This is a genomic window from Gimesia benthica, assembly GCF_009720525.1.
In the GTDB taxonomy this organism is placed as follows: Bacteria; Planctomycetota; Planctomycetia; order Planctomycetales; family Planctomycetaceae; genus Gimesia; species Gimesia benthica.
The window spans coordinates 2995515-3110857 of the sequence record NZ_CP043930.1; the positions used below are offsets into that span (position 1 = coordinate 2995515).

Annotated in this window: 91 protein-coding genes (1 of these 91 only partly in view); 42 read left to right on the top strand and 49 right to left on the bottom strand. The window is 54.2% G+C overall.

What is annotated here, in order from left to right; all coding sequences use genetic code 11:
- On the bottom strand, positions 1-1233 hold the 5' portion of the coding sequence (locus tag F1728_RS11325; protein WP_228030669.1) for a hypothetical protein. Its footprint begins 114 nt before the window's first position; the window shows 1233 of its 1347 coding nt (coding positions 1-1233); it begins with the start codon at positions 1231-1233; its stop codon lies beyond the left edge, outside the window.
- A 235-nt stretch (positions 1234-1468) separates the two neighbouring features.
- On the opposite strand from F1728_RS11325, the gene F1728_RS11330 reads away from it, so the two are divergent.
- A complete protein-coding gene (locus F1728_RS11330) occupies positions 1469-2209 on the top strand; it encodes a rhamnogalacturonan acetylesterase (protein WP_155364196.1) in 741 nt (246 codons plus the stop codon).
- A 32-nt stretch (positions 2210-2241) separates the two neighbouring features.
- On the opposite strand, the gene F1728_RS11335 is transcribed toward F1728_RS11330, so the two are convergent.
- The gene (locus F1728_RS11335; protein WP_228030671.1) at positions 2242-3339 is read right to left on the bottom strand and encodes a cellulase family glycosylhydrolase; all 1098 of its coding nucleotides are present in this window, start codon (positions 3337-3339) and stop codon (positions 2242-2244) included.
- A 176-nt stretch (positions 3340-3515) separates the two neighbouring features.
- Between F1728_RS11335 and F1728_RS11340 the strand changes: the two genes are divergently transcribed.
- Positions 3516-4727 carry a sialidase family protein gene (locus F1728_RS11340; protein ID WP_155364197.1) on the top strand — a complete coding sequence of 404 codons (1212 nt, stop codon included), beginning with the start codon at positions 3516-3518 and terminating at the stop codon, positions 4725-4727.
- Between the two features lie 24 nt (positions 4728-4751).
- On the opposite strand, the gene F1728_RS11345 is transcribed toward F1728_RS11340, so the two are convergent.
- Positions 4752-6158: a hypothetical protein gene (locus F1728_RS11345; RefSeq protein WP_155364198.1), complete on the bottom strand. Its 1407-nt coding sequence runs from the start codon at positions 6156-6158 to the stop codon at positions 4752-4754.
- Between the two features lie 145 nt (positions 6159-6303).
- Between F1728_RS11345 and F1728_RS11350 the strand changes: the two genes are divergently transcribed.
- From F1728_RS11350 to F1728_RS11370, 5 genes are all read left to right on the top strand, one after another.
- Positions 6304-7515 (top strand): hypothetical protein, encoded by a 1212-nt coding sequence (locus F1728_RS11350; RefSeq protein WP_155364199.1) that lies wholly within the window; start codon positions 6304-6306, stop codon positions 7513-7515.
- Positions 7516-7552: 37 nt separating this feature from the next.
- Positions 7553-8977 (top strand): polysaccharide biosynthesis protein, encoded by a 1425-nt coding sequence (locus tag F1728_RS11355; RefSeq protein ID WP_155364200.1) that lies wholly within the window; start codon positions 7553-7555, stop codon positions 8975-8977.
- 302 nt (positions 8978-9279) lie between these two features.
- Positions 9280-10107, top strand: coding sequence for a hypothetical protein (locus F1728_RS11360; protein WP_155364201.1), 828 nt, complete (start codon positions 9280-9282; stop codon positions 10105-10107).
- A 44-nt stretch (positions 10108-10151) separates the two neighbouring features.
- Positions 10152-11039, top strand: coding sequence for a hypothetical protein (locus F1728_RS11365; RefSeq protein WP_155364202.1), 888 nt, complete (start codon positions 10152-10154; stop codon positions 11037-11039).
- 78 nt (positions 11040-11117) lie between these two features.
- Positions 11118-12014: an STN domain-containing protein gene (locus tag F1728_RS11370; RefSeq protein ID WP_155364203.1), complete on the top strand. Its 897-nt coding sequence runs from the start codon at positions 11118-11120 to the stop codon at positions 12012-12014.
- A gap of 63 nt (positions 12015-12077) precedes the next feature.
- On the opposite strand, the gene F1728_RS11375 is transcribed toward F1728_RS11370, so the two are convergent.
- The gene (locus tag F1728_RS11375) at positions 12078-15944 is read right to left on the bottom strand and encodes a PVC-type heme-binding CxxCH protein (RefSeq protein WP_155364204.1); all 3867 of its coding nucleotides are present in this window, start codon (positions 15942-15944) and stop codon (positions 12078-12080) included.
- A 175-nt stretch (positions 15945-16119) separates the two neighbouring features.
- Positions 16120-17781: a hypothetical protein gene (locus tag F1728_RS11380; protein WP_155364205.1), complete on the bottom strand. Its 1662-nt coding sequence runs from the start codon at positions 17779-17781 to the stop codon at positions 16120-16122.
- 122 nt (positions 17782-17903) lie between these two features.
- Between F1728_RS11380 and F1728_RS11385 the strand changes: the two genes are divergently transcribed.
- From F1728_RS11385 to F1728_RS11435, 11 genes are all read left to right on the top strand, one after another.
- Complete coding sequence (locus F1728_RS11385) at positions 17904-18473, top strand: M50 family metallopeptidase (RefSeq protein WP_155364206.1); 570 nt, start codon at positions 17904-17906, stop codon at positions 18471-18473.
- 80 nt (positions 18474-18553) lie between these two features.
- Positions 18554-19534, top strand: a complete 981-nt coding sequence (locus F1728_RS11390) for an alpha/beta hydrolase (protein WP_194242778.1) — start codon at positions 18554-18556, stop codon at positions 19532-19534.
- Positions 19535-19600: 66 nt separating this feature from the next.
- Positions 19601-20272, top strand: a complete 672-nt coding sequence (locus tag F1728_RS11395; protein WP_228030673.1) for a hypothetical protein — start codon at positions 19601-19603, stop codon at positions 20270-20272.
- Between the two features lie 164 nt (positions 20273-20436).
- Positions 20437-21462, top strand: a complete 1026-nt coding sequence (locus tag F1728_RS11400; protein ID WP_194242779.1) for a DUF2332 domain-containing protein — start codon at positions 20437-20439, stop codon at positions 21460-21462.
- A gap of 53 nt (positions 21463-21515) precedes the next feature.
- Positions 21516-22448 carry a TIGR01777 family oxidoreductase gene (locus F1728_RS11405; RefSeq protein ID WP_155364209.1) on the top strand — a complete coding sequence of 311 codons (933 nt, stop codon included), beginning with the start codon at positions 21516-21518 and terminating at the stop codon, positions 22446-22448.
- A gap of 437 nt (positions 22449-22885) precedes the next feature.
- Positions 22886-23869 carry a DUF1559 domain-containing protein gene (locus tag F1728_RS11410; RefSeq protein ID WP_155364210.1) on the top strand — a complete coding sequence of 328 codons (984 nt, stop codon included), beginning with the start codon at positions 22886-22888 and terminating at the stop codon, positions 23867-23869.
- Between the two features lie 114 nt (positions 23870-23983).
- A complete protein-coding gene (locus tag F1728_RS11415; RefSeq protein WP_155364211.1) occupies positions 23984-24400 on the top strand; it encodes a carboxypeptidase-like regulatory domain-containing protein in 417 nt (138 codons plus the stop codon).
- Positions 24401-24596: 196 nt separating this feature from the next.
- Complete coding sequence (locus tag F1728_RS11420; protein ID WP_155364212.1) at positions 24597-24953, top strand: hypothetical protein; 357 nt, start codon at positions 24597-24599, stop codon at positions 24951-24953.
- Positions 24954-25035: 82 nt separating this feature from the next.
- The gene (locus F1728_RS11425; RefSeq protein ID WP_155364213.1) at positions 25036-25737 is read left to right on the top strand and encodes an ion transporter; all 702 of its coding nucleotides are present in this window, start codon (positions 25036-25038) and stop codon (positions 25735-25737) included.
- Positions 25738-25982: 245 nt separating this feature from the next.
- Entirely contained in the window at positions 25983-26429 is a 447-nt protein-coding gene (locus tag F1728_RS11430) for a hypothetical protein (protein ID WP_145036400.1), read from the top strand.
- Positions 26430-26518: 89 nt separating this feature from the next.
- Entirely contained in the window at positions 26519-27439 is a 921-nt protein-coding gene (locus tag F1728_RS11435; protein WP_315853526.1) for a DUF1559 domain-containing protein, read from the top strand.
- Positions 27440-27533: 94 nt separating this feature from the next.
- Here F1728_RS11435 and F1728_RS11440 read toward each other — a convergent pair whose 3' ends face one another.
- Together F1728_RS11440 and F1728_RS11445 are read right to left on the bottom strand one after the other, a co-directional pair.
- The gene (locus tag F1728_RS11440; RefSeq protein WP_155364215.1) at positions 27534-29435 is read right to left on the bottom strand and encodes a CocE/NonD family hydrolase; all 1902 of its coding nucleotides are present in this window, start codon (positions 29433-29435) and stop codon (positions 27534-27536) included.
- 1605 nt (positions 29436-31040) lie between these two features.
- Positions 31041-32147 carry a mandelate racemase/muconate lactonizing enzyme family protein gene (locus tag F1728_RS11445; RefSeq protein ID WP_155364216.1) on the bottom strand — a complete coding sequence of 369 codons (1107 nt, stop codon included), beginning with the start codon at positions 32145-32147 and terminating at the stop codon, positions 31041-31043.
- A 614-nt stretch (positions 32148-32761) separates the two neighbouring features.
- Here F1728_RS11445 and F1728_RS11450 point away from each other — a divergent pair.
- Entirely contained in the window at positions 32762-33106 is a 345-nt protein-coding gene (locus F1728_RS11450) for a cupin domain-containing protein (RefSeq protein WP_155364217.1), read from the top strand.
- A gap of 62 nt (positions 33107-33168) precedes the next feature.
- On the top strand, positions 33169-33966 hold the full coding sequence (locus F1728_RS11455; RefSeq protein WP_145180637.1) for an HpcH/HpaI aldolase family protein: 798 nt from the start codon (positions 33169-33171) through the stop codon (positions 33964-33966).
- A gap of 83 nt (positions 33967-34049) precedes the next feature.
- Here F1728_RS11455 and F1728_RS11460 read toward each other — a convergent pair whose 3' ends face one another.
- The 3 genes from F1728_RS11460 to pyrF are packed head-to-tail and all read right to left on the bottom strand — an operon-like array spanning position 34050 to position 36667.
- Positions 34050-35051: a YhdH/YhfP family quinone oxidoreductase gene (locus tag F1728_RS11460; protein WP_155364218.1), complete on the bottom strand. Its 1002-nt coding sequence runs from the start codon at positions 35049-35051 to the stop codon at positions 34050-34052.
- 42 nt (positions 35052-35093) lie between these two features.
- The gene (locus F1728_RS11465) at positions 35094-35729 is read right to left on the bottom strand and encodes a DNA-3-methyladenine glycosylase family protein (RefSeq protein WP_155364219.1); all 636 of its coding nucleotides are present in this window, start codon (positions 35727-35729) and stop codon (positions 35094-35096) included.
- On the bottom strand, positions 35726-36667 hold the full coding sequence (gene pyrF, locus F1728_RS11470) for an orotidine-5'-phosphate decarboxylase (RefSeq protein WP_155364220.1): 942 nt from the start codon (positions 36665-36667) through the stop codon (positions 35726-35728). The genes F1728_RS11465 and pyrF overlap by 4 nt, the downstream gene beginning before the upstream one ends.
- A 275-nt stretch (positions 36668-36942) precedes the next feature.
- On the opposite strand from pyrF, the gene F1728_RS11475 reads away from it, so the two are divergent.
- Positions 36943-37857: a radical SAM/SPASM domain-containing protein gene (locus F1728_RS11475; RefSeq protein WP_155364221.1), complete on the top strand. Its 915-nt coding sequence runs from the start codon at positions 36943-36945 to the stop codon at positions 37855-37857.
- A 259-nt stretch (positions 37858-38116) separates the two neighbouring features.
- Here F1728_RS11475 and F1728_RS11480 read toward each other — a convergent pair whose 3' ends face one another.
- Together F1728_RS11480 and F1728_RS11485 are read right to left on the bottom strand one after the other, a co-directional pair.
- Complete coding sequence (locus tag F1728_RS11480) at positions 38117-40177, bottom strand: isochorismatase family protein (protein ID WP_228030676.1); 2061 nt, start codon at positions 40175-40177, stop codon at positions 38117-38119.
- Between the two features lie 190 nt (positions 40178-40367).
- Complete coding sequence (locus tag F1728_RS11485) at positions 40368-42149, bottom strand: thioredoxin domain-containing protein (protein WP_155364223.1); 1782 nt, start codon at positions 42147-42149, stop codon at positions 40368-40370.
- 1022 nt (positions 42150-43171) lie between these two features.
- Here F1728_RS11485 and F1728_RS11490 point away from each other — a divergent pair.
- The 3 genes from F1728_RS11490 to F1728_RS11500 all read left to right on the top strand — a co-directional run bounded on the left by F1728_RS11490 (position 43172) and on the right by F1728_RS11500 (position 51144).
- Positions 43172-44299, top strand: coding sequence for a hypothetical protein (locus tag F1728_RS11490; protein ID WP_155364224.1), 1128 nt, complete (start codon positions 43172-43174; stop codon positions 44297-44299).
- A gap of 64 nt (positions 44300-44363) precedes the next feature.
- A complete protein-coding gene (gene ccsA, locus F1728_RS32435) occupies positions 44364-47978 on the top strand; it encodes a cytochrome c biogenesis protein (protein ID WP_155364225.1) in 3615 nt (1204 codons plus the stop codon).
- A gap of 352 nt (positions 47979-48330) precedes the next feature.
- The gene (locus tag F1728_RS11500; protein ID WP_194242780.1) at positions 48331-51144 is read left to right on the top strand and encodes a beta strand repeat-containing protein; all 2814 of its coding nucleotides are present in this window, start codon (positions 48331-48333) and stop codon (positions 51142-51144) included.
- Between the two features lie 46 nt (positions 51145-51190).
- Here the strand turns inward: F1728_RS11500 and F1728_RS11505 are convergent, their stop codons facing one another.
- From F1728_RS11505 to F1728_RS11520, 4 genes are all read right to left on the bottom strand, one after another.
- The gene (locus tag F1728_RS11505; protein ID WP_155364227.1) at positions 51191-52546 is read right to left on the bottom strand and encodes a carbon-nitrogen hydrolase family protein; all 1356 of its coding nucleotides are present in this window, start codon (positions 52544-52546) and stop codon (positions 51191-51193) included.
- A 183-nt stretch (positions 52547-52729) separates the two neighbouring features.
- On the bottom strand, positions 52730-54142 hold the full coding sequence (gene glnA, locus F1728_RS11510) for a type I glutamate--ammonia ligase (protein WP_145036358.1): 1413 nt from the start codon (positions 54140-54142) through the stop codon (positions 52730-52732).
- A 187-nt stretch (positions 54143-54329) separates the two neighbouring features.
- Entirely contained in the window at positions 54330-57560 is a 3231-nt protein-coding gene (locus tag F1728_RS11515) for an efflux RND transporter permease subunit (protein ID WP_155364228.1), read from the bottom strand.
- Positions 57557-59092, bottom strand: a complete 1536-nt coding sequence (locus F1728_RS11520) for an efflux RND transporter periplasmic adaptor subunit (RefSeq protein ID WP_194242781.1) — start codon at positions 59090-59092, stop codon at positions 57557-57559. Before F1728_RS11520 ends, F1728_RS11515 begins: the two co-directional genes overlap by 4 nt.
- Positions 59093-59293: 201 nt before the next feature.
- Between F1728_RS11520 and F1728_RS11525 the strand changes: the two genes are divergently transcribed.
- A complete protein-coding gene (locus tag F1728_RS11525; protein ID WP_155364230.1) occupies positions 59294-59920 on the top strand; it encodes a TetR/AcrR family transcriptional regulator in 627 nt (208 codons plus the stop codon).
- On the opposite strand, the gene F1728_RS11530 is transcribed toward F1728_RS11525, so the two are convergent.
- Both F1728_RS11530 and F1728_RS11535 read right to left on the bottom strand, forming a co-directional pair.
- A complete protein-coding gene (locus F1728_RS11530) occupies positions 59866-61059 on the bottom strand; it encodes an STM4014 family protein (RefSeq protein WP_155364231.1) in 1194 nt (397 codons plus the stop codon). The two genes, F1728_RS11525 and F1728_RS11530, sit on opposite strands and share 55 nt — an antisense overlap.
- A 19-nt stretch (positions 61060-61078) precedes the next feature.
- On the bottom strand, positions 61079-61930 hold the full coding sequence (locus F1728_RS11535; protein ID WP_155364232.1) for an STM4015 family protein: 852 nt from the start codon (positions 61928-61930) through the stop codon (positions 61079-61081).
- A gap of 267 nt (positions 61931-62197) precedes the next feature.
- Between F1728_RS11535 and F1728_RS11540 the strand changes: the two genes are divergently transcribed.
- The 6 genes from F1728_RS11540 to F1728_RS31610 all read left to right on the top strand — a co-directional run bounded on the left by F1728_RS11540 (position 62198) and on the right by F1728_RS31610 (position 67719).
- A complete protein-coding gene (locus tag F1728_RS11540; protein ID WP_194242782.1) occupies positions 62198-62869 on the top strand; it encodes an HAD family hydrolase in 672 nt (223 codons plus the stop codon).
- A complete protein-coding gene (locus tag F1728_RS11545; protein ID WP_155364234.1) occupies positions 62866-63681 on the top strand; it encodes an STM4013/SEN3800 family hydrolase in 816 nt (271 codons plus the stop codon). Before F1728_RS11540 ends, F1728_RS11545 begins: the two co-directional genes overlap by 4 nt.
- The gene (locus F1728_RS11550; protein WP_155364235.1) at positions 63678-64997 is read left to right on the top strand and encodes an STM4012 family radical SAM protein; all 1320 of its coding nucleotides are present in this window, start codon (positions 63678-63680) and stop codon (positions 64995-64997) included. The genes F1728_RS11545 and F1728_RS11550 overlap by 4 nt, the downstream gene beginning before the upstream one ends.
- Positions 64988-65863, top strand: coding sequence for an STM4011 family radical SAM protein (locus F1728_RS11555; RefSeq protein WP_228030678.1), 876 nt, complete (start codon positions 64988-64990; stop codon positions 65861-65863). The genes F1728_RS11550 and F1728_RS11555 overlap by 10 nt, the downstream gene beginning before the upstream one ends.
- A 180-nt stretch (positions 65864-66043) precedes the next feature.
- Positions 66044-66751 carry a hypothetical protein gene (locus F1728_RS31605; RefSeq protein ID WP_228030680.1) on the top strand — a complete coding sequence of 236 codons (708 nt, stop codon included), beginning with the start codon at positions 66044-66046 and terminating at the stop codon, positions 66749-66751.
- 65 nt (positions 66752-66816) lie between these two features.
- A complete protein-coding gene (locus F1728_RS31610; RefSeq protein WP_261344523.1) occupies positions 66817-67719 on the top strand; it encodes an alkaline phosphatase in 903 nt (300 codons plus the stop codon).
- 12 nt (positions 67720-67731) lie between these two features.
- On the opposite strand, the gene F1728_RS11565 is transcribed toward F1728_RS31610, so the two are convergent.
- The 4 genes from F1728_RS11565 to F1728_RS11580 are packed head-to-tail and all read right to left on the bottom strand — an operon-like array spanning position 67732 to position 72612.
- Positions 67732-69984 (bottom strand): peptidoglycan D,D-transpeptidase FtsI family protein, encoded by a 2253-nt coding sequence (locus F1728_RS11565; protein WP_155364236.1) that lies wholly within the window; start codon positions 69982-69984, stop codon positions 67732-67734.
- Positions 69985-70024: 40 nt separating this feature from the next.
- Entirely contained in the window at positions 70025-70564 is a 540-nt protein-coding gene (locus tag F1728_RS11570; protein WP_155364237.1) for a hypothetical protein, read from the bottom strand.
- Between the two features lie 14 nt (positions 70565-70578).
- Complete coding sequence (locus tag F1728_RS11575; protein WP_155364238.1) at positions 70579-71544, bottom strand: rod shape-determining protein MreC; 966 nt, start codon at positions 71542-71544, stop codon at positions 70579-70581.
- An 18-nt stretch (positions 71545-71562) separates the two neighbouring features.
- Positions 71563-72612, bottom strand: a complete 1050-nt coding sequence (locus F1728_RS11580) for a rod shape-determining protein (RefSeq protein ID WP_145180594.1) — start codon at positions 72610-72612, stop codon at positions 71563-71565.
- 285 nt (positions 72613-72897) lie between these two features.
- Here F1728_RS11580 and F1728_RS11585 point away from each other — a divergent pair, with 285 nt between their 5' ends.
- A complete protein-coding gene (locus F1728_RS11585; protein WP_155364239.1) occupies positions 72898-73530 on the top strand; it encodes a CPBP family intramembrane glutamic endopeptidase in 633 nt (210 codons plus the stop codon).
- A 76-nt stretch (positions 73531-73606) separates the two neighbouring features.
- Here the strand turns inward: F1728_RS11585 and F1728_RS11590 are convergent, their stop codons facing one another.
- The 3 genes from F1728_RS11590 to tyrS form a co-directional block, all read right to left on the bottom strand.
- On the bottom strand, positions 73607-74683 hold the full coding sequence (locus tag F1728_RS11590; RefSeq protein ID WP_145438657.1) for a Gfo/Idh/MocA family protein: 1077 nt from the start codon (positions 74681-74683) through the stop codon (positions 73607-73609).
- A gap of 182 nt (positions 74684-74865) precedes the next feature.
- Positions 74866-75126 carry a hypothetical protein gene (locus F1728_RS31615; RefSeq protein ID WP_228030682.1) on the bottom strand — a complete coding sequence of 87 codons (261 nt, stop codon included), beginning with the start codon at positions 75124-75126 and terminating at the stop codon, positions 74866-74868.
- Entirely contained in the window at positions 75105-76088 is a 984-nt protein-coding gene (gene tyrS, locus F1728_RS11595) for a tyrosine--tRNA ligase (protein ID WP_228030684.1), read from the bottom strand. The genes F1728_RS31615 and tyrS overlap by 22 nt, the downstream gene beginning before the upstream one ends.
- Positions 76089-76404: 316 nt before the next feature.
- Here tyrS and F1728_RS11600 point away from each other — a divergent pair, with 316 nt between their 5' ends.
- Positions 76405-77250 (top strand): SirB1 family protein, encoded by an 846-nt coding sequence (locus F1728_RS11600; RefSeq protein ID WP_155364240.1) that lies wholly within the window; start codon positions 76405-76407, stop codon positions 77248-77250.
- A gap of 3 nt (positions 77251-77253) precedes the next feature.
- On the opposite strand, the gene F1728_RS11605 is transcribed toward F1728_RS11600, so the two are convergent.
- Together F1728_RS11605 and F1728_RS11610 are read right to left on the bottom strand one after the other, a co-directional pair.
- On the bottom strand, positions 77254-77772 hold the full coding sequence (locus F1728_RS11605; protein ID WP_155364241.1) for a hypothetical protein: 519 nt from the start codon (positions 77770-77772) through the stop codon (positions 77254-77256).
- Between the two features lie 352 nt (positions 77773-78124).
- On the bottom strand, positions 78125-79912 hold the full coding sequence (locus tag F1728_RS11610) for a tetratricopeptide repeat protein (protein WP_155364242.1): 1788 nt from the start codon (positions 79910-79912) through the stop codon (positions 78125-78127).
- A 148-nt stretch (positions 79913-80060) separates the two neighbouring features.
- On the opposite strand from F1728_RS11610, the gene F1728_RS11615 reads away from it, so the two are divergent.
- Together F1728_RS11615 and F1728_RS11620 are read left to right on the top strand one after the other, a co-directional pair.
- Entirely contained in the window at positions 80061-80897 is an 837-nt protein-coding gene (locus tag F1728_RS11615; protein ID WP_155364243.1) for a sugar phosphate isomerase/epimerase family protein, read from the top strand.
- 11 nt (positions 80898-80908) lie between these two features.
- On the top strand, positions 80909-81409 hold the full coding sequence (locus F1728_RS11620; protein ID WP_155364244.1) for a DinB family protein: 501 nt from the start codon (positions 80909-80911) through the stop codon (positions 81407-81409).
- Here the strand turns inward: F1728_RS11620 and F1728_RS11625 are convergent.
- Together F1728_RS11625 and F1728_RS11630 are read right to left on the bottom strand one after the other, a co-directional pair.
- A complete protein-coding gene (locus F1728_RS11625; RefSeq protein ID WP_155364245.1) occupies positions 81296-86659 on the bottom strand; it encodes a PVC-type heme-binding CxxCH protein in 5364 nt (1787 codons plus the stop codon). The genes F1728_RS11620 and F1728_RS11625 overlap by 114 nt on opposite strands.
- Before the next feature lie 67 nt (positions 86660-86726).
- Positions 86727-87842: a Gfo/Idh/MocA family protein gene (locus F1728_RS11630; protein ID WP_155364246.1), complete on the bottom strand. Its 1116-nt coding sequence runs from the start codon at positions 87840-87842 to the stop codon at positions 86727-86729.
- Positions 87843-88109: 267 nt separating this feature from the next.
- Between F1728_RS11630 and F1728_RS11635 the strand changes: the two genes are divergently transcribed.
- The 3 genes from F1728_RS11635 (at position 88110) to F1728_RS11645 (ending at position 91097) form a co-directional block, all read left to right on the top strand.
- On the top strand, positions 88110-89270 hold the full coding sequence (locus F1728_RS11635; RefSeq protein WP_155364247.1) for a XylR family transcriptional regulator: 1161 nt from the start codon (positions 88110-88112) through the stop codon (positions 89268-89270).
- A 129-nt stretch (positions 89271-89399) separates the two neighbouring features.
- Positions 89400-89750, top strand: coding sequence for a hypothetical protein (locus tag F1728_RS11640; RefSeq protein WP_155364248.1), 351 nt, complete (start codon positions 89400-89402; stop codon positions 89748-89750).
- Positions 89751-89867: 117 nt separating this feature from the next.
- Entirely contained in the window at positions 89868-91097 is a 1230-nt protein-coding gene (locus F1728_RS11645; RefSeq protein WP_155364249.1) for an acyltransferase family protein, read from the top strand.
- Between the two features lie 7 nt (positions 91098-91104).
- Here F1728_RS11645 and F1728_RS11650 read toward each other — a convergent pair whose 3' ends face one another.
- The 3 genes from F1728_RS11650 to purM form a co-directional block, all read right to left on the bottom strand.
- Positions 91105-92349 (bottom strand): methyl-accepting chemotaxis protein, encoded by a 1245-nt coding sequence (locus tag F1728_RS11650; RefSeq protein ID WP_155364250.1) that lies wholly within the window; start codon positions 92347-92349, stop codon positions 91105-91107.
- Between the two features lie 38 nt (positions 92350-92387).
- Positions 92388-92906: a PAS domain-containing protein gene (locus F1728_RS11655; protein ID WP_155364251.1), complete on the bottom strand. Its 519-nt coding sequence runs from the start codon at positions 92904-92906 to the stop codon at positions 92388-92390.
- A 428-nt stretch (positions 92907-93334) separates the two neighbouring features.
- Entirely contained in the window at positions 93335-94411 is a 1077-nt protein-coding gene (gene purM / locus F1728_RS11660; RefSeq protein ID WP_145180564.1) for a phosphoribosylformylglycinamidine cyclo-ligase, read from the bottom strand.
- A gap of 298 nt (positions 94412-94709) precedes the next feature.
- Between purM and F1728_RS11665 the strand changes: the two genes are divergently transcribed.
- The gene (locus tag F1728_RS11665; protein WP_155364252.1) at positions 94710-95582 is read left to right on the top strand and encodes a fumarylacetoacetate hydrolase family protein; all 873 of its coding nucleotides are present in this window, start codon (positions 94710-94712) and stop codon (positions 95580-95582) included.
- 8 nt (positions 95583-95590) lie between these two features.
- On the opposite strand, the gene F1728_RS11670 is transcribed toward F1728_RS11665, so the two are convergent.
- On the bottom strand, positions 95591-95788 hold the full coding sequence (locus F1728_RS11670; protein ID WP_145036301.1) for a cold-shock protein: 198 nt from the start codon (positions 95786-95788) through the stop codon (positions 95591-95593).
- 637 nt (positions 95789-96425) lie between these two features.
- On the opposite strand from F1728_RS11670, the gene F1728_RS31225 reads away from it, so the two are divergent.
- The 3 genes from F1728_RS31225 (at position 96426) to bfr (ending at position 98397) form a co-directional block, all read left to right on the top strand.
- A complete protein-coding gene (locus F1728_RS31225; RefSeq protein ID WP_194242783.1) occupies positions 96426-96647 on the top strand; it encodes a hypothetical protein in 222 nt (73 codons plus the stop codon).
- 256 nt (positions 96648-96903) lie between these two features.
- Complete coding sequence (locus F1728_RS11680) at positions 96904-97719, top strand: 3-keto-disaccharide hydrolase (RefSeq protein ID WP_155364253.1); 816 nt, start codon at positions 96904-96906, stop codon at positions 97717-97719.
- A 207-nt stretch (positions 97720-97926) separates the two neighbouring features.
- Positions 97927-98397, top strand: coding sequence for a bacterioferritin (gene bfr / locus F1728_RS11685; RefSeq protein ID WP_155364254.1), 471 nt, complete (start codon positions 97927-97929; stop codon positions 98395-98397).
- Between the two features lie 5 nt (positions 98398-98402).
- On the opposite strand, the gene F1728_RS11690 is transcribed toward bfr, so the two are convergent.
- The 16 genes from F1728_RS11690 to frr all read right to left on the bottom strand — a co-directional run bounded on the left by F1728_RS11690 (position 98403) and on the right by frr (position 115153).
- Positions 98403-98690 (bottom strand): (2Fe-2S)-binding protein, encoded by a 288-nt coding sequence (locus F1728_RS11690; RefSeq protein ID WP_187781996.1) that lies wholly within the window; start codon positions 98688-98690, stop codon positions 98403-98405.
- A gap of 396 nt (positions 98691-99086) precedes the next feature.
- Complete coding sequence (locus tag F1728_RS11695; RefSeq protein ID WP_145036290.1) at positions 99087-99800, bottom strand: response regulator; 714 nt, start codon at positions 99798-99800, stop codon at positions 99087-99089.
- A 33-nt stretch (positions 99801-99833) separates the two neighbouring features.
- Positions 99834-100505 carry a phosphate signaling complex protein PhoU gene (phoU, locus tag F1728_RS11700; protein WP_145036288.1) on the bottom strand — a complete coding sequence of 224 codons (672 nt, stop codon included), beginning with the start codon at positions 100503-100505 and terminating at the stop codon, positions 99834-99836.
- A gap of 4 nt (positions 100506-100509) precedes the next feature.
- Complete coding sequence (gene pstB / locus F1728_RS11705) at positions 100510-101400, bottom strand: phosphate ABC transporter ATP-binding protein PstB (protein ID WP_315853527.1); 891 nt, start codon at positions 101398-101400, stop codon at positions 100510-100512.
- A 94-nt stretch (positions 101401-101494) separates the two neighbouring features.
- A complete protein-coding gene (gene pstA / locus F1728_RS11710; RefSeq protein WP_155364255.1) occupies positions 101495-102373 on the bottom strand; it encodes a phosphate ABC transporter permease PstA in 879 nt (292 codons plus the stop codon).
- Complete coding sequence (gene pstC / locus F1728_RS11715) at positions 102370-103260, bottom strand: phosphate ABC transporter permease subunit PstC (protein ID WP_390644236.1); 891 nt, start codon at positions 103258-103260, stop codon at positions 102370-102372. The genes pstA and pstC overlap by 4 nt, the downstream gene beginning before the upstream one ends.
- A gap of 101 nt (positions 103261-103361) precedes the next feature.
- Positions 103362-104366 (bottom strand): PstS family phosphate ABC transporter substrate-binding protein, encoded by a 1005-nt coding sequence (locus F1728_RS11720; protein WP_155364256.1) that lies wholly within the window; start codon positions 104364-104366, stop codon positions 103362-103364.
- A 249-nt stretch (positions 104367-104615) separates the two neighbouring features.
- Positions 104616-106394 (bottom strand): two-component system histidine kinase PnpS, encoded by a 1779-nt coding sequence (gene pnpS / locus F1728_RS11725; RefSeq protein ID WP_155364257.1) that lies wholly within the window; start codon positions 106392-106394, stop codon positions 104616-104618.
- A 257-nt stretch (positions 106395-106651) separates the two neighbouring features.
- Positions 106652-107833, bottom strand: coding sequence for an elongation factor Tu (gene tuf / locus F1728_RS11730; RefSeq protein WP_149340871.1), 1182 nt, complete (start codon positions 107831-107833; stop codon positions 106652-106654).
- Positions 107834-108303: 470 nt separating this feature from the next.
- Positions 108304-109131, bottom strand: a complete 828-nt coding sequence (locus tag F1728_RS11735; RefSeq protein ID WP_155364258.1) for an ExeA family protein — start codon at positions 109129-109131, stop codon at positions 108304-108306.
- A gap of 56 nt (positions 109132-109187) precedes the next feature.
- Complete coding sequence (locus tag F1728_RS11740) at positions 109188-109790, bottom strand: hypothetical protein (protein ID WP_155364259.1); 603 nt, start codon at positions 109788-109790, stop codon at positions 109188-109190.
- A 302-nt stretch (positions 109791-110092) separates the two neighbouring features.
- The gene (gene dapB, locus F1728_RS11745) at positions 110093-110896 is read right to left on the bottom strand and encodes a 4-hydroxy-tetrahydrodipicolinate reductase (protein ID WP_145036274.1); all 804 of its coding nucleotides are present in this window, start codon (positions 110894-110896) and stop codon (positions 110093-110095) included.
- Positions 110897-111042: 146 nt separating this feature from the next.
- Positions 111043-112203 carry a tRNA epoxyqueuosine(34) reductase QueG gene (queG, locus tag F1728_RS11750; RefSeq protein WP_155364260.1) on the bottom strand — a complete coding sequence of 387 codons (1161 nt, stop codon included), beginning with the start codon at positions 112201-112203 and terminating at the stop codon, positions 111043-111045.
- A 27-nt stretch (positions 112204-112230) separates the two neighbouring features.
- Positions 112231-113028, bottom strand: coding sequence for a phytanoyl-CoA dioxygenase family protein (locus tag F1728_RS11755; RefSeq protein WP_155364261.1), 798 nt, complete (start codon positions 113026-113028; stop codon positions 112231-112233).
- 234 nt (positions 113029-113262) lie between these two features.
- Entirely contained in the window at positions 113263-114450 is a 1188-nt protein-coding gene (locus tag F1728_RS11760) for a phosphoglycerate kinase (RefSeq protein ID WP_155364262.1), read from the bottom strand.
- Positions 114451-114592: 142 nt separating this feature from the next.
- On the bottom strand, positions 114593-115153 hold the full coding sequence (gene frr / locus F1728_RS11765; protein ID WP_145036265.1) for a ribosome recycling factor: 561 nt from the start codon (positions 115151-115153) through the stop codon (positions 114593-114595).
- Positions 115154-115343: the final 190 nt, after the last annotated feature.

Consider the following 115343-nt stretch of genomic DNA (forward strand, 5'->3'; position numbering starts at 1 on the left):
CAGCACTTCCCACAACTGACGATATACCACTTCCAGAACCGGCTCAGGCAGGCTTTCGAACGACTCGCTGTAGATCAGGTAGCTGCAGGGATACTTGAACAATCGCCGCTTCAGATCAAAGTCGCGTAACGAACGACCCTGGCTGTCTCGCGGGCCTGCTTTGGAAAACTCAGCCTGGAAACCAGAGATCCCCTGAATCTGATCTTCCAGTTGCAGTTCGTCTGTAAACAACATGTAGTCCACGAGCCGTTTTGCGGAGCTCTCGTAGCGTCGCTTTGTGCTGTCACTCTGAAACGCTGCTTCCCGTTCCAGCATGCGGTTCATCACCAGGGAGTCCCGATCAGTAATTCGCCCTTCAAACTGCGCCCGGGTGATCAGGTTATGCATCTTGGCCTGATGTTCCAGAACCATCAACGACACAATATCACTGTAAGGCGTCAGATAGGGGTCAGTGTTGAACCAGCGTTCCAGGTCGTCGGCGTTTGCTCCACGATCTCGATTCAGATTCCGTGCACTGTCCCCCTGTCGGAAGATCAGGTTTCCCATGTGACGCATTTTTCCATGCGTTCCTGAGACGTACCAGCCCCCCCAGCGTTCTTCGAAGGGACTGCTGTGGTCGCTACGATAAGTTCCCTCACGGAACACAGGCATTCCATCCGGTCCCGGATAGACCGACCGCATGATATGTCCCGGCACTCCCTGTGTCATGGAACCGGCATGGCACTGCGTGCACTCAAACGTCTTCCGAACAAATTGGGGACGCGATGCTTCAAACTGTGAGAGCGTGTAAAAAACGGTTCCCAGTTCTGGATCGCTGGCCGAAACTTCCAGCACGGATCCCCCCTGCACGAAGCCGAGGTACAGATCGTCATTGTAATACAACGCACGTGGCGATAACGGATCGATGCGTTTGACCTGCAGACTGGTCTTGGAAAAGACCAGCACCTGCGAAGAAACCGGAATCTTCAACGCATCCAGTACCGCAGGCAGATAGCCACGGCCCTCTTTCCGATCAAATGTCAGTTTGGCTTCGCCTGCATCCAGTTTTTTCTGAAAGCGAGAGATCGCATTAGCGGGAGAGGCCTGATTATAGTTGATCGGTGCCTCTTCGAAATTGACCTGGGCCGACGCAGATCCGGTCCCCACCACACCAAAGGCAGCCAGGCAGACAATCACCCAGCACAAACTGAGTTTGAAAGGCGACAGAATTTTCGACTTCGGGAACACGTTCATCGGTGGAGCACTTCTTTCAACGGGCGGGACGTTACCAGAGTCAGATGATCCGAGCTCTGATTTGAGGTTTGAGGCAGGTATCCAGACTCAATATCGGACATTAATATCCATTTTATTTACTAATTATCCCCTGTCAACATACTTTTCAGACTGGTCTTCTCATTTTAAACTGATTCAACAGTAAAAACAGCACCTTCTTACCTGAAAACAGCGACACGATTAGAAAACCAAAATCATGAAAATCACCAGATTCCCTGTCGTACTGCTCCTGAGTTTTCTCATCCACATTCCGGTCTTCACGAGAAGCAGCCTTGAAGCCGCTGAGCCAGCCCTCCGCATCATGCTGATCGGCGACTCAACAGTCTCGGATTATCATAAACGTCCCAAAGACAAACCAGACCTCACCGGCTGGGGACAGGTCTTCGGCGAATATTTCAACGATGATGTGACCATTCTGAACCGGGCCCTCTCCGGCCGCAGCTCCAGCAGTTTCATCCGCGAAGGACGCTGGAAAGATGCACTCGAAGAAAAAGCGGATTACCTCTTCATCCAGTTCGGCCACAACGACTGTCCCGGCAAAGGTGATCGGGAAACTGATCCCGCATCGACCTATCAGGACTATCTCAAAAAATATATCGATGAAGCCCGCGCCGCTGGGATGCAGCCGGTTCTGGTTACTCCCATGACACGTCGTGTATTTGAAAACGGAAAGATCAGAACCATTCTCCGTCCTTACGCCGAAGCCATGCTCAAAGTCGGCCATGAAAAAAATGTACCCGTCATCGACCTGCACCAGAAAAGCGTCACCCTGTTTAATCAGTTGGGAGATGCAGGCAGTGCATACTTCAGCCCCAGCAAAGATGACCGCACTCATTTCTCAGGGAAAGGCGCCCGCGAGATCGCCCGGCTCGTTGTGGAAGAGATTCCAGCCAAAGTCCCCAGTCTGAAACCATACCTCAAGCAGCCAGCTCCCTGAAGCTGTGAGAGATTACCGGCACTCTTGCGATATCACGGCGTCTCTTTGAATCGGGAACCATTCTGTTTGAAGAACTCCAGCCAGCGGGCCATGATGGCATCACTTATCGTGGTCCCTTGCTGGTATTCCTGCAGGCTCTGCCCCCAATAAAAGCCGATCCAGCCCTCCGCATATTTCCGCGACTCGAGCATAAACTGTTCAAATTCTTCGGGGGAACTCTTCAGCGGAAACGTTTCTTCAATCACCAGTGGCTTGCCGATATCAAAGCCTTTGAGCGTCTCTATCGCCTCGTCCACTTTACCTTTCTCGGGATAGAGATGCACACAGATGAAATCCAGATGTGCGCTCACCTTCTCAGGTACAAAACCAGACTGCAGCCCTTTTCGTTCCAGACTCCAGGGAACCATGCCGACCGTGATCAGGTGCTTTGAATCCTGTTCGCGAATCGCTTGAGAGAGCGTTTTGATCCAGGCTGCCGCAATCTCAGGACGCGTCCGCTCATCCGGGCTGAGCGTAATCCGCTGCACGAAATGCTTGCCTGCAAACCCGGGCCCCAGCCAGTCGGTCCCTTTTTTCTTTCCGCCGTGCACCACCGGTTCATTCATCAGATCGTAGCAGAAAATGGCCGGACTCCCCGCACACCGCTTCGCGACAGCTGACCAGAAATGCGTCTGAGCTTCCCAGCGGCCTTGATCGCTCAGAGCATCGTACCAGGCGGGCACGTCCTGTTTGTGATAACAGCCCAGGCCGGTCAAATCGAGATAGAGCCCGGTCTGCTCCGCAAGTTCCAGAAGATCACCCAGTTTCTTGAGGGCCTCTTTGCGTGGCTGATCGGGGACCGACATGAACTTGCCGAACTGAATGTGAATCCGCACTACATTCGCCCCGAGCGCTTTCATCTCGGCAAAGTCGGCTTCGATCTCCTGCCACTCTTTATCCCAGTAATCTTCCAGCAGGCGGCTTTTCCGATCGTGATCGTAATTGAAACCCCAGGGAACAAAGCGTTGCTGAGACTCTGCGGTCACGAACGATTTTCCATCCGCGCTGACCTGAATCCATTCCAGTTCAGCAGCCTGCAGATATGAAGTAGACCAGAGACAGACAATGACAGCCAGCGAGCGCATACACATAGTTCAACTCCAGAAACAGGAGCAAGGAAAAAGGACTACTATGAATCATTGTAAAGTCTGCTGCTGGAAGAATTCAACAACTCCTCTCCCAGGTTGACCGCTCTGCTATTGAGGAAGCCTTGCATTCTGCGTATCGTTAAAGGACTTACCAGATCTCATCCAATCAGAGGTTCTCCATGAAAACACGCAGCCTGCTCTGTCTCGTATTAGGCCTGTTGACCATCGGCCCGGCTTCACTTACCGCAGACGACTCAGCACCACTCACCTATGAAGTCGACCTGAGAACCGTGCGGGAAGGCTTTGACGGCAAGACCTGCTGGGTGCAGGCCCGCGCGGGTGCGATTCCCCAGTCGGGCGATTTTCCGGCAACCGTGGTCCTCACAATGCAGAAGCTGCTTTTGACCGGTTCGGATGTGTTCTATGCTCTGAATGAAATGCGGACCACCGATGGCAAAAACTGGATTGGCCCCATCAAACACGAGACCCTGGCCCGTCGCCGGCTGTCTGACACGCGTGAGATCGCCATTTGTGATTTCACTCCAGGCTGGCACGCGAAGACCAAAAAACTGTTAGGGACCGGACACTCGGTCCGCTACGAAAACAACAAAGTCATGCACGTTCGCAAGCGGAGCGTTGCCTACTCGGTGTACAATCAGCAGGACCACACCTGGTCTGACTGGACGACGATGAGCATGCCTGACGAATCCCGCTTCGAAGACTGCGGTGCCGGCTCTGCGCAGCGCTGGGATCTACAGGATGGCACGATCCTGCTTCCCGTTTACTTCAAGCCAAAAAAAGAAAAGCAGTACAGCACCACTGTAGTCCTCTGTGACTTTGACGGTGAGAAACTGACTTACAAAAAGCATGGCAGCACACATACGGTGCCGGTGAAGCGGGGCTTGTATGAACCGTCTATCACAAAATTCCAGCAGAAGTATTACCTGACAATGCGCAATGATGATAAGGGCTACGTCTCCGTCAGTGATGACGGCCTGAACTATACCGAGCCGGTCGTCTGGAAATTTGATGATGGCGAGGAACTGGGCAACTACAACACGCAGCAGCACTGGGTCACGCACAGCGACGGGCTCTTTCTGGTCTACACCCGTCGCGGTGCGAACAACGATCATGTCTTCCGGCACCGGGCGCCCCTGTTCATGGCAGAAGTCGATCCCGCAACACTCCGTGTCAATCGGAGTACCGAACGGATCATCGTCCCAGAAAAAGGGGCCCGCATGGGTAACTTCGCCGTCGTCAACATCAGCCCCTCTGAAACCTGGGTCGTTGTTGCCGAGTGGATGCAGCCGATCGGCATCGAAAAATATGGCAGCAACAATCGGGTCTACACATCCCGAATCAAATGGTCTCGTCCATCTAAAACGGAATAAACGATTCCTGAAGCACTGCTACTTTTACTTGCCCATAACCAGTTCCCGTAACGTCTGCATCAGCACATCCTCGACTTCCGGTGCCGTACGTGAAACGCGGCCGGTTTCGTAGCCTCCCTGGGCATACGCGATCGTCGTGCCGATATAACCGGGGCCCTGATCTCCATAAGCGGCCATGCAGACGAAATCCTCGGGGGCCATTTTCTGCGCTGCGAGCTGATATTCCACGAACAGTTCGCCCGGCATTTGGACCACCTGGGCTGGTCCGATTTTCAGGCGGGTGATGTCGATCGTCTCTCCAGCCTGTGTCCGTTTCAGATAATCCAGATCGCGGGCAGCCCGGATACGATCGGTGATCCGTCCCTGGGGATTTTTTAAAATCGTAGTGAGCTTGTCCTCATCAAGGGTATCCCGCAGCGGAAGCAGTACCGGTTTCACACTCCAGCTGACATCTTGTGCTGTTACCGGTGTTTTTTCGGTCGACTTCCAGGCGGCTTGCATCCCGTCTGCCAGTCGTTGTGCGAGCAGAGGGCGATTCTCCGGATCACCGTTGTTGTATTTTCCAGCACCGATGTTGCCTCCTGCTCCATCAAAATGAATCTGCAGTGCGCCGGGCAACTGTTTTTCATGCAGTCCCCGCGCCAGGCCCACCGTGTCACAACTGATGCCGCCACGTCCGTAATAACTTTGTGGATGGGTCGCGTAGTAACTGAGTACGACCACAGGCTGATCCCCGTCCCACAGGCTGAGCAGACGGACATAAGGATCGATCACACCTTCCGGTGCCTTGATGGCAGCCAGGTTTCGGGATGAACTGAAACGTACGATTTTCACTTTGCCATCCGGCCCCAGGATGCGACGGTTGGAAGCGAACTGCTTCACCTTCCCTTTTCCGGTTCCGACATGGGTCACGGGGCGGGCCTGTTTCAGACTCTGCTGTGCCGCTTCGATCGTACGCTGCATCACATCTTTCAAATACTCATCCTGGTACATCACCCCATCCAGGCCGTTCTCTTTGAGCCGTTGATTCGCCGTGATATCGACACCGGGTGCGTCATGCTGATGCAGGCAGTGAACCGCACAATGGTCGGGCGATGTCCCCACCGCTGCCGCCAGTGCTTTCTTCCATTCATCCTGGGCACCGTTGTTCGCTCCCACCCAGTCCAGGGCCAGCAGGACGACCGGTTGATCTCCGCCCAGCAGAATCATGCCGCGGGCACTTAACGGATCCACTACTTTTTTAGCCGGTGCAATGTGCCCGTAACAGAGCGGATGCCCGATGGGGGGTGTGATGTCGATCGCAAACGTCGCGACTTTGAGTGTCCCTTCCTTTGACTGTTTTGTGGAATCTTCTGCGAAGACAGGGACCACCATCAATATCAGAGAACAGAGACTGAGGACGATCATACGGGGCAGGGACTTTACGGACATCGGTTGACTTTCCTGAGAATTTGGGTGTGAGGATAGTTTCGGATGGAAGCAGATAGTATAACAGATTTTTGATTCGTCTGCCCAATCCCGATGATCAACTTCTGTTGAGAATATTCCGTTCCGCTCCCGTCATATTGACTACCACATGCCTCGTTTTTTTTACGGTAACTTTGATTTCGAACATCAGCTCGCCGGGGAGACGTATGGCACTTCGACCGGCGCAGCAGCCTCGCTCACATCGAGCCTGGCCTGTTGCTGGCTGGGCCTGGCCGAGGCGAGAGATCAGATTTATTTACCGGCGACTCTTCCCCGGGAATTTACAGAACAACTGGCGACATCCGGATTCCCCCCTGTTGAGTTCACGTCTGAGTGGCCCCCCGTCGAAGCAGCCCGCTCCCTGACGTTCATTCCCTGGGGGTGGTCTAATGAAGTGGCAAAGCTCGCAGAAGCGAAAGGCTTCTCCATTGAGACGGGCGTCCTGTCTGCTGCGAGTACGGTCAACGCGCGTTCTTTCTCATTCCAGCTGGAAACGGACTGGGGACTAGCTCTGCCCGGCAGCTGTCGCGTCGAAAGCCTGGAATCTCTGGAACAGGCGCTGCGAGCCTTCCCTGATTCAGACGACTCCAGCTGGGTATTGAAAGCGAACTTCAGCATGTCGGCCCGGGAACGCATGTGCGGACGCGGCTCGAAGCTCAGCGAACCAATCCGAGGCTGGGCCGCAAAACGACTGACACAGGGACAACCCCTGTTTCTGGAACCGTGGGTCGAGCGGATGAGTGAAGCTGGAATTCAAATGGAAATCCCCTCTAGGGGTGAACCGAAGCTCGTCGGGCTGACGGTGCTGCTGAATGATACGCGCGGTCAGTATCGTGGCAGCCGTATCAACGTCGATGATTCGACACTTCAACAATGGCAACCCGCGATTGACGTCGCACAACGGGTCGCCTGCGCCGTTCAGCAGACTGGCTATACAGGACCAGTGGGCATCGATGCGATGCAGTACCGCGATGCTGAGGGAAACACGCGATTACGACCGCTGCAGGATCTCAATGCACGGTATACCATGGGGCGACTCGCGCTCGGTTTTCAGCGATTCCTGACTGCAGACCAGGTTGCCAGCTGGCTGCACTTCCCCTGGAAAGAGTCGTATGGTATCGACTTTTCAAACTGGTTAAGATGTGTGACACAACAGTTGCCGAGCGATGTCAGTGTGCGACCAACTTCTCCCGATCGAATTGAGGGGCAGCCTCCACGTCTGGCCAGTCTCTTGTTGATCGCGGAAAATGCGACAGACCTGCTCACATCTGAAGCAGCGTTGTATGACGCGCATAATAACCTGAATCAAACGACCGGTTGAGACGTCACGATTGAACAAACAGAATTGACCAGACTTCATGAGCGAACAGCGGGAACCTCAACCACATCAGCGTAGCTGGCCTCGGCGACTCCTGAACCGCATGGAAGTCAACCGGGCCGTCTTTTATGCGCTGGTCAGTCGGGGCTGGCAGTTCGTATCAGGCCCGGTGACGATGTTGCTGATCGTCGCTTTTTTCTCCAGTGAATTGCAGGGCTATTATTATACCTTTGGTGCACTGGTCGCATTGCAGACGTTTGTCGAAATGGGAATGCAGGTCGTAACCCTTTATCTGACGAGCCATGAATGGTCGAAGCTGGAAATTGATGAGCGGGGATATCTGATCGGAGAAGAGGCAGCTCTCTCCCGGATGCGCAGTCTGGCGGCCCTGGTTCTTAAATGGTACAGCATCGCCGGACTGTTCTTTGTCGGAGGTATCGGCATCGCAGGTTACTGGTTCTTTCAGTCGCAACCTGCAGATGGCGTTTACTGGCAGGGCCCCTGGTACTGCATTGTCGGACTCACCGCGCTGACACTCGTCGCCACTCCCTGCCTGACACTGCTGGATGGCTGTGATCAGGTTTCGGTAACCAATCGCTATCGCGCCTTTCAGAGTGTCACGGCCACCCTGGTTGTCTGGATCGCGATCTCCAGTGGCGCGGGACTCTGGACCAGTGTTGCCATCTGTGCCGTCCGCCTGTTCTGGGAACTCTGGTTGATTGGCGTGCGCTATCGTCGTTTTTTTGCTTCCCTGCTGCCGGCACGCTCCGGCCCCGGCGTCAGCTGGTCGGAAGAGGTCTGGCCTCTACACTGGAAGCTGGCAATCCAGGCGATGGCAACCTACTTCACCAGTTCATTTGTGATTCCCCTGATGTTTGAATACCAGGGCCCGGAGGTCGCCGGCCAGCTGGGTCTGACCTGGACTGCCCTGCTGACACTGCAAATGGCCGCCTATTCCTGGATGCTGAGTCGGGCACCCCTGTTTGGTTCGCTGGTAGCCCAAAACAATCTCCAGGAATTCAAGCGGGTGTTCTGGCGTCTGTTCCAGGTCTCCACGCAGGTCCTGATTGTAGGAGGGACGCTGTTCTGTCTGATTGTCTGGATCCTGCAACTGCTCCAGGGAACGGAACTTCCGGAGTCCTGGAGTATTCTGCAGCCCCTCTGGGATCTGGTTCATAAATTACAGCGTCGGATTCTCCCCCTGTATCCGACGGTCCTGCTGGCACTCGCCCTGATTCCGATTCATATCGCCCAGTGTGTGATGGCGTATATCCGCCCCTTTAAGCAGGAACCCTTCCTGTTCCTCAATACCGGTTCGCAACTCATCACCGGAGGGCTGGTCTGGTACCTGGGAAAAACCTACGGGCCGGTGGGCGCGGGCTGGGGTTTTCTACTGACTGGCCTGCTGCTGACCATTCCCGGATTTTTATTCATCCTGAAACGGTTTACTCAAAAACAGTTGTGATCCGGTGCGTTGTCCATTCGCTGCTTTACTCCAGAAATTTGTTGACAGATAGAATTCAGCCGTTTACCATCAGGCAATATACATGGATTCATTTATATCATCTCTTATGGTCTCAAGTTTATACCTTTTCATTTCTGTATTTGATTGAGCCCATTAATTGCAAACCGGTTTCTGTCGGGCCAGTACATCAGGCTTTGAGACGGAGACGTTCTCGACGGTATTTCACCACTTGAACTGACAAAGTACTTTCTCACTCACAGTCAGTGTCAACTGTTTTCACCTGCGCATTGAAGGAGTCTGCTATGCGAGCGTTATTCATTGCCACTTCTATTTGTCTGATGTGCATTGGCACGACGCTACCGATCACTGCCCAGGCAGAAGACAAGCCAGCAAAGCCAACCTTAAAAACGGTTAACTGGCCTGTTAAATTCACAGTTAAGCAAAAGCAGGCAGCGGTTCCACAACAGGTCGTTAAGGTCAAACAGCCGTTCTATCCGGAACTAAATCCCCGCGTACAGCAAATTCAGGATGCTCTCAATACCAACACGAGAGCCAACTTTCCCAATGTCCCCCTCACTCAGGCACTTAATGAAATCCAGAAGCAGCATGGCATTAATATGTATGTCTCGGGATCAGCATTGAAAGAACTCGGAATCACTGCCGATGAGCCTGTTAATGTTTCCCTGCATGGGGTATCTCTCAAATCGGCGTTAAAAATCATTCTGGAGCCGCTGGGACTGGCCTATGAAATTGACCAGGAAGTCCTCAAGATCACCACACAGGCAGAAGTCGACCGCCATCTGATAACGCGGATTTACCCGGTCGGCATTCTGTGCCATTCTGCTGAAGAATACGAGGCCATCGAAAAAGCGATCGGCACTGCCTGTCGGCCGAACATCTGGGCCCGACGTCAACGACTCTCGGCCCAATCCCAGGTCATGAGCACTCCTGCACCATCGCCTTTCGCTGCACCAACTGGAATGCTCAGTTCTTCCATCACGGCCGTCCCCCAGTGCCAGGCTCTGGTAGTTAATGAGACAGAGGAAATCCATGAGAAAATCGTGGAGCTGCTCACGCAATTACGGCAGGTTCGTCAGATTCAGATGAGAGCAGTCCCGGAAACGAATTGAAGTTCAGTCAGACATTCACCCCTGAAAATCAATTGGAGTAAAGCGTGTTACAAACTGGAAAACGCAGAATAACCTGGACGCTGCTGGGACTCCTTGCAGGCGGATTATTAGTTACAGCCCAGGCTGAAGACAAACAGCAGACTAAAGCCAGGCAGGCTAAAAAACCAGCTCCGCCAGCGGTTGCCTCCGATTTAGCGACAGCAACAGCACAAACGGCCCCGACAAAACAGATCTTTTTCCCCCCTCTCACAAAGTTTGAAAAAGAGTTTCAGGAAAAGCTCAATGAAACGGTCGCCGCAGAATTCGTCGATGCCGCTCTGAGCGACGTCATCACGTTTTACCAGGACTCTACGGGTATCAACTTTGTGATTTTTGCTAATGTTCTGGAAGAGGAAGGGCTGACAACCGATGAGCCGGTCAACATCTCTGTCGAGAATATCTCGCTCAAAACAGCCTTGGATCTGATCTTAAATCCGCTCGATCTCTCGTACGTCGCCGACCGAGATGTGGTCATAATCACTAGCCGATCTCACGCTGAGGATATGCTGAAAACACGCGTCTACCCGGTAGGTGATTTATGTCAGACCCCCATCGATTACCTGATGCTGGAATCGGTCATCAAAAACACCAGTGTGGGCAGATGGCGGACGCTTAAAAGTGAAGTCACCCCCAGTCAGCAGGCGGGAGGTGGATTCGGAGGCGGTGGTGGTATAGGTGGCGGCGCTGGGGATGCTGGAGGCGGTTTCTTCCAGGTTTCCGATCAAAATGGCATGAACGCAGTACTGGGAGCCAGTCTGTACCACGATGACGATGGTGGAACCGTCTCGATCGTGCCGCAAAGCAAAGCCCTGGTCATCTGCCAGACTTACCACGCTCATAATGCAATCGTTGAATTGTTGACCCAACTCCGGGAAGCCCGCGATGTGAATTGATCCATTAGATTAACGTATGGATTTCATTTGACCCTGCTTGGCAACCAAACCACATTCATTCAAAAACAGGAGACTAAGATGACAGTATATAAGCGACGCAAGATCAGATGCGCCGCACTGGCAATGCTCGTCGGCAGCGTGGTCGTTTCCGGCTGGTCCATTAGCCTGGCTCTGGGAGATAAAAAACCATCCAAGCTGATAACCAGTTCAGCAGATAAGAACATCGCTAAAAAAACGACTCTGAAACAATCGTTTTACCCCGCGTTGACGGCACGCGAAGAAAATCTGGAGGCGGCACTGCAGGCAGAGACAGAAGCGAATTTCCCGGAGATTCCCTTGGATGAAGTCATGACCTATTTCAGTGAACTCCACAATGTTCCTGTTGTCATTCAGGCCCAGGACCTGGGAGCAATTGGTTTGACGCCTGAAGAGCCCATCGACACTCGACTCAAAAACATCACCTTTGAAAATGCATTGGAACAGATTCTGGATCCCCTCAATCTGACCTACGTAGTCGATCGGGATTTGATCCTGATTACTTCGCAAGCCAAAGCTGACGCAACCTTCAAAACACGCGTATATCCTGTGGGAGATCTCTGTCAGACGGATGATGATTACCAGGCCCTGATTGCAGCCATTCAGAAAGCAAACCTTGGCATCTGGGAACGCACTGGGAAATCATCTCAGGCAATCAATTCGGCTCAGAACAAAAAGGGAACTCCCAACTCTGAGAAAGATAACGGATTTTTCAACATCCAGGGGAGCGTCATCGTAGAAGTCGCCAGCCCGCTGCAGGGTGATACTTCAGGGAAAAAGCACAATCCCGGCAGTACGCATCCGAACTACACGGGTACGATTTCGGCGGTGCCTCATTCGAAATCTCTGGTCATCAGCCAGACGTACCATACCCACAAGGCAATCGTAGAACTTTTAACCCAACTCCGGAAATCCCGGGCTGATCAAAGAGGTAACTAGTTAGAGAGCAGCGTAAGAAAACAGGAAGCGGACCGAGGGGAGCAGCCCGCTTCCCGGGGAGACCTATTTTCCTCCGTTGGGAGTGCGGCTCATAATATAGGAAAACAGGTCTTTGACTTCCTGATCGCTCAGGTTTTTGGTCAGACCATCCGGCATCAGGGAGAGATCGAGGGCCTTCAGGATCTCGATCTCGTCCTTGTTGATCAGCACTGTCTGCCCTTTGACGTCACGCAGGGTAATCGTCTTCGTCGTCTGCTCGTCGATCAGACCGGTCACGGTGCGTCCGTCATCGGTCACAATCAGGAAGTTTGTAAACTCCTCACGGATCGCGGCACTCGGATCGACCACCGCCAGCAGCATGAAGTCCAGGTTATCCCGTTCGTAGCCGGTCAGCTTGGGACCGGCTTTGCCCCCTTCACCATACAGGGTATGGCAGACAGCACACGTCTTGTTGAACAGAACTTTGCCTGAAGAGAACTGCCCGCCACCGGCTTTCACCAGACGTGCCACGCGCTGCATTTCTTCCTGTTTTTCTGCTGGAGTGCTGCCGCGAACCTTACCCCAGTGTTTCTTAATGCTGGCTTTGATGTCGGGATCGTCGTGCAATGCCATCTGCTGTACCACATCCAGCGGAATCGTGTTCGCCTTGATGCGCCAGGCATCCACTTCATTCAGGAACTGTTTGCTCCATGCTTTACGGCTGGCCAGCACACGTTGCGCGGTACCCCGTACATCATGCTCGTCCAGCAGCGTACTGTGATAGCGGGCCAGAATGCTCTTGCCGATACTCGGATTCTCAAAGTTCATCAGCGCCTGCAACGCCACCCGTTTGAGTGAATGGGTATCGGAGCCGGTCAGTGACAGAATCGATGTCAACGGGCCGATAGCCGCTTTCGTTTTCAGCTGTCCCAGAATCTCGATGTAGGTCAGCCGTGTCGGCCGGTCTGCATTTTTGTCTGCGATGATTTTCAAGGCGCGACTGGTCGCTTCCTTATCACCCAGACGCAGCGCCAACGCGAGATCGGTTTCACCCAGATTCTTCTGGTACTCCGCCAGACCTTTACTGAGGTCTTCGGGCAGGTTCGTAATTTTCTGACCGCGGAAGGCTTCCAGCATCCCCACCATCAGTTTTTCCTTGTGTTGATCGGAGGGAGCCAGCTTAAGCAGTTTGGCACACATCGCATAATTCTCATCGCCGCCTGCCATCGCGTACCGCTGCATGATCCGTTCCAGAATCACATCCTGGACCATCTTAACCTGCCAGAACTCGGGCTTGGAAAACAGCTTCAGGACGGCCTCCCGATCCGTAGTCGCTTTGCTCTCCAGTGACCACCAGAGCAACAGGGGAATATGCAGGTCTTCCTGATCTTCTTCTCGCTGCAGCAGGACTTCGGTAATCGCCAGTCCTGATTCCGCGGGGAAGCGTTTGGCTGACGATGCCAGCTGCGACCGCACCTCGGCATAAGGCTCGGTCTGCGCCAGCTCCACCAGGGATTTCGTCAGCTGTTTTGATGCCTGGTGTCGATCGCCGAGCAGACGAATCGTCCAGCGACGCACGTGTTGATCGCGGTGTCCCAGTAGTTCCAGGGCCAGTTCTTCATCGAACGCGCCGAGTTGATTCAAGGCCCATAATGCTTCCAGAGCCCGGTCGTCGTTGTCGCTTTTCGCAATCTTCAACAAGGCTGGTACCATGGACTGGTCACCCCGTTCGCCGATCACCTGCACGGCTTTCTGACGGAACCACTTATTCGAGTGTCCCATGGTTTCGATCAGTTCGGCATTGGTCTGCTTTGACAGATCGAAAGGTTTCACTGGTTCAAAGTTTTTCGGTTTGAGACGATAGATGCGGCCACTGGTTTTGTGCCAGTTGTCGCGAGGATCCACGTGTGTCAGACGGCTGTCATACCAGTCCGCCAGATAGATGCAGCCATCGGGGCCGACCTTGATATCCACCGGTCGGAACCAGCGATCCTGTGTGAGCACAATCGGCGGCATGTCTTCGGTTCGATACGTTGATGTATCCGGAATCAGGTTGCTGGCCATCACGCGGTTATGCAGTGAATTGGCTGCAAAGACCGCCCCATTATATTTGGGCGGGAAGATCCCCCCTTCATAGATCGAAAAAGTCTGGCTGAAACGCTCCTGGTAACCTTTGTGCCGCATATGTTCGTAATAGCCGAAGGCGTACGGGTTCGTCAGCGGACCATGCTTGCCCCAGTTCTTCTTGGCATAGCCTCCCTGAGCGTAATGCATGCCGCGGGTTCCCCCGTTATTGGTACCCGAGAAGACACGTCCCTTGGAATCGATTTCCAGGCTGAAGGTATTCCCGCCGCCTTCTGCGAAGATTTCGAAGATTTTCGTTTCGGGGTGATAGCGCCAGATCATCTGGCCTTTGAAGTGCAGTCGCTTCGTGACTTCCGAACTCACTGTTCCCGTGGAAGTACTTCCGTTGGCACCGTACAACCAGCCATCAGGTCCCCACTTGATGCTGTTCGCTACCGAGTGGGTATCTTCCAGACCAAAACCCGAGAGATGCACTTCGGGATCGCCGTCCGGAATATCATCGCCATCCGCATCGGGATAGAAGAGCAGATAAGGAGGATTCAAAACCCAGATGCCCCCTTTGCCTACCGTGACAGCGGAGACAATATTCAGACCGGTAATCACATCTTTGATTTTATCGAAGGTCCCGTCTCCATCCGTATCCTCCAGCACAGAAATTTTATCAGCCCCTTTCACATGATTCGGCGGAGCCTGGGGGACTTTATCGAAGACTGCTCGCAGATACTGATCGTACTTGACGACTTTCAAGCCCGCAGGGAATGGATACTGCAGGTATTGCACAACCCACATCCGCCCCCGATGGTCAAAGCTCATATACAGCGGCTGCATCACTTCGGGTTCCGCGGCAATGGTTTCCATTTCAAAGTCCTGCTGAACCTGAAACAGTTTCACCGCTTCGGCGGGCGGGGTGGGATCCGATTCATCACCGACTTCCCCACGCCCTTTGAACGATTTCATGACCTTGTCGACCTGCTCGTTTCCGGCCAGATCCTGCTTGAAACGGTCACGGCTGATCTTGCCTGCCACGTCAACCTGTGGCGGTTCTTTTTTCAAACACCAGTAGATTGCATTGACCAGCGTGTGCGTAAAAGTATTGATTTCAAAATCGCCGGGGTGTCCCAGAGAGGTATAGAAAATTCGCGACTTCTTGTAGTTGTTCGTCCAGGCGACCGGCATCTGCACCGGCTGTCCCTCGACGTTAGAAAGTCCCCGCAACAGAGTCTTGGTTGAGCTTTTCAGGTTGATGCTCTTATACATGGAGCCTTCGCTGCGGAAGTATTTATTGCGGACGGTCGCCATAATCGGGTCCTGCTCGGCCCGCAACTGGGTGGTGACATCAGTCGGTGTTTTATTGCCGAAGTCGCCCGCGTATTCGCCCCCCAGCACTTCCTTGTCAAAATCTTTCCATTCCACATATCCCTCGGCTGGCTTTCCTTTACTCAACGCAAACCCATGGCTCGAAGTACGGACGGCGACCAGTGGCTTGCCGGCATTCAGGTAATCCTGAATGAGTTTCATCTGCGCGACCGGCAGAGTTTTGCGGCGGACACTCAAAAACAACAGGTCGGCTTCTTTAATTGCTTTCAGGTCGGAAAAGGAGTTTGGATCGTCCTTGTCCGGAAAGATGAACTGCGTGCGAAATCCGAGTGGCTGCAGGTGTGCTTTAGCGAATGCGGGCAGACTCTCGGCTGTCTTGTAACCCTCTTCCCCGATCATAAACAGAATCAGCGGATGATCTTCAGGACTGGCAGCCTGCTGTTTATTCGGATCTTTCTCTTCACCTGAGAGGGAGAAAAAGGTCAGTCCACAAAACAGCACGAAGGCACTCAAGGTATAGACAGACTTCAGAGAGGCTCGATTCAGCATGGGGAATTTCTTTATGCGGGACAAAACTAAAGGAAATTAACTAATTGAATTTTTTCATCATAACAGCCTCTTTAAGGCTCTGTCACCCGACAATAGTGTTTTTTTGGAAAGAAGCGCTGGCATGCAATCCGTATCAGATACAAACCACGGCTGACGGGCATAAGTTCTTATCTGATTATTGTTTATCAGTAGATTCCGTAGGTGAATCAGTGGCGGACTGTTCCTGATAGTGATGTACGACCAGACTTCCGGAACGAAAGGCAATCGGCAGACTGAAGGGAAACTTCGCTTTCAAATGTTCCGGAAAATCTGGTGGGTAAGCGTTGGGTCCCTCCGGCCCGATCTCGTTCGCCTGACTGACCAGCAGTCCTCCCGCCATCAGATTCGACAGCACGAATCGTTGAGGACTCTCGCGCAGGGCTTTAAAAATCAGCGGTCGCCGGGATGGATAAAACTCAATGTAACTTTGCGTATAGACAAACCGTGTCGATGGTTCCAGATCCAGAGACAGATAGAGATGAACCATATCATTGCTGAAGCAGGTCACCTCGCGATCCTGGGTCTGTTGCGACTTGAGAAACTCAGCCACGTGTTCCATGTCTTCCCAGTCCGGATAAGGAATCCGCGCCAGTTGATTTCGAATTTTGCCAGTACTTCCCTGCTCCAGGCAGGCGCTCCACAGGCGCAGATAAGCAGGTTTTGTCACGGGCGAATAAATCAACGCCATGACGAGAAAACTACCGGTCAGCAGCCAGCGGGTCAAACGGGCACGCCGGGTACAATGGAACGTGTAGACCAGCAGAGACAAACCCAGCAACAGAGGTGGAAAATGAACATAGTCAAAGGGATGCTGAAGCAGTACCACCTGCAACAACCAGGCCAGATAGAGTGCTGACAGTAAACGCAGACGGAGCGCTGTCTGGGCTGATCGCTGTGGATCCTGTCTGAGCAGCAGAAGTATCGCTGCAGGGACCGCTGCCAGGTGAATCAGAATATAAGGGAAGAAGCGGGCCACCATGTTGAGAATAATATAACGGAGATTGCCGAAATTCCCTTCCGCCAGGTACTCCCGGTTCCAGTCCAGTTGCATTTCGAGAAACCAGGGTAAGGTCTGTGTGAAGTACAACCAACTGAGGCCCAGTGCGCCTGCGATCAATCCCCCGGTCAACAGTCCGCCGAGATCCTTCCAGACTTTCGCTCTTAAATCGGAACTCGCAAGTGAACAGAGCCAGACAGCCAGCGCGGGAATTACCACGTGTGGCTTGAGCCAGACACCGGCTCCCCAGACCAGCCCTTCCAGAAGTCCGTACAGAAACAGTGTCTTGCCGGCTACCGCTTCCTGAGTAGTGCGCTGTATCTGGGCCCAGCGCAGATTCAACGCCGCTGCAGTGGGCAGGAGCAGCCAGAGATCACGTTGCACATGACACCATTCGGAAACCGAGTAGTAAGCCAGGAACAGCAGGAAGGCGAGCTGAAAGCGGACCCCCGCAACGAACCGGGTCAGCAGAAATACCGTCAAACTGAAAATCAGCAGATCAAAGGCCCGCAACGCTTCGGTGCTCCAGCCGAACAACGATCGAACTGTGATGTGCACCCAGACCACGCCCGGAAAATTCGGTTCGACCATATCACGATAGAGCATGCCCCCGCGCATGACAGTGCGGGCCTGCAAATCATAGTAGGAAACATCGTTCGTCACCGGCATACAGATCAATTGCGGTGTCGCAACGATGATCAGCAGAATCAAGGCCCACAGGGAGAATGTGGACGTATTCCAGAACGCACCTCGATGGGAATTCTCTGCTGTGGTCATTTCTGTAGCGGCAGTGTTCATCATCTTGAGAATCGATTTAAAAACAACAAGCTTTGCAAGTGCATGGCTATCGGTGATAATCGTGTGTGCCATCCTAAGCAGGCAGGAAGACCATTCACCAGTTTTTTTTACGGAACTCACCTGGAATGTCGCGAATTTACCAGCTTCTGTTCAGCATTTGCTGGCTGTTCGGCTGCTGGCTGGCCATGATGGGCCTGCATGAACTGGGACACGTGCTGGGAGGCCTGCTGACTGGAGGCCAGGTGTCGCGTGTCGTCTTGCATCCCCTGGCGATTTCCCGAACAGATCTGGCCATGAATCCATATCCAGCCATTGTCGTCTGGGCCGGCCCCCTGATTGGCGTGATCCTGCCGTTGGGGCTCCTAATCGCAGCCCGACTGACGAACTGGTCGCAAGCGGAATTCGTCCAGTTCTTTGCCGGCTTCTGTCTGATCGCCAACGGCGCATACATCGCCGGTGGTGCCCTGGATGGCATCGGTGATTGCGGCGTGATGCGGCAGACCGGATCGCCCCTCTGGCTGATGTGGTGCTTCGGACTCATGACCGTTCCCGCAGGCTTTGTGCTCTGGCATCGTCTCGGTTCAATCCGCGACTGGTGGCAACATCCGGAACGCACCTCGGAGCACAGTGCCTGGATCATGCTGCTGACCGTCATGACACTCGTAGTGCTGATGGTCTGTTTTTCTGCGCAATAGCCGTTTCCGGTTTGCTCATCGTCTCTGCTTTCTGATATCTTGGAACAATCACCGCCATGATTCCTCAGGGAGCATCCGCTATGTCTACGCTGCTGAATCGTCGTCAAATGTTGGGAGTCTGTGCTGCTGGCGCCTCAACTTTATGTCTGCCCTCACTCACCCGGGCGAAGCAGGCCAAAACCAAAATGAAAACCTTCACCTTCAAAAAGGTGGGGAACCTGGAAATCAAAGCCGACGTGCACCGGGCCGATGATAACCAGACGCGGCCCGTCATGGTCTGGTTTCATGGCGGTGCGCTGATTGTCGGGCATCGGGGGGGCGTCAGTGGCCGCGTCCTGAAAGACATGCTCAACGCCGGCTATACCGTGGTCTCCTTTGACTACCGGCTGGCCCCCGAGACGAAGCTTCCTGAAATCATTGCCGACCTCGAAGACGGATTTACATGGCTGCATGAGAAAGGCCCCGACCTCTTCAATGTCGACACCAGCAAAGTCGCGGTCTCCGGCGGTTCCGCGGGTGGCTGTCTGACGATGATCGCCGGCTATCGTGCCCAGCCCCAGCCGACAGTTCTCGTTCCATTCTGGGGCTATGGAGATCTGATCGGCGACTGGATCGGCAAGCCCAGCCCGCATGACAGACATCAGACGGACATTACGAAAGCAGAAGCGCTGCAACAGGTGGGCGACGGAGTAATTGCCGACTCGCGCGAGAGTCAGAAAAATCGAGGCGAGTTCTATAAGTATTGTCGCCAGCACGGAACCTGGCCGCAGGCAATCTCCGGCTGGGATCATCACCGTAATCCCGAAAAGTTCTATCCCTACATGACGCTGAAAAATGTTACAAAAGACTATCCCCCCACGTTGATGGTTCACGGGACCAAAGACACCGATGTACCTTATGAGCAGTCGACTCTAATGGCCGAGCAGCTCAAACAGCATGGAGTGGAACATCAGCTCGTCACGATTCCGGGAGGCGAACACGGTCTGGTCGGCGGTGATCCCAAACTGATCGAAGCCGCCTACCAGCAGGCCTTTCAATTCATGCACGAACGGATGAGGTGAACCTGATGCACGAAAGTATGTCTTACTGAATGTGAGACATACACATCCCTTTCCAACAGGAACACCATGACAGAAAGCTCTTCTCCACCGCGCGTGCACATTTTAATTGCCCGCGACAGCCCCCAGGCGATTGTGATTAGACGGGGACCGGCCAGAAAGACCTGCATCCTCGCATGGGACCGGAGCCAGCATACCTTCACCGTCGGACAATGGCTCAAAGGACGACTGTATGAACGCCGCTCTGATATTTCTCCTGATGGCAAACACTGGATCTATTTCGCCATGAATGGGAAATGGGATTCCGAAACCGGAGGATGCTGGACGGCCATTGCCAGAACCCCCTACCTCAAAGCACTGGATCTTGCAGGACAAAGCAGTACCTATTACGGAGGGGGGCTGTTTATTAACAACAGGACAATCTGGGATATGGGCAGTGATGATTATTTGCAGAGATCGGGACTGTTCCACAAGGGAGACCCAGATTTCATCACTCGCACATATGGCACTGGATGTCCGTCCGTGTATTACCCTCGTCTGGAACGGGATGGTTGGAACTTGGGATGTACCACCATCAACGAGAAAAAGTGCTCCGGAGTGCTCTTTGAAAAGGAATTACCCGTCGGTTGGAAACTGATCAAAGTCTGTCATACAGGCAATTCACCTGAAGGCCAGGGCGTTTACTGGGACGAGCATCTACTGATCAGTAACGCTGGTGCGATTCAAAATTTCCCCGACTAGGAATGGGCGGAATGGGCCGATGAATCGATATACTATGCCGCCCGGGGACGTCTGTTTCAGATTCAAATCATCGATGAAAACCAATTGAATGAACCGGTCTGCCTGCACGATTTTCATCCGTACCAGTTTGAAGCAAAGCCAGCACCATATTAAAGGGAGCGCCTGTGAACGCGGATCTGTCTGAACAATTTCGCGCCTTTGCTGTGCCGGAGTGCCGGGAAACATCTCCCCTGTATTGTTGTCTGACGGAAGCGATTGCCGCGGATGCAGAAGTGCTGGAGATCGCCAGTCAGGCGCGGGACGGACAGCCGGTTCCTAATCTCCTCTTCGCTGCCGTCCAATATCTGCTGGTCGCCAACCCGGCTCATCCGCTGGCAGAGTACTATGCGACCTGCACTGCAGAACCCAAAGATCCCTCAGACGCTTTCCCGCTGTTTAAAGATTTCGTACTCGCTCATCTAATTGAAATCATTGAACTGCTGCAGACGCGACTCGTGCAGACCAATGAAGTCCGCCGCTGTGCCTGTCTGTATCCTGCGTTCATGTACGCACTGCGGCACTTTGCCCCTCAACCGCTGGCCTTGCTGGAAATCGGCTGCAGCGCTGGGCTGAACCTGCTCTGGGACCGCTATCGCTACGCCTATAATGAAAGCGGTAAAATCTATGGAGATCGCGAATCACCGACACTGATCACGTCTGTTTTTCTGGGAAAGCCCTCTGCAGGACTGGAAGATTCCCTGCCTTACGTCACGCATCGCATCGGCGTCGACCTGCATCCGATCGATGTTTCTGTTCCCGCAGAAGTCAACTGGCTGCGGGCCTTGATCTGGCCTGAGCAGCACGAACGCCGTCAGCTGCTGGAAGCCGCTATCCGGCAACAACAGGGGATCGAACTCGACCTGCGAACCGGAGACGGTTTTGCAGACATCTGCTCATTCGCTGCAGAGATTCCCACGGACTCCCTGCTCTGTATCTTCCATACGCATGTCGCCAACCAGATCTCGCTGGAGCAAGGGAATGCGTTTCTGGAAACGATCCGCGAACTGGCCCGGCAACGCGATCTCCTGCACCTGTATAACAACCTGCCTGACGCCCATTTAAGGTTACAGGTATTCCACAAAGGAATTCTCACCCGACAGATACTCGCCAATACCGACGGACACGGCCGCTGGCTGGAATGGCTGGTGTAACACGCCCCTCAGTGATTTAACTGTATTCAACAATTACGGAAAGAAACCTCGTCATGGAGACACAAGGCCGCATTGTCATCGCCGGAGGAACCGGGTTCCTCGGACAGAATCTGGCCCGCTATCTGACCAAACAGAATTATGAGGTCACCATCCTCGGCCGACATCAGCCACAGACAAAGGGCGACTGGCGTTATGTGAGCTGGGATGCCCGCTCTCTCGGATCGTGGGTCAGCGAACTGGAACAGGCGGCCGCTCTGGTGAACCTTGCCGGCCGAACGGTCGACTGCATCAAGACTCCCGACCACTGTGATGAAATTCTCCGTTCGCGAGTCGAAGCAACTGACGTACTGGGGCAAGCAGTTCGGCAACTCGCAGTACCGCCGCCGGTCTGGGTGCAGATGTCAACGGCCCACCGTTACGGCGATCCCCCGGAATGTACCTGCGATGAAGACTCCGCCTTCGGTTATGGTCTCGCGCCTTTCGTCGCACAGGAATGGGAAGCCGCCTTCCAGCGCGCTGTTCTCCCCGAAATGCGGCAGGTCATTCTTCGCACCAGCTTTGTCATCGGCCGTGACGGAGGTGCACTCCAGCGGCTTTCAAAACTGGTCCGCTGGGGACTCGGAGGCACCGTCGGACACGGACGACAGGGGATGAGCTGGATTCACGAGCAGGATATGAATCGCCTCTTTCATAGAGCTATCACCAATCAAACCATGCAGGGGGCCTACCTGGCCACCGCTCCCGAACCGGTTTCGAATGCAGAATTCATGCGTGCTCTGCGAAAAGCTTTGAAGATGCCCATCGGTCTCCCTGCACTGAGTTGGATGGTACGGCTGGGGGCGCCGCTGTTGATGCGTACCGATCCCGAACTGGCTCTTTACGGACGTTATTGTATTTCACGACGCCTGAAAGAAGAGAATTTCGAATTCCAGTTTCCCGATCTGGATTCTGCGATTCAGAACATCTACGATAAAACTTCCAGCTGACGGACCTCAGAGAACTTATTCTCCACCACTCAGGCAAACCCGTTTCCCTTGATCTGCTCGCAGTAAAACAGGACAGACTTCAAAAGATCCACGTCTTACACAATTCAGACAAACTGCACTCGCTCCACATTTTCAAGAGTTCTGAAATAGAGCTGCAGAGTCACAACCATCTATGATTAAATAAGATACAGACAAGAAGACTCACACTACTCTTATAAACTGCAGCTGAATCCCTCCCTCTGTCACTGTACGCCCTTTCGTTTAGGTATTTTAATAAATAACGGTAATTATGCTGGCTCTTCGATTCTGACTCCGGTTAATATATTAAGAATATAAAAACCTCTTTAAGAAACTAACTTACAGATTCGACAGTTTTCCGATCGATTCTGAACTGGCTCGCGTTTTTTTTCTTTCACCGGAACTGGAGTTATCTATTGATGCTGAAGTCATCCAAAACACCACGGGGATTTACCCTCATCGAACTGCTGGTGGTCATCGCTATTATCGCAATTCTGATCGCCCTCCTCTTGCCCGCTGTCCAGCAGGCACGTGAAGCAGCCCGCCGCTCGACCTGCAAAAACAACCTGAAGCAGATCGGTCTGGCACTGCACAATTACCATGACTCCTATCAGACGTTTCCGATTGGCTCGCAGGTTTCCTACTACCGCGCTAACTGGCGATCTTCGATTCTGCCTTTCATCGATCAGGCACCTGCCTACAACAAACTCATTCCAGCGGCCTACTCTCAACACGGCTTTGCGGCCGGCAGTGGGAACTCTGCCTCCGGCTATAACACCGAAAACGCCGTGCTGAATAATCTCTACATCCCCATCTACAAATGTCCGTCCAGCACCGCGGATGCCTTCTACACTGGTACCAGTCCTGTTTCCAACAACGGTACGACATCCCCGAACTCGGCTCTCGGAAAAGAAACCGGCATGACCATGGACTACGTGGGCATCAGCGGTTCTTACCTGAATGCAGCCCCCTACAGCTCCGGTTGTGGAGCTGCATACGGTGGTTACTGGTGTAACAACGGGATGATGCAGATCGGCAAAGTCTCCCGCATGCGTGACTGTAAAGACGGAACCTCGAACACCATGATCATTGCCGAAGATTCCGGTCTGGTTAACAACCGAGATTATCGCAGCAACTACTACGGCGGCTGGGCAGGACACACTGGACTGACCAGTTGGGGAACCGGCGTGAATACCATCCGCTACAGCCCCAACCCTTCCACCGCACCTGCGGGGGGAGACCAGACTTACACCCCCAACAACCCGCTGACCTCTGAACACGTAGGCGGCGTGCACGCGCTGCTCGGAGATGGTGCCGTCCGGTTCCTCTCGAATAACATCGACATCGAAACCCTCCGCAGACTGGGTATGCGTAACGACAACCTGGTACTCGGCGAATTCTAAATTGAATCTCTGACGATTTACCATAACCTGAACTTCTAAAGATTCTCAACAGCCGATGCACGTGCCAAACGACATCGGCTGTTGACATAAAGTGACAACCGGAGAAACAACACTATGCTCAAACTCTCTCGACTGACTCTCTGCCTGATGCTGATCGCGCTGCTGACTGCCTGCGGATCCAGCGTCGAGGAAGTTCCCACCGGTACCGTCAGCGGCACCGTGACCCTCGGGGGTAAACCGCTTTCCGGCGCACGCGTCAATTTCATTTCCGGAACCGCAGGAGCAGGCGCCTACGCCGATCTTCAGCAGGATGGCACCTACAGCATTTCCGAACCGATCGCCGCCGGTGACTACAAAGTCTATCTTTCTTCCCCCGGACTGGGAGATGCGCCCCCGGATGAAACGGGCAACCAGGAATTTAAGGATGCTCTCAAAGAGGTCCCGCAGAAATATCAGAGCGATCAGACCACCGAGCTGCAGACCGTGATCAAGGAAGGCGAGAATACCTTCGATATCGATCTCAAGCCCTGATTTATAGATTCTCAAATTTCTTAACAACACTGATTTTTCCGGGAGTTTTTTTTGATTTCGTGTATTTCACGAGTGTATACTGTTAGTCAGGATCGTGAGCTGGTTGTCTCTTAAAGCAGTGAAAGGAAAGAGCTGCCCTCAGACAACCCTCATTCCTGAAACCAATTGATTCATGTTTCTGGTGGAGAAAACAGACATGTCGATCATTACGACGGGCCACATCTTCCTGAAACGGCCCTATGATGTCGCCAACGCGACAGCGCTCAAACAGGTGCTCCAGGAACAGGGGGGTGAACTGCATGGCTCCTCTGACGAACGTTACTGGGAACTGATCAAGCATCAGTTGATCATCACCATCAAGGTCCAGCCCATCACCGAGCTGCTCGACCAGTGCCAGACCGAGCTCAATCTCCTCGGACTCGCCCCCGATGATGTTCCCGAGGTCATTACCGTGGAAGGCCTGATGGAATCCTTCGCTCTCTGTCAGTCGATCACCGACCAGCTCGCCTCCTCTCTCGCCGGAGTGACCGGCGGTGCGGAACACTGCCACTGAGCGGATTTGATTTTTAACGCGAGTAGAGTATCCTCAGATCTGTTGTACAGTTAATCAGCTAACAGGTCAGGTGGAGGGTGCGATGCCAACGTTGAAACAGGTCGTTGAAGATTCAGATACGAAAGCAGGTAAAACTTTCGATCTGTTCATCCAGGCTGTAATTGTGATCTCCCTGGTTAGTTTTACGATAGAGACCTTACCCGACCTGTCTCCGACTACCAGAACCTGTCTCAGGGGCATAGAGATTGTCAGCGTGATTATCTTCACGGTGGAGTATCTCGCCCGGGTCCTGGTTGCCAGCAACAGGCCTGCTTTCATCTTCTCATTCTTTGGTATTATTGACCTACTGGCGATTCTTCCTTTCTATCTGGGAATGGGGTTGGATTTGAGATCACTCAGAGCCTTCCGACTCCTGCGACTCGTCCGAATTTTTAAACTGGCCCGCTACAGTGCCGCTGCCAGACGTTTCCACAGAGCCTTTCTCATTGCCAAAGAGGAACTGGCTTTATTCCTCTTCGCCACGCTGATTATCATTTACCTGGCCGCAGTCGGAATTTATCACTTTGAGAATCCTGCACAGTCGGAAGCTTTCAGTTCTGTTTTTCATAGCCTGTGGTGGGCAGTGTCAACTTTGACCACCGTCGGTTACGGCGATATCTATCCGATCACAGCTGGGGGAAAAATCTTTACATTCTTTATCCTCGCTGCAGGGCTGGGTATCGTTTCGATCCCCGCTGGTCTGGTCGCCTCTGCACTCGCTAAAGCCAGAGAAATGGAAGACTGACTGCAACTTGCCCATTATTTTCAAATCCTCATTCTTTTATTTCTCATTTTTTCTACACACAACCGATACCCCATCGCTATAATAAGTGTTTGATGAAGTGAAGCTCGCCCCAGATTCCTGCCTGATTCAAGACTGTGACCCATTCCTGAAACCAGTTGAGTGGTACCTCTACAGCTGTGATCTAGCGATCGCTTTCTTTCTGCACAGCACGTTTTACCTCCCTCTATTTTGAATGCAGGTACACCATGTTTCAAATTAGCGCTCGCGCTCCGTTTGCGCTGACCTTAATCGGTTGCTCTCTCCTCGTAGGCTGCTTCGGTGGCTCAGCAGAACACATCGAACGCGCCTCCGTTTCCGGCACCGTCACCTTCGACGGCAAACCGCTGCCCGCAGGCAATATTCTCTTCGTCCCCGATGTCGATGCCTCCGGCAACCCCCTGCGTGGGAAAGCCGTTCAGGCGACCATCACTGACGGAGCCTACACGATTCCCGCTGAACAGGGTCCCGCCGTCGGGAACAATAAAGTTCAGATCACCGCAACCCGCAAGACCGGGAAGTTCCAGGAGTCGGACGGCCAGAAAATCGAGATTGAAAAACAGTATCTCCCGGCCAAGTACAACGCCAGCACGACCCTGAAACAGGACATCGCGGCCGGCGAAAACACCGCTGACTTCACCCTGGAAGCCAAATAACATCTTCTTTCGATCGTTCACTGAAACTCTTTCAGATTTTTTTTCAATACCCTTCTAGTAGATGGATCAATCAAACTATGAAAGCGCTTTTGTCTAATCGCCGTCGGGGCTTCACACTCATCGAACTGCTGGTGGTCATCGCCATTATCGCCATCCTCATCGCTCTGCTCCTTCCCGCCGTTCAACAGGCACGCGAAGCGGCCCGTCGCTCTACCTGTAAGAACAATCTGAAGCAGATCGGTCTGGCCCTGCACAACTACCACGACACCTTCGGCACTTTCCCTCCCGCAACCATCCGTCGCCAGGGTGCCACCACAGAATGGGAAACCAGCATGATCAGCTGGCAGGCCCGTATTCTGGCTTCCATGGACCAGGCTCCCCTCTACAATCAGATTGACTGGAGCATTGAGCCCGGTAGAACAGGCACCAACGCCACAGCCATGAACAATGAACTTCCTGCCTACCGCTGCCCCAGTGATCCCGGTAACCGTGGCACCACAGGCCAGTCTGGCTATGGACCAACCAACTACGTCACCTGTACTGCAGACTCCGGTGGCTACGCAGCCGGCGGATCGACCTACCAGAACAATGGTCGCTCAGTCATGTTCCTGAATAGTAAAACTCAAATTCGGGACATCGAAGACGGTACATCCAACACCATGATGGTCTCTGAATGCGAAGTCGGTAGCGCGTTTGCCAACGTCAACGCCACCTCTGGTACTGTCTGCACCGGATCAGCCACAACCAAGACCCGGGGTTACTCCTGGTTCTACGCCCAGTCGATGCCCGCCTGGAGCTTTACCACCCTGGTGGGACCGAACACAGATCTTCTTGAATGTGCTCAGAGCACCGGCGGTTCCGCACTGCTGGGAGCCCGCAGCAAACACGTCGGCGGTGTGCACACTCTGTTCTGTGACGGACGCGTGCAGTTCATCTCCGAAAACATCAACCTCGGTACATGGCAGAACCTGGGGCACAAATCAGATGGTAACATCATCGGCGAATACTAAGCCCGAGCGACGACCATCATAAGAAAAGACACGGCCAGGGAAAGCCCTTTTTCCCTGGCCGTTTTTTCATGCCCTGATCTTTAATCTCCCCCCCTCAGTCCGCCTTGGGAATTACGGGCAGCAGAATATGCGAAGGATGCGCTGCGTCGTGGTACACCGTGTTGATCGCAGTCTGCTTCAGCCGATTCTCATTCAACGGCTCCCCCGTATTCGGGTTCACGTCAAACCGTGGAAAGTTACTGCTCGAAATATCCACGCGAATCCGGTGCCCCTTCTTGAACACGTTCGATGTCGGATAGAGCTTGATCGTCACCGGATAAATCTCCCCCGGCTCCATCATCTTCTCTTCCTTCAGTGAATCACGGAACCGCGTCCGGATAATCCCGTCGCCGATATTCAGGTCAAACCCGCCCGGGAAGTCACTGCTCGGCGGATACACGTCAACCAGCTTCGCCGTAAAGTCGGTATCGACAGCAGAGGAGGAAATCCAGAGCTTCACTGCCAGTTCTCCAGTGACTTCCAGATCCTCTTTCAGAGGTTCCGTCTGAAAGACCAGCACATCATCGCGGGCCGACAGCGGCGTCGGATGCGTGAAATTCCAGATCTTCTCGCTCCCCTTCTGATCCCAGCCCCCCTGCACCAGAATGTCATTTCCGCTGGAAATGTTTCCCCCGATCGTCGGCACCGGATTCTCCGGATCGAACAGCAGGCTGGTCTTCGCAGCCTGTACTTCAGGAGCATCAGTCGCGAGCCCGCCTTCAGGTTGCAGGTGAAACTTGGTGTATACGGTCCGTTCCAGCGGCCACTCCTGCTCGTTCCGCCAGTAACCGCCATGATTCAGTTTCCCGTCCACGGTCTTCGAACCGTCGCCGGTTCCCATCACGAAAATCCGCACCGGCGTTTCAAATGGAGCTGCTTTCCCGACACTGTTCTCCTTCCCCTTCAGCCAGTGATCGTACCACTCTCGTCGCCAGCCCAGCGGATCCGCGATCGCAGCGGCTTTTCCAAACGTCACCTGACCGTGTGAGTACGCTCCCTGCTGCCCGTGAATCCAGGGCCCCATGATCATATACACGGGCCCCTTGATCGTTTTCGACAGCACTTTGAAATTTGCCGTGTTATTGCTGCTCCACGAATCGTACCAGCCACTCACCAGGTACACCGGAATGTCTTTGTACTTCTCCGGGTAATCGATGATGTTATTCTGAATCCAGAAGTCATCGTTGGCCCCATGCTGCATCCCCGCGACCAGCCAGTCTTCGTATTCCGCAGCCAGCTTCAGCGGCGTCATCCCCTTCCGTAACGGCAGCCGATGCAGATACTCCATCCGGTTCTCAGCCATCTCTTTCAGCACAGCCGCGGTTCCCGCATCAAGTGACTGACGGCTTCCTTTACCCGCATTCAGATAGATCCAGTTCCAGAACCGCAGCTCAAACGCCCCTCCGTTCCGCATGCTGGCATAGCCCAGGTTCGACATCGCATCCACCGGAATCACGGTCTTCAGCTCGGGAGTCTTCTCCATCGCCAGCGCGTGCTGGGTTCCCCCGACATACGAAGTTCCGATCATCCCGATCTCCGCATTCGACCAGGGCTGCTCACCAATCCACGCCGCCGTGTCGACACCATCGCGACCGTCATCGGTCAACATGTGCCACACACCCTCCGACGCATAACGGCCTCGCGTATCCTGGGCCACGAACGCATACCCGTGCGAAGCGTAATACATGCCCGATGTCTTACACCCGTTCTTGTTATAAGGACGCCGCTCCAGAATCGTCGGCAATTTCCCGTCCAGCACATCTCCATCTTCCACAGGCAGATAGACGTCCGTCGCCAGCTTCACTCCGTCCCGCATCGGCACCATCACGTTCTTCCGCACTTCAACCGCATACGGCCCTCGCTCTGCCGCCAGTGCAGGCAGTGTGGAAATCAGTAACGCAAAAACAAATAGAGTCATTCCAGCCAGGGAACGGCGGAGAGGACGAGAGGCAGGCATGGTTTTATTCCTTCTTCAGGAGGCAGGCAACATCAACAGCGTAATGCAAAACATGATTAAGAAATCCTTACCAGCAGGCTACTTGCCCGCAACAATGTTGTCAATCAATGACAATAAACACCCCCACCAGCAACTGAGCGGCACGGCGCTAGCCGCCGGTAATTAGTGTTGACTACTGACATCATCAGGTAGCCAGAGCCATCCAACTCCGAAAACAACGGGTAAGCCCAAATGCAATTCGGGCCGAGCGCAGCGAGCAGGAAACGGTCAGCACAAAATCACGAACGCTCCTCAGAACCTCTCCTTTTGAAAATAATTCGACTTCCCACACCGCCTGATAAAATCCCCACTGAACCTCCCGCACTCCCCGCTGAACAGACTCCCCTTGATCCACGCCTCCCGAATCGTAAGCTACTTCCCCTCTGGCTCGCGCGCGAGGCGGGTCGACGCCCACCGGCACAGTCACCACCAGTGCCCCACATCCACCTGAACCTCCACCGCTTTTCACCCCATTTCCACCGGAACATTCTGAACCAATGCGAAATGTTCTCCCCCCAATGTTCAGGGCAAACCAGGACACACCTCGGCCAGACGAGGACAAAATCCCGGACACACAAGGACAAAATCCGGACACACAAGGACAAAATCCGGCCACATCGGGACAAAATTCTGTCTTGACGCCCTGCTGCCGTTCGACAGAATCAACATCAAGCTGAATACAGAAGTTAGAGACCACGTCAGTCTGTCTGCTTTCCTCGCGACAGTCCATCTGGTCCCGTTCTCGATGGTTTACCATCTAACACTCCCCCCTGTGAGCGGAATGGCGCCAGCCACCGGTAATCAGGATCAACGCTGAATATTTTACCGGCAGCTGGCGCCTTGCCGCTCATTAAACAGGAATGGCCCGGCGCAAATCGAGCCACGAGCCGTATCTTTGCGTAACGCACCACGCATCCTACACATCGGCTCCAGCAGAACCAGTCCACATCAACCAGTGAAAATCAGACACCATACCAGCCGCACGAACCTCTCCCCACCGACGCCTACCTGGCCCGCCTCAAAACCGCCTTCGCCGACAACTGGGAACAATATTGGGAATAACCGGCGCGTATGCACTATAATTCAAACGATCAGAACCAAGGTTTACCTTCGAGTTTCGGGTGGCACTGTTGGCTCGCCCAACAGTGATCAATAGACGCTCCTATCAGAATCTGAGCGGCACGGCGCTAGCCGCCGGTAATTTCTTCAGCGCGGAACCCACTTACCGGTGGCTAGCGCCATTCCGCTCAAAAAATGGGTGGGCACGGATGCAATCCGTGCCGAGCGCAGCGAGCAGGAGGTCGCAGCTCACCAGACCAATTCATAACAGAGCTACGAACACAATTAACCTTAAAATGAAGTATATCTACTGACCACCTTATAATCACCCTGAGACCTCCAGTTGCCTCCGGCAATATCGGATTACATCCGATACCACCCCCGGTTCGGTGTCCTTCATTTGAGAGCCCCTACTTTCCACCCGAATCTTTTCGTGCCTTTCGTGTTTTTCGTGGTAGAAAAATCCCATGGGTGCCACCTGTCAGTTTACCCGACAGCATCCGCAAATCACCCCAGCGAACTCGCCACCAGATACTTCTGCAACATCCCCTCATCGATCTCCACACCCAGCCCCGGTTTCGTCGGCACCGCCATTGTGCCCTCTTTGATTTCAAACCGTTCGGTGATGATATCGTTCTCCAGGCTGTAATAGGTGCAGTCATTCGCCAGCGGAAAATTGGGAGACGAAGCCGCCATGTGCAACATCGTCGCTGTGCGGAGTCCCAGGTCGTGGGCACAGTGGAAGATACAGGGCACGCCTGCCGAGTCCGCGACCTCACCTACCAGTTTCACCGCCCAGATCCCGCCACACTGGTACGTGTCCGGCAGCAGATATTCCGCCGCATCCAGTTCCAGAATCTTGCGGACATTCTCCATCGTTGTCACCGATTCATTCAACGCCAGTGGCGTCGTCGTCTGCTTGCGGATGTCCGCCGATTCCTGCAGCAGGTCTTTGTGCATCGGCTGTTCGAAATACTGCAGCTCGTACGGTTCCAGATCGCGGGCCAGTTGCAGCGCCACTTCCGGCGTGTACCCCATGTTGGGGTCGATCCGCAGATTGAGCTTATCCCCCACCGACTCACGAATCCCCCGCACCATCGCCAGATCCTCTTCCGGCGAACGCCCTGCCTTAGTCTTCATGGTGGAAAAACCACGATCGACGTAATGCTTCGCAATCGCAGCCGCCTCTTCGGGACCGCGAATCCCCATGCAGCAGGTCACTTCCACGCGATCCCGGTACAGTCCGCCCAACAGACGATGCAGCGGCAACCCCGCCTGTTTCCCCAGGATATCCCAGCAGGCCATTTCTGCCAGCGACTGACGGTAAGGCTCGTCCCCCATCCCCCAGTCTGCATACAGGGCAGCGATATCAGTCGGATCCTTCCCCATTAGAATCGGTCGAAAGTACTCGGCTTCCTTGCCCGTAAAACTGACTGCATTCTGAAACGACAGCCGTTGTGGTGTCTCGCCCCAGCCGGTAATGCCCGCATCGGTCTCGAGGCGAATCAGCAGTGCGCCCGTCGTCATTGAAGAAATATACCGCGACTGGTAAGGCGAAACCGGAACTTGCAGCGGGACATCAACCAGAAACGTTTCAACGCCAGTGATCTTCATCGGAGGCTCCAGAGGCAGGGGAAATCAGTTGTCGGGCGAGAAACTCATGCTACCAGTTACCAATCAGGCCCACAAGCAGACCAATACGATATCACTTCAAATCAACCACGCCGGGTGGCACTGTTGGCTCGCTCAACAGAGACCGCGAAACGCTCCCATCAGCAACTGAGCGGCAAGGCGCTAGCCGCCGGTAAAATCTTCAGCGCGGATCCCACTTACCGGTGGCTGGCGTCATTCCGCTCAAACAAAAGGGTGGGCACGGATGCAATCCGTGCCGAGCATCGCGAGCAGGAGGTCGCAGCTCACTAGCCCAATTCATAACAGAGCTACCAACTTTATCCCCACAAAGAGGTACATCCACTGACCAAATCACTATCCCCCTGCAACCTCCTGTTGCCTCCGGCAATATCGGATTACATCCGATACCACCCTGGTTGGGTATTCTTTTATTTGGAGAGCCCCACTTTCCAACATTCCCACCCCTGTCTTTTCGTGCCTTTCGCGTTTTTCGTGGTAGAAAAAATCCCACGGTTGTGACCGCGCCCCGCCTCCCGTAAAGTAAAACAGAATGAAGATTCAACTCCGTCCCGTTTCGCCCCCTGCAAGGTACCGCCATGATTCCTGAAATCACTAACCTGCTCACACCGCAAGCCACACCCCCGACCGAGGAGCTCTTCGAACACCTCTTCCGGGGTCAGTCCTGCCGGGTGGAACGCATCGTTTCGACCGGGCAGTCCACACGGGAAGGACAGTGGTACGATCAGGAACACGCCGAATGGGTGGTTCTGCTCTCGGGGTCAGCCGTACTCCGTTTTGAGGGGGAAACCCAGGGGCGAACACTCATTCCCGGCGATGCAGTGAACATTCCCGCGCATTGTCTGCACCGGGTCGAAGCGACTGCCGCCGACCAGGAAAGCGTTTGGCTTGCAATCCACTATGAGCCTGTCGAGAATGGGTGAATCAGCATCTGGTATCAGATCACTTCAACTTCAAATAGATTACAGGAAAGACATTCAGACTGATGAAAAAGAATCCGGTCAAAGCAGCATTGAGTGAGGGGAAACCTCAGGTTGGAACATGGCTCTCATCCGGGGATGTAATGATGACCCGCCTGATGGCCCGCGTCGGATTCCCCTGGCTGACCGTCGACATGGAACATTCCCCCATCGACTGGTCGCAGGCCGCACTCCTCTTCGGTGCCATCGCAGATGCCGGCTGTGTCCCCCTCTGCCGGGTTCCTCTCGGAAAATATGAACTCATCAAGCGGGCCCTCGACGCCGGTGCCCACGGGATTGTCGCCCCGATGATCAACACCGTCGAACAGGCCAAAGAGGTCATCGACGCCGTGAAATACCCGCCGATCGGCAACCGCTCAGTGGGTGGAGTACTGCACGCGATGAACTTCGACGCCACTGCCGGCGACTACTACAAATACGCCAACGATGAAATCCTCGTCGTCCTGCAGACCGAATCGCCCGAAGGGGTCGAAAACGCGGAAGAGATCTACAGCCTGGAAGGCGTCGACGCCATCTTCGTCGGCCCCAACGACCTGACTTTCCAGATGAGCAAAGAAACCGGCGTGCATCCATCACCCGATGAACTCGAAGCCATGCTGCAGCGGATTCTGGAAACCGGCAAGAAGACCGGCACCCCCGTCGGTCTGCACGTGCAGACCGTCGAAGCCGTTGAACAGCGCATCGCCGAAGGCTGGCGTTTCATCGCCTGTGGCAGTGAAGTCAAGTTCATGGTCAACGAAGCCCAGCGGATCGTCACCGGACTGAATCTCAAGTCCGACACCGCCGACCTGGCCCGCTATTAAACCAGTGGCTATAAAAATCAAATCAGCAATAGAGGCCATGCCCCTTTCGGGTGTGGCCTCTTGCTTTGCGCCGGGTACCGCCGCTATTCGGCTCCCACCTGGATGATCGTCCGTTCCTGGTGCGTCCCTTCCAGCAGGCTCTCGACGGTCTGTTGTGCCCGGTCGAGCGTGATGACCTTCGCCCGCGAGTCGAGATCGTCCAGCTTCCAGTCGGTCGCCAGCTTCTGCCAGAGCGAGGCCCGCTTTTCAATCGGGTACCAGGCCGAATCGATCCCGTCGAGTGTCACTCCCCGCAGAATAAACGGGAACACGGTCAGGTCCAGCTGTGCGCCCCCCGCGTTGCCACACGCAGCCACACAACCTTGCGGTTGAATCGAGCGGATCACATGGCTCAACAGCGATCCCCCCACAGTATCGATGGCAGCCGCCCAGTGCCCTTTCAGTAACGGTCGGTCCGAGTTGATATCAATCGCCAGTCGATCGACGACTTCGTCAGCCCCCAGATCGAGCAGTCGCTGATGGTACTCCGCTTTCCCGGAAACCGCGGTCACTTCGAACCCGCAACGTTTCAACAGCGACAGGGCAAACGATCCCACACCTCCCGAAGCCCCCGTCACCAGCACCTTGCCTGACTCGGGCCTGATATGATGGTGCAGCAGACTGTCGACGCACATCGCCGCCGTCAGTCCTGCGGTCCCGAGAATCATCGACTCCTTGAGCGTCAGCCCCTCAGGCAGCGGCACAATCCATTCCGGTTTGACGCGAATCAGTTCGGACCAGCCTCCCCAGCGTTCGACTCCCAGTTCATAGCTGGTGACAACCACTTTGTCTCCCACCTGGAACTGATCGGAGTCGGAAGACTCCACGATGCCTGCCGCATCGATTCCGGGCACATGCGGGAAATGACGGACCACGCCGGGATTCCCGGTCGCCGCGAGAGCGTCTTTATAATTCACCGACGAATAGACGACGCGTATCGTCACTTCCCCATCTGGAAGATTATTATACGGCACCGAGACGACGCCGGCCGTGATCTCTTTCTGCTCATGTTGTCGGACCTGAAAACAGCGAAAGGAGTTCGTCATGGTTCATCCGTTTCTGATTGAGTCAGGAATGTGAGTTCGTGCTTACCACGGACCGTCGGGGGTTTCCATTTCCAGCACCCGCCAGCAGTACCAGCTGGCCACCGTCCGATACGGCGCCCAGAGCTCGGCGATTTCGATACAGGTCTGCTTGTCGGGGCGGCTCTCCAGTTCATAGATCGTCTGGATGCCGTTCTGAATTCCCAGGTCGTCATGCGGGAACACATCGGGGCGACAGAGGCCGAACATCAGAAACATCTGCGCCGTCCACTGACCAATGCCCTTGACCTGCACCAGTTCCGCAGTCACCTCATCATCGGTCATCTGGTGCAGTTTATGCAAGCGTACGTTCTTCTCCAGCACCATCTCAGCCAGGTGATGTACGTAGTTCGCCTTCTGCGCCGAGAGCCCTACCGAACGTAGCTGTTCGTGAGAGAGCTGCATGATCTTTTCCGCACTCGGCTGCCCTTTTCCGGTTAACGCATGCAGACGTTTGTAAATCGTCCGGGCCGCAGATGTAGAGATCTGTTGCGAGACGATCGAACGCAGCAGCAGTGCAAACCGATAACGATACGGCTTCAACGAACAGACGCCAATATTGTCGATCACCGGCTTGAGCCTGGGATCGACTTTTCGCAGATGCAGTGACGCTTCTGCAAACGACTTCGCCTGGTCGCTCATTGCAGCTTCCCGGCGGGCGTGTGTTCGGCCAGGTCGGCGACCATATCATGCGTGGCCGCTTCCACCGCCTGTTCCCATTCTTCCGGAGCGAATTTCTCGGAATACGGTTCCTTGCGAATCGCGAAGTTGATCCCCCGCGAACTATTAATGATCGCTCCCAGCCCTTCCGCATCAAAGGCACCCGCGACATCGCCGGCTCCCGCGCCCTGGCTCCCATAACCGGGTACCAGCAGCGGAGCATGCGGCATCAGTTCCCGCAGTTGTGTCAGCTCTTCCGGATAGGTCGCCCCCACCACCGCACCAATAGCGCCGTAGTGTCCGTTACCCGTTGTATTTAATGCGAGATCATTCACGACCGCCGCCACACATTCATACAAAGTATGGCCGTCTGTTTTCCGATCCTGAAAGGTCCCCGCTCCCGGGTTACTCGTTCGTACCAGCACGTAAATCCCCGCCCCCCGTTCGATGGCTACTTTCACAAACGGTTCCAGCGTATCGCTGCCCAGGTAAGGGTTCACCGTCAGACAGTCCGCCGCCCAGATGGCACTCTCCGGGTCTTCGCCCGCCAGGTATGCACGGGCATACGCTTCTGCCGTCGAGCCGATGTCTCCCCGCTTCGCATCACAGATCACAACCAGCCCCGCTTCACGCGCCCGTTTGATCACACGCTGCAGCGCGAGACAACCGGCGGGCCCCCATTCTTCAAAGAACGCGGCCTGCGGCTTGACCGCCGGTACCAGGGGAGCAACCACATCGATCATCCGAAAACAGAACTCTTCAAATGCAGCCGCGACGATCTCCGCTTTGCTGGAATGTTTCGCTTCCGCAGCAGAGACGATCTCCTCGGGAAGCCAGTCAAAGCGGGGGTCCAGGCCGACCAGAGCGGGTGTTTTTTTACTGCGAATGGCGGCATTCAGACGATCAGAAAAGTGGTGCATCAGTTAACTGCTTTCAGAGATACAGGTTAGGACATTTTCAATATCAGAAGGTTCGAGGTTTTCCTTCATGAATCATACTAAATTAAGCCGACAATGGAATAATGAGGGTTTTTGAAATCCCGATCCACGGCAGAGTTTTTACCAGCCGTAACGGACAGAGGGAACTGTTCTACAGGATTCGGACCGGAAGCTCTCATTGACCGAAAACAGCCACTCCCCGATCTGCACAACACACCCTATTCCGCTTGTCCCTGATTCATGGAAGAGTCGACAAAATGCTGGAAGTCATCACCCCCTACCAATTTGGCGATCAGAGAGCAGAATACGACGCAGGCATCGCCCGCATGCGGCATTCCCTCTACATGGACTATCCACGCAACGTTCATCTGGAGACCCAGGCCCGCTGCAACGCCAGCTGCAACTTCTGTCCTTACCCGGATCTGAACCGCAAGCACACTAAAATGAGCGACGAGCTCATTGACAAAATCCTGAACGAGCTGACCGCCATTCCCCAGGAAATGAACCTGCAGATTTCGCCGTTCAAAGTCAGCGAACCGTTTCTGGATGTCCGCCTGTTTGACGTTCTGGAAAAGATCAACACCTTGCTCCCGCAGGCAAAAATCGCGCTGACCTCCAACTCCACCCCGATCACAGAGGACAAGCTGGAGCAGCTACAGGAAATCAAAAACATCCAATATCTCTGGATCTCCTTCAACGATCATCGTGAAGCAGAGTACGAACGGGTGATGAACCTCCCCTATCAGCGTACGCGACAGCGGCTGGAAATGATTCACGATGCCTTCATGGAAGGCGATGTCAACTTCCCGGTCGTCCTCTCCCGCGTAGGAGACGGCACCGAAGCCGACCATGAATTTGTGCAATGGGTCAGTATCAACTATCCCCTGTTCAAATCGAGCGTCTTCCCGCGCATGGAATGGATCGGACAGGTACAGGGACTGGACGTCAACAATGTTCCCAACATGGGCTGTGTACGCTGGTTCGAACTCTCGATCACCGCAACCGGTGAAGTCGCCCACTGTTGTGCCGACGGTCAGGCGGAATATACCATCGGCAACGCCAACGATCAGAATGTGCTGGAGATCTACAACTCTCCCGAATACCGCAAGCTCCGGGAGTCCACAGTCTCGCGCTTAAGCGTCGAACCCTGCAACCGTTGTACTTTCATGTGAGCCGAAAACTGAGCGGTATGGCGCTAACCGCCGGTAAAATCTCCAGCGACGATTTCATTTAATGGTAGCAAACGCCGGGTGCCACTGTCGGCTCGCCCGACAGTGAATTGCAGATCAAGCATTCCCAATTCAAAGGGTAGCCCCGAATGCAATTCGGGGTGAGCGCAGCGAACTGGAAACTGACAGGGAAATCTTCCGGATGCTCCCGCAAAACACTCCTGCCATCTGAAACCAGTTGGTACTAACGCTTCCCACACCCTCACGGCTTGAACACAATATCCGTCACCGTACCGAACTTGGCCGGTAAAGGCATGTTCGCAAACGTCCGATCATCGCCCGAGCGATATTGCCAGCGTCCCGCCAGGGGAAGTGCACCACTGGCAGAAACCAGTTGAGGCACCGACGCGAAATCTGCTTCCGCATCACGACCGGAAACAGCCACGACAATCAGGTTCGCATCGTTCACGGTGACCATCCCGGGGGCGATCACGAAACCGTCGCCCCGTTTCTTGAGAGCCGTTCCGTTCAACCAGGCTTGAACCGTATTCCCGGCAGACGTGGGTACCTTTAATTGTAAAGGCTCACCAGCCAGCCACGCTTTCGGCATCCGGGCCACACAACGATACCAGCGACTCTCTACGGTCCCTGCCGGCTTCTTGAATTCGGGCACAGAAACCACCGTCCAGTGCGGTGCACCACGCAGGCTCACCTTGTCGGAGAGTTTCACTTTTGCGGGATTCAGACCTGCGGCCCAGTAGATCCCGTTGGCCAGCAACCGCACGAACTCGGGTTGCTGGAAATCACCGGTGTGCCCCAGTGACGTGTAAAACGAACGGCCGCCGTCCTTCCGTTGAAACGTCCAGGCCACCGGTTCGACCGGCTTCCCTTTAATTTCCGCCGTCATCAGTACCGTCGTCCCTTTCGCCAGCGGAGTCACCTCGTACAGAGAATATGCCTGCGGGAACGGTTTGTCGGGAATGCCCGTCAGAATCGGGTTCTGCTTTTGTTTCGGGTTGATCGTCACGATCGACTTCAGATCATTCGCGTGATGTCCGTGATAGCTGCCGCCAAAAACGGTCGCATCAAATTCAGGCCAGTCCGCGTATCCCTTCGGCGGCTCTTTCCCACGCAATGAAAACGCATGGCTCGCGGTGCGGATACCCACCACAGGCTTACCCGCGGCAACATACTTCTTGATCAGCGCCATCTGTTTTGTTGGAAGCACGCGTCTACGTACGCTGAACAACACAAGATCGGCATCCTCGATCTCTTCGATCCCCGGGATCTTATTCCGCTCCTTGTCATCAGCAAAGACCAGGCTCACACGAAACGCTTTGCCCAGGTTCTCCGCCGCGAACTTGGGTAAACTTTTCTCTGTCTCGTACTCCTGCTCCGCCATGATGATCACGAGGTGCGGTCGATCATCTTTCTTGAATACAAATTCATCGCCCCCCAGAATCTGATCGCTGGTAATCGTGGGACAGATGAATTTTTCGATGTGCGAGATAATCAGATCGTTACCGGTAAAGTGACTCACGTAAGGCCAGCGCTGCGGGTTATACATCGTATCGGTCAGGTCCCGTACCAGCACCACGTTCTTCCCGTTCTGTGCCATCTGCCGCAATCCGAACGGACGACCGAGGACACACATGTTGGTATGCACGCCGGTCAGAATCACGTTCTTAATGCCACGGCTTCCCAGAATCCGCCAGACTTCATCCCCCTTATCGGAAATGAAATCTTTCTCACCATCGATGGTGATCAGCGGCGACTGCTTCTGCCAGGGGAGTGCCGGATTGCGGCCCAGCGACTTCAGCTTCGCGGCCCATGCTTTGTGCTCTTCCGGCTCATCATCCTCGCCCCCATCGGACTGATCAAGGGGATACACGGCCTGCTCTTCACTGGGAATCTTTGAGCACCAGTTTTCGATGCCCTCCGGTATCGGTCCATTGAACGTGACCTGCTGCGCCCGCTGACGCGCCGGGTGCCCTTCATAAGCCGGCATACAATCACTCGGGGCGTGAATGATGGTCACTCCCTGTGCGCGGGCCGTCTTGAGCAGTTGATCCAGCCGCGGTGCAAACTGTTCCAGTCGACGGACCGCATTCAGACAATGATGGTAGTCCCAGACATCGCAGACGATAATCGCGGTCTGCTCAGGATCCCAGCTCTCCTTATGTTCCAGTCGATGATAACGCCCGGAGCCCTTGCTGGTCTCGGACTGGGATCGCAGGTTCAACTGCAGATCCTCGGCAGACAGCAGACTGGTATAAGTCAACAACAGGCTCAGACAGACGGACAGTTTACAGAACAGCTTCACGTGATGTCTCCTGGTGGCAGGCGCATTGAGGGGAACAGGTTGAACCATCCCCGGTGGTATTCCGCAGAATCTCTATTCTAAAAAGCCACCGTAGCAGAACAAAAGTCCGAAAGCCAGAAACAAAAAAATCCAGCCTGAACCACACAGGGATTCAGACTGGATCAGATGTTCTCAGTAGACGATTGAGCGTTTAGCGACGCGACTCAGCGGAACGACGGTACCGCTGGACCGGAGCACTGTTCTGCAGGCTGTCCGGCGTTGATTTTTTAGCCGTCTGTGTGAAAGAGGAAGGCGGACGGAACATGGCATCTTCCGACTGAGCAGGGCTGGCTACCAGGTGAGTCTTACTGGCCCGGGGCAGGCTCCGGCTGATCCGCTCATCCCGCTGACGACGTACTGTATTACGGGGAGTTCCCGACAGGTTGGCCGCAGGCTGGAAGCGGGCCGAGGTCGGCTGAGGTTGATTACTGACTTCTCCCGACAGGTAAGAGACAAACTTGGAACTGGCCTTGTTGATGATCACAACCCGGCTGGCTGACTTGGGCTTGTTGAGCGGACGGATAATGCAGACCACTTCCGCTTCCCCTGCCTGATCCAATGCCGCCTGCAACTGTGACAGGTCCGGATTACCGGTTGTTGCCGAGGTCACCTGTTGACGCGGCTGGCTGTTCGTCGGCATCGCCCGGTTCAGGAACTCATCCAGCAGTTGCTGGTTGGGAGCTGCCTGGGCTGCAGGAGCAGCTTCCGACATGGCGAACTTGGTTTCCGGAGCGGACTCCTGAACGGCAGGCTGTTTGTAAAGGGCCGTCAGGTTGCTTTCATCGAGCAGTTTATGAACCACGGGCAGACCGGCATACAAACCACGGCGGTCTTCCTTATCAACGGCAAAGCAGACACCCACCAGTTGGCCGGAGCGGTTAAACAGTCCCCCGCCCGAACGTCCCTGCACGGGCATGCCCGTACATTCGATGTTGTCCGGTCCCAGGAAACGGTTGAGTTCGGTTACTTTGATTTTCTCCAGGGTCGGCAGTTCTCCACTGCTGCAACCCAGAGATGCTACGACGTCACCCGCTTTAACTTCATCTTCCAGCGGAGCCACTTTCGCAGCAGCCACGACGCCCGAAGTGGGAATCGAAATCAGTCCCACATCGGCTTCCAGGTTATAACGGACCAGGGTACCCACATAAGTATCGTACTTTTCGCCCTGGAAGACATCGACTTCAATTATGGAATCAGCCCTGATGTCGCTGAAGATATGACTGCAGGTCATGATCAGGGTTCGACCGACGGCACTGTGAATTACCGTCCCCGAACCGAGGTCCATTCCCTTTTTGTCTTTGACACGAATGCGAACCGTGCTGGCTCGCCAGTTGATGATTTCTTCCTGGGGAGCGGCTTCCGCGAACTGATCGTTGGCAGCATCGCCAAACTGGGCACGAATCACGGGCTCTTCGACAGGAACCGAATCATCTTCAGATTTGTTTTTACCAAAGAAAGGGAGATTGAATCCGCGCGATTTCTTTTCGGGCTGCTTCTGATCCTGTGCCAGCTGAATCGGGGCTTCTTCAGCCTGATTGCTGCGACGATCATTGGATGCGAAGACGACCGGGTTACGGGGCTGTGACCGTTCGGGCTGAGCAGGTTCCGCAGCAGGAATCCGGGCCAGCATCCGACGCAGGTTACTTTCCGTTGTGGCACCGACAGAACGAGCCACCTCTTTACCATCGACGACCAGCACAAAAGCGGGAATGCTGGAAACATTAAAACGTCGGGCCAGCTCAGGTTCCTGATCGACGTCGACTTTCTTGATTGGATAGCCTTCACGTTTCAAACGTGAAACCAGCGGACTCATTTTCTGACACGGGCCACACCAGGTCGCAGTGAAATCCAGCAGAACTCCTTTAGGAGCAGCTGCCAGTGCAGAACCGGTGATCATCAGAAAAGTGAATACGGATGTCGCTAATAATCTCATCTACCAACTCCTCACAATCGTTGGTTTCAACGCGCAACGCGTTTTAAAATTTGAGAAAGGGGTATCTGTTCGATGCTCGCCGCAAGATGTGGAACACATGCTGAGGACAGAGCAGACAACCGCTGAGGTCGTCGTGAGCAGAGAAGCAGTGCGCAGTGATTGCAGAACAATCTCTGTGTGAGCGAAAAACTGCTTGAGCCCCCTCTCGAAAAGAAGAGATTCGACAGTTCGAACTTTCACGGCCTGGTTGAGAGCGTCAACCGGCAGTCTGTGTGAAATCAGCTTCACGGTGCGGCTTCCATGCCTGGGGTTTTGGTTCCCATGAACAACTGGGAATTTGGGTCAGTTTGGGGTGAATCGTGTCCGGTCTTCCATAACCGCTGACATTGATTCGATTGAATTGTCGGTTCCGTACGTTCGTGTACTATTTAATAGAAATGGAATTCAGAATCCCATTTGTGACGGGTCACTTTGAATTACGCACCTCGCATACCAGAATCGCAATTTATTTTGCGAAAAATCAGCGAGAACGCGTAAATACATTAAAGATTATTCCTTGTAAATAGGATTTCTTCTGGAAGCTTTTACAATCGCCTCTCAGAATCGCCGATTTGGTGACTTTTTTGCAAGGCATTGTAATTTTTACGCGATTTTTCGAGTTTTTTAAGCTCTGGCCCGAGGGGCCGATTTTAAAGGCCAGGCCCTTCCAATACCGGGGAATTTGCCAGGACTCGAAAACTGGTTGTGTACTTTTTGGTCTCACGACAACTATAATAGTCAGTGGTCCCCAGCAGAGTGACTCTGGTATCCGGGGCCGTGTTGTTTTAACATAACCACCATTATTGAAACAACTTATGCCCCTTGAGGCGTGAACCACTCCTCAAACACCTGCCTTGTACACAACGACAGTACCTCTGTCAGTCTGCTGACATCGAACTCAAAACCACCCGGATTTAGCCCGATCAGTTGATTTGCCAGTCATTTTCGACTCTCAGGCCGTAGAAAACCTGGACCAAGCCGCCATGTATCGACCCGAAAGACAAACCCTGCTCATGAAATCGTTCCCGCTCCTGCTCCTGATGCCCCTGCTGCTCCTGCCGATCGGCTGTGGAAAACAGGATGAGATTCACACCTATGAAGTCCCCAAAGAAGGAGCCGACCTCGGTCCGGCACAGGCCACCTCTGCAGAAGCAAAACCGACCCGCATGCTGGCAGCCATCCTGCCCGGCGATGGACAGAACTGGTTCTTCAAAATGACCGGGGCTCCCGAACAGGTCGCTGCTCAGTTTGAGACCTTCATCGAATTCCTCAAATCGGTGACCCTCAAAGCAGGTCAGCCCGAATGGAAGCTCCCCGCAGACTGGACTCAGACACCAGGCAGTTCCATGCGATTTGCCACCCTCAAAGTCAAAGACACAGATCCCCCACTCGAAATGTCGGTAATCCCCCTGCCGCCGAGTGGCACACTGGAAAACGTCAATCGCTGGCGTGACCAGGTGGGTCTGGCTCCCATTACCGAAAAAGACCTCACAGCAGCCGAAGGCGTTTCTCCCAGTCTGGACCAGGAACAGTTCACGCTGAAAGCCGGCGATAAAACAATCACGGTCGTCAGCCTGGATGGCAAGATGGCTGACAACCCCATGAGCCGGGCTCCCTTCGCTTCCGGCATGATGGGTGGTGGCATGCCCGCACCGGGAGGCCCTGCCGCTTCCACGCCGCCGGCTGCCGCCGCACAGATCAAATACGAAACTCCCTCAGGCTGGAAACCCGGTCGCAGCGGAGGCATGCGGAAAGCCGCCTTCAATGTCTCTGCCGACGGAGAGACCGGCGAAGTCACCGTGATCGATCTTGCCAAAGACAGTTCTCCCCTGCTCCCGAATATCAACCGCTGGCGTGATCAGGTGAAACTCAAAGCCATTACCGACGCCGATCTGTCGGGGAACTCGGAGCAACTCAAAGCCGGGGATCTCGAAGCAACCTATGTCAAACTGATCGGCCCCGAAGGCGAAACACCACGACCGGCCATTCTGGGTGCCATCATCTACCGGGACAATCTGGCCTGGTTCGTGAAGTTTACCGGCCCCGCCAGGCTGGCAGAAAAAGAGGAAGCGAACTTCAAAGAGTTTGTGAAGTCGATCCGTTTTGAATAGTCCGGCCCCGGCCTGACCACACAATCCATTATTAGTTTTTGAGTCTGACCCTCAGGAAATCCGTATGTCAACGAATACCCTCCCGGAAACATCTCACGAAACTGCCTCGCCCGAGTCCGGCTCTGGTTCCGCGAATTTCAATAAGCATTTTCTGAACTTCCTGATGCCCCTGGCCTCGCTGAAAATCACAGTGGCCCTGTTCGCGATGGCCATCTTTATCATCCTGGCCGGAACCCTGGCCCAGGTCGAAAAAGATATCTGGGTTGTGATCGACGAATACTTCCGTACCGCCATCGCCCGCATCGATTTCAAAATCTTCTTCCCCCCTTCCTTCTTCCCCGGCATCAAACCGGACAGCATCCCCGGTTTCTTCTACTTTCCGGGGGGCTGGCTCATCGGTTTTATGATGGGCGTCAACCTGTTGGCGGCGCACCTGATTCGTTTCAAAGTGCAGGGTAAAGGTAAAGAACGCACAATTGGCTGGAGCATTATCGGCATCGGCCTGCTCCTTACCTGGCTGGTCATCGCCGGCGGTTCGAACAAAGACGGGTTCCAGGAATATTCGGTCATGAGCTGGCAGGTCCTCTGGTGGCTCTTTGAAGCAGGCCTCGCCCTGTCTGCCATCGGCGGTCTGGCTTTGTTCTTCCTGCTCCCCAAACATCGCAAAGTCGAACGTGGTCTCGCCATCGGCGGCGCGATCATGCTGGGATTCCTGACCGCCTGGTTTATCTCCAAAGGGGATGCCGCCCGCTTCAGCGATTCCTCCATGCGGATTCTCTGGCAGTTGATTAAAGCAACCTTCGTCGGTGTCGTACTGCTCGCCGGTTGTATTCCGCTCTTCAAGAAACGGGCCGGGGTCGTGCTCCTGCACGCCGGTGTCGGCCTGATGATGCTCAGCGAACTCATCGTGGGCACCATGGCTGTGGAAACACAGATGACCGTCTCCGAAGGTCAGACAACCAATTTCGTCCAGGATATCCGCGAGATCGAACTGGCCGTCATCGATAAAACTGATCCCCAGAAGGATCGCGTCACCGTCATCCCCAAATCGATCCTGCTCAAAAATCGCGAAGGCGTCGTCTCAGATCCCGCACTCCCCTTCGATTACGAACTGATCCACTACTACCAGAACTCGTCGCTCCGCAAGATTTCATCGCTGACCGCTGAAGAGAAAAAAGCGGCCGAAAACCCCGCTACGACCGGCGTCGGTAAAGAATGGATCGCCCTGCCGGTACGAAATACCGCGGGTACCGATATGGGAGGCGGCGTCGACATCCCGGCAGCTTACATTAAAATTATCGACAAAAAGAGCAAAGAGTCTCTGGGAGTCTACCTGGTCAGCCTCGATCTCTCGTTGCGGGACTTCGGCGAACAGGTTGTCGTTGATGGCACTCCCTACGAGCTCTTCCTGCGGTTCAAACGCTACTACAAAGACTACACCGTCAAACTGATCGATGTCCGCAAGGATGATTACGCCGGTACCAGCACGGTGCAGAACTATTCTTCCGATATCCGCCTCGTTGACAACGAACGCAACGTCGACCGCGATGTGCATATCTGGATGAATAACCCGCTGCGGTACAGTGGAGAAACGTTCTACCAGAGCGGTTATCACCAGGATCCCCGTACGGGCGAAGAGACGACTACCCTCTCCGTCGTCACTAACATGGGCTGGATGATTCCGTATGTCTCCTGCATGATCGTTGTGGTTGGCATGTTCTATCACTTCATGATCACCCTGCTCCGCTATCTCGGCCGCCGCGAAAAACAGCGCACCGAACCTAAAGCGATTGAAGAGTTCGCCGTGGACAAGTCGGGAGAAATGACTCCCGCACTCCAGCGCAAACTGCGCAGCGAAAAACTCCAGAAATATCTGATTCCGATTACCATCTTCATCATCTTTGGCGGCTACCTGATGGGCAAAGCCGTTGTGCGGAAACCCGACGCCAATCAGATGAATCTCTACAAGTTCGGCGAACTGCCCGTCCTCTACCAGGGACGCGCCAAACCCATCGACACACTGGCCCGTAACAGTCTGCGAATCGTCTCAGGCAAGCAGACCTTCAAAGACTCAGACGGAAAAACACAGCCCGCCATCAAATGGTTCCTCGATACCATCGCCAACCCGGAAGCTTCGTTCAAGCACCGGGTCTTCCGTATTGAAAACCCGGAACTGCTCACCGTGCTGGGTCTCAAACGCCGCGAAGGGTTTCGTTATTCCTTCGAAGACTTCATCGAAAAACTGCCCGAACTCACCCGGCAGGCTGAACTCGCCCGCAAGGCAGGCAAAGGCCAGGCAAGCCTCTTCCAGTCCCGTGTGCTGGAACTGGAAAAGAAAATCGGCATCGTCGATCTGCTCATGCAGGCCTTCAATCCACCACAGATCCGCCCGGAAAATGCACGTCAGGATGTGATGGAAGCCTTCCGGCGACAGGAACTGCTGGCACAACGTAATCCGCCGCTGGCGATTCCTCCCAAGCTTCTGGAAGACAAGGATGACCAGAAACCGGAAACCGCCACCGACGATCAGTGGCAGACCTATTCCGCTTCCTGGCTGCGTGATCTGCTGAGCCTCAGCGTCAATAACGAAAAAGAAAACGAAGCCACCCAGGCCTGGACGGGAATTCTCGTCGCTTATTCACGCGATAATGTCGCCGATTTCAACAAACAGGTCCAGGACTACCAGAGCTGGCTGAATCGGAACCGTGCCGATCTGCCACATACCAGCCTGAATAAGATCGACTTCGAAGCGTTCTACAATCACTTCGAACCCTGCTACTATGCCGCCGTGCTGTATCTGTTCGCGTTTGTGCTGGTCTGCCTCTCCTTCCTGTTCCTGCAGCGACCACTGGGCAGTGCCGCCTTCTGGCTGATCGTGCTCACATTCGTGGTACACACGTTCGCGCTGATCGCTCGCATCTATATCTCGGGCCGTCCCCCGGTGACCAACCTCTACTCCTCTGCCGTCTTTATCGGCTGGGGTGCAGTGCTGGCGGGGATCGTGATTGAACGCATCAATCACATGGGCATTGGAAACCTGCTGGCCTCAGTCGCCGGTTTCTCAACACTGCTGATCGCACACATGCTCGCCGGTGATGGTGATACCATGGCCGTCCTGCAGGCGGTGCTGGATACACAGTTCTGGCTCGCCACTCACGTGGTCTGCATCACCCTCGGTTACGCTGCGACTTTTGTAGCTGGTCTTCTGGGACTGTTCTATATCCTCTGGGGCACCTTAACGCCCCGCATGACAGCCGATGCAGGCAAAGAAATCATTCGCATGCTGTATGGCGTGCTCTGCTTTGCCATCATCCTCAGCTTCTTCGGCACCGTACTCGGCGGTCTCTGGGCTGACGATTCCTGGGGCCGTTTCTGGGGCTGGGATCCCAAGGAAAACGGCGCACTGATTATTGTGCTCTGGAATGCTCTCGTCCTGCACGCCCGCTGGGGTGGCATGGTTAAAGATCGAGGCATGGCCATCCTCTCGATCGGTGGGAACATCGTTACCAGCTGGTCCTGGTTCGGCGTTAATGAACTGGGCGTCGGTCTGCACTCTTACGGATTCACCGAAGGCGTACTTCTGGCACTCGGTCTGTTCATGCTCTCGCAACTGGCCGTCATCGGCATCGGCCTGATTCCGCAGCGAAAGTGGTGGAGTTTCAAACAACGTCAGGCGTAACTATCAGCGGGGCGAAGAACCGGTTACAAGGTATCAATCTGGAGACGGGGAGCGCATCTGACCCCGCAACAAGGTCGGACCTGCGCGCTGCTGGGGCTCGGATCCTACCAGAACACAACCGACTGGCTCCTGCCTTAATCCAGACACTCCCCGAATACTGCACAGTCTCCCACTGATTTCACAGCCGCCATACTAACGCGCCAACCGTCATCTTTTACCAGCTTTGACTGAGCCGATCTGTACAACACACAGTGTGCACTTCTGATAGCCTGCAGGGTTTTACCGTTCAGATCGAAAGTAGTGACAGACGAATATTCCAGATAACCACTGTACTCTCTCTGGAATGGAATCCATGAAACGACTGTACTTCGCCCTGCTGTTGGTCCTGTGTGGCACCGCCTGCCCCCTCTCTGCAGATACCTTCGATCCTGAACCGGTAGACCCCGGCTTCGAAGGAGGCCAGGTCAGTGGCGATGTCAGCGAACTGTTCGGCGACTCTGCCTGGTTCGGCCGCTATCGCCCGCATGTCGGCTACCGCTACCAGGCTGGAGACACCATCGGACGGATCGGCGGGCTTTCCTCCTTTGATGCATTCTTCCCCGTGCTGGAAGGCGATGACAGTGACTGGCTGATGTTCATCGACGCCCGCCTGCTCCTGGGTGACGACAACCACAACCTCGGCTCCAACGTGGGTCTCGGTGCCCGTCAGTATCTGCCCGAATATCAGCGGACCATCGGGGGCTATATCTACCATGACACCCGCGATGCCGGCTACGCCAACTTCGATCAGATTTCCGGCGGTATTGAAACTTTGGGTGATATCTGGGACGCCCGCCTCAACTGGTACGTCCCCACCGGCACCACCCGCAAGCAATACGCCACCACACACGTCAACAATGGTGGCGGCTACCAGTTCATCGGCCACTACCTGTATGGCGGCACATTCACCCGTTACTACCAGGCCGCGATGAAAGGCCTCGACATGGAAGCGGGTGCCAAATTCTACACCAATGACTACATGGACCTCCGCGCCTACGCGGGCTGGTACCACTTCCAGGCTTCCGGCAGCCCACAGGCCTGGGGCTGGAAATCACGTGTCGAAAGCCGCATCTCGGACATGGTCGCGTTGAATCTCAGCGTGCAGAATGACCGCGTCTTCGATACCACGGTCAACTTTTCCGTCGGCATTCAATGGCCCAGCATCACCGGACTCCGTAACGGCCCCCGCTCAGATCTCAAAGCCTGGGATCGTCTCGGGGAAAGCCCCGAACGACTTCGCGCCATCGTTGTCGACAACCAGGAAGTCCAGGATCCTAACGGCGGCCTGATTATCAATCCATCGACAGGGAATCCGTACTACTTCATGCACGTCGCCACCGGTGGTAACAGCGATGGTTCCTACGAAGATCCCTACGCCACCCTCGCCGCTGCCTTCGCTGACCCACGCACACAGCAGGGCGACCTGATCGTCTACGATCACCGCGACGGTTCGGAAACCGGTAACTTCGTCCTGGCTGATAATACACAGGTCCTCTCCGAGGGACCCGCACAGTTCATCAACTCCCAGTTCGGATCGATCCAGCTCCCCGACTCCGGCACCGGCATCAACCCGGACATCACCGGCAGCTTCACGATGAGTAATAACAGCGTCCTCTCCGGCTTCGATATTACGACCGCCTCCGGAGATTCAATCATTGCTAACGGCGTCGGAAATATTCGGATTGCCAACAGCACGATTACAAATACATCGACAGGCAATGGCATTAATCTGGAGCAAGTGACTGGTACCATCACTGTTGAAAATACCCCGATCATGAAAACCAATGGACGGGCACTGCGAATTCTCGGTGGTGACGCAGATATTACTTTCACCAACAGTACCATTACAGCCAACAATGGTTCGGTCTCTGTCGATATCCAGCAAAACGCAGGCTCGGTTCAGCTTGGCCAGTTGAATATCACAGATTCCAACTTTGATGTTTTCGTTTCCAGCGGCACAGCGGACGTCACAATCGAAGAATTGAACAGTACAAACTCTGTGAACGGAGCTCTGGATATAAGTAACCATAACGGCTCCGTCACATTGAATGGTGGTACGTTTAACGGCGGCAGCACGGGAGTCGACATCTTCGCCTCACAGAATGTGACGATCCAAAATGTGACCATGAATGCCCCGACCGGTAACGGAATCCGAGCCAATGGAATTACGAATTTCAATTTCTCAAACAATACGATCAATAACGCCAGTCAAGATGCGATTTCAGTCAGCGATGCCTCCGGGACAGGCACCATCAGCAACAACAAAATTCACAGTATTGTCACCGCTTTTGACAATGCGATTGAAGTCACCACAAATGGGGACATCACCCTCAACATCGATGACAACATCATCGACAGTCTGCTCACCATCGGCAATAACGGTATCGATGTCACCGCGAATTCAGGAATCGCCAACATCAACATCCGTAATAACCAGATCACCAGTATCGCCAATGGATTCGGAGACGCGATTTCGTTCACGGGTAACTCTACCAGCGTCATGAATACCTTCATCGCTTACAACAAAATTAACAACACCCTGGGTGGTTTCGGCGATGCCATCGACGTCCGTATCAATAATGGTTCGGCCAGCACCATCATCACGGAAAACATCATCGACTCCGACGACCTGATCAATATCTTCGGCAGTGGCGTCTATCTCAATCTGGACACCACAGGCAGTACAACCTCCTATATCACGAAGAACACGATCTCTGACGATACCAACGCAGCCCTGTTCAACGACGGTATTGCCCTGGAAATTGACCGCGGTACCAACCACGAAGTCTTTATCAACGAAAACCACATCGCCCAGTCCGGGGGAATCTTCGATGACGGGATTGAAATCCTGATGGCGAACGGAATCGGTGCCTCCGCCAATGTCCAGATCCACGAGAATACGCTCAACGGCAGTACCGGGATTGGTGGACGTGGTCTCGATGTCGCTGTCTTCTCACCAGATCAGATCTTCCTGGATGTCATGGATAACACGACCGACACCGCACTCGACTTCTTCGCTGGTGTAGGTGGAACCATCAACATCACCGATCTGCCGAATCTGTCTGCCAACAACAACGGCGCTACAGTCAACCTGCTCGGACCGGGAACCATCCAGAACGCCCCTTAATAGACAGAATCAAGCCCACACCAGCTGATTGATTTAAATTATCCACTCAGGGTTTCGAGTCGACGATCGGGCGATGCCGTTCGATCTGGGATTTGAAATCACCCAGGCTCTGCCAGTACAGCGGATGATTCAGGTCCACTTCCGTGACCGCAACAGTCCCCCATTCTTTGGCCTGTGCCAGTGGCTTGCCGTCGTGTCCATAGATGGCTGAGATCATCCAGTTGGAAGAAGTATCGGTGTAAGTACTGCTGATGACATAGACATGATTTTCACAGGCGCGGGCAGCACCGAGAAGAGGATTGCAGCCCCAGACGGGCCAGGCGATGACTTCGGCTCCATTCTTACTCAACTCGCGGGCCACTTCCGGAAAGAAACCATCGTAGCAGACCATCATACCGACTTTACCAAAGCGGGTTTCAAAAACGGGATACTCGCTTCCCGGTGTCACTCCCCCTTCAATCTCGCCGCGAGGCAGCGTGACTTTGCGATATTTACCGACGACTTCTCCATCGGGGCCGATCAGAACGGCAACGTTGTAAACCAGGTGCGCCGCCCGTTCATACAGGCCAACAACAATATACAGATCATGTTTTTTGGCAAGTTCACCAAAGTACTTCGTGGAAGGTCCGGGAATCGGTTCTGCGGTTTCTGCGTATGACAAACCGGTGCCATACACGGTAATCGACTCCGGCAGTACCACCAGATCGGCTTTCTGTTCCGCAGCCTGCTCTATCAACGCTGCGAACTGGGCCGGTTTATCACTCGGTTTTTTTCCGGCCTGTGGTCGATGATGAATAGTCGCCAGGCGTACGATGCGGGGCTTTAAATCTTCCGTCTGATTGAAACCAATCTTGCTCCAGAGAATTCTGGAATAAGGAGCCCCCCAGCGAAAATGTAATTCGACCTGCGCCTGCGACGCTTTTTCCGGTGCTCGGTAAACGCCCGCGACTTTCGTCCAGCCGGAAATCGTTTCCTGATCGCCCGGGAACTCGGGTTCGGCCCGGGGATGTTCGCCCGGCCGATAGGAGGCAAACGAGGGCTTATCACGTGTGATCCGTTTCCCGTTCTGATCCAGCCAGATTAACCGGGCGATTCCAGCCCGCCGAACCAGATTGATGCCTTCGGTTTTGCGAAGTGCTGTGAATTCGTAAGTCTTCCCTCCTTTGACGGGAAAGGATTTCTGCAGATGCCCCATCAGGCCTTCGCGGCCATCCGCCTGGATCAGAAAGGCTCCTTGCCGACCGGGCCCTGCGTCTGCCTTCCAGGAAATCTCAGGTCGCAGTTCTTCCCGCGGCGTCATCGCCTGCCAGCCATCGTGCAATCCCGGTTCTCCAGCATGTCCTGCTGCCTGACAGATTACCAGAAGAGAAAGGAAACACGATAAGCCAGATACACGTTTCATGAGGACTTCTCCGGAAACTGAAATACTTTCTGATGCGATTGACTGGAAACAGGATAGAGTCCTGCCCCAATTATGGTAACACATCAGCCAGAGTAAGACAGTAAAAAACATCGTATACGCACGATGAACGGTCCCACGGAATCGCGAGCGAAAAGAATCTTGTCTTCTGAAACGCAAGTCAGACTAAATGTCGTAATACATCGCGAATTCAAAGGGATGAGGGCGCTCACGCAGAGCGGCCACTTCGTGGCTGGTCTTATACCAGATCCAGGTATCGATCACGTCTTCAGTGAAGACATCACCCACCAGCAGGAACTTGTGGTCGTCGCGTAAAGCCTGCAACGACTCTTCCAGCGAAACCGGAACTCCCGGCAGTTCGGCCAGTTCATCGGGTTTCAGATCGTAGATGTCTTTTTCCAGCGGATGCCCTGGATCGATCTTGTTCTGAATCCCGTCCAGCATCGCCATCAGTACTGCCGACATCGCCAGGTACGGATTCGAAGACGAATCGGGGCAGCGGAATTCAAACCGCTTGTTTTCCGGATGCGGACTGTGTACCGGAATCCGGATTGCCGCCGATCGATTGCGGTAACTGTAAGTCAGATTAATCGGTGCTTCAAAACCGGAGATCAGACGTTTGTAACTGTTCGTCGTGGGACAGCAGAACGCAAACAACGCAGGAGCATGTTTGAGAATTCCGCCCATCGCATACATTCCCAGTTCACTGAGCCCCCCGTAACGGGACCCCGCAAACAAAGGCTTGCCATCTTTCCAGAGTGACATATGCAGATGCAGACCCGAGCCGTTATCGTTCCACAACGGTTTCGGCATGAATGTGGCTGATTTGCCATACTTGGCCGCCACGTTCTTCACAATATATTTGTATCGCAGCAGGTTGTCCGCCGTCTTCAGCAGCGGTGCGTATTTCATGTCAATTTCGCACTGACCGCCGGTCGCCACTTCGTGGTGCTGGGCCTCCACATCGACGCCGCAATCCATCAGCGCCAGCATCATTTCGGTACGGGCTTCCTGCAATGTGTCAGCCGGGGGTACCGGGAAGTAACCCTCTTTGTGTCGAATTTTGTACCCGGCGTTGGGACCACTGCCCGCCTTACCCCGGTTCCACTGCCCTTCGATACTGTCCACATGGTAATAGCATTCATGCTCATTCTGGTCAAAACGGACATCGTCGAAGATGAAGAACTCCGCTTCGGGGCCAAAATTGGCTACATCCGCGATTTTTGTGGACCGCATGTAGCTTTCTGCTTTTCGGGCAACATTGCGCGGATCTTTGGCATAATCCTCGCGGGTGATCGGGTCCTGGATGTTACAGGTCATCACCAGCGTATTGGGCATGAAGGGATCGACAAAGGCGGTATCCGGCTGCGGAACGACCAGCATGTCGCTTTCGTTAATCGCTTTCCAGCCCCGCATCGAAGAGCCATCAAAGCCGAAACCGTCTTCGAAGCTCTTTTCTACTAAGATCTTAGCAGGAATCGTAAAATGTTTTTGTGTCCCGGGAAAATCCATAAACCGCAGGTCAATGGCCTGAATTTCCCGTTCACGACAGAGGGCGAGCACTTCCCGAGGAGTCATCGTTGTATCCTGATTCAAGTAAGTCATTCATCGAAGATTCTATGTGATTACTGAATAACTTAATAATGCAAAACATATACCATTCCCGAAATTTGCACAATAATCAGGCACATGGGAAATCATGTACACTCACCCGCATCCCTCGGGGCGAGGTTTAACCCTTACGACCCGCATAGTCCGCTACTGCTCACAAGGTCACAGTTTCAGGATCAAACCTGTGAGAAGCAAGCCTGGTTTTATCAGGAGTGGCAATAGACAATTTTGCAACCCCCAAATAAAAGGAATACAGAACTGGCACGAGGAATAAAACCAGGATGGTGGCAAACATCTCCCCAAATGCGACACTGGTGGCCATCGGAATCAGCATTTGCGCCTGAAAGGATTTCTCCAGCAGGATTGGGGTCAGGCCGCCGACTGTGGTTAAAGTTGTCAGCAGGACTGGACGAAAGCGGCGTTGGCCGGCCTGCAGCAGGGCCTCGCTGTCACTCATGCCACCTGCCCGCAGATGATTGATAAAATCAACCAGAACAATGGAATCATTAATCACGATTCCGGACAGGGCAACCAGTCCAAAAATACTGAAAATGGTCAATGGCAAATCAAGCAATGTATGCCCCGCTATCGCCCCCACCAGGCCGAAAGGGATTATGATCAGAATGATAAGCGGTTGGACATATGATTTGAATTCGAATGCCAGTAAAACAAACATGGCCAGCAAGGCGACTCCAAATCCCACAAACATACTCTGAAACGACTGGGCTTCCTGCTCCTGCTGCCCTCCCCAGCGAACACGCACTCCCGGATAGTCTGCCAGTACCTGAGGAAGAAAGTTTTCTTTCAAATCAGCAACAATTTCATGTGCATTCCCGGATGACTCTTCCACATCAGCAGTCAGTGTAATACAACGTTGCTGATCAATCCTGTTAATCTTCGAATAGCCACGCACCACCTCGACCTGGGCCAGTTCGTTCAACGGTCTTTCGCTACCATCGCTGGTGCGAATCCGTAAATCACCAAAATCGGCAATCGACTGGCGATCCTCGCGCGGATAACGAACCATTAACCTTACTTCATGACGCCCCCGTTGTAACCGCATCACTTCCTGGCCGTAGTAAGTTGCACGTACGGTTTCTGCAAGGTCGGCAGCGCGGACTCCGATAGCCAGCGCACTCTCTTTCACACGAATGCGGAATTCCCACTTCCCTGGGGATGAATCATCAGAGATGTCAAACACCCCCGGATATTCCGCCAGTTTCGCTTTGCACCGATCAATGGCTTCTGCCAGATGAGGAATACCGTCCCGATTGGCAGTGAGTTTGAATTCGATCGGTGAACCACCCGGACCGGAAAAACTGGCTCCAAAAGTGAGTGATTCGGCTCCCGAAATATCGCCCACTTCTGCACGCCATGCCGCTGAGATTTCATCACTCCGATACGATCGTAAAGATGGATCGACCAGTTCCACTTCCACACCACCAAGATGACTGCTGTCGGTATTCGAAGCTGTAGATCGCCCCGGGCCTGCGTCCCCTGTCTGGGTTCCCACTGTGATATATGCCATCCGCGCGATTTCGCCTTGTTCGGACTTGAGTCGCTCCGCCACACGCCAGAATGCAGCCTCGACTTTTCGTACTGCAGCAACCGTCACATCTTCAGGTGTGCCATCGGGAAATGTCACAGACGCCTGAATCGAGGTGCTGTCGAGCTTGGGAAAGAAAACAAAAGGCGTACGCCCGGACGAAACCAGCCCAATCGAAATGATCCAGGCCGATATACATCCAGCAAGAAAATTCATTCGATTATGCATCACCCACCACAAGGCTGGTCGGTAGATCTTCTCAATTACAAAGTTCAGGATGGTAGACGCGAGCTGGTTGAGCCAGTTCAACGGAACCAGAATCCATGAGACAACATAAAACACGTGGTGAAACATACGAAATACGATACTGTCACTGTGTGCGAGATGGCACGGGAGAATCGTCATACATTCAATCAGCGACACAATCAGCATTGCAATAATCACTGTTGGTAACACGCAGACGATTTTACCCAGGGTCCCGGAAACAAACAGCAATGGCATGAAGGCAATCACGGTCGTCGAAACCGAAGCCATGACGGAGGGAACAACTTCAACCGAGCCGTCTATCGCCGCCTGAAGAACGGACTTTCCCATCTGGCGGTGTGCGTAAATATTTTCCCCCACGACAATGGCATCGTCTACCACAATTCCCAGGGCCATCACGAAAGCAAACATCGAGATCATATTCAAAGTTTGCCCGGTCAGCAGCAGGTATGCTGCTGTTGCCAAAAGTGAAAAAGGTATCCCCATCGCTATCCAGAACGCCAGCCTCAATTCAAGAAAAGCCGCCAAGACCAGAAACACCACGATCAAACCCTGCCAGCTGTTCCTGGTCAGTAAATCAATGCGACCACGTACTTCGATCGAACGGTCGCCCCACGTTTTGAGCTGGTAACCGGGAGGCAACTGATGGTTGTTGACATAGTCATACACCGTATCGACCATCGCCAGCAGGTCTTCATTGGGGTTACGCATGACAGACAGGACCAGCACAGGACATCCATCGATTTCGCTGATCGACGTGGTGTCCGCAAACCCATCTCTGACCGTACAGATATCACCAACTTTCAGTACCGCTCCACCGGGCTGTGTAATCAGCGGAAGTGACTCGATTTCACTGCCCGTCAAACGTCGGTTATGTCCCCGTAACAGAACTTCCTGGGACTCCGAGTGAATCGTCCCCCCGGGAGTATCGTTGTTTTCGCGCCGGACAGCTTCAGCAATCTGTTGTATCGTCAGTCCATGGGACTGAAGAGTGTCCTCGGAAACTTCGATATCAATCTGATACTCTTTGTCTCCAGAGAACTCCACTTCTGATATCCCCGGTAACTGCAGTAGATCTTCGCGAGCATATTCAGCCACTTTCCTCAACATCAGTTGTGCCTGCTCGCTGTTGTCTTTCGGGCCCACCACTCCCACACGGATGACCTGTTCGGTTTGTTCGGTCAGTTTGACTTCCGGGTCTTCTGACAGTGCCGGAAAAGTGGTAATGTGGTCCACAGCGGAACGAACATTGTTGAGGACCCTGTCCCGATTCGAAACATCGGAACGCAGTTCAAGCGAGACAGTCCCCTGTCCCTCAGCTGCTGTTGAAGTCACCTTGTTAATACCGTCAACCGACCGAACTGCCTCTTCAATTTTCTGGCAGATCCCTTCCTCCACCTCTTCTGGTGACGCACCGGGATACGAAACAGAAACGGAAATGATATCGAGCTCAAATTCGGGGAAAGTCTCTCGATTCAACGACTGCAGACAGACCGTCCCCGTAAGAATCACCGCGATCATGATGATATTCATTGCAGGAGAATTCGAGATCGCCCAGCGTATAAAGGACTTCATGGGTTTACCCCGTATTGAACAAGGATGCCGTTCACAGGAGCGGTGAGTGGAGATACAACCACACGGTCCCCCGCATTTAACGACTCACCCGCATAGACCAGCACAGTCTTCCCCACGGTATGAGCAATACGCACAGGAATTCGCTGCAGCGAACCTGTAATCATTTTTGAATCCTTTACCGCACTGGCATCCCGTACAGTTTTGGTGGGAGACACAACCCATACATCATCTCCCGGATTGAGTGCAGCCTCAGGTATCTGCAGTAATTCAGTTTGCGGTCTGGAATGAACCAGAAGCTTGACAAACATCCCAGTCATTAACGAAACCTGATGGGTTTCCTGTTGATCGGCCGAATTGCTCCTGGACTGACTCGCCTGCCCTTTGGATTGACGAACATAAACGCGGCAGGACACCAGACGTGTCTGGCGATCGACTTCCGCGCCGTCGAATGAGACCAGTGTACCTGACCAGGAATATTCAGTTCCGTCTACTGTAAACTGAACTGTTACGGGAGTTGGTGGAATACGATACATATTCGCTGCCGTGGTCGTGACACCGTCTCTCGCAGCAGTAGAGTGCGATTCTTTACTGTTTAATAGCCATTTCATCTGCCGCATGTTCAAACTGCAACGGATTTCCATAGTCGAAACATCCTGAACCGTGGCGACTGTCGCACCACGCTGAAGAAAAACTCCTTCCTCAGCTGGCTCTTGCGTGATCACTCCCGAAATCGGGGAACGCACCGTACAACGCTCTTCATCAAAACGAGCTCGCTCCAACTGCACTGCGGCCAAATCCCGTGAACTCTTAAGCCGTTTTCGGGTTGCCTTCTCCACTTCTAGCTGATCAAGCTCCAACTGCAGCGAGTTTCGGGATTCCAGTTCTTCCAATCGAGAAGCGTCCACATCTGTATCAGTAACTACATTCCGCGAATTCAATTGCTTCATTCTGGCCAGATCGCGACTCTTAATTTTCTGTGTTTCCTGTGCAATCGCCACCTTCCGCTCGCGTGACGCGATATTCAGCTCCAGCTCGTTCAGACTTGCTTCCGCCTGTTCCAGTTGCTCTTCCAGCTGACGAACTTCAAGCTGATACTCGCGTGAAGCAATCTGGACGAGTACGTCTCCCTTTTCGATGAAATGACCGATGCGGCATTTTTCCGATCGTTCCGCAACCACTCCGGCTACTTCCACCGGAACTTCAATTCGCTTATAGGGAATCACGACGCCATCCACGTCAAAGTCGATTCCACTGTGACTTGCCTGGACAGCGACGGTTTCGACAAAGGGTTGTCTGGAATCGGCTTTCTCACGAACGGGCGCAGGTCGGCTGGTATTTAAAGAAATAAATACCACAATACTCCCACAGATCAGCAGAAGTGAAATCAGGGAGCGAGTGAATACTGAGATCAGTTTCCTGATAGAAAATATTGGATTACCATGACCTGGCTGAGAAGTATGTTCTCCCTTGGTATTGCCAGTCTCCTGCTGGCTGTCTTCATCAACCTTGACTGGAAGCGAATTGCTCTGCACGTGGATCTCCCGTATAGTCAGTCAGATGGTCTGAGTGGTTGCCTCACTCCTGGCCAGGGAATGAATTAGTAGTGCATATCACCGTATTTAATACACGTGTATTAAATACTACGCTGGACCCATTTTTAATACAAGTGTATTATTATTAATCTCAGTTAAATCACATGGATCGATTCCCCCTATTGGACTAAGGTAGCCCCAGTGGAGAACCAGGATACCCCACAACGACTTCTCAAAGCGGCAATTGTAGAATTTGCCGCAAAGGGCTTGGATAATGCGAACTTACGCGATATCTGCGCCCGCGCGGAAGTCAACCTGAATGCCGTCCGCTATCACTTTGGAAGCAAAGAGGGGCTATACATCGCGGCAGTGGAACAGGCCAACCGGACAGTCATCGGAGAAATGCAGGAACCAACTGTCGACGACACAGTTCCACCTGAAGATCGCCTGCGCAAGTTCATCGGGGAGATGCTGGAAGTCTCAATGAGCGACCGTAGTCGGTCGACTCCAGAAGAAATGCTGATGTTTCGCGAGATTCTGGAGCCAACTGAAGCCACCGCCCAGATCGCACGATCTCATGCCAAACCCATGTTCGATCAACTCAATGCTTTAATCGCAGAATTGTTGCCTGATGGGGCTCCCAAGATTGATCAGCATCTCCTGGCAATCAGTGTGATTGGACAATGCATGCACTACCAGTTCGGGAAACAGATGGATCGACTGGTGATTTCTCCCAGCGAATACCGCAAATTCACGATCCCCCGTGTTACGGATCATATTTTACGTGTCACCCTGGCAGCAATACGTGAGTATTCAACTGAGATATAGTCCGTCACCAGAGAACTGATCTCACTCTGATACGTCTCCTCTCCTTCCCACAGGATCCCGGGCAGCAGATCCCCGAACGCATTCAGCTCCAGGATCAGGGCCTCGCGAAATCCGGGGGTCAGCAGCAGATCAACGCCCACCTGGAAACTCTCCGGATAAACACCCGCCGCCTGCTCACAGACTTCCATCAACGCACACCATCGGTCAGCACCGAGAAGCTCCTGCAGCCGCTCACCATCGCCTCTCCGGTTCCCCAGGTGCAGATTCGTCAGCGGGCTCCGACTCTCCCGCACTACAAAGTGCCGGGCCTGACCAGCGATCACCACCACTCGCAAATCAAACGTCCTGCCATGACTGAGCGCCGCTTTGGGCATCCACCGCTCCACATGCACTCCTTCCCGGCACAGTTCGTCGATCAACGTGCGGATTTCTCTCAGATCGGTGTACCGTCGGACCTTCAGGGAATTATAGAGTCGCGTCTGCCCGTCCTGATTCACCAGCTCCGTAGAGGTGATCGCTTCGATCCGGCGGGAATTTTGATGCAGCGCCACCACACCCGATGCGGAAGAGGCATGTGCCAGCTTGAGAAAAACACGTCGCTCATTCCGCTGTTGCATGAAAGCAAGCAATTCCTCAAACGTATGAATTTCCGGAAACGACTCGGGAACCGCACACCCTGCCTCCCTGCACCGGGCATGACAGGCCCGTTTATCAAACAGCTCCCGAATATCAGCCGGCGGATTCAACAGTCTGATGGATGCGATCCCCGACAGACACTTACCGATTTGAATCAGCAGGCTGCAATAGCCCATGTACCACTGTCGCGGATGCAGAATCAAACCATGGTCATACTCCAGCCTCTCGATCTGACGCGGAGACAGAAAGGGGTTTCCTTCCACTTCGGCCGCAGCCACGCCTCGGGCCAGCAGTCCTTTCTCGACGGTGAAGTTTTCTCCGGGAGACTCGATCCGCACAATGTCGCCCGGTCGAATGATATCCCGGAGACAATCCACGTCTTGCAGCAGTCGTTCATACGAAACGACACGGGCCGCGGGTTGCCCCAGTGATTCCAGGGCCTGTTGAAACAGGTGGACTCTTCGATTCTCCGGGTTACCAATAATGACGAACTGAGAAGACATCGAACCGGTTCACAATCCCTTATTCAGAGACCGCACAGTAACGATTCACTTCGCCATTGTACTCATCAGGTTCCTGCTGATCGCTGACATCGACGTCGATCTCCAGGTCGCTCAACTTTTTGCACATCTCATCGCTCAGATAATGAAAATGCAGATCCAGCTTTTTCAACTGGTTCAAACGATTGCAGTCCAGCAGGGCCTGGGCTCCCTCATCGCTCAGGGTCCCCAGTGACACATCGACTACCTCGACCTGGTTTAGAATCGGTGCCGCTGCGATCGCCTTGGCAATCTCATCCGAGAACATGCTGTTCCGCAGTCCCAGATACTTCAGTTTGGGAAACAGGGCGCCGGTCAACAACGGCTCCACGTCGGCAATGGTGGCGTCTCCACCATACTCGTCCGTCCCCAGCCACAGCTCCAGGTGTTCCAGTTCCGGGAGAACGGCAGCGGTCACTTCCTGAACGACATCTGCTCCCAGCCCCCCCGCTTCGATAACCAGTGTTTTCAAATGCTCGTGATTCACACGGCCCAGACTGAGGTCGTTCGCTCCCCGGATGCGCAGCTCCTCCAGCTGAGGAAACGATCTGAGCAGCGGTGACAGATCGGCCTGGCCGATCCAGGAGATTTCGCTTTCTTCAAATGTGATGTCACCAAAAAACAGGTGCCGCAATCCGGTCAGCAGATCACTGGAATCCAGCAGCTGATCGACGACGGTCTCTGCCCCGGATCCTTCATAAGCTCCATCCCAGCAGCCAATCACCAGTGCAGTCACATTGCCGATCTGAGGATGACTCAGATACTTCTCCAGCAGATCGGAAAATTTCATCCCCTCCTGTTCTCGCTCGTATCCCAGCGTGAGTCGATAGGCCACGCCCGATGCATCCTGAATACCCGTTTCCGGATCGAATTCCCTGACAGGCAGGCCCCGAATTCATCCACATGAGAATCGATGGTCATTGAAAGCTCCTCATAGTACGGCTGGTGACGAATTGACATCTTCTCCCGAACACTTATACAATAGAACAGTTCAGTAATGCAATCCACTGCAACAGGAAATTCACCGGGTCTTCACCTCGGCATGACGGGGGCTCAGGGATCATCATTCTCAAACACACAAAGGCGGCCTTCGCGGAATCCCATGCTACCCAATGCAGACATCAAAGCCATTCTGTTTGACCTCGATAATACGCTCCTCGATCGCAGCGCAGCGGTCCGTCGCTATTTCACACAGCTCCTGCAGGATGCGTCCCCACCCCTGCCCGAGGATGAATTCGAACTCACACTACTGACCATCCTGGCCCGCGACCGGCTGGGCTACGAAGATCGCGCCGCATTCTTTGACTGGGCCGCCACGACCTGTTTTCCTGACTGGGCTCCAGCTGAACTCTGGTCAGATTTCCGAGAGAAACTGCCCCGAATGATTGAACCCGATCCTCTCTGCCTGGAACTCCTGCAACGGCTGCAACCGCACTACGCGCTGGCCGTCATCACCAACGGTTCCGCAGAACTCCAGCGCGCGAAAATCGAAGCCGCCGGCATCGATCAACTGATCGATCACATCTGGATCTCAGAAGAAACGGGCGCAGCCAAACCGGATCAAGCCAGCTTTGCACAGGCGTTATCGGCATTGGGAGTCACTCCCCAGCAGGCCCTGTTCGTCGGCGATCATCCATATCAGGACATCTCCGGCGCCCGGCAGATCGGTATGCACACCTGCTGGATGCAACTGGACCGCACATTCCCCGGAGAATTCCCCGAGCCGCACTGCCAGATTTCTTCACTCGATTCACTACAATGTCTGGTACCATGATTGATGCACGCGCCTGCCTGGGCACACACGACATCCTCTTGCTGACCCTCGATTCGCTCCGCTTCGATGTCGCAACCCGTGCGCTGCAGCAGGGACTGACCCCCAACCTGGCCCGCCTGCTCCCCGAGACCGGCTGGGAACGCAGACATTCACCAGGCAACTTCACCTATGCTGCTCACCAGGCCTTTTTCGCCGGGTTCCTCCCGACTCCCGTGACACCGGGCAAACATCCGCGACTGTTCGCCCTCGAATTTCCCGGCAGTGAAACCATCGCCCCAGAGACCTGTGTCTTCTCTTCAGACAACATCGTTACCGGACTCGCAGCACAGGGTTACCACACGCTCTGTATCGGCGGCGTCGGCTTCTTCAACAAACAGAGTCCGCTGGGCAATGCCCTGCCCGAACTGTTCCAGGAAAACCACTGGTATCCGTCCTTCGGGGTGACCGACCGGCACTCCACCCGGCACCAGGTCGATTTCACTCTCGAACGACTCCAGCAGCTTCCTGATGCGCAACGGCTCTTTCTGTTTCTCAATGTTTCAGCCACGCATCAGCCCAGTTGTATTTTCAAAGAAGGTGCACTTGCGGATTCCGTTGAAACCCAGATGGCAGCCCTCGCTTATGCCGACGCACAACTCTGTCCCCTGATCACAGCCCTGCAACAGCGGGCTCCGCTACTCTGTATCATCTGCTCCGACCATGGAACCACCTTCGGTGAAGACGGCTACCAGGGACACCGACTCGCACATCCGCTGGTCTGGGATGTTCCCTATCTCGAATGCCTGCTCCCCCAGACCGGAGGTCCGGCATGAGCCATCTACAGACACTGCTCGCGGAAACGCCCTACCTCGCCTACAGCTACGCCTATCCGCACAAGTCCGCTTATCGCCCGTTCACGCGACCGCTGCCCCTCCAGCAGATCTGGGAACCGGAAGACCATACTGATTTATCGCTTTACATCCATCTTCCTTTCTGCGAATACCGCTGCGGTTTCTGCAACCTGTTTACCCTCTCGAATCCCCAGGACGATCTCGCTACTCAATATCTGCAGCAACTCCGCATCGAGGCCCGGCAGGTTCGCGATCAACTGCCCGACTTCCATTTTTCTCAGCTCGCGATCGGGGGCGGCACCCCCACATATCTCGAGCCGAACGAACTCGCCCAACTGTTTGATATTCTCCAGAAAGAACTGAATACCAGCCCGGCACAAATCCCCTGCAGCCTCGAAGCTTCCCCCGCAACATTGACGGCGGAAAAAGTAGCCTTGATCCACGACCAGGGAATCGACCGTATCAGTCTTGGCATCCAGTCGTTTGACGAACAGGAGGCCCTCAGCATCGGACGTCCTCAGAAACGACGTGAAATTCTTGAGGCGCTGGAACTGGTTCGCAATATCGGCATTCCTACACTGAACCTCGACCTGATCTACGGTGCCGATGGACAGACGATCGGCAGTTTTCGCGACTCGCTTCAGCAGGCACTCTCCTTCCAGCCGGAAGAACTCTATCTCTATCCCCTGTATGTCCGCCCGCTCACCGGCCTGGGACGCAAACCGCAGCAGTGGGACGATCATCGCCTGACACTTTACCGCACCGGCAGGGACTTCCTGCTCGAACGGGGCTACACGCAACACTCGCTCCGCATGTTTCGCCGGACAGATGCGATCCAGCCTCACGACACACAGTACTGCTGTCAGACCGATGGCATGATCGGCCTGGGCTGCGGCGCCCGCTCCTATACCAGCCGCATTCATTACTCCAGCGAATACGCGGTCGGCCGCACTGGTGTGGCGGCCATCATCGCACATTATCTCGAACAGGAACCGGAGTCCTTCGCTTCAGCCCACTATGGAGTGGATCTGGATCGGGAGGAACAGCAGCGGCGGTTTCTGATCATGTCGCTTCTACAGACCACTGGCCTCTCCCGCGACTTCTACTCCCGGACCTTCGGCGGAGAGGTCCTCAGCCATTTCCCCGATCTGCAGGAACTGGCAGAACACGGGCTCGCACGAATCACCGCTGACACGATCATCCTCACCCCCGCCGGTCTCGAACGATCGGACACCATCGGCCCCTGGCTCTACTCGGAACAGGTCCTGCAGCGCATGGAGACGTTTCAATGTCACTGAAACTCAGCATCCTCTATCGCGGTCCACTCTCCAGTTGTAACTACGACTGTCATTACTGCCCTTTCGCCAAGCGCCACGAAACCGCCGCGGAACTGAAAACCGACCGACACGCTCTCGAACGCCTGGTGGACTGGGTCAAAGGCCGCCGCGAAGATTCGCTCTCCCTGTTCTTCACCCCCTGGGGAGAAGCACTCACCCGCCGCTGGTATCAGTCAGCCATCTGTGAACTGACCCGCCTCCCTCAGATTGAGAAAGTCGCTGCCCAGACCAATCTCTCATACGATCTGCAATGGATTGAAAACGCCAACGTCTCCCGGCTCGCACTCTGGTGTACCTTTCACCCCTCGCAGACAACGCGGTCCCGCTTTCTCTCACAGTCACGCAGACTGACTGAGCTCGGTGTCGCACACAGCGTCGGTGCGGTCGGGCTCCCCGATGATCTGCCCGAGATCGAACGGCTGCGTGCAGAACTTCCCGAGAATATCTATCTCTGGGTCAACGCTGCCAAAAGTTCCGGCGTGGATTATCGCGGCGAGTTACTGGACCGCTTCACGGCCATCGACCCGTTGTTTCAGCTCAACACCCAATATCATGCAAGCCTCGGACGCAGCTGCCGGTGCGGCTCCAGTGTGATTTCGGTCGACGGGGCCGGCGACATCTATCGCTGCCACTTCATCAAACAGCCACTGGGAAACATTTATGAACCCGGCTTTGCAGACACGCTCATCGATCACCCCTGTTCAAACCAGACCTGTGGCTGTCACATCGGCTATGTACATATGGATGAACTGCAGCTTTATCCGGTCTTTGGGAGCGGTATACTGGAACGCATCCCCGCGGAATTTCATCTACACCCGGCAAAATAACGTCCTGCTCAGTACCTAAGTCGTTTGCCCAAAGGAAGTACGCCGTGAATCTTCAAAACTTCACACACGCTTCACAGTCCCACGCTTTACAAACCCGGACCGCCTGCCCCTATAATATTGAACTACCCGCCCATACTTCTTAGATCAAATTCAACCGTTACAACACGACTTGAGGAAACTATGAAACGCGCTGCTGTATCCAGCCTGTTCGCGCTGACTTTACTTGCAATCTGTTTACCCGTCTCTGCCAAAAAACCGGAGGCTGACCATATTCGCAAGCTCCAGACCGAAGCCATTCGTAACAAGAAAAGCCCTGTCGCACACTGGGGTTTCGAACCCGAAAAATATATCCAATGGTCTAACCATTCGCTGCGGCTGATTCCTGTCTACACCTTCGGCACTAAAGACGCCGGTCAGGGCATCGATCTCAAATCTTACACCGGTGTGAACAGCCCCTATCGCGATTCGAAAAAGCTGGAAGCCATTTATGGTTACTCGCCTGCCAACACTGTAAACCCCAAGGCAGACTACCTGGACCAGACCAACCTCTACAACATCCAGGAAGCAGCTCTGAAAGCAGGTAAGAAGAACATCATTCTCTTTGTCTTTGACGGCATGGACTGGCAGACGACCAAGGCTGCTGCCCTGTATTACTCCAAGGGTGACAAGTACAAAGGTGGACGCGGTACTGGCCTCCTCTTCCAGGACTACCCTGCTGCAGGCACCTCGCAGTTCGGCTACATGGTGACTGCTCCTCATAATGCCGCCACCAACGTGGATGTTGATAAGCAGACCGTACTCAATCCAGGCGGTACAATTCGGGGTGGCTATAATGCGGAAAAAGGAGGTCCTAACCCTGGACTCCCGGCAACGATATCAAATATCTGATCAGCAGTCCCAGCAACAATTTCGGAGAGCACGCCTATCCAGACTCGGCAAACACCGCCACTTCGATGACCGCGGGAATCAAGTCCTACAACAATGCCATCAACGTGGATCCCACCGGAGCCCCGGTGATGACCATCGCCCACCAGGCACAGTTGGACGGCTATTCTGTCGGGGTCGTCACCAGTGTCCCGATTACGCACGCCACCCCCGCTGCCGCCTACGCACACAACGTCAGCCGCAACGATTACCAGGACCTGGCCCGCGACCTCGTAGGACAGACCTCGATCTCACATCCTGAAGAATCGCTGCCCGGGCTCGATGTCGTTCTCGGCGGTGGACACGGTACAAAAGAAAAAGCCAGCGGCGGTAAATCGCACGGCAAAAACTTCGTCCCCGGCTGGAAGTACATCTCTGAAGAAACCATCAAAAAGGCCGATGTCAAAAACGGTGGAAAATATACCGTCGCCCTCAGAACAGATGGCGTGGATGGAAAAGCCGGTCTCCAGAAAGCGACTCAGGCCGCCATCAAGAACAAAACCCGCCTGCTGGGTGTGTACGGCGTCGGAGCTCATGCAGCTCACCTCCCCTTCCAGACTGCGGATGGCGATTACCAGCCCGCGCCCGGCAAGACGAGTGCCGAAAAATACTCAGTCGCCGACATCAAAGAAAACCCCACCCTGGCCGATATGACCGAGTCAGCCCTCGATGTGCTCAGCCAGAACAAAAAAGGATTCTGGCTGATGGTCGAAGCCGGCGATGTCGACTGGGCCAACCACGACAATAATCTCGACAACTCTATCGGTGCTGTCAAAAGCGGTGAAGCCGCCTTCAAAGTTATCACCGACTGGGTCGAAAAGAATAGCAACTGGAAGGACACCGTCGTGATCCTCACCGCCGATCATGGGCACTACCTGCACATCGATCAGCCCGAGGCCCTGATTCCTCCCAGTGCGAAAAAACAGAAGTAACGCAGGCTGACTTCAGTTCGCCTGCAACTTCGGTTGTGTTGGCTGCAGCAAGCTGGTATCGAGCATCGCTCGCACCAGCTTCTGCGCCACTGGCCCCGCCACACGACTCCCCGAACCGCCATGCTCGATCACCACGGCAAACGCGTACTTCGGGCGCTGCGCGGGCACAAACCCCGCAAACCACGCATGGTCGTTCTTGCCGCCCCCAGTCTCTGCAGTCCCCGTCTTACCGGCAATCGAAATCTCCTTGAGACGCACCGTTTTATAACCGGTCCCCCGTGGATGCGCGACCACCTCGATCAGACCTTCCCGCACCCGTTCCAGCGTGCCGGGATGAATACCACTCACGTAACGTCGCGGATACGATATCATCTGCCGCGTTGTCGTGGATGATTCCGCGGAAGGCACCACACTATGCGCTAAATGAGGCACGACCATTTCCCCGTCATTGGCCACCACGGCCATCAGCCGCGCAATCTGCAGGGGCGTCACCGTCAGTCGTGACTGACCAATGGCCATGCCCAGTGTGTCCCCGGGATACCAGGGCGATTTCTTCTCAGACTTAGGCGGTGAGGGATCAGGCAGATGACCGCCCCGCTCTCCCGGGATATCGATCCCCGTCGGCTTGCCGAATCCGAGTTGATCGGCCCAGTGATGAATCGTCTCCGCTCCCATCGTCCGGGCCGCCTGGAAGAAATAAACGTTACACGATTCCCGCAGCGCCCGCGTCAAAGTCAGTTCATTATGTCCCACGCCAAAGTGCCTGTAGATATAGTCGCGATGCCGATCGGGCCGATCCAGATACCCGCGACAGATATAAGGTTCGTCAGGATCCACCTTGCCACTTTCCATGAGGGCAATTGAAGTCAACGCCTTGAACGTTGAACCGGGGGGCAGCATCATCTGCGTCGCCCGGGGAAACAGCGGACGTCGCGGATCATTCAGCACAGCCTGCCACTCTTCGGGAGTCGGATGCAGCAGCAGATTCAAATCGTAGCGCGGCGCGGAAGCAGTCGCCACAATCGCCCCGGTACGAACATCAAGTACGACAATACAACCACCGGCCGCGGGGTCGGTCTGCTCCGCAGGTTGCTCCTCGGTCCCCACGCGCAGTTCCTGCAGTGATTCATCCAGCAAGTCCTGCACCTGGTCCTGCAGACCCGTGTTCAAAGTCAGCACCACGTCATCGCCTGACTTCGGCTCGCGGATAATTTCGGTACGGATAATCTCGCCCTGCCGGTTGCGAACCACTTTTTTCAAACCCCGCAGGCCGCGCAGGTAACGGTCATAGGTCCGTTCGACCCCCATCTTGCCGATCCGGTCCCCTTCCTTATAATCCAGTGGATCTCCCTCCGGAAACCGCTGCTGCCGAGCCTTCAGTGTCTTCTCATCAATTCGATGCCGAACCCCAATCTCGTGAGGCGCCAGCGTTTTCTGCGGATACTCTCGCAATGTCGCCACCTGGATATGAATGCCCGGAAACCGCTCCGGATGTGCCGAGATGGCCAGGGCAATCTCCCGGGGAATCCCGGAAGCCAGCGTGTGATAATCCAGCTCTTCCCGCACCACAATCCTCTCACGCCGTGGACGCCGCGGGGGCCGCGTTAAGGCATCTTTGAACAGCGTCCAGAATTTCTGCAGCTGATCCTGTTCTGTTGCAGCCTGCGTTTCGACATCAGAATCGTCGGACGAACTCGCCTCTTCCTTTTGAGCAGCGCGCTCATTCACACTTTCGATAATGGTCTCAACGCGTTGTTGTACGTCCCTGCATGAGGTCTGCAGATCTTCAGGACTGGTCTTCATCACCTGTGCCAGTTCGTCCCATAACTGCTGTCGTCGCGCCAGCACTTTCTCCTGCGCCGCCTCAACCTTCTCACGGTTGCGGCGTTCCACCGGTTCGAGCAGCGTCAACGCCTGCTGTTTGAGCCACCTCGGATTCGGCGGCTCTTCCAGCCAGCGGTAATGAGCCTGCAGGTCGAAACGTTCGACATCGAGTGCCAGCACGCGACCATCAATGGAAACGATCCGCCCGTCACGGCTCGGTATGCTTTCGAAGGATTCCGTCGTTTTCCCGAACTGCGAATAAAAGTGTTCCGCATTCATCATCTGAATGAACAGCAACCGCCCGCTGACCGCCAGCAGGGGGACCACCAGAATCAACCCCAGCAGAAACACGCGAACGCCGGGCAGACGATCCACCTGAAACGACTGGCCCGCGGCCTCGTTTTCCAGTGTCATATGATCATTGCCGAGACGGTTTCGCATCAGAAAGTCAGTTCCTCAAGTCCCCTGTCAGGGACACTCATCAATGAGAATAGCGAGAGGTGTAAGCACGTGTTCCCGAAAGCGAGGAACCACCGGACACAGGCAGCAGTGCCTTCCCGATCTTGCACAGCAGCAAGACAGACAGTCCCACCGCCGACGAATAGAGCGCATTCCCTGCAGAGACAGGCAGCAGACTCGTCAACGTCTCCACAGCAGGTAAGCTCCCCTGGTTCACAATCTGAAACAACACATCAAAGGCCAGCGCCATCGTGGTGAAGACTGACGCACGACTCACCAGCGAACGCAGTTCGAACTGCACCTGAATGCGATAGACGAACCAGCAGAGCCCGGTCACCACCAGCACACCCGTTCCCGGATGGGCATCATCAAAGGTTTCACAGATGATGCCGACCAGAATCGCCCAGAAAAACACCTGCGCATCCCGTAACCAGAACAGCGCCAGGCAGAGCACGACCAGCGGCAGATTGGGACGGCTGCCCGCCACAATCATTTCGGACGCCAGCCCGACCTGGGCAATCACTGCCAGATAACAGAGCAGCAGTAAGCTGAAGAATTTCAACGTCGATTCCTTTCTCAGTTTGCCAGCAGCCGTCGCGGATTGATAATCTGTCGCAGCACACTCACCTGGTGCACTTCAGACAGCTTTACCGCCGGTTCCACAACGATCTTCCAGTATGGTGCCCCGCGGGGAAGCTCGGCTTCGATCACCCGCCCGTAATACATCGGCTGCCCCAGCGTCGACTGCATGCTCAGGGGAAGTTCACGATCGACTTCCCCCGTGTAGACTTCCTGCCCCACCTGGATCGATTCGGTCGGCGGGATCTGTAACAGTTCACATTTTCCTTCACCGCGTCCCACCAGGATCCCATCTGTCCCCAGTTGCAGCCCCTGTTCGGTTTTGCGGGCAATCCGGGCTGAGCCACGATAGTTGACCGACGTAATCGGAATCAGCGTACTCGTCCACTTGCCGACTTCGCTGATCTTGCCAATCACCGCCTGTCCTGCGTAAAGCGAGTAGCCTGCTTTCACACCTTGCGCCGTTCCCTGATCGATCACAGGCAGATCCGACTGCAGCACAAACGAAGATTCAAATACGCCCTGCGCACCGCCCTGATTCAACAGCCGTCCTTCTCTCAATAGTGCGATCGAGGCTTCTCCCAGAACGTTGGCTTCAATCAGATCGGGAACCAGCAAACGGTCACTCTGATGGGTGTCGTAATCGGGAGCGCCCGTACGCCTGAGTTGAGCCAGTTCCTCAGCCAGCCGCAGCCGTTCCAGTGCAAGCCGACGGTTCTCTTCTTCCACTGCCGCGAGTTCGCGTTCCAGTTGTTCCACTCGACCGTCAGGTACATTCGTTTTGACTTCCGGGACATCCCGTTTCTTCAAAGTTTGTACCAGCGATAATCCGGGACGCACCGCATCCCGAACCAGATTCGACAGTCGGCTGGAGTACTCCTGCGGAACAACGTACAGACCGACCCCGATGGTCACCGCCAGGAGTACCAGCTTGATCTCTGCTGATCGGGATTCGCGTTTCATCGATCCGGGCCCGTCCTTTTAAAAGTCACCTTCGCCATTATCAAAGGCATGCCGCCACTGGCTCAGATGTTCCAGGCAGATCGCCGTTCCGCGGGCCACGGTCCGCAGGGGATCCTCATCCACCCGCACCGGAATCCCCAGTTGTTCGCTCATGTAATATTCCAGTCCCCGCAGCAGAGCACCACCGCCCGTGAGGACCATGCCGTTATCCGCGAGATCCGCCACCAGTTCTGGCTTGCACTGTTCGATGGTCTGTTTACAACAGTTCAGAATCGACTCCAGCGGACCATGCAACGCATCGCGTAATTCTTCGCTGGTCACAATCGCTTTCCGCGGAATACTGCTGATCGTATCCAGGCCCTTAACCTCACCGGTCAATTCCTGCTCCAGCGGATAAGCACTGCCCAGTTCCAGCTTCAGATCCTCGGCGGTCTGCACGCCAATCCGCAACGAGAAATGCTGCTTCATGTATTCCACGATCGCTTCATCGCACTTGTCGCCGCCAATCCGCACCGAATTGCTGACCACCGTATCGCCCAGACTCATAATGGCCACTTCACTCGTCCCGCCACCGATGTCACAAACCATGCTCGCCATCGGTTCAGAGATCGGCAGCCCGGCACCAATGCCCGCTGCCTTGGATTCTTCAATCAGATAGACCCGGCCGGCGCCTGCTCGTTCGGCACTGTTGAACACGGCGCGCCTTTCGACCGGTGTGATACTGCCCGGCACTGCAATCACAACCCGCGGTCGCAAACCACGCGAATGATGACGGGCCTTGAGTATGAAATACCGCAACATCGACTCGCAGAGTTCGAAGTCGGTGATCACACCATCTTTCAAAGGTCGTACCGCGATGATGCTATCCGGCGTGCGCCCCAGCATCTGCTTGGCCAGCTTTCCGACTGCGGTTCCTTTTCCCAGAATCTTGCGGCTGCCTTTATGCAACGCCACTACCGAGGGTTCGTCGAGCGCAATCCCCTCGCCCTGGATCGCAACGAGTGTATTCGCCGTTCCCAGATCGATCGCCAAATCAGGACAGAGCCATTGACGTAAACGGTGCAGCATCCTTGCACTACCGCTTCATGGAAAAAGAAGAACTGAGTGGATAAGAAACAGTCGACAATCTCATCGATCAACCGACGAGACGCCTGTGATTCACATAACATCCTGTTAAGATTGGGAAAATGTATTCGAGATGGTGAGTTTCTGCAAGATGCAGTTTTGAAACTAATACATCGCCTTTAAAACAGGAAAACCTGGCAATCCTGGATAGCAATTCGGGAGTTGGATTCCCCCCCGGCACTGCTATAATCCCATAATCCTTGAACTTAGAGAGTGAACCCCTGCCCGATGTCGAACCCGGACGACGAACAAGAACTGGATGAGAATCCACCCCAGGATCAGCAACTTTTAATTCTGGGCGGCTCCCTGTTCTCCATCGGCATCATCCTCGCTGCGTTCGGATTTGGCTGGGCTCTGGATATCAACCCGCTGACGAATCTGAACTGGAGCTGGTCGGCACTCATCATCGGCACGCTGGCTGCGCTGCCCATGTTCGGATTCTTCCTGCTCACGATGAAACTCCCCTTCCAGGCATTTCACAAGATCAATCAGTTTCTGCTCGACGAAATCGGCCCCCGTATCGTCAAGGCGTCTGTGCTGGAAGTGTTCATCCTCTGTATTTTCATCGGTCTGGGAGAAGAACTGCTCTTTCGCGGGGTCCTGCAATCCTGGTCCAACCAGTTTGGGGTGGTCTATGCCATCATCTTCACTAATCTGCTCTTTGGCATTCTACACTCGGTCACCCGCGTCTATGTCATCGTCGCATCGCTGATGGGCGTCTACCTCAGCCTGCTGCTGATCCTCTTCACACCACAGAATCTGCTGATCCCGATCACCACACACACCGTCTACGACTTCCTCTGCTTCATGATGCTCATCCGCATCTACCGCCAACAGACAGCTGAGACCGCTGCTGACTGAATCACACGCAGGCCGTAAAAAAAGCAGGACGGGCTCTCCTTAACCCGTCCTGCTTTAATTGGCATCCGTTCCAGATTTACTTGTTCTTCGGAATCCGGGGATCCCGTTTCAGAGGCAGTGAAACCTGTTTGCCGGTCCAGGAAGACTGATAGATCGCCAGAATGATTTCGACACTCTTACGACCATCGTTACCGTCTACCAGTGGCTTTTTGCCGGTCTTGATCGACTTGATGAAGTCTTTCAACTGTTCCATATGCCCGGCGTAAGAGATCGCCGAAGGATCGCTGGCACCGCCGGTGTTACCGGTCGACTTACCCAGCTCCTCACGGATCTTCGCATCACGGGCCTGTTCTTTGGAGAACTCCCAGTGCAGTACGTCGTCCTGCTCAATGATTACGGTTCCCTCGGTACCCGAGATTTCCGTCTTCTTGAGCAGACCGGGATAAACACTGGTGGTCGCTTCGATCACACCCAGGGCACCATTCTTGAAGCGAATGGTAGCCACGCCGGTATCTTCGACTTCGATCCGCTCGTGAGCCAGGGTGCCGGTCATGCCGTTCACATCGGCCACTTCACCCATGAACCAGAACAACAGGTCGACGTTATGAATCGCCTGATTCATGTAAGCGCCGCCGCCATCCAGTTTCCAGGTACCGCGCCATCCGCCGCTGTCATAATATTCCTGTGTCCGCCACCATTTGACATAGGTATCGCCCAGGGTCAGCTTGCCGAAGCGGCCTTTTTCGATGGCCTTCTTCAGTTCCATGTTGGCGGCACCGAAGCGGGACGGCATGATTGTCGCCAGCTGAACTTTGTTTTTCTTACAGGCGTCGATGATCGCATCACACCGCTTCAGGGTAATTTCCAGCGGCTTTTCCACAACGACGTGCTTGCCGGCATTTGCGGCAGCGACCGCCGGATCCATGTGGGCTCCACTGGGAGTGCAGATGGTGACGACGTCCACTTCCGGATCGGCCAGCATCTCATCCAGCTCATGATAGGCTGTGCAACCATTCGCTTCTGCAAACTTGTCAGCTGATGCTGGAAACTGATCATAACAGGCGACCAGCTTGGCACCACGAATCTCTTCGAGCGCCTTTGCATGAAAATTCGAAATCATGCCACAGCCGACAATTCCAAATCCTGTTGCCATAACTGTTGCTTTCTGTGTTTCTTTTGAAATATGTAATACTTCACCCGCTACGGTGAAGCACGATTCTACTGCGCGATCGTTAATACCACGTTTTACGAAGTATTTCTCATGAATGCAATCCGCGCGGAATCATTTCCCCTGATTGCAAATAGAAACGCACAGAGAATCAAAAGTGCCTTGACTTAATCGACCAGATCCACCTGGCAGAATCGTTTCTTGCCCACCCATAACAGCAGACCCGACTCCACGGGAATCGCCTGATCATGTGATTCAATCCGGTCCTTATCGGCCCCCATTTTGGCACCTCCCTGCTGGATCGAACGTCGAGCATCGCTGGTTGAACCACACAGGCCGGTCACCTTCAGCAGGTTCGCTGCCGCCAGAGTTCCGTCCTCGTTCAGATCGGACTTCGAAATCTGTACTATCGGAATATCGGAAGGCATTCCGCCAGAGCCAATCTCCCGCTGCCAGCGTTCGGCGGCATCATCTGCTGCAGCCGCATCGTGGTATTCGGTGATAATGGTTTTAGCCAGCTTGACCTTGGCTTCCTTGGGATGTCCCCCAGGATCGTCTTCACTTCATCCAGCGGGAAATCTGTCAGCAGCTCGAAGAACATCTGCATGCTGTCGTCTGAGAGCTGCATGAATTTTTTCATCATCTCATACGGGGCTTCGCTGATCCCGATGTAGTTCCCCAGGCTTTTCCCCATTCGACGCACGCCATCGGTGCCCACCAGAATCGGCGACATCACGCTGACCTGCTGTCGGAGTCCCTGGTCTTTCTGCAGGTCCCGCGCCAGCATGAACGAATACAGCTGCTCCGTCCCTCCCAACTCGACATCTGCTTTGATCTCGACTGAATCCCAGGCCTGCATAATCGGATACAGGCACTCGTGCAGATAAATCGCCGCCTCTTCCTTATAACGCTTTGAAAAGTCGTCGCGCGTCAGCAACTGGGCCACGGTCACTTTGCTGCACAGTTCCAGGATGTCCGCGAAGTTCATCTTGCTGAACCAGTCCCCGTTCCGGACGACTTCAGCATTGTTCAGGTCGATCACTTTCCCCACCTGGTTCAGGTAATCGGTGGCATTCGCTTCGACCTGCTCTGCTGTCAGACGGGCCCGGGTTTCGTCACGCCCGGAGGGATCGCCCACCAGCGCCGTGTAATTCCCGATAATGATCACCGCCTGGTGTCCCAACTCCTGAAACTGACGCATTTTCCGCATCGGCACCGTGTGCCCTAAATGGAGGTCAATCCCTGTAGGATCGATACCATACTTAATCCGCAAAGGCGTGCCGGTCTCGCGGCTCCATTTCAGTTTTTCTGCCAGTTCCTGTTCGGGAACGATCTTCTCCACACCACGGCCGATAATAGCCAGTTGCTCTTCCACAGGCAAAAATTGCATTGTATCTCAGACTTTTCTCACAAATCAGGGAATCAGTTACACGGTCCTGCTCATTGTGTCGACTCGCCCCGCGAGCGTCAATCAAAGCAGGACGCTGTATGTCTGTTATTTTGGCTGATCTGCCCGGAAGACCGACTCCGCCCCCGGGAGCTTGTCTTTTTTACAAACCAGCCCCGTTTTTCGCTGAAGCAAAAAAGTGGCATTGATCGAAGCCGCGATCATCGGTTAAAAATAAGTTCCACGGCAGATGTCCTCCCCGTCTGCACCTGACTCTTTCCTGAATCCTGCCCGTTCCTCCTGACAAAGTTCGTCTCTGATGGACCTTAAGCAAATATTTCAGTTCAAACAGGATCCCGAATTTTCCCGGCTCCTGCACCATGACAAGCAGATTGATCTCACTAAAGCCGCACTCGAGCTGGCCCGCGATGATCAACCAGACCTCGTCTTTGAACACGTTCTGATCTGGGTCCGCCAGCGGGCCTGCGAACTTTCGGGCCGCGTCGCCCTCGCGGAAGATGACCGCGCGCTGGTGCAATGCCTTGTCCAGTGCCTGGCCGGTCAGCACGGACTGGGGGGAGATACCATCTGCTATCACCAGGCGGAAGGCAGCTACCTGAATCATGTCATCGAAAGCCGCCAGGGACTGCCGATTTCGCTCTCACTGATTTACATGGCAGTCGGCAAAGAACTGGGCATCGACATTCACGGCGTCGCCGCCCCCCTGCAGTTCCTGGTTCGCTACGATGCACAGGATGGCCCCCTGTTTATCGATCCCTACTCGAAAGGAACGATCTACAGCGAGGAAGAATGTCTGAACAGACTGGGCGAACTCGGAGAATTTCCCCGGAGTGTATTAAAACGCCTGTTACAGCCGGCCACCCATCGGGAAATCATCATTCGTATGCTGATGAATCTGAAACGCATTCATGAAGAGCGTCAGGATTTCGCACGTGCCTGGAATGTGCAGCGACGACTGTGTGCCCTGCACCCGCTCTCCAGTACACATAAGAAGGAGCTGGCTGCACTCAGTTTCAAAACACAGAAACTCGGTCTCTCCGTCGAACTGCTGGAAAACTGCCTCAAAAGCTGTCCCGAATCCGAACAGGATGACCTCCAGCTCATGCTGCAGAAAGTGCACACCGAACTGGCTCAGTGGAATTGAAGCTCAGCCTGTCTCAGACAGACTCGCATCCATGCCGATCTGGTACAGAAACCGCCCACCACTCTGAAACAGGTGCGCTTTAGAAAATCGACTCCAGGCCAGACTGACCACGATAAACTCCCGCTCTGTCTGTTCCAGATCGAATGTGATCGCGACCTCGCGCGACAGGATCGGCATATCGTGAAAGAAGGAGATGCCTTCGATCGAGAGATTCCGGCACTCGACGATGGTCAGTTCAGCACTCAGCGATTTTGTCTTCGGGTCGAAGAAGGCCAGACCAATCTGACGCTCGCAGGGAATCCGATGCCACCGGCGACTGCTCAAGGAAAACGGTTCCAGGTTCCAACTGGCGACAATCGAATCCGCCAGCTTGTTCAATTCGGGAATCCGTCGCAGACAGGGAAACTTCTGAGTCTCCTGCAGAAACGCCGTTCGCTTGTCCGGACTGAGTTCACGGATCGCATCCTCGATCTGACGGGATGAGACAGATTCTCTCGCAGGCACCTTGATCATATCTCGCATTGATTCACTCATCGCTAAACGTATCAGAAAGGACTCCAAAGCTGTACGGCCCGGAATATCTTGAATTGATTTCAGTCATGTCGGGAGAAGTGCATTCGTTGAAACATGCCTGACGGGGTTTCAGGGAGAGAGATACCAGAAATCTAGCCTGCAAAGAATTTCTGGTCAAATTGTTCCAGCAGAACAACACAGCCCGAAAGCCTCTATTTTCCCTGCAACCGGGCCCAGACCGCATAACCGGACTTGAGACGCCTGCTTCTCTAATCGGCAAAGACGCCAGTCGCGTATGAGGTTACGACGTGAGAAAACGTTCCTCCCGCACGAGATGAGGCGGATCACTCATTTTGCATTTTCACTGGAAATCAGGAGCGTCCTGACTGAACTTCTGCTCCAGAGCCGCTTTCACGTCCTCAACCACGGGCCCCCATTCGCCCAGTTCCGCCTGCCGAAAGAGACGCGCCGTCGGATACCAGGGACTGTCACCCCGATCCAGCAACCAGCGCCATTCAGGAAGACGCGAGACCAGAATCCAGACCGGTATACCCAGACCTCCTGCCAGATGAGCACAGGCCGTATCGGTCGTAATCATCAGATCCAGATTTTGCATCAAAGCAGCCGCTTCAGTGAAATCACCAACTTCTGCCTGGTACTCCGGCCCTGGTTGCCAGAGTTTTCCAGCCGCTTCAAATGACGCCAGCTGGTCCAAGCCATTCACCTGCTGCACGCTCACAAATTGTACGCCAGCCACATCCAGCAAAGGCGACAGCTGCTCCAGCGGAATCGAGCGGAATTCATCCCGGGGAAACTGCAGATTCCCGCTCCAGTTCAAACCCACCTTTTTGCCTTCCAACGCAGAGAGCACGTCGCCCCAGTGTGCCGTCCGATCCGCAGCAGGTTGAAACAGAGGCACCTCGCCGGGAATCGTTTTCAGGCTGGTTTCCAGAAAACGGGGTACACTCAACAGGGAGCACTGATAGTCACATTCGACAACCGGATTTCCGGGAACCAGTAGTTCATCAATCTCCTCAATGCTCTTTAACAGACCGGCCAGTTCCGGCTGAATGAGTACCAGTACCCGTCCTGCCCCGCGGCGTTTCAATTCGCTGGCAAAACGAATAAACATCAAAGTGTCTCCGAAGCCCTGTTCGCACCACAGGCAGATGGATTTCCCTTCCAGCGGTTCTCCCTGCCAGGCGGGTCCGGGGTAACTCGTTCTCGAGGACGAATCAATGTCGGACCGACGCTCATATCCCTCCCAGCCAGCCTGCAAATCGCCTGTCAGCATGCGTGTGGTCGCCAGATTGAATTCCGCAATCGGAAACTGAGGCTGCAGTTCTAATGCTTTCTCGAAGTTCACACAGGATTCATCGAAGCGATGCGCCAGCCGCAACGCGTTCCCCAGGTTGTTATATCCCTCGGGCTGATCGGAGGCCGCTTCAATGGAACGCTCCGCAGTCTGGATCGCCGCCGGGATATCCCCCATGCATTCCAGCACGTAACTCAGGCTCACCAGAATCTGGTAATGACCGGGGTGGGTCTCCAGCATCGCCTCATAGAGTTCCACCGCCTCGGGGTAATGACGCTGCAGCACCAGCACATAGGCCAGCTTCATGGAGCGATTGAAATCCCCGGGTGTCTGCTCTAACAGTTCCCGGTAGATCACTTCCGCTTCCGCAAAACGGCGTGCCACTTTTAACAGGTCGGCCAGTTTCTCATAGGTCTCGGGGCTACCGCTGTTTTCGTATGATTTCCGGAAACATTTAGCCGCCTCGTCCAACAACCCGCGGCTCTCAAACAGGCTGCCCAGGTTATAATAGGCCCGTTCATAATGGGGATTCAGACGCAGTGCGTGTTCAAAAGACTGACCGGCCTCCTGCCATTTACCCATCGCATGATAGGCCACACCCAGGTTATTATGGGCGTCCGGGAGTTCCGGATTGAGCTGAATCACCTTCAGGAAGCTCTGTATACTCAGATCGAGTTGCCCCCGCTGAAGTTGCAGTGTTCCCAGGTAGTAGCGGGGCTCCCAGTGGCGGGGATCCTGTTCCAGCAACTGCTGGTAGACAGCTTCTGCCTGATCCAGTTGCCCTGCATGGTGATGCGTCAACGCGGTATTGAGTAATTCCTGAACCTCAGACATCCGAGAACTCCATCCGTGCCTGTGCCATGTGAGCTCCGCTCCAGGACTTTAGGCTAGTAGCTTTGAATTTCATGTGACGTCAAAGTAACATGCTGAAAGCAGTACTGCAATAACGGTTCGCTGATCACTGATATAGAAAGTCGAATGCATGGCCGCCCTCGTTTCCTGCCTGACCAACTCCTATGGTCGCTTTGGTCCCGTCGCCGCGATCGAACACATCCGCGATGCCGGAATCGATCACCTCGAACTCAACATCAAAAACCACGGCGTCCCCTCGTTTTTCAAAGAGACGCCGCTGCTCACGGAAGCCTCCACTGCTGAGGATATCGCGCACGTCAAAGATCTGTTGAAACAACACCATGTCAAACTCTCCAGCTGCAACATTACCACCGGCAATCCCCTCGATCCGGAAGTCGTCACCAAGACGAAACGAAAGCTCGACCTCGCTCATCAGCTGGGCGTCCGACTCGTCGTAGGCGGCGCGGGAGAAATCGAACAGGAATCGGATCGTGACACCCTCTACCAGCACCTCCGTGAAATCGGCGATTACGCAGGCGAACAGGGCATCACCTACTGCTTCGAAACGCACCCCGGCATCTGCGTCAACGCAGCCGGGATGCTCCGCACCATGCAGGACCTGGATCACCCCAACCTGCGGCTCAACTTCGATACAGGCAACATCAATTACTACAACGAGCACGCGAATGTCCTGGAGTCCCTGCACGAGGTCGTCACCTGGGTCAAACACGTGCACCTCAAAGACTCTTACTGCAAATTCAAGGACTGGAATTTCACCGCTCTGGGCGAAGCGGGAGGCGTCGACTTCTTGAAGATCCGCTACATCCTCGAAGACCACAACTTCAATGGCCCCTACAGTCTCGAAATCGAAGGCATCGAAGGGGAACCGGAGCTGACGCTGGAAGAACATCACAACCGCGTCAAACAGAGTGTAGTCTACCTGCGGGAGTGCGGCTTTTTTGAGTGAGGACTTAAGCGATGATCGAATACGTCAGACACATCCTGTGTGCGCAGTTTGAAGCTTCACTGGGAATGCTGGATGACTGTATTCAAAACTGCCCGCCCGCGCACTGGCAGAAGAAAATCGCCAACATGGAGTTCGGCTACGTCGCCTATCATGCACTCTGTTATGTCGACCTCTACCTCTCCCCTAGCCTGGCTGAGTTTCAACTCCGCGAATTCCATAACGAGCATGTCGAAAACCGCTTCAAACCCAAAGCCGACTATCCCATCACGCCAGAGTTGGTGAGCGATTACCTGCAGACCTGTCTCCAGAAAATGCGGGAAACCATCGCCGCCGAAACGGAAGCCTCGCTTAACCTGCGGGCCGACTTTGACTGGCTGGAACCATTCACCCGTGGAGAATTACACCTCTATAGTATCCGCCACATCCAGCATCACACTGGTGCCCTCAGCGCGTACCTCAGGCGACTCGACATCAACCTGAAATGGGGACACACAGGCTGGTCCTCTCGCTGAAAGACCAGCCTGCGTTAAGTCAGCTTTAATCCCGGGGAGGATCCAGGCGCAATTCAAGATCCTTAAAGCGGACCTCCATCGGCCCGCCGGAATGAATCTGGAACGCCAGAATGCCGGACTTGGCCCCTGGGGATCATTCAGATCCGTGCACAATTTACCGTTGATGTAAGTCCGAATCCGCGGGCCGACAGCAACCACCCGGTATTCATTCCAGTCCCCTTCACGGACATGCTGCTCGCCGGACTCCTTGAATAACAGGCCCCGGCCATGTTCTTCATACAGCTTGCCCCACCAGCCGGCACCGATGTCGGCCTGGTACCCTTTGACATGGCCTCCCGGCTGCAGACTGCTGCGGAACTGAATCCCGCTGTTCCCTGCATTCGGCGTGAGTTTCACTTTGACTTTCAGCTCGAAATCGCCGACCAGCATGTCGCTCACCAGGAACTCATTCCGCTTGATCCCCGGCGAACGGCCTACAATCTCACCGTTCTCCACGAACCAGAGCTGACTGTCCCCCGACCAGCCGGTCAGATCCTGACCATTAAAGAACTGCTTCAAATTCTCCGGCGTCGCCTTCATCGGCACCTGCCCGGGGCTCGCCAGATATTTAACCAGCGAACGTACCTCCACCCGACTGAGCTGTTTCCACAGATTATCGGGCATCATCGATTTGTCGCTCAGGCTCATCTCGTCAATTTCGTCACGGGGGATGATCACCGTCTCGTTCGCCGTCGCGACTGTCACCGCGTTCTTATCTTCCTTCTTGATGATTCCGGTAATAATCCGCCCTGATTCCGTGACAATCACTGCCGGCTGATAATCCTTCGCCATCACCGCACTCGGATCGACTACGTTCGACAGCAGATAATCGAGGTTGGCCCGGTTCGAACCGGTCAGTTCCGGACCAATGCTGGCTCCTGTTCCAAACAACTTATGGCACTGTTGACAGGTCTTCGCAAAGATCGCCCGCCCCAGGTTGATATCAGGCGTCGGATGCGGTCGCTCGATCATATTCTTATAGCTGGCGATCAGTTTTTTCTTATCCGCAGCTGACTCACGGACAACGCCCCACACCTTGCCGATCTTGGCATTCAGCTCTTTATCTTTAAGATTCCCCAGCTGACGAATAATTTCCGCAGACAGATCCTTGGAAGGGACTTCCCCCGCTTCCACCGCAGCCACCAGCTGCTCAGCAAAGTTCAACCGGCTTGCCAGTGTATTCAGCGCATCCCGCTTTTCATTCAGATCGTACTGAGGATACCGCTCCAGGATCGCCGTCGCGATCGCCGCATCCGGGTAACCGGCCAGCCCCCGCAGTGCTTCGCGGCGGATTCCCTTCTGATCCAGCAACGGAATCAGAATCGGCACCAGTTGCGGATCGCGGACCCCCAGCAGACTATCCAGGGCCGACTTCCGCCCCGCCAGATCGTTCTTCTGGTCCGCAACGATTTCCCGCAACCGCTGCATCGCCGCCGGGTCACCAAAGGTCACCGCCAGCGACAAAGAACGTGACTTCACCACTGGATCCTGACTCGCCATCAGCCGTTTACCCACACTCTTCCAGGGGGTCGGCATCGGAAACTGGCGTCGTCCCCGCAATGCGCTGTTAATCGAATCCAGAAAGACTTTCTGCTCATCCGCAGTCTGCGCTCCTCCCAGTTGTTCCACCAGAAAAGCGACCGCCTCTTCGGTTCCGATATCTGCAATCCGCCGCAATGTGTATGACTCGATCAGCGGAATCTTCGCATCTTTCGCCAGGGCATAGGCCTGCTGCATGTCATGCGGTGCCAGCGGCTCCAGGGCATACCAGTAGAGCAATGGCAGATTATGATCGTGCTGATCTTCCGCGTGACTCACCAGACCTTTGAGAATTCCCGCCCGCTGATCCAGTGGTAGCCGGTTGGCCGCCGACCCCAGGTAGAGACGCACCACCGGTGAAGGATCCTGCTTCGCCAGTGCTTCCATTGTTTCTAATAACTGCTTTGACGGCGCTCCCGTTTCCAGCGCTAGCTGAATCGCCCAGCCCCGCATAAATTCGCTCGGGTCTTTTAAAGCCTGCATCACTTTCGCTTCCGAAAGTCCGCCTGTCACATGCAGGGCCCACAGTCCTCGCAGGCGACGCGTCACGTCGTCATTACCAAAGGCAATCTCCGCCAGTTGTGCGTGCACTTCCGGGTCGGCACCCCGCTCCTGCAGAATGCGTCGGGACTGCCGCACGTACCAGTCATTCTCGTGCAATTGCAGCTTGACCAGTTCGGCACTCGTCAGTTTCTGCAGATCGACTTTGACCGGCTTCGCATCGTTATATGCCACGCGAAAAATCCGCCCGTTCGAACGGTCGTGCTTTTGAAATTCACGATGATGGCACTGGTTCGTGTCATACCAGTCAATGAAATAGACCTGCCCGTCCGGACCGTACCGCAGATAGAGAATCTGTGAAGAACGATCGTTCGCATACAGGAAATCGGGAGCAAAGTCGCCAATATATCCCGACCCTTCGCGGGCCAGCTGATCCTGATTCAAACGGGCACCATGAATGTTGTTCATGAACAACTGATTGTGATACTTCTTCGGCCAGCTGCCTCCCAGATAGATCATCGCCCCGGCATGCGCGTGTCCCCCGCCCACCCGGTCGGAAGCGACCCGGTCCGACTGGTTCCATTGCCCGCCGGTCCAGTGCCGGTGTTTGGCAATCGTTTTAATGTCGTCGTAAGTGTAAGGATTGAAGTGCTGCCCCGCCTGTCTGCGATAACGCGCGTTCTGCACGATATGAAACAGGTGCGGAATCACACAGCAGGTCAGAAAGCACTGCCCCTGATCGTTGAAGTCCACACCCCACGGGTTACTCGTCCCGTGCGCAAAGACTTCGAACTCGTGCCGCGTCGGATGATACCGCCAGATCCCGGCATTGATCGGCTGTCGCTGATCATCGGGCGTCCCCGGCTTCCCGACCCGGGAATGCGTAAACACACCATGGCACCCGTAGAGCCAGCCGTCCGGTCCCCAGATGAACGAGTTCAATGTTTCGTGCGTATCTTCGTAATGCCAGCCATCCAGCAGAATCTCTGGTTCTCCGTCTGGCTTATCGTCGCCGTTCTTATCGGGAATGAACAGCAGGTACGGCGCCTGCCCCACCCACACGCCGCCAAAGCCGACTTCCAGACCGCTCACCAGGTTCAGCTTCTCCTGAAAGACCTTCCGCGTCTCAAATTTACCGTCGGCATCTTTATCTTCGAAAATCAGAATCCGGTCTTTCCCTTTTCCCTCCGGCTGCTTGCTGGGATAGGCATACGATTCCGCCACCCACAAACGCCCGCGATCGTCAATCGTCATCGCGATCGGCTGCTGCACATCGGGTTCGGCAGCAACCAGCGAGACCGAAAACCCATCCGGTACCGACATCACTTCCGCCGCTTTCTTTCCGGGCAGACCGTCATACTTTTGTGTATGCTCCTGCGCGAGGGCTCCACTGTCCGCTACTTCCAGTTGTGCTGGCTGTTTATCGTGGAAACGGAAATGATCGAAGTTAATGTGTCCCCAGCCTCCCTTATGCTGATCCACCAGCCGAATAAAGATCTCTTTCCCCTGGTATTTCGTCAGATCTACCAGCTCCTGGTGCATCCGCTCATTGTTGCGACCACTGGCTTTCGCAATCACCTTATTCGTCGCCCGGTCCACAATTTCGACCCGCGTCGAATCGTGACTCCCGCCACCGACATAAAACGTGGCATAAGGATGTGTCACATTGATCGAAGCCGAAGACAGTGTCCCCACGGGGACATCTTCCAGAACTTCATAAGTGCCTACCCAGAACTGCCCCTGGTGATTGCTCACCATATCACGACGACGCGCCTTGACCGTATCCCCTTTGACCGGCTGCGAACGGAATGCCTCTCCCTCCGCAACCCAGTCTTTCAGATCACCGGTCTCAAAATCGAGATTCAACCGCCGTCCGTCAGCATTTGTGGCAAAATGCTCGCCCGGCTTGAGCTCATTTTTCACCGAGACTTTCTTAGGCACATACTTTTTCGGCTGTGCCTGCTTCCAGGTCGCTTCATCTACTTTCACCTGTTTATGCTTCAGCAGATACGTACCCGACTTATTCCCCACCACCAGATCCGGGAGCTTGTTCCCCGTCACATCGCCAGCGACCACCTGGGTCCCCACTCCCGACTTGTCATTGATCTGGTAAGGCAGAAAATCCACGCCCTTCGGCGTCCGCACAATTTTGAACCAGTAGTTGACCGGCGGTTCTTTGGCCCCCGGGTCATGCCCCTGATGCGCCCAGAACCGTTTCCCGGTTACAATATCCTTAACGCCGTCACCATCCATGTCTACCAGATCGACGGCGTGCAGCTGCGAGAAGACTACGCCATACTTGTTCTCTTCCGGCTTGCTCCCCATGATCGGATGCTCGACGAACGTAATCTCGCCATCTTTCTTGACGTTTTCAAACCAGGAGAGACCGTATGCGTGGGCCGCTTTACTGGTGATCACATCCTGGTCCCCGTCGCCATCCACGTCGTAGGCATACATCTGAGAACCGCCCGCACCAGTAAACTTAAACGGGTGCCGTGTCCAGAAACCGGCTTTCTGCAGATCAGCCGGCTGTTCCCACCAGCCATTCTTCTCGAGGATGTCCTGCTTTCCGTCGCCATTCACATCCCCCACACCCAGCCCGTGTGTAAAGCGACCATACTTCAGATTGGGCGAGACCGCATGAAAGCTCCAGGGCTTCGTCGGATCTTTTCCCGGCCCTGCATAGCCAAGTTGTCCCCCCGTGTGGAACACCAGTTCCGGCTCTCCATCTCCCGTCAGGTCGGTATAAGTTGGCGACTCGTTATCGACCACCGGATGCGCCAGGTACCGCTTCCAGTGCCCCGACTGTTTCTGCGGATTCGCATACCAGTAAGCTTCCTTACCGGGGAACCCGATGATCACGATGTCGGGCCACTCATCCTTGTTGACATCATTCACAAACGCAAAGAAGTTGTCGGAATAGCCGTTGATGCTCCATTCCTTGACCGGATAGTACTCGTGCTTCGTTTTGAAGTCTGGCCCCGCGTACCAGTACGGTCCGGAAATCAGATCCTGGTGACCGTCCCGGTTCAGATCGCCGAAGGTCGCCCCTTCTGCATAGAACTTATCACCCAACTGCAGACGGTCAAACTGGTGGAGCGTGAACTCCTCTGCAGCAGCCAGCGGTGCCGCCAGAATCAGCGATAACAGGAACAGGGAGTAACGAGCCATAACGGTCCCCTCGAATATCTATGTGAATGATGTCGATATATCAAATGCTTACAGTGACGTACGCCAGTTATTCCAGTGTGAACTCGGGCAGCTTGCGGATCTCGCCCCCTGCCACGGCAGACTCATGTGCCAGAATTCCTACGCTGGTCCAGTTCGCAGACAGCGGGGCGTTCGGCCAGGGATCAGTATCTTCCACCAGCGACTTCAGAAACGCATGCACCAGGTGCGGATGCGAACCACCGTGCCCGGCCCCCTGCAGAAACGAGAGATGGTCCGCGTCGTGTATCGCCCGGGTGAAATTCTGAATCTCAGGCGGCAGCAGATGCGCGTAATCGGGCACTTCCACACGCTCGGGAATTTCGGGTTCCGGCTTCTTCGCTGTGTGCAGCACCGGGTTCTCCCCTTCGATCAGAGGCCACTCAAATGATTTTTTCGTGCCATACACGTCCACCGATTCCCGGTACTGCCGCGCGGTATCAAACAGGAACCGCCAGATGTGAGCCGCGACATCAGAATCCTTGATTTTAATGTGACACGTCTCCACAGCGAATTTGTTGCCCGACTTTTCCGCGATGTCGTCGTTCACGGTCCCGGAACCAAAGCAGCTCACATACTCGGCCCGACCGTTGACCATCCCCAGTACCGGACTCACCACGTGCGTCGCATAGTGCATCGGGATCATCCGCTCCCAGTACTCGGGCCAGCCTTCCATGTCCTGCGGGTGACTGGCCTGCATGTACTGAATCTTGCCCAGCTCCCCTTTGTCGTACATCTCCTTGATGAAGAGAAACTCGCGGCTGTAAACTACCGTCTCCATCATCATGTATTTCAGTCCGGTCTCTTTGACCGTCTTGACGATTTCTTCGCACTCCGCCACCGTCGTTGCCATCGGCACCGTACACGCCACGTGCTTCCCTGCCTTCAACGCTTTAATCGACTGCGGAGCATGATCGGGAATCGGCGTGTTAATATGAACGGCATCCACATCAGGATCCGCCAGCAGTTCATCGTAAGAGGTATAACGTTTCTCAATCCCGAACGTATCGCCGATCTCGTTCAGATGATCTTCCGAACGCTGACAGATCGCATGCATGTTGGCATTCGGATGCGCCTGGTAAATGGGAATGAACTCGGCACCAAATCCCAGACCGACAATCGCGACATTCATCTGTTTCTCACTCATGGCATTCCTTCTACGCTGCAGGAGACACTCTCTGTTTGATCCGGTTCACTCCTCGGGGGAACCCGGTCCATTTTCTTTATTGTAAATGCTCCCCTATCGAGTACCATGTAAACTTGCGCATAATAAATTGAGATATTTCACCTCACAACAAAACTGCCTTCATCCATGCTATCAGGGGTCTGAGACCGTTTGCCAGACGAGCTGTCACTGAATCCCTTTAAGAATATTACATTTACGTCGCCCTCAATTCCGCCCGAAACCGGCTCCATGAAATCACGCCCCTCAATCGCCCTGCTCATCGAATCATCCAACTCCTATGCCCGCGGACTCTTACGTGGCATCATGGCTTACATTCACGAGCACCACTCCTGGTCGATCTACCTCCCCGAACATGGTCGAGGCAATGTCCCCGTCAACTGGCTCAACAGCTGGCACGGCGACGGCATCATCGCGCGAATTGAAAATACGAAGACCGCTGAAGCCGTCGTGAACTCCGGTGTCCCGGCCGTCGATGTGAGTGCCGCCCGTCTGGCCCCCTCGCTCCCCTGGGTCGAAACCGATGACCGCGCGATCGCCTCTCTGGCCGCGCAGCACCTCATCGAACGCGGCTTCGAGCACTACGCCTTCTGTGGCGATCATCGCTTCAACTGGTCCCGCTGGCGGGAAGACCATTTCCAGAACGTCATCCAGGACTCCGGCTTTACCTGTCACGCCTATCCGCAGACAACCGGCCGCAAACAGGCGCCCCCCTGGGAAGCAGAACAGCAACGCCTGGCCGACTGGATTCAGCAACTCCCCAAACCAGTCGGCATCATGGCCTGTTACGACATTAAAGCGCAGCAACTGCTCGATGTCTGCCGTACAGTCAACGTCTCTGTCCCCGAAGAAGTCGCCATCATCGGCGTGGACAATGACGAAATTCTCTGTAACCTCTCCGAGCCTCCCCTCTCCAGTGTGATCCCCAACACGCGTCTCACCGGCTACGAAGCAGCCGCCCTGCTCGATCGCATGATCGCCGGCGAACCGGTCTCTTCAGACGCCCATCTCATCAAGCCCCTGGGAATTGCCACGCGCCAGTCCACCGATATCCAGGCCATCGACGACAAACTGATCTCCGACGCCGTCCGTTTCATCCGTCAGCAGGCCTGCGAAGGCATTAACGTGCAGGACGTTTTAAAGTCGGTCCCCCTCTCCCGGCGGGTCCTCGAAAGCCGCTTCCAGAAAATCATCGGCCGCTCACCACACGAAGAGATCATGCGCATCCGCCTCGCTCGCGTGAAACAACTGCTCGAAGAAACCGAACTCCCGCTGATTGAAATCGCCAGCCGCACCGGCTTTCGCCACTCCGAATATCTGAACGTCGCCTTCAAAAAACAGACCGGCACCACCCCCGGCCAGTTCCGCCGCGAACAAAAACAGACGCGTTGAACTACATTCTCAAAAAATATCAAATCCACGCGTGATCTTTCCCTGCTTCTCCCGCCTGAATCAGAGAGCCGGTCGCATTACTGCCGCACCGCCCCTCCAATTTCCGCATTCAGATGAGAGGTCACCCCGATGCAACAATTTCAGGCATCCCCCTTTAAACGATTTCATCTCCTGGCTTACACCATCTTCTGGGGCGGAGAATTCCTCATCATGCTACTGGCGTATCTCGTAAAACAGGTTTTCAACATCACCCCACATGGAATGGACATCCTGATGATCGGACCGGCGTGGGTCATCATGTTTGTGGGGGCGGTCCTGTTATTGATCGGAAACTTTCATCTGCATCTCATCGGAAACCGAGTTACCGATCTGATCCTGGGTCTGGTCAGTGCCATCATTCAGGCGGGAGCCAATTTTGTAGCCTGGTTCGTTATCTGGTTCATCTTTCTCACCGAAGTACTGGGTATTAATATCTGTTGAGGGTTCAGCAAATTCAGAACTATCCTGTTTCAATTCGTCCAGCAAACCGTATATTAATAGAGATTAATACTTAGCACATTTGCTTTTTCCTTAATCTCGACGAATTGATAAAACAGCATGACAGACACCGCCCCGGCTGCGACCGCTGACAAGAACCGGAAACGCATCGTCTCCCTCGACCAGTTCCGGGGCTACACTGTAGCGGGCATGTTCCTTGTGAACTACATGGGCTTCTTCATCCTTTGCCCGGTCGTGCTCAAGCATCACAATACTTACTGCAGCTACGCCGACACGATCATGCCCCACTTTCTTTTCGCGGTCGGCTTTGCTTATCGGCTGACCTTCGGCAGACGGATACAGACCCAGGGCGCCGTCTCAGCTTACCTGCGCGTAGTCAGACGCCTGCTGGGACTGGTACTGGTCTCACTGATCATCTACCGCGTCTCACCGGTCGCGAAAAGCTGGAGCGAGCTGCAGTCGATCGGCGTCTGGGGTGCCATTGCCGATCCACTCAAACGCAACTGGTTCCAGACGCTGATGCACATCGCCGTCACCTCGCTCTGGATCACTCCCGTTATCCGCGCCCGGGCCTCCGTGCGGATCGTCTACATGCTCTTTTCCGCCGCCGCGCACGTGGTGCTCTCGTACTACTTTTATTTCACCTGGGTCAACTCGCCCCCTAACGGCATCGACGGCGGACCGCTGGGCTTTCTGACCTGGACCATCCCCGCCATCATCGGCACGCTCGCCTGCGACTGGGTCGTGGAAGCAGAAGGCTTGCCCCGCATCAAACCCATTCTGTTCTGGTCGTGTGTGTTGATGCTTTCAGGCTGGATCATCTCCTGTGGAACCCGTCTCTATGATGTGCCCGCAATAGATCAATCCATGGCAGGCAACCAGGATCTGAAACTGGCTATCCATCCGGTCATTCCTACGGAAGCGCAATTCAAAGCCAAAGAGGGAGAGCCATTTTCCGCTTATCTGGCGGAACCTCCGTTTGTCAAACCGCCGGAGCAGGATCAGCGAAAATGGAACTACTGGATGATGAGTCAACGGGCGGGAACGCTCTCATACCTCGTCTTCTCAGCAGGACTGTCGCTGTTCGTCTACCTGCTGTTTCACCTCGCCTGCGATCGGGGCAACCTGAATATCCCCCTGTTCCGCACGCTGGGAACCAACGCTCTCGCCGCCTACATCCTGCATGACCTCGTCATGGAATCCATCAAGCCCTTCGCGACGAAAGACGCTCCCTGGTGGTACGCCTGGGGCAGTTTCCTGCTCTTCTTCTGGATCACCTGGCTGATTGTCCGGCATCTGGAGAAGAACCAGATCCACCTCAAACTCTGAGCCGTTTTTATTTCGATCGGATCGTCATCAGGAACTGGTTGACGGCCGCATTCAGACTCTCAGACTGTCGGGCAATATCGTTGGCAGCACTAACCAGGTCACTCGTGGAGAGAAAGGTCTCCGAAGCCGTGGAAGAAACACGCTTGACGGTCTCCGATGTCGAAACCGTTTTGCCAGCGGCGTCTTTGACGTTTTGATGAATCGTCGCAATCGCCTGGCTCTGCTCAGAAATCGACGTCGAAATCGATTCGCTGATCTCGTCTACTTTACGGATCGTACTGCTCACGGTCGCAATATTCGTCACCGCGTCATGCACTACTTCCTGGATCTGGCGAATGTGCTCGGTAATATGATTGGTGGCCCGCGCGGTATCCTGTGCCAGGTTTTTCACTTCAGAAGCCACGACCGCAAACCCCGCTCCCGCCTCGCCGGCACGCGCCGCTTCGATCGTCGCATTCAATGCCAGCAGATTCGTCTGCTTCGCGATATCAGCAATCATCTTGGCGAAGGAACCGATGTCATTCGTCGCCTCCACCAGCCCAGACATGAACTCACGGGCATGCTCGCTCTCATTGACCGCCTGCTGCACCACCTCTGTAGACTGTTTGACCCGGTCATCGATCTGCTGGATCGAATGATTCAACTGCACCGTCGAATCCGCCACCACATCGACATTCTGTGCGGTCTGGTCAATCGATTCGACGGCCATATTCGTTTCGAGAATCGCCCGTTCGGTCACGGATTTCAAAGATTGAACCGTGGCGTGCAGCTGTGTGGCGGCTGCGGAAACAATCGTTGAAATCCCCTGCACTTCCTGCTCGAATTCATCCGCCATCTCCAGACGTCTGTTTTCAGTCCGTTGCAGTTCCTCTGCCTGGTATTTCATCTTTTGTCCCGCTTCGTTGATCACTTCAGAAGCATGCCGGAAAGTACCCCGCATACCTTTCAGCAATACCTTGCGGAAGAATTTCCCATGAGCGGCGGCATTCAATGAAGCCTTGGATTCGCGTACAAACGCGTCCGTGTAATCCAGTAGTCCATTGACCGAAACCAGCGCGCGTCCCAGATCACCGTCCGCATCGATATGCAGCAGGCGAACTTCCAGATTCCCAGCTGCTGCAGACTCGCAGACATCCGCCAGCTGTTTGACCCAGCGGCGATAATGTTCCAGTTCCGCACGTTCCTCATGCGTGAGAGGAGACGTGGAACGTTCTTCTCCAGTCGACTGCGCGGCTGCTTCCAGTTTCAGCATGGGGGTCCCTCCGGGTTCTCTATCTTCTGTCTTAAGAGTTACAGGGCAAAGACATACTCATCGTATTCCATCCCGACTGCATCCAGTTGAGACAGCAGTTCCACAGTTGCATTCTGCATCCCGGTTCGCCAGTCAGAGCTGGCGCCTTCAATCCGCTTCAACGACCGGTAAAGGGGAATCACTTTCTCCAGTGCCTTACGCTCGGGTACGCGGCGACTGGAATGATAGCCACTGATCTGGCCGGACAGATTCCACGTAGGAGTAACATGGGCCAGCACCCAGTAATGGTCGCCGTTCTTACAAAGATTGACGACATAGGCAAAGATCTCCTCACCCGCCTGAATCGTATCCCACAACAGCTTGAACACACAGCGCGGCATATCCGGATGACGGATTAGATTGTGAGGCTGCCCCAGCAGTTCTTCCTCGGTGTAACCGGAGATCTCGATAAAGGTCTGATTCGCGTAAGTAATGTGTCCTTTGAGGTCCGTCTTGCTGACGATAATCTCATGATCTGCAAATGTGCGTTCCTGACCGGTTGGAATCGGGCGTTCCATGTGTGCCTTCCCTGTGCAGCGAACTCAGTAGAGATTGTCCCCAATAGACAATCAACTGACGGCGGAGTAAACCACCTGGAGACGGGAGCGCGAACAGACTAGAGACCGGCACTGACCGGATCATGCGATCGGAGGCTCCCTGACATAGAACACAGTGTCATTTCTGGACACCATAGTCATATATCCCTTTTCGAACCTCTGGCGTTCCGGAAATTACAAAAGAAACCAAACTATTGCGCGAGCCATTAAAAAATTCGAGTCACACGCGCAAGGTCGGGGTCCTGATTTCCCCATTAAACATGCGGCCACTACCAAAGAAGCGGTATACCCCTCCTGCTGACAGGGGCTCTCGATCATAACCGCTCAGATGTACCCTGAAACGCGCGCATCGCGATCGCGGTCTGGTGGGGAAAGTTGAAGCTTGAAAATCAGCTCAGAGTTACTTCTTTGTCGCCCTGGGTAACTTTCCCCAGAACGTGCGAAGGGATCTGGAGTGACTGCAGTTTTTCCTGCACGGCCTCTGCATGTTGTGCCCGGACGATGGCAACCAGGCCGATTCCCATATTGAAGACGCGGAACATTTCAGCTTCGTCAATATCCCCCAGTGACTGCAGCCAGTCAAAGACAGCCGGCACTTCCCAGGCAGATCGCTTGAGATCGATCCGGCGATTCTGAGGCAGAATTCGTTCCACGTTTTCCACCAGTCCGCCCCCGGTAATGTGGGCCAGGCCGCTGATCACAATCTTATCAGGAAAACTCTGGAAGATGGTGTTAATGGCGTCCGCGTAGATCCGGGTTGGCTCGAGCAGAATACTGGCGACCGTCCGTTGATTCAACTCCTCAATCTGATCGTTGACATCCAGGCCCGCCATTTCGAATACGACCTTACGGATCAGGCTGTAGCCATTGGAATGGAAGCCGCTCGATTCGAGACCCAGAACAACATCGCCCGATTGAATCGCCTGACCGTCCAGCACCTGGTTGCGTTCGACAACGCCTACACAGAATCCGGCCATATCGAAATCCCCGTCACCGTACAGGTCGGGCATGATCGCGGTTTCTCCCCCCAGCAGAGCCGCTTTGGAGAGCACACAACCTTTAGTGACGCCTTCCATCAATTCGACCAGCCGTTCGGGATCGTCTTTTCCGAGTGCGATGTAATCGAGAAAGAACAGTGGTTCGGCACCCAGGCAGAGACAGTCATTAACACACATCGCCACCAGGTCGATGCCGATCGTATTGTAGATTCCCGCCTGGATCGCAACTTTGATCTTAGTCCCTACCCCATCGGTCCCGGAGACCAGAACAGGATCTTCGTACTGCCGGCCAGCGGGACCGGGTTGAGGATTATTCAGACGAAAGAGCCCCGCGAAACCGCCGGGAAGTTCCATCACCCTGGATTTCTGTGCGACGTGAGTTTTTGCCAGAAGGGGAGTAATCGAGGACATGGCTTTCTGATAGAGATCCAGGTCAACGCCGGCATCTTTATAGGTCGCTTTGGCCATAATATTCAGTCGCTGTAGATAAGGAAGAGTTCAAAATCGCGTGTCAGATCTGATCCGTCCTGCAGAGCAGACCCACTGCTCACAGCATAGCAATCCCTGCTGGAGATGGAAATCATGCGTATCGGATATTTAAACCCCATAACTGGAAAACCCGGACCCGATGGGGATTCTTTCACATTTCTGCTTGAGATGATGCTGACGTTCACTACATCTCATCAGCGCAAGAGCATAAGATTTCCGACTGCTGAACAAGAGCTTTTGATGTTTCACAACCAGTCGTCGAAGGGAGTACTCGGGTATGAAGTTAGCCACTTTACACACAGAACAGGGTCCGACCGTTGTTTCCGTTACCGACCATGAGGGTCAGTTGACCTTCTACGATGTGCGTGCATTCGACGACACACTGCCCCCCTCATTAAAGGGCGTGCTCAGTCTGGAAGATGGGCTCGAACGTGCCTGTAAAGCTGCGAAACAGGCCCTGGAGGCCGACCGACAGATTACCGGTACGCTCTGCGCTCCGATTCCACAACCGGGGAAAGTCATCTGCATCGGCCTGAACTATCGCGATCACGCCGAGGAAACAGGCATGGCCTTTCCCGATGAACCGGTTTGCTTCAGTAAATTCACGACTTCCGTCACAGGTCCCGATCAGCCGATTCGTATTCCGGAAGTGGCCAAAAAGGTAGACTACGAAGCCGAACTGGTCGTCGTCATCGGAAAGACATGTCGCAATGCGAACCTGGACAACGCACTTGAATACGTCGCCGGTTACATGAATGGACACGATGTCTCCGCACGCGACTGGCAGATCGGACGTCCGGGCGGACAATGGCTGTTAGGTAAAACACCAGACACCTTTGCACCGATCGGTCCCTATCTGGTCACCTCGGATGAAATCGAGGATGCAAACAACCTCTCCATTAAACTGACGTTGAATGGAGAGGTGATGCAGAATTCCTGTACCGATAAGTTTATCTTCACAATCGAAGAGATTGTGCAGTTCCTGTCTCAGTTTATGACACTGGAACCAGGCGATATTATCTTTACCGGGACGCCACCAGGAGTTGGCATGGCACGCAAGCCCCCTGTCTACCTTAAACCTGGAGACCAGGTTGATGTAGAGATTCAGGGACTGGGAGTACTACGCAATTCTGTGGAAGCGTGGAACTGATAGTAGAATTACTCAGATGTTGTTACGCGAACAGCTCGCAGACCGCGATCGCTTTTTTCGCTTTCGAATTCAACAGTCTGGCCTTCTACCAGTTGATCGAACGTGATTCCGTCCAGTGAAGAGAGATGAAAAAAGATATCCTGTTGACCATCATTGATGAAGCCAAAACCTTTTTCAGTAATTTTTTTGATTGTTCCAGTGGCCATGTAGCCCATCCTCTAACTTAAAAGTCTCTCGACAATAAAATGGAGTTTATTGTCACTCGTAATTGATCACCACTTCAAGAAAACACGTTCGTAAAATAGTGACGCACTGAAAAAAATACGCTCAGCGTATTATGACGCAAAAATAAGAACAGATATCAGCCCTGAGTAAACTGGACACTTACTTGAATAAGAATCAAATTCTCAGAACTGAAATCAGTGTGACAAACCCGGAACAAATTAGCAAACTGTTATATCAAAGTTTCTTATAAAAATTTTGAGAATTCGAAAAACAGTTTCTCCTTCATTTTTGCCAGTTTTTTATGGATTAAATGAAATTAATCTTGACCTTTTTGTATTAATTTGGCAATCCGCCAGACGCCTCTCAGTACACTCCTGAACCCTTCCAACGCCCCGCGATTTCGCTATAACCAGCAAACCGGTTGCAGTAAAGCCAGTTTCTCAGAGCGAGAAAAACCTCAGTTTCCTCCTATTCAAATTGAAAACTGATCTAAAGTTTCTCGATGGCGCTTGAAATCTGGGAGTGCTCATTTTTTAATGTTTCTAGACAGAATGTCTTCATTGACAGAATGCAAGTGACTCACTTTTTTTGAACAACGAAATCGGAAGGGACAACTCAATGTCTTTCACAAAACTGAGCCGACTGTTCGTCGTGCCCGCCACCATCAGCATGTCAATCTGGGCCGTTGGTTGCGGCAAGCCTGCTACCGAAGCTCCTGCACCTGCTGAAGAGCCTGCTGCTGCTGCTCCCGCTGGCGAAGCTCCTGAAGCTGGTTCCACCACCGGTGGTGCTGGTGCAGAAGTACCAGAAGGTGGCGAAGAGGCTAAGAAAGAAGGCTGATTCTCATCAGCCGGCCGACCGCAGGGTCAGCCACAGGCCTCCGGCCTGATGTAAATTAAAGAAACGCCCGTTAATTTAACGGGCGTTTTTTATTGGCTGAACACTTTGCAAACCGCGAATCCAAATCACGCATTCTTTGATTCCAAAACGTGCTATTTACCTTATCATCACCTATAATAGATGCCTCTCCTCCAAAGGGAGACCTGCTGACTTTTGAACCCGACTCCACCGCCCGACTGCCTGAAGGAATGAAACCGTGAAAACCGCATCTGCTCTCATTGCCGGTCTGTCTCTCTGCCTGACGCTCTGCCTGCCTGCTACTCTCTCTGCTGAAGAGAAAGCACCTCAGGAAAAATGGATCCCCCTGTTCAACGGGAAAAACCTGGATGGCTGGACTGTCAAAATCCGGGGTTATGAACCAGGCGTCAATTATGCAGATACGTTTCGGGTGCAGGATGGGTTACTCACCGTCGACTATGAGCACTACGATGCCTTCGATGAAAAATTCGGTCACATCTTCTACAAAGACACCTTTTCCCACTACATCATCCGCGTGGAATATCGTTTCGTCGGCGACCAGGTCAAAGGCGGACCGGGCTGGGCATTTCGTAACAGTGGCATCATGGTCCACGGCCAGAGTCCCGAAAGCATGTCCCTTGACCAGCGTTTTCCGGTTTCCATTGAAGTCCAGCTGCTGGGTGGGAAACCGACAGGCAAACGCAGTACTGCCAACCTCTGCACCCCGGGCACGAACGTCGTCATGGACAACAAACTCTTCATGCCCCACTGCATCGACTCCTCTTCCAAAACCTATCGCGGCGATCAGTGGGTCACCGTTGACGTCGAAGTCAAAGGCAACAAGATCATCAAACACGTCATTGACGGGGAAACCGTGCTCTCGTACACCAAGCCCCAACTCGACCCCAAAGACGCCGATGCCCAGAAGCTGATCGAACAGGGCGCCCCGATCATGCTGGATAAAGGAACCATTTCCCTGCAGTCGGAAAGTCACCCTGTTCAGTTCCGGAAAGTGGAACTGCTCAATCTCGCCCCCGAAAACAGCAGTAATTGAGAACCGGTTTCAGAAATCTCCGCTGCGAACTCCACGAAGCCAGAGATCTCGTTTCAATCTATATAAATAGACATTTTTCGCCAGATTCACTCTGGTACAAGTGGAGCCATTTACGAATACTACCGGTAGTCAAATATTATCAACAACAATTGCTCCCGCCCGGAATTCGGCAGGGGCAGGAAAGACAAGATTGAGAAAGCAGAACCAATGAAGGGTAGCCAGAAAGTAATCGACGCGTTAAACGATGGCCTGACAATCGAACTCACCGCCATCAACCTGTACTTCATCTCTTCCAAGATGTGCAAAGACTGGGGTTTTGACAAACTGGCCAAGCACTTCTACGACGAATCCATCGAAGAAATGAAACACGCCGACCAGGTCATCGACCGCATCCTCTATCTGGATGGCGTTCCGGAAATCGCCCGCTACGACGTCATTCGCGTGGGTAAGACTGTTGAAGAACAGATCCAGAACAGCCTGGAACTGGAAACTAAAGGGGTCTCAACCTACAACGAAGCCATCGAACTCTGCCGACAGGAAAAAGACGCCGGCAGCCGGGAATTGATGGATCAGATGGTCGTCGAGTCAGAAGAAAGCATCGACTGGTGCGAATCACAGCTCGAACTGATCAAACAGGTCGGCATTCAGAACTACCTGGCTGAGCAGATTCGCGAATAGCAGGCTTAAACCGGCTGAGCGGCACACAGACAACGCCGCTTGGACTGTCCACAGTCATCACACAGCCCTGCCAGTAAGTCCTTAATGCGGCAATGGCAGGCTGTGCAGCCTTTACCAGCTCCACAACCGCGGGTCACTTCGTGAACGGTCTCCGCCTGGGTCTCAGTTATACACTGCTGGACCTGATCTGGAGTCACTTTCAGACAGTGGCAGAGAAATCGGCGGCGTGGTGCAACTTCAGGGGCCGGGGTGGCTCCCACACGCTCGATCTGGCTTCCGGTTACTGTTGACATCTTACACTTATACCCAGGCGTCTGTCGCATCCATGGTGGCAGACGCTTTTTTTACGTGGATAGTGATCTTGAAAAACCCGGAGTTCCTCAGGTAGGAAACGGTTGGAACCCCGATCACAGGCTTGGACCTGGTGGAATGTCGATCATGAGACTCAGTCTCAACTAAGACTAGTATATCGACCTTCTTTAGGCTGTCAACTACCGTTTCCACATCTTTTTGACAGTTCAGATAGAAAGAAACCCCGAATAATGTGTAATTCTGTACACTAATCCAGGCCATTTTCTCCCCTAACCCAGCCACAACAGGCACTTAAGTTCTGACATTCAATTGCAAAACAAAAACAGGCCTACTCTCGCAGACCTGTTTAGTGTCGTTTCAGCCTTCTGCCAAACGATTTACGTCGTCTGTTTCTTAAATGCGGTATCTGGATCACGGAATCGGTAACCAACTCCACGCACCGTTTCAATCAATTCCGCGTGCTTATCCAGTTTCTGACGCAGAGCCCGGATATGAACGTCAATCGTCCGCTCCAGCACCAGGGCATCGTCTCCCAGAGCCGCATCAATCAACTCAGAACGGGAGAACACCCGGCCCGGCTGACGAACCAGCGCTTCCAGCAGTTCGAATTCACTGCGGGTCAGAGAGATAGGAACATCATCAATCATCACCCGATGACGTCGGCGGTCGATCATAACTCCCTGGCTCACGATGGTATCAGAGGCTTCGCCATTGCTTTCACGTCGACGAAGCAGAGCCTTGATCCGCTCCAGCAGAATCTTGACGCTGAACGGCTTGGTCACGTAATCATCAGCCCCCAGCGTGAATCCAACGACCTGATCGGTCTCTTCAGATTTCGCGGTCAGCATCAGAATCAGCACATTGCTGGTTACCGGGTCCGATCGCAGTCTGCGACAGACTTCCAGTCCGTCCATCTGAGGCAACATCAGGTCTAATATAATCAGGTCAGGCGTTTTCAACTGAGCCTGCCGTAACCCGTCCATCCCATCCAGGGCCACCACAGCATCGTACTTCTCCTGTCGCAGATTGTATGCGAGAACTTCAGAGAGAGAACGATCATCTTCAATCACAAGAATGCGTTTCTTTGACATGTCTTTTTCTTATAGCACCTCAGTAAAAGCGGGTCAGGTGGAAAATGTTTCTTTGTGACGATGACGGATAATTTCGCCTTCGGTCAGGTAAATCACATCTTCCGCAATATTTGTAGTATGGTCGGCAATACGTTCAATGTGGCGCGCTGAAGAGAAAAAGTGTAGTGCCGGCTTGATCAGGCTCGGATCGGTCTGCATCAATCCGTAGATCTCATTGATGATCTCGCGGTTGTAACCGTCGACAATATCATCCCGCTTGCAGACCGCACGGGCCTTTTCAGTATCGAAATCGATGAACGCGTCAATCGCGTCGCGTAACATCGAAACCGTAACTTTCGTCATGGGTTCCAGAGCAGCGGGAATATGGAAATTCGGATAATGCGACAATCCGATGGTCCGCTCAGCAATATTCACCGCAAGGTCGGCAATACGCTCCAGGTCATTGTTAATCTTCAGCACCGTTGCCGTCTCGCGCAAATCGACGGCCACCGGCTGATGCAGCGCCAGAATCTTCAGGCAGTCTTCCTCAATCTTCACTTCACTCTCGTTGATCGCCCGTTCCTGCTCAATCACTTCGTTGGCCAGATCAACTTGAACTTCGTAAAGCGCGCGACTGGCTTTAGAAATCATCTCTTCCACCAGCGATGACTGGGTGATGATTTCCCGCTCCAGTGATTCCATATCACGCTGTAAATGTTTTGTCATTGGCTTATCCAAACCTGCCGGTAATGTAGTCTTCGGTCTGCTGTTTCTTGGGATTCGTGAAGAGCTCTTCCGTCGCTCCGGATTCGATCAGCAGCCCCTGATAGAAAAAGGCAGCCTGGTCGGACACACGAGCCGCCTGCTGCATGTTATGCGTAACGATCACAATCGTGTACTGTTCTTTGAGTTCGAAGATCAGGTCTTCGATCCGTGCCGTTGAAGCCGGATCGAGTGCCGACGCCGGTTCATCCATCAACAAGATGTCCGGATCATTGGCCAGGGCACGGGCGATACATAACCGCTGCTGCTGACCACCCGACAGGTTCAAAGCAGAATCGCTCAGGCGATCTTTGACTTCATCCCACAGTGCTGACCGCTGCAGAGAGCGCTCAACAATCTCGTACAGATCTTTCTTTTTGCGAATACCTGCGATCTTGGGACCGAACGACACGTTGTCGAAAATCGATTTCGGAAATGGAGTCGACTTCTGGAATACCATCCCGATCCGCTTCCGCAAGGTTACGATGTCTGTGCGGCTGGAATAAATATCCTGACCTTCCAGCAGGATCTCGCCTTCGACCCGGGTACCTTCGATCATATCATTCATCCGGTTCAGACACCGGAGAAACGTCGACTTTCCACAGCCCGAGGGGCCAATGAAGGCAGTCACGCACCGCTCAGGAATCGAAAGCGAAATATCAGTTAAAGCGCGGTTATCCGAATAATAAAACGACAGGTCACGCACGCTGATCTTTTCGGTAGCCTGCGCCAACTCATCGGCAGTCCGCATGCTTTTACCTTCAGGAATCGAAGGCCGCACGACAGGACCCTGTGAATGAGTGGAGGCTGCTTTATCAGGTGATTGCATATTATTTTTAACCGAGGGTGTTGAAGCCATAAATTGGTTATCCCCGCTGAATACTATTATAGATAATCGAAATCAAATATGTGCGGGAGAATTTCGTATTTTCCCGATCGCCAGGTTCCCTCTCTTACCAGCGAATCTTTTTTCCGTATTTATGCCGCACGAACACCGCTACAGCATTCATGCTGACCAGTACGACCAGCAGTACTAAAATCCCGGCTGCCGCCAGATGATGAAACTCTTCCTGCGGCCGCGAGGTCCAGTTGAAAATCTGAATCGGCAGAGCGGTAAACTCATCCGATAATTTTTCCGGTACAAAGGGAACATAAGCCATCGCCCCGACAACCAGCAGGGGTGCCGCTTCTCCCAGTGCCCGTGAGAGGGACAGAATCACTCCTGTCATAATCCCCGGCAGGGAAGCCGGCAGCACCTGATACCACACCGTCTGCCAGCGGGTCGCCCCCAGAGCATAAGCCGAACGTCGGATTGAATCCGGTACCGCCCGCAACGCTTCCTGGGATGCCAGAATAATGATCGGTAATACAACCAGAGTCAGTGTCAGTGCGCCGGACAGCACGCTCCGTTCAAAAGCCAGCGCCCGGACGAACAGACCCAGCCCCAGAATTCCATAAACAATGGAAGGCACGCCGGCCAGATTCGCGATATTCAACTGAATCATTTTCCGCCAGCGACTGCGCGGAGCATACTCTTCCAGATAAACGGCAGCCCCTACTCCCAGCGGTACTGAAAACAGAGCCGTCAGAGAGATCAGCCAGATGCTTCCCCACAGTGCTGTCTTGATACCGGCTTTTTCAGGGAACCGTGAAGGCAGGGACTCGATAAAGTCCCAGCTCAACCAGCTTTTGCCCTGCAGAATAATATTCCAGATCAAAACCAGCAGCACCAGCACACAGGAAATCGTGGCCAGAAAACAGGCCGCAGTAAACATCCCGTTCACGATACGCCCGCGGCGTCTCTTAGTATAAATATCGATTTTTGTGCTCATTCGTAGCGTTCTCCTACTCGGGAGAGAATATATTGAGCAATCACGTTCATCGTCATTGTTGTGACAAACAAGGCAAGGCCGACTGCAAAAATTGTACGGTACTCAATCGTGCCTGCAGGTGTATCTCCCAGACTCACCTGCACAATATAAGCGGTCATGGTCTGAACACTTTCCAGGGGATTCAGGGTCAGCTTGGGTGTCGCCCCTGCTGCGAGAGTCACCGCCATTGTTTCACCGATTGCACGGGAGATAGCCAGCAGGAAGCTGGCAATAATCCCCGACATCGCAGCCGGCAGGACCACCCGTACTGTCACTTCAAATTTGTTTGCTCCCAGTGCAGAAGCTGCTGCCCGCAATGAAATCGGGACCGACTGCAGAATATCTTCACTCAGAGAAATGATCATCGGCAGGATCATGATCCCCACCACGACACAGGCACTGGCAGCATTGAATACGCCGGCACTGGGAAAAATCTGGCGGATGATCGGAGACACAAACACAATTGCCATAAATCCATAAACGACCGATGGGATACCGGCCAGGATTTCCAGGAGTGGTTTTACGATGTCGCGGAAGCGGGGAGATGCATACTCACTCAGGTAAATAGCCGTCCCCAGACCAATGGGAACCGCCACAAGCGCGGAACCACCGGCCACCAGCATCGTCCCACAGAGCAGAGGCAGAATCCCGAAGTGCTGTGGCTTAAGCAACGGAGTCCATTGAGTCCCCGTCAGAAACTCCAGCACAGGCACGTCGTAGAAGAACTTGACCGATTCGTACAGCAGAATGATCACAATGCCTACGGTTACCAGCACTGAAATGCTGGCGCAGATAAACAGCGAGAAGTGAACCAGGCCCTCATACACAGGACGCAGACTGTTCCACACACCACTCGCACTTTCAAGAGACGCAGGGCGAGGCAGCCCAACGACCGCTGCCTCACCCCCGTTTACTTCAACTGGTTGTTCTGCGTCAGAACGTTCGTTTGTCACTTCGACAAAGCTCCATTAAGGGTTTCCATATTCTTCTTCTGAACTTCTTCTGAGACGGGCACATATCCCACGTCTTTCGACAGAGCTGCAGCGTTTTCCATGTAGAACTTGACGAAGGCAACTACTTCAGGTCGCTCCAGAGCGGACTTCCGCACATAGATGAACAGCGGGCGGGACAGTGGCTCATAAGAGTTGTTCCGCACGGTTTCCAGAGAAGGTTTGACGCAACCTTTGCCACCATCAACAGCCAGCAGTTTCAGTTTGTCTTTGTTTTCGTCGTAGTAAGCGTAGCCGAAGTAACCCAGAGCATCTGCGTCTTCGGAGACACCGGTCACCAGCACGTTATCGTCTTCACTGGCAGTGTAGTCAGCCCGGCTGGCTTTGGATTCACCAACGATTGCTTCGGTGAAGTAATCGAAAGTACCCGAGTCAGTTCCCGGACCGTACAGCTTGATGTCTTTGGCAGGCCACTTGGGATCTAGGTCTTTCCACTGCTTAACGCCACTTTCCGGACGCCACAGTTCTTTGAGCTGACCGACGGTCAGGCAGTCGCACCAGTCGTTCTTGGGGTTCACGATCACAGCCAGACCGTCAAACGCGACTGACAGTTCGATGAACTCGATTCCCTGCTCTTTACAGGCGTTGGCTTCTTTTTCTTTCATCGCCCGAGATGCATCGCAGATATCTACTTCGCCTGCGATAAATTTCTTCATACCGCCACCGGTACCGGAGACACCAACCGTTACACGAATCTTAGGCTGCACTGCACGAAACTCTTCGGCAACTGCTTCACTCACGGGATACACGGTGCTGGAGCCATCGATTTTCACATTGCCTTCCAGCCTCTCGCCACCTTCAGCAGACGCTTCCGCTCCCGGCTCAGATCCAGCCTGCTTGGCAGCCGGGCCGTCGCTGTTCCCGTTGCAGCCAACGCCAATCAGGGAAACGCCAATGGCCAGACACAGCAGCCCCCATACTTTCCCCTTGTTTGTCGTGATCATCGTGTGTGTTTCTCCCAAATGCGATATGGTTAAATTAGATGGTTCTTCGCTTTGATTCAGAGACCACACCGCCGTTCAGAGCGAACAGGTAGCTGTAGCCTCTCTCAGACGCGTGTTACCATACCCGCAATTTGTTAAGACTATATTAAGAAACCGTGAAGTACTTAATCTTTCCGGAACAACTCAACCACCGGAAATGCGCATCCTAACACTGGAATTAGACAGCACTTACCACACTCAACCCCGATCTCAGCCACGGGGGAGACGGACAGAAAACGTCGTTCCTGTCCCGACCTTACTGGTCACACCAATCGTACCATTAAACGATTGTACAAGATGCTTCACAATTGAGAGCCCCAGCCCGGTTCCACCCAGCTCACGCGAACGCGCTTTGTCGACCCGGAAGAACCGCTCGAACAGACGGGCCAGGTGCTTCTCCTCGATCCCGATCCCGGTATCCTGCACCTGCAGTAACACCATGTTACCTTCATCACGCTGCCAGCGAATCGTAATCGTTCCCTGCTCCGGAGTGTACTTGATCGCGTTGTTGATCAGGTTCCCCAGGATCTGGTGCAAGCCTTCTTCGTCAGCTTTGACCCGCAAACCGGGCTCCTGCTCTTCAATAATCAGTTCGATCTGCTTCGATTCCGCCACAGTCTGTTGATCCACCAGGCAGGACTCAACAAACGGACGCAGCTCGATACTGATAATATCGAAGACCTGATTTCCCGATTCGATACTCGCCAGGCTGATCAAGTCGAGAATCAGCTGGTGCAGACGGTCTGCCTGTTCTTCGATCCGCATCAGAAACGTTTTGCTGATCTCCGGATCATCCATTGCGCCACGGATCAGGGTTTCCGTGTACGCTTTGATGGAACTTAAAGGCGTCTTCAATTCATGTGAGACATTCGCGACGAACTCCTGACGTAATGATTCCAGCCGCCGTAACTCGGTCATGTCAAATAACACAATCACCAGCCCCGGACAGGGAGTGCCGGGCAGCGGGGTCGTGGTCACCCCCAGAATCCGATCGCTGGTACTCTCGAGTTCCACTTCCATCCGCTGGGGTTCCAGGTTTTTTAATACCTCTGTCACCGCCTTTTGCAGCTGATGATTTCGCACCGATTCAAACAGCGGCTTACCCTGTGCCTCTTCCGGCGAGAAAAACAACAACCGCCCCGCCGACTCGTTGGCAAACAGCACATGCTGTCGTTCATTGGTCGCGATCACGCCTTCGACCATCCCCTCCAGCACGGTACTCAGACGATCACCGCTCGCCTGCAGCTGACGCACGCGTTCGGCCATCTCCTTACTCATATGGTTGAAGGACTGGGCGAGGATTCCCAGTTCATCATGCTGGGGAAAATACAGTTTCTGATCGTAATCCCCGTTGGCAATCGACTCGGCTGCGTTGGTCAGAATCGTCAGGGGACGGATCATGCGAGCGACCACCCAATAGGTAATCAACATCACCGTAAAGCTGACCAGCAGCGCAATACTCCAGATCAGCTTCTCAATCGAAGCAATCTCCAGCTGGATCTTGGACATCGTAATTGAGACACGCACCACCCCCTTAGGCACGCCATCATGCCTGTACAAGAGCGCATAATACTTCATGGGCTCACTCAGTGTCGGACTTCTCCGTTCGGAAGTCCCCGAGCCCGTGGCCAGCGCTTTGATGACTTCCACCCGGTTTTTGTGGTTTTCCATGTCGCGAACCAGTTGCAGTGAGCTCTGATCCGAATCGGCAATCACGATCCCGTCCATGTCGATCAGAGTAATTCGCGTGCCAGTTAGTGCCCCCAGCTTCTCTACCTTGATCTGCAGCTCTTCAGAAAATCCCTTCTCGAAGACCCCTTCCATACTACTTCGCATAATCACTGCTGAGTCGTGCAAACGCTGCTGCACCTGATCTTCCACCTGGGTTTTCTGGCGTCCCGAAACAATCAGCACGAATACAATCGCGGAAGCAATATTCAGACCGGCATAAACCAGGAACAGTTTCCAGAACAGACGCGAAGACCACATTCAGACATTTACCTTGTTGACCGTCCGTACAGGGAATCATGTCAGACCACTTTTAAGCTGACCTGTTTTCACTCCCACACGCAACGAGATTTCCCTATCGGGTTGAAATGAATTGGCCTATTGTGAACCCGCCCCCCTGTATTTCGCAAGGGCTGTCCCCCATTTTCACGCAGACTTCAACAGAACACGGCCACGAACAGCACTGCTGCTCCAGTAAAATGCCCCTGATCCACCAGGGCAGACCAGGGGCACCCGCATCAGGCAATCACGCGTGTGACCACTCCCGAACCGACCGTTTTGCTGCCTTCACGTATCGCAAACCGGTCCCCCTCAGCCAGCGCGATCGGCTGGTTGAGCATCACGTTCAGTGTCACACCATCGCCGGGCATGGCCAGATCTGCCTGGCCTTCCACCCGTGCGGTTCCCGTGACGTTCGTCGTACGAAAGAAAAACTGGGGCGTATAGCCATCAAAAAAAGGCGTATGCCGTCCCCCTTCTTCCTTTTTCAACACATAAACTTCCGCCTCGAAGTTTCGATACGGCGTCACGGTGCCAACTGCTGCCAGCACCTGCCCCCGCGAAACCTCTGCGTAGTTCGTCTTTCTCAACAGGCAGCCCACGTTGTCGCCGGCATAGCCCGTGTCGACCAGTGCGTTGAACGACTCCACCGAAGTCACAACATCAGTGCGAGTCTCTTCACACAGACCGACAATCTCGACCGCATCGCCGGGACGGATCTGTCCCTGTTCGATTTTACCCGTCACCACAGACCCGCGGCCCATGATGCTGAACACGTTTTCGACCGACATCAGAAACGGCCTGTCAGTCAGCCTCTGCGGATCCGGCACGTAGGTATCGAGCGTCTCCAGCAGTTCGTGGATACACCGGGAGGCCTCAGGATCATCCGGACGTGCATCGGCCAGTTTCGCGGAGCCGTAGATAAACGGAACTTCATCTCCAGCGAAGCCGTAATGCGTCAGCATTTCCCGCAACTCCAGCTCTACCAGTTCGATCAGCTCCGGATCATCCACCAGATCACACTTGTTGAGAAATACGACCAGGTACGGAACCCCCACCTGCCGCGCCAGCAGAATGTGCTCGCGCGTCTGAGGCATCGGACCGTCGGCGGCAGAAACCAGCAGCACCGCACCATCCATCTGGGCTGCACCGGAAATCATGTTCTTGATGTAATCCGCGTGTCCCGGACAGTCGATGTGCGCGTACGTCCGCTTGTCCGTTTCGTATTTCACATGCGACGCCAGGATCGTCACAGTCTTGTTTTTATCGCGTTCGATACCGCCGCGAGCGATCTCCTGGTACGACTTGACGCGCGCCAGACCACGCTGTGCCTGCACCTTCAAGATCGCAGCCGTCAGCGTTGTCTTGCCATGATCGATATGACCGATCGTTCCCACATTCACATGAACTTTATGAACCATTGCTCATAGCCTCCTTTCTCAAGAGGAGTGTGTCACATCTGCCGGCCAGCTGAAGAGGTGAGCAGCCTCAGCAGCCTTTTTGTGCCCGTGCAGCGCCAGATCGGCTGATGCAACGAAAAAATGCGAGCCTCGCCCCGGCTGGGGTATACCAATAAAAAAAGCCCGTCCGATCAAAGAATCGGACGGGCTTGAATTCATTCAATGTCGACGTTCACACTTCACACACCGACCCCGTCCCGTCAGATTCTGACGAGTTGCTCGATGAACTCTCGCTGGAGAAGAAGTGAAACATGGTTTTTCCCTGAAAGATTAATGGGGTAGCATTACCCGTTGGGAAGCAGACACCAAAGTTCAGGAGCAGGTTCACAAAAAAACGCGCTGCCCTCAGAAACAGGTCAGCGCGAAATTAAAGCGACATGCTCAACCATAGATGAAACATCGCTAAATAGAATGATTCCGCAGACCGAGGATCAGTCTGGAATGGAGGTCACAAGTTCTTCTGAAACCGCTTCCAGGACGTCTGACGTAATCAGCGGCAGCTCGTCGGCATAACCGACCAGCAGCCCCAGGTCACACAGGCGATTGATCTTCCGCGGATTCCCCTGCGTCAGTTCGAACAACGCCTGGAATGCAGAGGCTTCGAACACCGGTTCGGTCCGGCCGGCGACCTGCAGACGATGCTCAACATACCGCTGAGTCTCTTCCGCAGAAAACGGTCTGAGCAGACAGCGGACCGAAATGCGGTCATCCAGCTGAGCAGAACGTTGCAGGTGACTCAGCAACAACCGGTCTCCTACCAGCAACAGCGTGAAGTCGACATCGGAGGTCTGCTGGAAATTGAGCAACTGATGCAATGTCTCGAAAATTCGCTGATCTGCAATCAGATGTGCTTCATCGATCACGATCACGGGCTGTGCCCCCTGCTCACAAAGCAGCTGTAACTGCCGATGCAGGGCACGGATGATTCGATCCTTACCGGTCACTCCCGGCTCGATGCCCGCCTCTTCAGCTCCTAACTCAACCGCAAGATATGAAATCAACTCGACAGGTGAAAGCTGGGGAAAGACCAGTTGTACGAACGGCTGATGCCGCTCTGCAAGCTGACTTTTCAGCACGTGGCACAGGTAGGATTTCCCGCTGCCCGGGTTCCCGACCAGCAGACCGGCTCCCTTGCGGTTCTCCACCAGGTATTGCAACTTCAGCAGTCCGGCCTGATGCGGGTGGCTCTCATAAAAATACCCAGCGTCCATCTTTTCTTCGAAAGGGCCGCTCTGCAGATTCCAGTAACTCTGATACATCGACTCTGATTCCCGCGAATGGTTGAAAGGTCTGAGACTTCCGCTTAATTGTTCTCTTAATAGTTTCTGGAAGGAACAGCTGCGCTGCGCACTGTCGGCAGCTCGAGCTCTTCAATTTCTCCAGTTAGCCAGGCAGCCCCGGAGCTGCTTGCATTCTGCGTACCCCCGGACTGCCTGTTTCCCGACACATAAATGGGCTGCGCTCCAGAAACCTGCTCGACGCGTCCACTCGTCTGCTGATCTCCATAATCGCGTCCCAACGCATGATAGACTCCCGAACCGGTCTCTCCGCTGCCTGCCGCCTGTTCCACAGAAACCGTCTGTACTTCCCCCATGGCTGCTTCCACATCAGCAACCGCTTCCTGCAGCGGCAGCTCTGCATCCAGACCAAATTCCATCGACAGTTCATCCCCACTTCCCAGATCGGGCGCCAGCGACTCGGCATCGGAAAGCAGCTTATCTTCCACAGAAGGCTCTTCCAGTGAACCAAAGAAGGAGATCAGTGCCATCATTGAACAGACACTGGCGATCAAACCGACGAAGACTTTAGCCGTCTGGTTCCAGCGAACACCAAAGCGAGACTGGCGTTCGGTTTGAGAGGAATCTCGTGAGATGAGACTCAGAACGCTTTTGAATTTGAGAGACTTCAGCCAGCTCATGACTCGATCCTTCGAGACGGGACTCTGTTTTGACAGCAGATCAGAATTCAATCCCTGAATTCCGGTTAGACAGGACACGGTGTCCGTTCTCCCCCTCACTCTGTTCTGTCGAGAGGCAGTCAGCGCTCTTTTTGTATCGGTTACCGGGTGTATGACTCTTGATCATTTCACAGACTTGGTAAAAGGGGCAGACTTACCAAAATAAACCGGTGATACCTGTCGCTGAGAACAAAAACTGCCGACACCATCGCATAGTACCGGCAGCATTAGATCAGCAACATAACTTACTGACAGGCCGAGATTTAGTTCAGGCCCAGCACATCCGCCATTGTATACAGACCCGCCTTCTGGGTTGTCAGATATTTGGCCGCCATCAGGGCGCCGTAAACATAGCTGTCACGGGTATGGCCGCGGACTGTGAGGTCGATCGTCTCACCCATCATGCCGAAGACAATCGTATGCTCTCCCACATTGTCGCCGGTCCGCAAAGCGTGATAGCCGATTTCACAAACCGGACGCGGACCGGGACGCCCTTCGCGTCCGTGAACGTGTTCGGTCTGCCCCATCTCGTCAGCAATGATTTCACCAAAGTGCAATGCAGTCCCACTGGGGGCATCTTCTTTAAACCGGTGATGCCGCTCGATAATTTCTACGTCCACGCCACTGGGAGTATTCTTCAGCGAATGGGCGGCTTCCCGCACCAGCTTCATCATCAGATTCACAGCCACGCTCATATTGGGGGCCAGAATCAGGGGAGTCGTCTGTGAAGCCGTCAGCACTTCATTCCGCTGTTCCGGCGTCAATCCCGTGGTAGCAGCAACCAGCGGAATCTGCCGTTCAGCACAGACCCCGGCGATTTTCACCAGTCCGGCCGGCAGGGAGAAGTCGATGATCACATCCACGCGGTCGGTCAACTCCGACGTAATGTTCAGGCCAACAGGACCGATGCCGGCCACTTCACCCACATCTTTACCAAGGGCAGGAGAAGTATCCGATTCCAGGGCAGCTCCCAGTTTCAGATCCGGATCCTGATATACGAGCACAGCCACCCGCTGTCCCATCCGACCGCTGGCTCCATTGACTCCGACAAGAAGTTGATCGCCCATCTCACTGCTCCCATTCACAATAACGTTCTGATATTCGAACCAAAGATTTTTTGTTGGCTTAACTCTGTTGCAGATCGTAATACACGCACTGTCACTTTTCCATCAGAGCCCACCACTTTCTCCCCGCATTTTCCAGTTTATTCGCCTCAACGCACCAGCTTAGCGAGTGCCTGCTTGAGTTCTTCAATCACATCTGTTTCGGTCTCAATTTCCAGACGGGTTTGCAGCATCTCAACCGTGGTCGGAGCTCCCAGCCGTCCCAGCGCCCAGACCACAGCCCCTCGAATCAGCGACTCATCATCATTGAGTACTCCCAACAATGCCGGCACTGCACTCTCATCTCCCCGGTTCCCCAGTACGATGGCTGCATTCCGGAGCAACCCCGCCCGACGGGCCCGCGACATTGGCGTGCTCTGGAACCGCTCCTGAAATGCAGCTTCATCCAGTGTCAGCAGTTCGCAAGCATCAACGGGCGTAAACGTTTCGACCGGCTGGAACGCTGGTTCTCCGCTGATCGGTGCCTTCCGATTCCAGGGACAGACATCCTGGCACACATCACAGCCGAACATCCAGTCCTGCATCCCCGGTCGTAACTCTGCAGGGATTGGCTGATCTCGCAGTTCGATTGTCAGATACGAGATGCACTTCCGCGCATCCAGCGTCCCCGCTTCTACGAACGCATCGGTCGGACAGGCCTCCAGGCACCGCGTACAGGTACCACAATGACTTGTTTGTTGCGGTTCGTCATATTCCAACTCATCACTCAGCAGCAGCCCCGCCAGAAAAAACCAGCTTCCCTCCCGCTTGTTAAGCAGCAGAGTATTCTTTCCAATCCAGCCCAGACCTGCCAACTGGGCGAAGTCCCGCTCCAGCAGCGGCGCAGTATCGACAACACCCCGCGTTTCACAATCGGGATACTGCTCGTGAATCAAGCGCGACAACTGCTTCAGTTTCTTGCGAATCACCTTGTGATAGTCGGTCGTCCCCCAGGCATAACGCGAAACCCGCGCCTCGGTTCCCGTCACCTCGGGCGGCGTTTCCGTCTGATAATTCAACGTCAACATCAGCACACTGCGCACGGAACTCATCACATAGCGTGGATGTTCATAGGCCTCTTTACGACGTTCGAGGTAACTCATCTCTCCCGCGTATCCCTGGTTCAGCCAGTCCAGAAAGCTGTGATAACCAGTGGGCGTGACCGCCGGCGCAATCCCGGCCAGATCAAAGCCGACCTCGCGCGCCAGTCGCTTGATCAGCTCACTCTGCTGACTCAGCGAATTTCCTGTGGTTTCGGCACTCTTACCCATTCTGCTCCCACAATTCCATGTCACTCATCACAGCGACGAATCTGCCTGCATCTGTTCCCACTGGGCATGACCGATTTTTAATACGTCCGCATCATCCCTCTTCGTCAGCGGTGTGTACTGAGGGTGTCGCGATTCTTTGTAAGGATCATTGTGCTTCGTGTTGTAACAGCAGATGAATCCCCATCGCGGATGGTCGCTTTTATTCTGATCTGAACGGTGCAGCAGATTGGAGTGAAAGAAGATCGCCGACCCCGGTTCCAGCGTGCAGTACACGAGTTCAAACCGCTCGCAGGCCGCCGCCACCCGCTCCGGATCTGCGCCGGTCTGGTCGCCTACTTTTCCATGATTCATCCGCCCCATCAGGTGGCTCCCTTTGAGCACCTGCAGGCAACCGTTCTCCTGGGTCGCCCGGTCGACGGCAATCATACAGCTGGCCATATCCGGAAACAGGCAACCGTTGTTGTACCAGTATCCGTAATCCTGGTGCCATGCCCAGGCACCACCCACCTTCGCTTCTTTCTGGATCATCTTGTGGTGGTAGTGGTAGACTTCATCTCCCAGCAGTTCTTCCATCCGGTCGACAACCCGGTGACCGGCGGCAATCGCACCATAGATGTCTTCGCCGATTTCGTTCTCCACGCTCAGTTTGACCGCGCCCCCTTCTCCGTCAGCCCGGCTGAAAGTCGCCTGCTGCATCGCCAGGTCTGCCCGACCAATCTGCCCCAGTAGCGCTACTTCTTCCTCACTGAATAACGATTCCACGACCACAAAACCGTCACGCTGAAACCGCTCGATTTCTTCATTTGAGAATAACGACGTCACCATTTGCCTCACTCCCCGTTCACAACTGTTAATGAGAGCTATTGAAATAACACCAGAGTTTTCCGGGTGGCACTGTTGGCTTGCCCAACAGTGAATGTATCACAAACAGAACCCGCTACCTCCTTTATTCTACCGCCTTGCTTCCCGGGTTGCGAGTAGATCATTGCCAAACAAAAAGACACAGTCCCTCCAATGAAGGACTGTGTCTGATAAACTCGATTTTTCAGCGGGATTCAATCAGGCTTCATCCAGCAGATTAACGGCTGCAAACTCCTGACCTTCCAGCATCGCCAGGCTGGCACCACCGCCGGTACTCACATGCGAGACCTGATCGGCAAAACCGAGCTGCTGGATCGCGGCGGCACTGTCGCCACCACCGATGATACTGGTTGCATCACTGTCTGCGATCGCCTGGGCAACCGCTTTGGTTCCTTCATCGAACGGCGGCATTTCGAACACACCCATCGGTCCGTTCCAGACCACTGTTTTAGCGGACTTAACTGTCTCAGCAAACAGTTTCGCCGATTCCGGGCCGATGTCCAGTCCCTCGAAACCATCAGGGATTTCACCGGCTTTCACAACCTGCTTGTTGCAGTTGCTGTTAAAGTCGTCGCCACAGTGTGTGTCGACCGGCAGCATCAGTTTGTCGCCCCCTTTGGCGATCAGCTCTTTTGCCAGTTCGACCTTGTCCTTTTCTACCAGACTGTCACCAACCTGACCTCCCTGTGCCAGCGAGAACGTGTAAGCCATCGCGCCACCGATGAGCACCTTGTCGCAAATGCCCAGCAGGTTGTTGATCACGTTGATCTTGTCAGAGACTTTCGCGCCCCCCAGAATCGCCACGAACGGACGCTGTGGATTGGCAATTGCATCGGACAGGTATTGAATTTCTTTCGATACCAGGAAGCCAACTACTTTCGGCTTACCGTCCATGGCTTCCGGAACTGCGACCATCGAAGCATCGGTCCGGTGGCAGGTACCAAAAGCGTCGTTGCAGTAGATATCAGCGAACGCAGCCAGCGCACCTGCGAAAGCGGCATCCCCTTTTTTCTCACCATCGTTGAATCGCAGGTTCTCCAGGATCAGTACCTGGCCATCTTCCAGGGCAGCGACTTTTGCCTTCGCATCGTCGCCAACCGTATCCGTCGCGAAGGCGACGTCCTGATCCAGCAGCTTACCCAGGCAGGCAGCGGTTGGCTTGAGACTGAATTTCGCATCACCAGCATCCCCCTTGGGACGTCCCAGGTGACTCATCAGAATCAGGCGACCGCCACGATCGATAACCGACTTGATCGAAGGCAGAGCCATCCGCACCCGGCGATCATCGGTAATATTCAGATCGTCATCCAGCGGAACGTTAAAGTCGACACGCATCAATACGGTCTTACCCGCTACGTCTACGTTTTCAATTGTTTTCTTTGCCATGGAAACTTGAACCTGTCTCTTTGATTACAGAGGTTAAGATAGAATGTGACTGTATTGAACCCGTCGGAAAAACGACGAATTCCTGGTTATACTGGCGGGAGCACTTTAAGTTGCGAGCGCGGGCTACTGAGAGACCGACGGACTACTCGTCCATCACGTCCTTTTCTTTCGCATCCGCCATGCTGTTGACTTTACCTTCGAACTTTTTGGTCAGTTCCTGGATCTGATCCTTGGTATCGTCCCGTTCGTCTTCCCCCATCACTTTGTCTTTTTCGGACTGGTCAGCATGCTTGTTTGCATCCCGGCGGATGTTGCGGATCGAAATCCGGGCTTCTTCAGCCAGCTCTTTCACGCGGGAGACCAGCTGACGACGACGTTCTGTCGAAAGCGGGGGAATGTTCAATCGCACGACGCGACCATCGGTATTCGGTGCCAGTCCCATATCGCTGGCCTGGATCGCTTTGGCAATCTCTCCCACCATCTGGGCATCGAAGGGGCGAATCAGAATCTGCTGCGGCTCGGGAACGCTCACGTTCGCCATCTGCTTCAACGGAGTCGGCGAACCGTAGTAATCCACGCGGATCGAATCCACCAGACCGGGGGTGGCCCGCCCCGTACGAATCCCCTGCAGCTGACCCTGGAATACGTGAACCGCTTTGTCCATTCTCTCTTCCGCGTCGAGTAAAATCTCTGCCTGGTCCATGCTGCAAGTCCTTCGAATAGTTAGCTTTATCTGAATAGAATCGATGTCTGACTGGATACCGCCCGCCCCACTGACCGGAAATGTTCAGTCTGTCAGCAACGCGAACTGGCCCGATTTTAGTTGACCAGCTCTGAAAATCAAACCGTCAGGAACGAGAAAAACCAGCTGAAACAGGTTCAGCTGGTTTTTC

Bases quoted from the DNA above. Each gene is read 5' to 3' on its own strand.
- F1728_RS11330 (WP_155364196.1), top strand. From the start codon at position 1,469: ATGAAAATCACCAGATTCCCTGTCGTACTGCTCCTGAGTTTTCTCATC.
- F1728_RS11335 (WP_228030671.1), bottom strand. From the start codon at position 3,339: ATGTGTATGCGCTCGCTGGCTGTCATTGTCTGTCTCTGGTCTACTTCA.
- F1728_RS11340 (WP_155364197.1), top strand. From the start codon at position 3,516: ATGAAAACACGCAGCCTGCTCTGTCTCGTATTAGGCCTGTTGACCATC.
- F1728_RS11345 (WP_155364198.1), bottom strand. From the start codon at position 6,158: ATGTCCGTAAAGTCCCTGCCCCGTATGATCGTCCTCAGTCTCTGTTCT.
- F1728_RS11350 (WP_155364199.1), top strand. From the start codon at position 6,304: ATGCCTCGTTTTTTTTACGGTAACTTTGATTTCGAACATCAGCTCGCC.
- F1728_RS11355 (WP_155364200.1), top strand. From the start codon at position 7,553: ATGAGCGAACAGCGGGAACCTCAACCACATCAGCGTAGCTGGCCTCGG.
- F1728_RS11360 (WP_155364201.1), top strand. From the start codon at position 9,280: ATGCGAGCGTTATTCATTGCCACTTCTATTTGTCTGATGTGCATTGGC.
- F1728_RS11370 (WP_155364203.1), top strand. From the start codon at position 11,118: ATGACAGTATATAAGCGACGCAAGATCAGATGCGCCGCACTGGCAATG.
- F1728_RS11375 (WP_155364204.1), bottom strand. From the start codon at position 15,944: ATGCTGAATCGAGCCTCTCTGAAGTCTGTCTATACCTTGAGTGCCTTC.
- F1728_RS11380 (WP_155364205.1), bottom strand. From the start codon at position 17,781: ATGATGAACACTGCCGCTACAGAAATGACCACAGCAGAGAATTCCCAT.
- F1728_RS11385 (WP_155364206.1), top strand. From the start codon at position 17,904: ATGTCGCGAATTTACCAGCTTCTGTTCAGCATTTGCTGGCTGTTCGGC.
- F1728_RS11390 (WP_194242778.1), top strand. From the start codon at position 18,554: ATGTCTACGCTGCTGAATCGTCGTCAAATGTTGGGAGTCTGTGCTGCT.
- F1728_RS11395 (WP_228030673.1), top strand. From the start codon at position 19,601: ATGACAGAAAGCTCTTCTCCACCGCGCGTGCACATTTTAATTGCCCGC.
- F1728_RS11405 (WP_155364209.1), top strand. From the start codon at position 21,516: ATGGAGACACAAGGCCGCATTGTCATCGCCGGAGGAACCGGGTTCCTC.
- F1728_RS11410 (WP_155364210.1), top strand. From the start codon at position 22,886: ATGCTGAAGTCATCCAAAACACCACGGGGATTTACCCTCATCGAACTG.
- F1728_RS11415 (WP_155364211.1), top strand. From the start codon at position 23,984: ATGCTCAAACTCTCTCGACTGACTCTCTGCCTGATGCTGATCGCGCTG.
- F1728_RS11420 (WP_155364212.1), top strand. From the start codon at position 24,597: ATGTCGATCATTACGACGGGCCACATCTTCCTGAAACGGCCCTATGAT.
- F1728_RS11425 (WP_155364213.1), top strand. From the start codon at position 25,036: ATGCCAACGTTGAAACAGGTCGTTGAAGATTCAGATACGAAAGCAGGT.
- F1728_RS11430 (WP_145036400.1), top strand. From the start codon at position 25,983: ATGTTTCAAATTAGCGCTCGCGCTCCGTTTGCGCTGACCTTAATCGGT.
- F1728_RS11440 (WP_155364215.1), bottom strand. From the start codon at position 29,435: ATGCCTGCCTCTCGTCCTCTCCGCCGTTCCCTGGCTGGAATGACTCTA.
- F1728_RS11445 (WP_155364216.1), bottom strand. From the start codon at position 32,147: ATGAAGATCACTGGCGTTGAAACGTTTCTGGTTGATGTCCCGCTGCAA.
- F1728_RS11450 (WP_155364217.1), top strand. From the start codon at position 32,762: ATGATTCCTGAAATCACTAACCTGCTCACACCGCAAGCCACACCCCCG.
- F1728_RS11455 (WP_145180637.1), top strand. From the start codon at position 33,169: ATGAAAAAGAATCCGGTCAAAGCAGCATTGAGTGAGGGGAAACCTCAG.
- F1728_RS11460 (WP_155364218.1), bottom strand. From the start codon at position 35,051: ATGACGAACTCCTTTCGCTGTTTTCAGGTCCGACAACATGAGCAGAAA.
- F1728_RS11465 (WP_155364219.1), bottom strand. From the start codon at position 35,729: ATGAGCGACCAGGCGAAGTCGTTTGCAGAAGCGTCACTGCATCTGCGA.
- pyrF (WP_155364220.1), bottom strand. From the start codon at position 36,667: ATGCACCACTTTTCTGATCGTCTGAATGCCGCCATTCGCAGTAAAAAA.
- F1728_RS11475 (WP_155364221.1), top strand. From the start codon at position 36,943: ATGCTGGAAGTCATCACCCCCTACCAATTTGGCGATCAGAGAGCAGAA.
- F1728_RS11485 (WP_155364223.1), bottom strand. From the start codon at position 42,149: ATGAGATTATTAGCGACATCCGTATTCACTTTTCTGATGATCACCGGT.
- F1728_RS11490 (WP_155364224.1), top strand. From the start codon at position 43,172: ATGTATCGACCCGAAAGACAAACCCTGCTCATGAAATCGTTCCCGCTC.
- ccsA (WP_155364225.1), top strand. From the start codon at position 44,364: ATGTCAACGAATACCCTCCCGGAAACATCTCACGAAACTGCCTCGCCC.
- F1728_RS11500 (WP_194242780.1), top strand. From the start codon at position 48,331: ATGAAACGACTGTACTTCGCCCTGCTGTTGGTCCTGTGTGGCACCGCC.
- F1728_RS11505 (WP_155364227.1), bottom strand. From the start codon at position 52,546: ATGAAACGTGTATCTGGCTTATCGTGTTTCCTTTCTCTTCTGGTAATC.
- glnA (WP_145036358.1), bottom strand. From the start codon at position 54,142: ATGACTCCTCGGGAAGTGCTCGCCCTCTGTCGTGAACGGGAAATTCAG.
- F1728_RS11515 (WP_155364228.1), bottom strand. From the start codon at position 57,560: ATGAAGTCCTTTATACGCTGGGCGATCTCGAATTCTCCTGCAATGAAT.
- F1728_RS11530 (WP_155364231.1), bottom strand. From the start codon at position 61,059: ATGTCTTCTCAGTTCGTCATTATTGGTAACCCGGAGAATCGAAGAGTC.
- F1728_RS11540 (WP_194242782.1), top strand. From the start codon at position 62,198: ATGCTACCCAATGCAGACATCAAAGCCATTCTGTTTGACCTCGATAAT.
- F1728_RS11545 (WP_155364234.1), top strand. From the start codon at position 62,866: ATGATTGATGCACGCGCCTGCCTGGGCACACACGACATCCTCTTGCTG.
- F1728_RS11550 (WP_155364235.1), top strand. From the start codon at position 63,678: ATGAGCCATCTACAGACACTGCTCGCGGAAACGCCCTACCTCGCCTAC.
- F1728_RS11555 (WP_228030678.1), top strand. From the start codon at position 64,988: ATGTCACTGAAACTCAGCATCCTCTATCGCGGTCCACTCTCCAGTTGT.
- F1728_RS31605 (WP_228030680.1), top strand. From the start codon at position 66,044: ATGAAACGCGCTGCTGTATCCAGCCTGTTCGCGCTGACTTTACTTGCA.
- F1728_RS31610 (WP_261344523.1), top strand. From the start codon at position 66,817: ATGACCGCGGGAATCAAGTCCTACAACAATGCCATCAACGTGGATCCC.
- F1728_RS11565 (WP_155364236.1), bottom strand. From the start codon at position 69,984: ATGCGAAACCGTCTCGGCAATGATCATATGACACTGGAAAACGAGGCC.
- F1728_RS11575 (WP_155364238.1), bottom strand. From the start codon at position 71,544: ATGAAACGCGAATCCCGATCAGCAGAGATCAAGCTGGTACTCCTGGCG.
- F1728_RS11580 (WP_145180594.1), bottom strand. From the start codon at position 72,612: ATGCTGCACCGTTTACGTCAATGGCTCTGTCCTGATTTGGCGATCGAT.
- F1728_RS11585 (WP_155364239.1), top strand. From the start codon at position 72,898: ATGTCGAACCCGGACGACGAACAAGAACTGGATGAGAATCCACCCCAG.
- F1728_RS11590 (WP_145438657.1), bottom strand. From the start codon at position 74,683: ATGGCAACAGGATTTGGAATTGTCGGCTGTGGCATGATTTCGAATTTT.
- F1728_RS31615 (WP_228030682.1), bottom strand. From the start codon at position 75,126: ATGCCTTCCGATATTCCGATAGTACAGATTTCGAAGTCCGATCTGAAC.
- tyrS (WP_228030684.1), bottom strand. From the start codon at position 76,088: ATGCAATTTTTGCCTGTGGAAGAGCAACTGGCTATTATCGGCCGTGGT.
- F1728_RS11600 (WP_155364240.1), top strand. From the start codon at position 76,405: ATGGACCTTAAGCAAATATTTCAGTTCAAACAGGATCCCGAATTTTCC.
- F1728_RS11605 (WP_155364241.1), bottom strand. From the start codon at position 77,772: ATGCGAGATATGATCAAGGTGCCTGCGAGAGAATCTGTCTCATCCCGT.
- F1728_RS11610 (WP_155364242.1), bottom strand. From the start codon at position 79,912: ATGTCTGAGGTTCAGGAATTACTCAATACCGCGTTGACGCATCACCAT.
- F1728_RS11615 (WP_155364243.1), top strand. From the start codon at position 80,061: ATGGCCGCCCTCGTTTCCTGCCTGACCAACTCCTATGGTCGCTTTGGT.
- F1728_RS11620 (WP_155364244.1), top strand. From the start codon at position 80,909: ATGATCGAATACGTCAGACACATCCTGTGTGCGCAGTTTGAAGCTTCA.
- F1728_RS11625 (WP_155364245.1), bottom strand. From the start codon at position 86,659: ATGGCTCGTTACTCCCTGTTCCTGTTATCGCTGATTCTGGCGGCACCG.
- F1728_RS11630 (WP_155364246.1), bottom strand. From the start codon at position 87,842: ATGAGTGAGAAACAGATGAATGTCGCGATTGTCGGTCTGGGATTTGGT.
- F1728_RS11635 (WP_155364247.1), top strand. From the start codon at position 88,110: ATGAAATCACGCCCCTCAATCGCCCTGCTCATCGAATCATCCAACTCC.
- F1728_RS11640 (WP_155364248.1), top strand. From the start codon at position 89,400: ATGCAACAATTTCAGGCATCCCCCTTTAAACGATTTCATCTCCTGGCT.
- F1728_RS11645 (WP_155364249.1), top strand. From the start codon at position 89,868: ATGACAGACACCGCCCCGGCTGCGACCGCTGACAAGAACCGGAAACGC.
- F1728_RS11650 (WP_155364250.1), bottom strand. From the start codon at position 92,349: ATGCTGAAACTGGAAGCAGCCGCGCAGTCGACTGGAGAAGAACGTTCC.
- F1728_RS11655 (WP_155364251.1), bottom strand. From the start codon at position 92,906: ATGGAACGCCCGATTCCAACCGGTCAGGAACGCACATTTGCAGATCAT.
- purM (WP_145180564.1), bottom strand. From the start codon at position 94,411: ATGGCCAAAGCGACCTATAAAGATGCCGGCGTTGACCTGGATCTCTAT.
- F1728_RS11665 (WP_155364252.1), top strand. From the start codon at position 94,710: ATGAAGTTAGCCACTTTACACACAGAACAGGGTCCGACCGTTGTTTCC.
- F1728_RS11670 (WP_145036301.1), bottom strand. From the start codon at position 95,788: ATGGCCACTGGAACAATCAAAAAAATTACTGAAAAAGGTTTTGGCTTC.
- F1728_RS31225 (WP_194242783.1), top strand. From the start codon at position 96,426: ATGTCTTTCACAAAACTGAGCCGACTGTTCGTCGTGCCCGCCACCATC.
- bfr (WP_155364254.1), top strand. From the start codon at position 97,927: ATGAAGGGTAGCCAGAAAGTAATCGACGCGTTAAACGATGGCCTGACA.
- F1728_RS11690 (WP_187781996.1), bottom strand. From the start codon at position 98,690: ATGTCAACAGTAACCGGAAGCCAGATCGAGCGTGTGGGAGCCACCCCG.
- F1728_RS11695 (WP_145036290.1), bottom strand. From the start codon at position 99,800: ATGTCAAAGAAACGCATTCTTGTGATTGAAGATGATCGTTCTCTCTCT.
- phoU (WP_145036288.1), bottom strand. From the start codon at position 100,505: ATGACAAAACATTTACAGCGTGATATGGAATCACTGGAGCGGGAAATC.
- pstB (WP_315853527.1), bottom strand. From the start codon at position 101,400: ATGGCTTCAACACCCTCGGTTAAAAATAATATGCAATCACCTGATAAA.
- pstA (WP_155364255.1), bottom strand. From the start codon at position 102,373: ATGAGCACAAAAATCGATATTTATACTAAGAGACGCCGCGGGCGTATC.
- F1728_RS11720 (WP_155364256.1), bottom strand. From the start codon at position 104,366: ATGATCACGACAAACAAGGGGAAAGTATGGGGGCTGCTGTGTCTGGCC.
- pnpS (WP_155364257.1), bottom strand. From the start codon at position 106,394: ATGTGGTCTTCGCGTCTGTTCTGGAAACTGTTCCTGGTTTATGCCGGT.
- tuf (WP_149340871.1), bottom strand. From the start codon at position 107,833: ATGGTTCATAAAGTTCATGTGAATGTGGGAACGATCGGTCATATCGAT.
- F1728_RS11735 (WP_155364258.1), bottom strand. From the start codon at position 109,131: ATGTATCAGAGTTACTGGAATCTGCAGAGCGGCCCTTTCGAAGAAAAG.
- F1728_RS11740 (WP_155364259.1), bottom strand. From the start codon at position 109,790: ATGAGCTGGCTGAAGTCTCTCAAATTCAAAAGCGTTCTGAGTCTCATC.
- dapB (WP_145036274.1), bottom strand. From the start codon at position 110,896: ATGGGCGATCAACTTCTTGTCGGAGTCAATGGAGCCAGCGGTCGGATG.
- queG (WP_155364260.1), bottom strand. From the start codon at position 112,203: ATGGGTAAGAGTGCCGAAACCACAGGAAATTCGCTGAGTCAGCAGAGT.
- F1728_RS11755 (WP_155364261.1), bottom strand. From the start codon at position 113,028: ATGGTGACGTCGTTATTCTCAAATGAAGAAATCGAGCGGTTTCAGCGT.
- F1728_RS11760 (WP_155364262.1), bottom strand. From the start codon at position 114,450: ATGGCAAAGAAAACAATTGAAAACGTAGACGTAGCGGGTAAGACCGTA.
- frr (WP_145036265.1), bottom strand. From the start codon at position 115,153: ATGGACCAGGCAGAGATTTTACTCGACGCGGAAGAGAGAATGGACAAA.